This is a genomic window from Telluribacter roseus (genome assembly GCF_017355915.2).
Classification (GTDB): domain Bacteria; phylum Bacteroidota; class Bacteroidia; order Cytophagales; family Spirosomataceae; genus Telluribacter.
Genome location: NZ_JAFEUV020000017.1, coordinates 1 through 111,318 on the forward strand (window position 1 = coordinate 1; position 111,318 = coordinate 111,318).

81 protein-coding genes are annotated in these 111,318 nt (G+C 52.0%); 34 read left to right on the forward strand and 47 right to left on the reverse strand.

All coding sequences use genetic code 11. The annotated features are described in order from the left end of the window. Positions 1 to 189: 189 nt before the first annotated feature. Positions 190 to 738 carry a cob(I)yrinic acid a,c-diamide adenosyltransferase gene (locus JTN23_RS22390; RefSeq protein ID WP_247237304.1) on the reverse strand — a complete coding sequence of 183 codons (549 nt, stop codon included), beginning with the start codon at positions 736 to 738 and terminating at the stop codon, positions 190 to 192. 159 nt (positions 739 to 897) lie between these two features. On the opposite strand from JTN23_RS22390, the gene JTN23_RS22395 reads away from it, so the two are divergent. The 6 genes from JTN23_RS22395 (at position 898) to JTN23_RS22420 (ending at position 9,082) form a co-directional block, all read left to right on the forward strand. Then, entirely contained in the window at positions 898 to 1,419 is a 522-nt protein-coding gene (locus JTN23_RS22395) for a hypothetical protein (RefSeq protein WP_247237305.1), read from the forward strand. Positions 1,420 to 1,424: 5 nt separating this feature from the next. Beyond that, positions 1,425 to 2,660, forward strand: coding sequence for an S-adenosylmethionine:tRNA ribosyltransferase-isomerase (locus tag JTN23_RS22400; RefSeq protein WP_247237306.1), 1,236 nt, complete (start codon positions 1,425 to 1,427; stop codon positions 2,658 to 2,660). A gap of 255 nt (positions 2,661 to 2,915) precedes the next feature. Further along, positions 2,916 to 5,714 carry an outer membrane beta-barrel family protein gene (locus JTN23_RS22405; protein WP_247237307.1) on the forward strand — a complete coding sequence of 933 codons (2,799 nt, stop codon included), beginning with the start codon at positions 2,916 to 2,918 and terminating at the stop codon, positions 5,712 to 5,714. 130 nt (positions 5,715 to 5,844) lie between these two features. Further along, positions 5,845 to 6,570, forward strand: coding sequence for a GLPGLI family protein (locus JTN23_RS22410; RefSeq protein WP_247237308.1), 726 nt, complete (start codon positions 5,845 to 5,847; stop codon positions 6,568 to 6,570). 141 nt (positions 6,571 to 6,711) lie between these two features. After that, entirely contained in the window at positions 6,712 to 8,373 is a 1,662-nt protein-coding gene (locus JTN23_RS22415) for a sensor histidine kinase (RefSeq protein ID WP_247237309.1), read from the forward strand. Then, positions 8,345 to 9,082, forward strand: coding sequence for a response regulator transcription factor (locus JTN23_RS22420; protein ID WP_247237310.1), 738 nt, complete (start codon positions 8,345 to 8,347; stop codon positions 9,080 to 9,082). Before JTN23_RS22415 ends, JTN23_RS22420 begins: the two co-directional genes overlap by 29 nt. A gap of 3 nt (positions 9,083 to 9,085) precedes the next feature. Here the strand turns inward: JTN23_RS22420 and JTN23_RS22425 are convergent, their stop codons facing one another. The 5 genes from JTN23_RS22425 to JTN23_RS22445 all read right to left on the reverse strand — a co-directional run bounded on the left by JTN23_RS22425 (position 9,086) and on the right by JTN23_RS22445 (position 14,181). Continuing rightward, positions 9,086 to 9,826, reverse strand: coding sequence for a metallophosphoesterase family protein (locus JTN23_RS22425; protein WP_247237311.1), 741 nt, complete (start codon positions 9,824 to 9,826; stop codon positions 9,086 to 9,088). Positions 9,827 to 9,828: 2 nt separating this feature from the next. Beyond that, positions 9,829 to 10,572 (reverse strand): nucleotidyltransferase, encoded by a 744-nt coding sequence (locus JTN23_RS22430; protein ID WP_247237312.1) that lies wholly within the window; start codon positions 10,570 to 10,572, stop codon positions 9,829 to 9,831. A 116-nt stretch (positions 10,573 to 10,688) separates the two neighbouring features. After that, positions 10,689 to 12,461 carry a family 43 glycosylhydrolase gene (locus JTN23_RS22435; RefSeq protein ID WP_409049468.1) on the reverse strand — a complete coding sequence of 591 codons (1,773 nt, stop codon included), beginning with the start codon at positions 12,459 to 12,461 and terminating at the stop codon, positions 10,689 to 10,691. Between the two features lie 184 nt (positions 12,462 to 12,645). Beyond that, positions 12,646 to 13,443 (reverse strand): ferritin-like domain-containing protein, encoded by a 798-nt coding sequence (locus JTN23_RS22440; protein WP_247237313.1) that lies wholly within the window; start codon positions 13,441 to 13,443, stop codon positions 12,646 to 12,648. A 30-nt stretch (positions 13,444 to 13,473) separates the two neighbouring features. Beyond that, positions 13,474 to 14,181 carry a ferritin-like domain-containing protein gene (locus JTN23_RS22445; RefSeq protein WP_247237314.1) on the reverse strand — a complete coding sequence of 236 codons (708 nt, stop codon included), beginning with the start codon at positions 14,179 to 14,181 and terminating at the stop codon, positions 13,474 to 13,476. A 335-nt stretch (positions 14,182 to 14,516) separates the two neighbouring features. Between JTN23_RS22445 and tyrS the strand changes: the two genes are divergently transcribed. Then, positions 14,517 to 15,818 (forward strand): tyrosine--tRNA ligase, encoded by a 1,302-nt coding sequence (gene tyrS / locus JTN23_RS22450; RefSeq protein WP_247237315.1) that lies wholly within the window; start codon positions 14,517 to 14,519, stop codon positions 15,816 to 15,818. 201 nt (positions 15,819 to 16,019) lie between these two features. After that, complete coding sequence (locus tag JTN23_RS22455) at positions 16,020 to 16,613, forward strand: hypothetical protein (protein WP_247237316.1); 594 nt, start codon at positions 16,020 to 16,022, stop codon at positions 16,611 to 16,613. On the opposite strand, the gene JTN23_RS22460 is transcribed toward JTN23_RS22455, so the two are convergent. Beyond that, positions 16,582 to 17,394 (reverse strand): metallophosphoesterase family protein, encoded by an 813-nt coding sequence (locus JTN23_RS22460; protein WP_247237317.1) that lies wholly within the window; start codon positions 17,392 to 17,394, stop codon positions 16,582 to 16,584. The two genes, JTN23_RS22455 and JTN23_RS22460, sit on opposite strands and share 32 nt — an antisense overlap. 340 nt (positions 17,395 to 17,734) lie before the next feature. On the opposite strand from JTN23_RS22460, the gene JTN23_RS22465 reads away from it, so the two are divergent. Continuing rightward, on the forward strand, positions 17,735 to 18,346 hold the full coding sequence (locus tag JTN23_RS22465) for an outer membrane beta-barrel protein (protein WP_247237318.1): 612 nt from the start codon (positions 17,735 to 17,737) through the stop codon (positions 18,344 to 18,346). 59 nt (positions 18,347 to 18,405) lie between these two features. Further along, positions 18,406 to 18,867 carry a regulatory protein RecX gene (locus JTN23_RS22470; protein ID WP_247237319.1) on the forward strand — a complete coding sequence of 154 codons (462 nt, stop codon included), beginning with the start codon at positions 18,406 to 18,408 and terminating at the stop codon, positions 18,865 to 18,867. A 58-nt stretch (positions 18,868 to 18,925) separates the two neighbouring features. On the opposite strand, the gene JTN23_RS22475 is transcribed toward JTN23_RS22470, so the two are convergent. Both JTN23_RS22475 and JTN23_RS22480 read right to left on the reverse strand, forming a co-directional pair. Continuing rightward, positions 18,926 to 19,921: a ribonucleoside-diphosphate reductase small subunit gene (locus JTN23_RS22475; protein ID WP_247237320.1), complete on the reverse strand. Its 996-nt coding sequence runs from the start codon at positions 19,919 to 19,921 to the stop codon at positions 18,926 to 18,928. 325 nt (positions 19,922 to 20,246) lie between these two features. Beyond that, the gene (locus tag JTN23_RS22480; RefSeq protein WP_247237321.1) at positions 20,247 to 21,053 is read right to left on the reverse strand and encodes a glycosyltransferase; all 807 of its coding nucleotides are present in this window, start codon (positions 21,051 to 21,053) and stop codon (positions 20,247 to 20,249) included. 127 nt (positions 21,054 to 21,180) lie between these two features. On the opposite strand from JTN23_RS22480, the gene JTN23_RS22485 reads away from it, so the two are divergent. Next, complete coding sequence (locus JTN23_RS22485) at positions 21,181 to 22,059, forward strand: glycosyltransferase family 2 protein (protein ID WP_247237322.1); 879 nt, start codon at positions 21,181 to 21,183, stop codon at positions 22,057 to 22,059. A 7-nt stretch (positions 22,060 to 22,066) separates the two neighbouring features. Here JTN23_RS22485 and JTN23_RS22490 read toward each other — a convergent pair whose 3' ends face one another. The 3 genes from JTN23_RS22490 to JTN23_RS22500 all read right to left on the reverse strand — a co-directional run bounded on the left by JTN23_RS22490 (position 22,067) and on the right by JTN23_RS22500 (position 24,122). Next, positions 22,067 to 22,630 carry a GNAT family N-acetyltransferase gene (locus JTN23_RS22490; RefSeq protein ID WP_247237323.1) on the reverse strand — a complete coding sequence of 188 codons (564 nt, stop codon included), beginning with the start codon at positions 22,628 to 22,630 and terminating at the stop codon, positions 22,067 to 22,069. A gap of 29 nt (positions 22,631 to 22,659) precedes the next feature. Further along, on the reverse strand, positions 22,660 to 23,604 hold the full coding sequence (corA, locus tag JTN23_RS22495) for a magnesium/cobalt transporter CorA (protein WP_247237324.1): 945 nt from the start codon (positions 23,602 to 23,604) through the stop codon (positions 22,660 to 22,662). A gap of 173 nt (positions 23,605 to 23,777) precedes the next feature. Then, positions 23,778 to 24,122: a hypothetical protein gene (locus JTN23_RS22500; RefSeq protein ID WP_247237325.1), complete on the reverse strand. Its 345-nt coding sequence runs from the start codon at positions 24,120 to 24,122 to the stop codon at positions 23,778 to 23,780. A gap of 88 nt (positions 24,123 to 24,210) precedes the next feature. Between JTN23_RS22500 and JTN23_RS22505 the strand changes: the two genes are divergently transcribed. Both JTN23_RS22505 and JTN23_RS22510 read left to right on the forward strand, forming a co-directional pair. Continuing rightward, entirely contained in the window at positions 24,211 to 25,401 is a 1,191-nt protein-coding gene (locus tag JTN23_RS22505) for an MFS transporter (protein WP_247237326.1), read from the forward strand. After that, on the forward strand, positions 25,391 to 26,002 hold the full coding sequence (locus JTN23_RS22510; protein ID WP_247237327.1) for an IMPACT family protein: 612 nt from the start codon (positions 25,391 to 25,393) through the stop codon (positions 26,000 to 26,002). Before JTN23_RS22505 ends, JTN23_RS22510 begins: the two co-directional genes overlap by 11 nt. Before the next feature lie 17 nt (positions 26,003 to 26,019). On the opposite strand, the gene JTN23_RS22515 is transcribed toward JTN23_RS22510, so the two are convergent. From JTN23_RS22515 to JTN23_RS22525, 3 genes are all read right to left on the reverse strand, one after another. After that, positions 26,020 to 26,256, reverse strand: coding sequence for a hypothetical protein (locus tag JTN23_RS22515; protein ID WP_247237328.1), 237 nt, complete (start codon positions 26,254 to 26,256; stop codon positions 26,020 to 26,022). Positions 26,257 to 26,375: 119 nt separating this feature from the next. After that, positions 26,376 to 28,100, reverse strand: a complete 1,725-nt coding sequence (locus JTN23_RS22520; RefSeq protein WP_247237329.1) for a RagB/SusD family nutrient uptake outer membrane protein — start codon at positions 28,098 to 28,100, stop codon at positions 26,376 to 26,378. A 32-nt stretch (positions 28,101 to 28,132) separates the two neighbouring features. Beyond that, the gene (locus JTN23_RS22525; RefSeq protein ID WP_247237330.1) at positions 28,133 to 31,402 is read right to left on the reverse strand and encodes a SusC/RagA family TonB-linked outer membrane protein; all 3,270 of its coding nucleotides are present in this window, start codon (positions 31,400 to 31,402) and stop codon (positions 28,133 to 28,135) included. 590 nt (positions 31,403 to 31,992) lie between these two features. Between JTN23_RS22525 and uvrA the strand changes: the two genes are divergently transcribed. Beyond that, positions 31,993 to 34,830, forward strand: a complete 2,838-nt coding sequence (gene uvrA, locus JTN23_RS22530) for an excinuclease ABC subunit UvrA (protein WP_247237331.1) — start codon at positions 31,993 to 31,995, stop codon at positions 34,828 to 34,830. 159 nt (positions 34,831 to 34,989) lie between these two features. Here uvrA and JTN23_RS22535 read toward each other — a convergent pair whose 3' ends face one another. Both JTN23_RS22535 and JTN23_RS22540 read right to left on the reverse strand, forming a co-directional pair. Then, positions 34,990 to 35,730: a LytR/AlgR family response regulator transcription factor gene (locus JTN23_RS22535; RefSeq protein ID WP_247237332.1), complete on the reverse strand. Its 741-nt coding sequence runs from the start codon at positions 35,728 to 35,730 to the stop codon at positions 34,990 to 34,992. Continuing rightward, positions 35,727 to 36,797: a sensor histidine kinase gene (locus tag JTN23_RS22540; protein WP_247237333.1), complete on the reverse strand. Its 1,071-nt coding sequence runs from the start codon at positions 36,795 to 36,797 to the stop codon at positions 35,727 to 35,729. The genes JTN23_RS22535 and JTN23_RS22540 overlap by 4 nt, the downstream gene beginning before the upstream one ends. 289 nt (positions 36,798 to 37,086) lie before the next feature. Here JTN23_RS22540 and JTN23_RS22545 point away from each other — a divergent pair, with 289 nt between their 5' ends. From JTN23_RS22545 to JTN23_RS22585, 9 genes are all read left to right on the forward strand, one after another. After that, positions 37,087 to 39,675, forward strand: coding sequence for a TonB-dependent receptor (locus JTN23_RS22545; protein ID WP_247237334.1), 2,589 nt, complete (start codon positions 37,087 to 37,089; stop codon positions 39,673 to 39,675). 219 nt (positions 39,676 to 39,894) lie between these two features. After that, the gene (locus JTN23_RS22550) at positions 39,895 to 40,956 is read left to right on the forward strand and encodes a LacI family DNA-binding transcriptional regulator (protein ID WP_247237335.1); all 1,062 of its coding nucleotides are present in this window, start codon (positions 39,895 to 39,897) and stop codon (positions 40,954 to 40,956) included. Positions 40,957 to 41,111: 155 nt separating this feature from the next. Further along, the gene (locus JTN23_RS22555) at positions 41,112 to 42,116 is read left to right on the forward strand and encodes a Gfo/Idh/MocA family protein (protein ID WP_247237336.1); all 1,005 of its coding nucleotides are present in this window, start codon (positions 41,112 to 41,114) and stop codon (positions 42,114 to 42,116) included. A 112-nt stretch (positions 42,117 to 42,228) separates the two neighbouring features. Continuing rightward, complete coding sequence (locus JTN23_RS22560) at positions 42,229 to 43,581, forward strand: Gfo/Idh/MocA family protein (RefSeq protein WP_247237337.1); 1,353 nt, start codon at positions 42,229 to 42,231, stop codon at positions 43,579 to 43,581. 9 nt (positions 43,582 to 43,590) lie between these two features. Beyond that, positions 43,591 to 44,961 (forward strand): sugar MFS transporter, encoded by a 1,371-nt coding sequence (locus JTN23_RS22565; protein ID WP_247237338.1) that lies wholly within the window; start codon positions 43,591 to 43,593, stop codon positions 44,959 to 44,961. A 23-nt stretch (positions 44,962 to 44,984) separates the two neighbouring features. Further along, positions 44,985 to 45,743: a glucosamine-6-phosphate deaminase gene (locus tag JTN23_RS22570; protein WP_247237339.1), complete on the forward strand. Its 759-nt coding sequence runs from the start codon at positions 44,985 to 44,987 to the stop codon at positions 45,741 to 45,743. Between the two features lie 12 nt (positions 45,744 to 45,755). Beyond that, positions 45,756 to 46,958: an N-acetylglucosamine-6-phosphate deacetylase gene (gene nagA, locus JTN23_RS22575; RefSeq protein ID WP_247237340.1), complete on the forward strand. Its 1,203-nt coding sequence runs from the start codon at positions 45,756 to 45,758 to the stop codon at positions 46,956 to 46,958. A gap of 70 nt (positions 46,959 to 47,028) precedes the next feature. Then, on the forward strand, positions 47,029 to 47,826 hold the full coding sequence (locus tag JTN23_RS22580; protein WP_247237341.1) for a glucosamine-6-phosphate deaminase: 798 nt from the start codon (positions 47,029 to 47,031) through the stop codon (positions 47,824 to 47,826). 220 nt (positions 47,827 to 48,046) lie between these two features. Next, the gene (locus JTN23_RS22585) at positions 48,047 to 49,435 is read left to right on the forward strand and encodes a putative oxidoreductase C-terminal domain-containing protein (protein ID WP_247237342.1); all 1,389 of its coding nucleotides are present in this window, start codon (positions 48,047 to 48,049) and stop codon (positions 49,433 to 49,435) included. Positions 49,436 to 49,553: 118 nt separating this feature from the next. Here JTN23_RS22585 and JTN23_RS22590 read toward each other — a convergent pair whose 3' ends face one another. Then, positions 49,554 to 49,823, reverse strand: coding sequence for a hypothetical protein (locus JTN23_RS22590; RefSeq protein WP_247237343.1), 270 nt, complete (start codon positions 49,821 to 49,823; stop codon positions 49,554 to 49,556). 273 nt (positions 49,824 to 50,096) lie between these two features. On the opposite strand from JTN23_RS22590, the gene JTN23_RS22595 reads away from it, so the two are divergent. From JTN23_RS22595 to JTN23_RS22605, 3 genes are all read left to right on the forward strand, one after another. After that, entirely contained in the window at positions 50,097 to 51,290 is a 1,194-nt protein-coding gene (locus tag JTN23_RS22595) for an esterase (protein ID WP_247237344.1), read from the forward strand. Between the two features lie 130 nt (positions 51,291 to 51,420). Then, the gene (locus JTN23_RS22600; RefSeq protein WP_247237345.1) at positions 51,421 to 52,584 is read left to right on the forward strand and encodes an esterase; all 1,164 of its coding nucleotides are present in this window, start codon (positions 51,421 to 51,423) and stop codon (positions 52,582 to 52,584) included. A 40-nt stretch (positions 52,585 to 52,624) separates the two neighbouring features. Further along, entirely contained in the window at positions 52,625 to 53,500 is an 876-nt protein-coding gene (locus tag JTN23_RS22605; protein ID WP_247237347.1) for an alpha/beta hydrolase, read from the forward strand. 555 nt (positions 53,501 to 54,055) lie between these two features. Here JTN23_RS22605 and JTN23_RS22610 read toward each other — a convergent pair. The 3 genes from JTN23_RS22610 to JTN23_RS22620 form a co-directional block, all read right to left on the reverse strand. Beyond that, on the reverse strand, positions 54,056 to 54,835 hold the full coding sequence (locus JTN23_RS22610; protein WP_247237348.1) for an alpha/beta fold hydrolase: 780 nt from the start codon (positions 54,833 to 54,835) through the stop codon (positions 54,056 to 54,058). Between the two features lie 2 nt (positions 54,836 to 54,837). Continuing rightward, positions 54,838 to 57,177, reverse strand: a complete 2,340-nt coding sequence (locus JTN23_RS22615) for a glycoside hydrolase family 3 protein (RefSeq protein ID WP_247237349.1) — start codon at positions 57,175 to 57,177, stop codon at positions 54,838 to 54,840. Positions 57,178 to 57,282: 105 nt separating this feature from the next. Then, positions 57,283 to 58,296 (reverse strand): sugar phosphate isomerase/epimerase family protein, encoded by a 1,014-nt coding sequence (locus JTN23_RS22620; RefSeq protein WP_247237350.1) that lies wholly within the window; start codon positions 58,294 to 58,296, stop codon positions 57,283 to 57,285. 168 nt (positions 58,297 to 58,464) lie between these two features. Between JTN23_RS22620 and JTN23_RS25955 the strand changes: the two genes are divergently transcribed. Beyond that, positions 58,465 to 59,232, forward strand: a complete 768-nt coding sequence (locus tag JTN23_RS25955; RefSeq protein ID WP_247237351.1) for an NUDIX hydrolase — start codon at positions 58,465 to 58,467, stop codon at positions 59,230 to 59,232. Positions 59,233 to 59,252: 20 nt separating this feature from the next. Here the strand turns inward: JTN23_RS25955 and JTN23_RS22630 are convergent, their stop codons facing one another. The 3 genes from JTN23_RS22630 to JTN23_RS22640 form a co-directional block, all read right to left on the reverse strand. After that, on the reverse strand, positions 59,253 to 62,777 hold the full coding sequence (locus JTN23_RS22630; protein WP_247237352.1) for a PAS domain S-box protein: 3,525 nt from the start codon (positions 62,775 to 62,777) through the stop codon (positions 59,253 to 59,255). A 156-nt stretch (positions 62,778 to 62,933) separates the two neighbouring features. Beyond that, a complete protein-coding gene (locus JTN23_RS22635; protein ID WP_247237353.1) occupies positions 62,934 to 65,459 on the reverse strand; it encodes an ABC transporter permease in 2,526 nt (841 codons plus the stop codon). A gap of 15 nt (positions 65,460 to 65,474) precedes the next feature. After that, entirely contained in the window at positions 65,475 to 66,173 is a 699-nt protein-coding gene (locus JTN23_RS22640; RefSeq protein ID WP_247237354.1) for an ABC transporter ATP-binding protein, read from the reverse strand. A gap of 108 nt (positions 66,174 to 66,281) precedes the next feature. Between JTN23_RS22640 and JTN23_RS22645 the strand changes: the two genes are divergently transcribed. Next, the gene (locus JTN23_RS22645) at positions 66,282 to 66,962 is read left to right on the forward strand and encodes an arylesterase (RefSeq protein ID WP_247237355.1); all 681 of its coding nucleotides are present in this window, start codon (positions 66,282 to 66,284) and stop codon (positions 66,960 to 66,962) included. Positions 66,963 to 67,063: 101 nt separating this feature from the next. On the opposite strand, the gene JTN23_RS22650 is transcribed toward JTN23_RS22645, so the two are convergent. The 20 genes from JTN23_RS22650 to JTN23_RS22745 all read right to left on the reverse strand — a co-directional run bounded on the left by JTN23_RS22650 (position 67,064) and on the right by JTN23_RS22745 (position 98,508). Beyond that, a complete protein-coding gene (locus tag JTN23_RS22650; RefSeq protein WP_247237356.1) occupies positions 67,064 to 67,663 on the reverse strand; it encodes a DsbA family oxidoreductase in 600 nt (199 codons plus the stop codon). A 175-nt stretch (positions 67,664 to 67,838) separates the two neighbouring features. Then, positions 67,839 to 70,013 (reverse strand): c-type cytochrome domain-containing protein, encoded by a 2,175-nt coding sequence (locus tag JTN23_RS22655; RefSeq protein ID WP_247237357.1) that lies wholly within the window; start codon positions 70,011 to 70,013, stop codon positions 67,839 to 67,841. A gap of 246 nt (positions 70,014 to 70,259) precedes the next feature. After that, on the reverse strand, positions 70,260 to 71,714 hold the full coding sequence (locus JTN23_RS22660; RefSeq protein ID WP_247237358.1) for a DUF1501 domain-containing protein: 1,455 nt from the start codon (positions 71,712 to 71,714) through the stop codon (positions 70,260 to 70,262). 5 nt (positions 71,715 to 71,719) lie between these two features. Beyond that, positions 71,720 to 74,047 carry a PSD1 and planctomycete cytochrome C domain-containing protein gene (locus tag JTN23_RS22665; RefSeq protein ID WP_247237359.1) on the reverse strand — a complete coding sequence of 776 codons (2,328 nt, stop codon included), beginning with the start codon at positions 74,045 to 74,047 and terminating at the stop codon, positions 71,720 to 71,722. A gap of 77 nt (positions 74,048 to 74,124) precedes the next feature. Continuing rightward, positions 74,125 to 75,555, reverse strand: a complete 1,431-nt coding sequence (locus JTN23_RS22670; protein WP_247237360.1) for a DUF1501 domain-containing protein — start codon at positions 75,553 to 75,555, stop codon at positions 74,125 to 74,127. Between the two features lie 11 nt (positions 75,556 to 75,566). Continuing rightward, positions 75,567 to 77,930, reverse strand: a complete 2,364-nt coding sequence (locus tag JTN23_RS22675) for a DUF1549 domain-containing protein (protein WP_247237361.1) — start codon at positions 77,928 to 77,930, stop codon at positions 75,567 to 75,569. A gap of 358 nt (positions 77,931 to 78,288) precedes the next feature. Further along, positions 78,289 to 79,617, reverse strand: coding sequence for a rhamnogalacturonidase (locus tag JTN23_RS22680; protein ID WP_247237362.1), 1,329 nt, complete (start codon positions 79,615 to 79,617; stop codon positions 78,289 to 78,291). A gap of 140 nt (positions 79,618 to 79,757) precedes the next feature. Next, positions 79,758 to 80,303 carry an REP-associated tyrosine transposase gene (locus tag JTN23_RS22685; protein ID WP_247237363.1) on the reverse strand — a complete coding sequence of 182 codons (546 nt, stop codon included), beginning with the start codon at positions 80,301 to 80,303 and terminating at the stop codon, positions 79,758 to 79,760. A 239-nt stretch (positions 80,304 to 80,542) separates the two neighbouring features. Then, positions 80,543 to 81,490: a sugar ABC transporter substrate-binding protein gene (locus tag JTN23_RS22690; protein ID WP_247237364.1), complete on the reverse strand. Its 948-nt coding sequence runs from the start codon at positions 81,488 to 81,490 to the stop codon at positions 80,543 to 80,545. 38 nt (positions 81,491 to 81,528) lie between these two features. Continuing rightward, a complete protein-coding gene (locus tag JTN23_RS22695) occupies positions 81,529 to 82,512 on the reverse strand; it encodes an ABC transporter permease (RefSeq protein ID WP_247237365.1) in 984 nt (327 codons plus the stop codon). Beyond that, on the reverse strand, positions 82,509 to 84,053 hold the full coding sequence (locus JTN23_RS22700) for a sugar ABC transporter ATP-binding protein (protein WP_247237366.1): 1,545 nt from the start codon (positions 84,051 to 84,053) through the stop codon (positions 82,509 to 82,511). Before JTN23_RS22700 ends, JTN23_RS22695 begins: the two co-directional genes overlap by 4 nt. A 210-nt stretch (positions 84,054 to 84,263) precedes the next feature. Beyond that, positions 84,264 to 85,439 carry a Gfo/Idh/MocA family protein gene (locus JTN23_RS22705; RefSeq protein ID WP_247237367.1) on the reverse strand — a complete coding sequence of 392 codons (1,176 nt, stop codon included), beginning with the start codon at positions 85,437 to 85,439 and terminating at the stop codon, positions 84,264 to 84,266. 72 nt (positions 85,440 to 85,511) lie between these two features. Further along, positions 85,512 to 86,567, reverse strand: a complete 1,056-nt coding sequence (locus JTN23_RS22710) for a sugar phosphate isomerase/epimerase family protein (protein WP_247237368.1) — start codon at positions 86,565 to 86,567, stop codon at positions 85,512 to 85,514. Positions 86,568 to 86,606: 39 nt separating this feature from the next. Further along, positions 86,607 to 87,830, reverse strand: coding sequence for a class I mannose-6-phosphate isomerase (locus JTN23_RS22715; RefSeq protein WP_247237369.1), 1,224 nt, complete (start codon positions 87,828 to 87,830; stop codon positions 86,607 to 86,609). Positions 87,831 to 87,912: 82 nt separating this feature from the next. Next, complete coding sequence (locus JTN23_RS22720) at positions 87,913 to 88,992, reverse strand: aldose 1-epimerase family protein (protein WP_247237370.1); 1,080 nt, start codon at positions 88,990 to 88,992, stop codon at positions 87,913 to 87,915. After that, entirely contained in the window at positions 88,974 to 89,858 is an 885-nt protein-coding gene (locus JTN23_RS22725) for a sugar phosphate isomerase/epimerase family protein (RefSeq protein WP_247237371.1), read from the reverse strand. The genes JTN23_RS22720 and JTN23_RS22725 overlap by 19 nt, the downstream gene beginning before the upstream one ends. Before the next feature lie 101 nt (positions 89,859 to 89,959). After that, the gene (locus JTN23_RS22730; RefSeq protein ID WP_247237372.1) at positions 89,960 to 90,736 is read right to left on the reverse strand and encodes a 3-keto-disaccharide hydrolase; all 777 of its coding nucleotides are present in this window, start codon (positions 90,734 to 90,736) and stop codon (positions 89,960 to 89,962) included. A gap of 101 nt (positions 90,737 to 90,837) precedes the next feature. Continuing rightward, positions 90,838 to 93,555: a c-type cytochrome gene (locus JTN23_RS22735; protein ID WP_247237373.1), complete on the reverse strand. Its 2,718-nt coding sequence runs from the start codon at positions 93,553 to 93,555 to the stop codon at positions 90,838 to 90,840. A gap of 317 nt (positions 93,556 to 93,872) precedes the next feature. After that, the gene (locus JTN23_RS22740) at positions 93,873 to 95,384 is read right to left on the reverse strand and encodes a RagB/SusD family nutrient uptake outer membrane protein (protein WP_247237374.1); all 1,512 of its coding nucleotides are present in this window, start codon (positions 95,382 to 95,384) and stop codon (positions 93,873 to 93,875) included. A 37-nt stretch (positions 95,385 to 95,421) separates the two neighbouring features. Continuing rightward, a complete protein-coding gene (locus JTN23_RS22745) occupies positions 95,422 to 98,508 on the reverse strand; it encodes a SusC/RagA family TonB-linked outer membrane protein (RefSeq protein WP_247237375.1) in 3,087 nt (1,028 codons plus the stop codon). An 808-nt stretch (positions 98,509 to 99,316) separates the two neighbouring features. Between JTN23_RS22745 and JTN23_RS22750 the strand changes: the two genes are divergently transcribed. Both JTN23_RS22750 and JTN23_RS22755 read left to right on the forward strand, forming a co-directional pair. Then, complete coding sequence (locus JTN23_RS22750) at positions 99,317 to 100,561, forward strand: flavin-dependent oxidoreductase (protein ID WP_247237376.1); 1,245 nt, start codon at positions 99,317 to 99,319, stop codon at positions 100,559 to 100,561. Next, positions 100,558 to 101,022 (forward strand): DUF3237 domain-containing protein, encoded by a 465-nt coding sequence (locus tag JTN23_RS22755; RefSeq protein ID WP_247237377.1) that lies wholly within the window; start codon positions 100,558 to 100,560, stop codon positions 101,020 to 101,022. The genes JTN23_RS22750 and JTN23_RS22755 overlap by 4 nt, the downstream gene beginning before the upstream one ends. A 276-nt stretch (positions 101,023 to 101,298) precedes the next feature. On the opposite strand, the gene JTN23_RS22760 is transcribed toward JTN23_RS22755, so the two are convergent. From JTN23_RS22760 to JTN23_RS22770, 3 genes are all read right to left on the reverse strand, one after another. Continuing rightward, entirely contained in the window at positions 101,299 to 102,219 is a 921-nt protein-coding gene (locus tag JTN23_RS22760; RefSeq protein ID WP_247237378.1) for a hypothetical protein, read from the reverse strand. A gap of 166 nt (positions 102,220 to 102,385) precedes the next feature. Further along, on the reverse strand, positions 102,386 to 105,217 hold the full coding sequence (locus JTN23_RS22765) for a 3-keto-alpha-glucoside-1,2-lyase-like domain-containing protein (RefSeq protein WP_247237379.1): 2,832 nt from the start codon (positions 105,215 to 105,217) through the stop codon (positions 102,386 to 102,388). Between the two features lie 59 nt (positions 105,218 to 105,276). Further along, positions 105,277 to 106,203 carry a DUF6807 family protein gene (locus JTN23_RS22770; protein WP_247237380.1) on the reverse strand — a complete coding sequence of 309 codons (927 nt, stop codon included), beginning with the start codon at positions 106,201 to 106,203 and terminating at the stop codon, positions 105,277 to 105,279. 208 nt (positions 106,204 to 106,411) lie between these two features. Between JTN23_RS22770 and JTN23_RS22775 the strand changes: the two genes are divergently transcribed. The 4 genes from JTN23_RS22775 to JTN23_RS22790 form a co-directional block, all read left to right on the forward strand. Continuing rightward, complete coding sequence (locus JTN23_RS22775; RefSeq protein ID WP_247237381.1) at positions 106,412 to 106,672, forward strand: hypothetical protein; 261 nt, start codon at positions 106,412 to 106,414, stop codon at positions 106,670 to 106,672. 18 nt (positions 106,673 to 106,690) lie between these two features. After that, on the forward strand, positions 106,691 to 107,749 hold the full coding sequence (locus tag JTN23_RS22780) for an SDR family oxidoreductase (protein WP_247237382.1): 1,059 nt from the start codon (positions 106,691 to 106,693) through the stop codon (positions 107,747 to 107,749). 45 nt (positions 107,750 to 107,794) lie between these two features. Further along, positions 107,795 to 108,937: an aldo/keto reductase gene (locus JTN23_RS22785; protein WP_247237383.1), complete on the forward strand. Its 1,143-nt coding sequence runs from the start codon at positions 107,795 to 107,797 to the stop codon at positions 108,935 to 108,937. A 1,012-nt stretch (positions 108,938 to 109,949) separates the two neighbouring features. Beyond that, positions 109,950 to 111,318 (forward strand): tetratricopeptide repeat protein (locus JTN23_RS22790; protein ID WP_247237384.1); only part of this gene is annotated, 1,369 nt, incomplete at its 3' end.

Here is a 111,318-nt window from a genome sequence, read left to right on the forward strand (position 1 = left end):
CTATAAAGCTAAAAGCAGTAGAAGCCCTAGGGCTTCTACTGCTGAATTTGTTTAACTCCAATCACCTAAAAATCTGTATCGTTTTTTTAGGTCGGGACAGATTCCTGATTTAACCAGGAACGGAACAATAACTTTCCTTTCATCTAAATATATCCTCTTTCAGTTGCCTTGACAGCTTACCTACGGTCACTACACCCGCGGCTTCCACGTTACTTCTTCGGCTCCTAATTCCTGCGTCATAATGCGGCAGAGCATGAAGAGGTAGTCCGACAGGCGGTTGAGGTACCTGATGATAATGTCTTCCACTGGCTCCTGATCGTGCAGGTTGATGACCATGCGCTCGGCGCGGCGGCATACCGTACGCGCCACGTGCCCGAAAGATACGGAGTGGTGGCCACCGGGCAGCACAAAGGCCCGCAGGGGCGGGAGCTGTGCATCCAACGCATCCATTTCCCGCTCCAGCAGTTGTATATCCTCCTCGTGCAGGTCGGGTAGGCGTTTGCGGGTCTGGTCGGGTTCGGAGGCCAGGTGGGAGCCAATGGTAAAGAGCCGGTCCTGCACTTCCTTCAGCAAGTCACGGCGCCCCTCGTTGACGGGCTGGTCGCGCAGCAAGCCTACATAAGCATTCAGTTCATCCACGGTCCCGTAGGCTTCGATGCGTACATGCGCTTTGCTCAGGCGGGTACCTCCCACAAGAGTAGTCGTGCCCTGGTCGCCGGTTTTGGTATATATTTTCATAGGTAAATCAGAAAAATGGTCGCTGCAAGGTAAGTAATCGGGGGATATCATTCCCTAGCTGACAACTTCTTTCGCAGGATTAGGTTTTGGAAGGTGCTCCACCTAATTTTGCGGCATTAATTTAGTCATAGCATTTTACCCCTTTCTATTTAAGTATACATGAAAGTAACAACATTCGGAATAAAGGTCTGGAGAGCACTCTCGGTACTGTTTGTCGTAGGCTCTCTGATATGGACCTATACCGTATTTCCTGAGTCCGTGGCGGTTGATTTTAACGAAGTAGGAACACCTAAAAACTACCTGAGCAGAGAGGCTGTATTTTATATCGCGATGGGACTTATCCTGTTCAACAACGTGGTGATCATGGCCGTTGCCCGCCAGATTCCAAAGGTACCTTCTCAGCTACTCCCTATCCCCAAGCGGGATGAGTGGCGCCTGCATCGCGACGAGCTGAATGAGCACTTGCTCAACTGGATCTACTGCCTGGTAGCTGCCATCAACACCATTTTGGCGCTGAGCTTTTTCTCTCTGGCGACGGTCAACAGCAGCCAGTTCAAAAACGACGTATTTGATTTTGCCTGGTTGTTCTACCTGGGTGTAGGTATGCTGCTGATCATATTGGTGTCGCTGCCTATACGCCTGATGCGTCCTCCCGTTCCCAAAGAAGAAGAGGAGCTGTGACCCCTATGAATCACGAATGGCTGCAACGGGCCGAAAGGATCCGGCTCGAAGAATATGAGTACGCTCTCCCCGATGACCGCATAGCCCGCTATCCGCTGAGCCCCAGGGATAGCTCAAAGCTACTGGTATACCAGCAGGGCGAAATTGATCATCACCATTTTTACAACCTCCCCGAGCACCTGCCCGCCGAGGCGCTGCTGGTATTTAATGATACCCGTGTGATACCCGCGCGGGCGTATTTTCAGAAGCCGACTGGTGCTACCATAGAGGTGCTACTGCTGCATCCCGAGGAGCCTACCCGCATCATCAACGATGCCATGCTGGTACGTAACGAGTGCGTGTGGGAGTGTATGATCGGAAACAAGAAAAGGTGGAAGCTCGCAGAAACGCTCACCACTACCCTCACCGTATCCGGACAGGAGTTAGAGCTGAAGGCTTCCTACGCCGACTATGAACACAACCGCGTACGGCTGCAGTGGGACGCAGACCTAACGTTCCTGGAAGTAGTGCAGGCGCTGGGTGAGATACCCCTGCCTCCTTACCTCAAGCGCGACACCGAGGAGAGCGACAAGCAAACCTACCAGACGGTATACGCCCGTCAGGAGGGCGCCGTAGCGGCGCCGACGGCCGGTCTGCACTTTACTGACAAGGTATTTGAGCAGTTGGACCACAAGGGCATCCGGCGCAGCTTCCTGACGCTGCACGTAGGCGCAGGTACCTTCCAGCCCATCAAAGCGGGTACTGTGGTAGAGCACCACATGCACGCCGAACAGGTGGTATACACGCGGGAGCTGATCGAGCAACTGCTGCAACGGATAGATACCATCATCGCGGTAGGTACTACTTCGCTGCGCTCGCTGGAAAGCCTGTACTGGTACGGGGTGAAGCTACTGCGGCAGGATACTACGGAGTTCTGGATTGAAAAGCTGTATCCGTATCCCTTTGCCCCCGCCGATCTTCCCTCTGCGCAGGAGGCCCTAACGGCTATACTTATCTATATGGATGAAAAGGGTGTGACGCAACTGGTGGGCGAAACGGAAATATTCATCTTCCCCGGCTACCCCTTCCGGCTGTGCCGCGGCCTCATAACTAACTACCACCAACCCGGCTCTACCCTTATCCTGCTGGTAGCCGCTTTCGTAGGGGAAGACTGGAAGAAGATATACAACGAAGCTTTCGCCAAAGACTACCGCTTCCTGAGCTACGGCGATTCGTCACTGCTGTGGCGGAACAGTCATTGAGTGAATGGTGAATGAGTGATTGAGTGAATTGCTATACGAAAGTTGATTGCGGATTTGCGAGTTATTAGATAATTCGCAAATCCGCAATCAACTTTCGACACTTTCTTCCTTTCCTCCCCTTCTCCCTTCCTGCTTTCCTCCTCCTCCCTTTAACCTTATTTAACATTGTTGCAAGGACTATTAACCTAGTTCTTCAGAGGGCTACGGTACTTTTGGTGCATCGATCATTCGACACAACAAAAGCACCTGTTAGCCATGAAAAAACTTTCCTATCTCCTTCCTCTGCTCCTGTACTGGCTCTGCGCGCCGGCTCTAGCCCAGACGCCCGCCAAGGTAAGCATCAGGGGCGCGGCGGTAGACTCCGCCAGCCACCCACTCGACGGCGCCACCGTCATGCTCCTCAGCGGCCAGGACTCCTCCCTGGTCTCCTTTGCCCGCTCCCAGAGCAACGGCGGCTTTGAGTTTAAAAACGTTGACAACCGGGCCTACCTGCTCCAGATTACCTACGTGGGTCTACAGAAGTACACGCAGCCGCTGGATGTACAGCCTACACCAACGCTCGACTTGGGTACCCTGCACCTGCTTCCGGTTCCGAAAGACCTGAGTGAAGTCCTCATCAAGGGAGAGCGGGCGCCGGTGCAGATTAAGCAGGATACCATTGAGTACAATGCGGGCTCCTTCAAAGTACAGCCCAATGCCGTCGTGGAAGACCTGCTCAAACGCCTGCCGGGCGTGGAGGTAGAGCGCGACGGTACCGTACGGGCGCAGGGCCAGCAGGTACAACGCGTGACGGTGGACGGCAAGGAGTTCTTTGGTCGTGACCCCAAAATAGCTACCCGCAACCTACCCGCCGACGCCATTGAAAAGGTACAGGTACTGGATCGCAAATCGGACCAGGCGCAGTTTACGGGCATTGACGACGGGCAGCGCGAAAAGACCATCAACCTTACGCTAAAAGAGGAGAAGAAAAACCTGACCTTCGGCAACCTCACCGCTGGCGCCGGTCCCGACAACCGCTACTCTCTTCGCGGCAACCTCAACCGCTTCTCCAAAACAAAGCAACTCTCCCTGCTCGGCATGGGCAACAATGTAAATCAGCAGGGCTTTTCGATGGACGACTACATGAACTTCACCGGCGCTGCGCAACGGATGATGTCGGGACAAAGGGTACTTATCCAGATCAATGGCGACGAGGACACCGAAATACCGCTCAACTTTGGCGGACGCACCAACGGCTACCTCACCAACTGGGCCGGGGGTGTCAACTTCAACAACCAGATTACCCCCAAAACCGAGATCAACGGCAGCTACTTCTACAACCAGCTGGGCCAGGATATTGGACAGCTGGTCAATCGCCAGACGTTCCTGCCTAACCGTACCTTCAGCAGTACCCAGAATACCGCCCAGCATACCGGCAACACCACCCACCGCGGCAACCTGGTACTGGACCAGAAGATCGATTCGTCCAACTCCTTCCGCTGGACCAACCGCTTCGACTACCGCCAGAACAACGCTGCCGTGACTGGTGAAAGTCGTGCCTTTGCCGGCAACGGGGAGCTCGAGAATGAGGGGGTTCGGACTACCTTTTCACAGAACGACGGTATCCGGCTGAACTCGGAGTTGCTGCTGCGTCACCAGTTCCGGAAGAAAGGCCGTACTCTGAGCAGTACCCTCACCTTTGGCTTGGATCAGAACGACCGTAATGGTACCCTCAACGCCACCAACCGCTTCTTTGACGGGGATAGCGCAGTACCTACCCGAATAGATACCCTCCGCCAGCAGAACGAGCAGACCAATGACCGGCAAAACTACGGTGTCACCCTCTCCTACACCGAGCCTATAGCCAAACGCAAGTACCTTGAGCTGAATTACGCGTGGCAAAAAGCCCTCAACGACGTGGATCGCCGGGTATATGATTTAGGAGGCGAAGGCCTCAGCCGCCGCCTCAACCAGCAGCTCAGCAACCAGTTCCACAATAGTTTTACCTATCAGCGCGGGGGCTTTAACCTGCGTACCAACCAGAAAAAGTACAACGGCTCCATAGGACTGAGCGTGCAGCAGTCGTCGCTGCGGGGGGAACTCGTAAGGCAGGACGTGGACATTAACCGCAGTTTCCTGAACGCGCTGCCCAACGCCCGCTTCCAGTACAACCTGGGCGACACCCGCAACCTCAACCTGACCTACGATACTGACGTACGCGAGCCGGGTATTCAGCAGCTAGCGCCCGTGGTGGATAATACTGACCCGCTCAACATCTATGAGGGTAATCCCAGCCTGCGGCCCGAGTACAACCACCGGTTTACGCTGCGGTACTTCGACTTCAACGCGCTGCGGTCCAGCAATCTGTTTGGCTTCCTGAACTTTACCTACACCGCCAACCGCATTACCGACAGCCAGCAGATCGACGAGCGGCTGGTACGTACCTTCCGTCCTGTCAACGTGCGCAACGACTACACCTTTAACGGCGACGTGTCGAAGGGCTTCCGCATCCGCCCCATCAACACCCGCGTGAGCGTAAGTACCAACCTGCTGTACAACCGCTCCATCACCCCCGTCAACAACATCGACAACCAGACGCGCCGCCTGGTGAGCCGCAACACGCTACGCCTTGAGTACCGCTACAAGGAGGTATTTGATATCGCAGCCAGCGCCCGCCTCACCTACAACCAGACCGCCTACTCGCTGAATACGTCGCTGAACCAGCGCTTCACCAACCAGAACTACGACATCGAGGCCAACTGGCACATCGGCAAGGTAATTCACCTAAGCTCCACGCTTGACTATGCCATCTATAACTTCCCCGACTCGGATTTCAGTCAGCGGGTACCCATCTGGAACGCATCGGTGGCCCACGCGTTCCTGAAAAACAAGCGGGGAGAGCTGAAGCTATCGGCTGTGGACCTGCTCAACCGCAACGTAGTCATCAACCGCGTAGCCCAGGCCAACTTCGTACAGGACGAGCAGATCCGCTCCCTGCAGCGGTACTTCCTGCTCAGCTTTACCTACTCACTAGGTGCCAAACCAAAACCCCAGATGAGAGGGTTCGGCGGATAACCCGGCAGCTTTGATTTATTGAGTGAATGAATGAGAGAATGAGTGATTATTAGCGTGAGAGCTCTGTGCTAAAACTCTAAATAATTTGTGGTAAAAATTTGAAAGCAAGCATTTTAAACCAAAATAAAGCATGAAAAAGATACTGCTAAGTTTACTGATTGCTGTTTACTCGCTGGGAAGTACCCTGGCTCAGACCAATGAAGGCATTGTCCTCTACGACCAGAAGATCAACATGCACCGCCGCCTGCCTGATGAGTCCATGAAAGCCATGATGCCGGAGTTCCATACTGATAAAATGCAACTGGCACTACGGGGGGCGGAGTCGTTGTACAAGAATGTGGAGGTCAGTGACGTCGATGAGGAAGTAACCGATCAGAACGGCAACGCCATGCGGATGGTGATCCGGGTACCGCAGAACGAAATCTATCGTAACTTTGATCAGAAAAAAGGGGTGGAGCTGCGCGAACTAGCCGGACAGAAGTTCCTGATTCAGGATGAACTAAAACAGACGCCCTGGAAACTGACCGGCGAAACGAAGAAGATCAACGGCTACGACTGCATGAAGGCTACCTATACCCAGCCCGAGCGCAACCAGCCGGTGGTGGCCTGGTTTACGGAGGCTATCCCGGTACCCAGTGGTCCGGCGGGTTATGGTGGTCTGCCGGGGCTGATTCTGGAACTGGATGTAAATGACAGCGAGATAGTCTATACTGCCACAAAGCTGGACTTCAAAAAACTATCCAATACCGACCTGAAGGTACCTGCGGGAGGTAAGAAGGTTACAGAAGCCCAGTTCAATAAAATCCGCGATGATTTTATGAAGGAGAGAGGTGGCATGATACGTATAGGTGGTTAGTAGGAGGAGCTTTAAGCTGTAGGTTATATGCTATATGCTTTTGGTCCTATACACCTACCGGCACTAGTACAACCCAGGCCATAAACGAACCTATCAGATTTTAGAATTAGATATCACAAATAGCCTGATAGCAGCTAGCTCATGCAGCGATCGAACAGAAATATACTACCCGCCACCCTGATGGTCGCCAGCTTACTACTGCTGGCGGCCTTTCAGGCGTTCTGGCTGCGACAGGAGTACGCTGAACAAAGGGACCTGCTGCTGAGAGAAGCAAACCTGCTGTTTGCAAATACTGTACAGGCACTGGAAGACTCCGTAATTCAGCAGAAAGTAGCGGTATCCTTTCAAGGTGAAAAAACTGACAAGGTAGTTTGGAAGAGGTCTACCAAACAGGGCAGCTTACAGGCCGATACTTTGGTATTCTTCCAGAGCCACACTGCGCCGGGTCAGGACGAGGCAGGAAACTCAATACGGGACTCCGAGCAGGTATCCAATATAGAAATCCGGATCATGGGTACATCGGCCGAAGGCGATTCTCTGAAACAGATGATCAGTCGGGTGCTCAGGCCGGTGCAGCGTCGAATTAATCTCCACAAAAAGAGTCCAGATGTTAACGGTGGCGTCCCCGGCCCCCCACCGCTCCAGCATGACCGGTTTCTTGTCCGTCTGGGTAACGATACCTTACCTATCAAAAATCTGGAAGCGGCCTATGCGCAACGTCTTCAGAAGGCAGGCATCAACCTGTCCTTTACCGTCAGACGTACTCCTGAGGCTCGCGGCAACCAGGCTCCCGGGCCTCCACCCGCTTTGCCGGCACCCGGCCTTAGGTCTATTATTTCGAGGTACTCTGCGGTCTTTACTGCGGCCCTGCGTACGTTGCCGGTACCTAGTAGTATGCCTATGGATTCCAGATATTCTGCGATCTTTACCGGGCACCAAGGTTTTCTTTTTCGGAAAATCATTCCGCAGCTCCTGTTCTCGGTGTTCCTGCTAGCTGTGACTAGTCTGGCTTTTGCCGTCATTCACCTGAACTTACAGCGGCAGCGGCGGCTCATCCAGCTCAAAAACGACTTTATCAGCAACGTAACGCACGAGCTCAAAACACCCATTGCCACCGTGGGTGTAGCGCTGGAAGCCCTGCAGAGCTTTGACGTAGATCGTAATCCGGAGCAAACCCGCGAGTATCTCGACATCTCCCGCAAGGAGCTGGACCGCCTCTCGATGCTGGTGGATAAGGTACTTAAGATGGCGCTCTTTGAACAGCAGGACTTGGCGCTCACACCCGAGCGGCTGGATGCAGACCAACTGGTCCGGCAAGTATTAAGTACAATGAAACCCCAGCTGGAAAAGTACGGAGCACTATGTACGTATGAGCCGCACGGAGACAACTTCACCCTGCTTGCCGATCGCGTGCACCTGACCAACGTGCTGTACAACCTGCTCGACAATGCCCTCAAGTACAGCGAAGGTACTCCCACAGTTAGCATTAGGCTAAGTACTACGGATGAACAGCTAAGACTGGAAGTACTGGACAAAGGCATCGGTATACCCGCGGAGTACCGCCACAGAATTTTTGAGAAGTTTTTCCGGGTACCTTCCGGTAATATCCATAATGTAAAAGGCTACGGCCTCGGACTCAGCTACGTCGCCAGCGTAGTGAAGGCCCACCAGGGACGCATTGAGGTGGAGAGTGAGCCCCAGCAGGGCAGCCGCTTTACCCTACTTCTGCCACGTGGCCTCCATCAGCCAATTAATAATAACACCACAAGTACCCATGACACGCATCAAACTACTGTACGTTGAGGACGAGCCCTTTCTGGGCAAAATCGTGAAGGAAAGCCTGGAAAGCCGCGACTTTGAGGTATGTATGGTGGCGGACGGTGGCGAAGTCATGAGCAAGTACCTGACCTTCGGGCCAGACCTGTGCGTGCTGGATGTGATGCTCCCGCACCGCGACGGCTACGAACTGGCGCAGGAGATCAGGAGCATCAACCCACGGATGCCTATCCTGTTCCTGACGGCCAGGACTCAGACGGATGATGTATTAAAGGGATTTCAGTCGGGGGGGAATGATTACATTCGGAAGCCATTCAGTATGGAAGAATTGATCGTACGTATCCGAAACCTGTACCAGTTGGCCGGCACAAGAGGCGATGTGGCACCACAGCATTCAGCTTCAACAGGTACTTCTCCCCTGAGCGAAAGCATTCGGCTGGGACGGTACCAGTTTTACCCACACCTATACGAACTACATCTGGGCGGGCAGGTACGGAAGCTTTCGCACCGGGAAACGGAGTTACTGAATATCCTGATCGAAAACCGCAACTTCAAGGTACAGCGCCGCGACATTCTGATGCGGGTCTGGGGGGATGATTCCTTCTTTAACTCGCGAAATCTGGACGTGTATATTACCCGCCTCCGCGACTACTTCCGCGAAGATCCCACCGTAGAGATTGTGACCTTGAAAGGTGTAGGGTACCTGTTCAAAGGAGCTGAACAGGTACAGGCGTAGCCACTATACTTCGAACAGGTAGAAAGGCGGAGTATATCCGGCCTTATTCAGAATGTGCTTGGCTACATTAAATACCTTGGTACCACCTCCGTTGATCTCTCCTTCGAGGGTACCTACGTGGGCATGACCATGGAAGGCCGCTATTACATTGCGCCGGCGAAGCGGTTCGGCCAGGCGTGAAGAACCCAGAAACGGATAGATTACCTCCGGCTCACCCACGATAGTTTCCTTTATGGGAGAGTAATGGAGTACCGCAATCTTCCTGATATTCTCGTGATCAGCATCGAGGCGGGCCAGCGCACGGTCCAGGTGCAGGGCTTCGTCTACGGCTTCCTGCACAAAGGCTTTCATGGCTCCCTCTCCGAACATGGAGAGCATGTGGTTATCGAATCCGCCGCCAAAACCCTTTACTCCCGCAAATCCTACTCCTTTTATTACCACAGCTTCGCCATCCAGTACATGTACATTTTCACCCTGTACCACCTGGCGGATCAGCTTATGACGGTTTTTTTCATAGTCATGGTTGCCCAGTACGGCTACTACCGGTATTTTGCAGTGCTTCAGTTCTTCGGCCAGTACTTCGGCCTCCATTTCGTCACCGGTATCGGTCAGGTCTCCACAGAGCAGAAGTACATCGGCCTGCTCGGATACTGCTTTGAAACACTCTGCCCACTTGCCTTTGTCCGTCTCCCGAACATGTATATCTCCAACTGCTGCTATTCTTACTTTCGGCGTTTCTTCCATAGTTAGGTAGTTTTGATGGTGGATACTTTATAATCCCACTCTTTGATATCAACCATGTACTGGGTCTGATCAATGACAGGTCCGCGGCATACCTTTTCCAGAGCCGGTGGCAGATCATACTGCTCATGAGCCCGCTCCATCAGCTCGTCAAAAAGCCATTTAGGGATAATATCGTGGTAATCAGATGGGTACACAAACTGGAACAGCAGCAGCTGAGCCAGCAACAGGTGCCAGTGCGGATCCATCCGGAACAGGACGCGTTTCCAGTCCATGTTCTTACCGTAGCGGAGTATGATATGATTGACATCGGCTCCATCGTAGCGTTCGCGATTCTGAACGTACATCTTACACCAGATCAGCTCTTCGGGAGGTAGAAAAAGCACATCCACTCCGGCAAACTGAGCCCTGGAAGCATGTTCATACCAGCTATCATCTACCGTACAGATGTTATTGACGGTATCAAAGATGATGTCAATAAAGTACTCTCCATTAAATACCTTAGCCAGCCACCGTACGTCCGTTAGCTGGGTTTCGAAGCCTTTATCAGCAAAATGCTTCAGTATCTTGGGGTACTCACTTGGCTTACAAAATATATCCAGGTCTTTGGTGTCACGGTAGATGCCCGTGTAGTGAAACATGGCAAAAGCTCCTCCCAGCATATAGCGGGTTCCACACTCGTTCAGCATGGTCAGCGCCTCGCGGTAAAAGGCTTGAGATTGTTCTCTCTGCTCTTCGGTTACAATCATATAGCGGTTGTGTCAACTGTTATTTCATCATTATGTATGGTTTGTCCCATCCCGTAGCCACACTTTTCAGGTGCATGCAACTACTAATAAAATAACGTGCCATATGGTTTTCACCACTACCTCTTCCCCACCACCTCGCTCACCCGGGATACACCATTTTCGTTAAAAGCTTCAATGGCAAAGTAATAAGGTACTCCTACGTTCAGCGCACGCAGCTCCAGTGTATTGGGCTGGTCAGCCCAAATCTGGTACGTCTGGTACAGTTTGTCCGGCCCTATTCCCCACAGGATGTTGTACCCTACCGCACCCGGTACCCGATCCCAACTGATGTCGGCGTTACGTTCGTCCTTCTGACGTACTACTTTGAGCCCGGCCGGGGTAGCCGGTGCCTTGCCGGTGCCCTTGCCAAATACCCTCATGTCGCTGATGGCCAGATTAGGCGCCCCCACGTACACGTGCTCATAGCGGATGTACTGGGCCCGCACCGCCTGTGGCAGCTCCACGTAAGCGCAGGGGCGGTCGCGTCGGGGCTCTCTGGTCAGATCCGAAACCAGATCCCACTTCCTCCCATCTCGTGATGTATAGAGCTTAAACTGCGTGTAGACTTTATCAGGATCATTATCGAAGATATCCGACTTGTAGTCGGTGTAGTTGATCTGGATAGCACGTACCTCATGCTCACTCTGCAGGTCCATCGTCAGCGTTTCGCCGGGTTTGTTTTGCCTGGCTACCCAGAAGGTCCGCGGGTTTTCATCCGTTACCTTATCAGCCCGCATAGTATCCTGCACCGACGAGGCCGTGACCGGCTTGCGGTACGAGAGCAGCATCCAGCCCGTAAACAGCTCGTTGCGGTCCTGCCACTTCCTGGTGGGGAGGTAGTGGGGCAAATCCCCAAATCGGGTATTGGCGTAGAGCTGATCGTCCTTATCAAAACCCGCCGGGAACATGGCAATCCGGCGTTCAAAGTTCCAGTTGACGGCGATCCAGGGCGTGCCGGTATTCCAGTAGTTGCCGTGGTTGTCCTGGAAGGTATTGCCGTGCCCCGCGCCCTGCACAAAACCGCCCGGCTTGTAGGAGAAGGGGTTGTAGGGGGCGTACTCAAAAGGCCCGAGCGGGTCTTTGCTTACGTAGGTACCATTGGCGTAGACGTTGTACTCGGTACCCGGCGCGCCGTACTGCAGGTAGTATTTGCCGTTGTGCTTGTTCATCCAGGCCCCTTCCATGAAAGGCTTGATGGGGTCGGAGTGGTTAGGGCCAAAGCGCTCCCAGCCGTGCTGGTACTGGTCCAGCCAGAACATGGGCTTGTACTCGCCTTTATAGGCGAGGCGCTTGCTGTGGTCGAGCTCAGCTCCGAAGATGGGATACACGTTGGACGAGCCCCAGTACATAAACCAGCGGTCGGTATCGGGGTCATGAAAAATACCCGGGTCCCAGGGACCAATATCCTTGGGCAGGCGCGGCATCCAGCGGTTGTAAAACTCCAGCTTGCCCTCCTTAGGCTCTACGGAGTACAGGATGGGCCGCGACTCAAAGGTAGACTGAAACAGGAACAGCGTATCCCGCACCGACAGGGCCGCCGGCGCGCACATATCTTCAAAAGGCCAGCGGTTGGGTATGATGTACTTCCAGTTAACCATGTCCTTGGAGTGCCAGTAGCCGCCCGAAATGGTAGCGAAGAGGTAGTACTCACCCTTATGGTTCACAATAACCGGATCAGCGGCAGAGCGGTAGGAGATACGCTCATTGAGTTGTTCGAAGTTGTACTTGTAGTCAATGTCCATGGGGTTGCAGTAGGTACGCTGCGTAGCCGACTGGCTATGAGCCACGGTGGCTCCCCCCATACCAATCAGAAAGAGAAGTAAGTACTTTAAGAAGGTAGTACGTAACATAGTAGTAGTCGTAAGCTTATAGGTACACGGGTTGTGTGCTACCTAAAGCAACGTCACGGCTACCGCTACTATTGGGTACTGCTTTACAGACTGCTGTTATCGTATTTATACATAAACATAGGAAAAGAGCGGACCTGCTACTGCAAGTCCGCTCTAAACACTATCTATTCCAAAACCCCACTCTCTACATTACGATGAAAGGCCCGGCAATCGCCAGTACTGCTTCCTTCGTCAATGGCTCATCAAATGCCTCTGTAACGGCTTCCTTGGATTTACCGGCAATACCCATGATGTTAACACCCGCATGGGTAGTATTATCTTCACCCGCATATATCGGAGCAGGTGATCCTTCGGCATTCGTGATCCAGGCTTTTATATTAGGATCATTTCTAAGATCGCTTAATTCACGACGCACTACAGCAGCGTGGCGCGCTTCTACGGAGTGAATGCGAAGCGCCGTTTCCAGAATCGCATCATCGTTGATCAGGTTTCCAGCCTGTCCTTTATAAGCCCGTACTCCCAGATCTTCAAAAGCATGAGCAAGGAAGACAAAGTTTTCATAGCTGGCGAATGGATCTATGCCAGCCGCTGAAAAGTTGAAGTTTGGCTTATTTTGGTTAGCTGTCAGACCCAGAGCACCTTCCAGTAGCTTTACGTGGGCTACCTCATGCTTTCTGATCTGATCAAACATATCCCGGCGATTAGCAGGAATCAACCCTGATCTATTAAGACCCATGGTATAGAATTCTGCCTCCAGGTACTCCAGCGTAAGTGCAAATTTCAGCACTTCCACAGCCATAGCCGACTGAGCTGTTGCTTTATTGAATACAGATGCTACTGCTATGGGGGCAGCTACAGCCGCTGCTTTAGTACCGAGCTTACCCAGGTTGCTAATAAAGCTACGTCGTGAAGCGTGTTCCAGCCGATCAATAGCTTCACCGTCTATTTGCTGGAGATCATCTATAATTTTGAATAAGTTCATAGTCTTTGTAGGATGTTAATGGGTTGATAATTATTTCGGCAGGTTATTAGCAGTAATGCGGGTCTCGATAAATGGCTGAGCATCGGCCAGGATCATGGCTGGCTCCTTGGCCACATCCAACCCATTGGCATCTACTACATCATCTCCAGCAAAATATCGTGATCTTGGCTGAAGGAGGTCACGGATCGCTGCCGCGTGACGAGCTTCTACCGATACAATCTTACCCGCTACTAACAGGAACTGAACATCCTGAAGGTACTTTCCTGCACCATTGTAAGCCGCAACTCCAGTATCCTCAAGTACACGAGCCGTACCCAATACACTAGCCCGGTCATTAAAATTAATAGAAGAGAAATTAACTTCGAGGCCCGGAATGGCTGAGGTTCCAAGAGCAGCCTTTAAAAATTCACGGTGTATAATCTCATGATCCCGTATATCCGTCAGCATACGTCTTTCTTCGGCAGTCATCCCCGAATAAGCCATATCGATCACCTGGGTATAGAAAGCAGCCTCCAGTTGTTCCAGGGCGTAGGCATAGTTAAGGATTCCAATATCTCCTGATCCCAAATCTACTGTGGCATCAGGCTCCATATCGTGATCCTGACAAGCCCCCAGTATAAAAGCTCCGGTTACTGCTGTCAATCCTGCTGATCGTAAGAAAAAGCGCCGGCCCACTCTGGAAATGATCTGATTATCCGGGGAGTCGGGATTGTTGAATGGGTTTTTAATTATGCTCATAGTAGTAAAGGTTTTGTCACTCCCGGACCTCGGGAGGTTTCTTAGCAATACTTACGTACCTGCTCCTGATCCGGATCATTAAAAATAGTATTTGACTATATCACCGTCAGGTACTTACATACCACTTGTTGCACTTTACACATAACCCTCCCCTATACTTTGATAGTATTGTAGCACTATTCTCACATAATTATTTTTAGCTATTTTTTTAGCTTCTTGCCAAAGTCACTGTTTCTCAGTGCTGTCTCCCGTGGAGTCGGCTTCATTCCAGTCAGGTACTTCCAAAAAATCACTGTAACTTTGCGCACCATTTTTTGACACAGAACGATTAACGAATGAAACTTAACTTCATAGAGGAATTGCGCTGGCGGGGCATGCTGCATGATATGATGCCCGGTACCGAAGAACAGCTCAATAAAGAAATGACCGCCGGCTATATCGGCTTTGATCCTACGGCTTCTTCGCTGCACATTGGTAACCTGGCCACAATCATGCTGCTGGTACACTTCCAGCGGGCGGGTCATAAGCCATTCGCTCTGGTTGGTGGCGCTACGGGTATGATTGGTGACCCCTCATTTAAGGCCGCCGAGCGGCAGTTTCTGAACGAAGAGACCCTGCGTATCAATCAGGAAGGAATCAAAGGCCAGCTGGAGAAGTTTCTGGACTTTGACTGCGGCGACAACTCCGCCCAGATCGTCAACAACTACGACTGGTTCAAGGGCATAGGCTTTCTGCAGTTTCTGCGTGAGGCCGGGAAGTTTATCAGTGTCAACTACATGATGTCGAAGGACTCGGTAAAGAAGCGCCTGGATACGGGTATCTCTTTTACTGAGTTTTCGTACCAGCTCCTGCAGGGCTATGACTTCTACCACCTCTACAAGCACCACAACATGCGCCTGCAGATGGGTGGCTCCGACCAGTGGGGTAACATCACAACGGGTACTGAGCTGATCCGCCGGAAAGAGGGCGACGAGGAAGACTTCTACAAAGCCTTTGCCTTGACTACCCCCCTGATCACCAAAGCCGACGGTACCAAGTTTGGTAAGAGTGAAGGCGGCAACATCTGGCTCGATCCTACCCGTACGACTCCTTACCAGTTCTACCAGTTCTGGATCAACCAGTCCGACGAGGATTCTCACCGCCTGCTGCGCGTGTTTACGCTGCTGTCGAAGGAGGAGATTGAAGATCTGGAGCGCCAGCACGCCGACGCGCCGCACCTGCGCATCATGCAGAAGGCCCTGGCTCAGGACGTAACCACCCGCATCCACTCAGCCCGCGACTACGAACTGGCCGTAAAAGCCTCGGAAGTGCTATACGGCAAAGCCACGCTGGACACCCTGCGTAGCATCGCCGCCGACGAGTTCGAGACTATATTTGAAGGGGTACCCCAGACCGAGATCAGCCGCGAAGACTGGAACTCCTGCCCAAACATAACGGAGCTACTGGCAACCGCTACGCGCGGAGAGGTATATGCCTCCAAAGGAGAAACCCGCCGCGCCATCCAGCAGAATGCCGTGAGCATCAATAAGGTAAAGGTGTCGGGCCCCGAGCAGCCCTTGAGCGAGTTCGACCTGCTGCAGGACCGGTTTATTCTGGTATCCAAGGGCAAAAAGAACCATCTGGTGAAGGTTAGCTAAGGCTGCCTGCTCTTATATAATTTCCACGCGTGGCACGGCTCTAAACCGTGCCACGGGTACTTCAGGGCCTTCCAACTTATGAGTAGGTCCCTGCTTGATCAGACCGTATACTAAGATTTCGCTCAGAAAATAGTGTACTAGCAGCCCTTGATTGAGGATACTGTCATAATTTGTCTGCAGTAATACCTCATTCAACGTTCTATGCTCCATACACTATTGCCCGCCATTGTATTACTTCTTTCCATTTTTGCCACTACCGCAGCCATTGCACAGGATCAGCCCAGGAATAACCTCTATCTGGAAGTCGGTGGAAATGGCTTATTCTCCTCTGTTAATTATGAACGACAATTAACTGCCACACCAGGACTGCAGGTGCGGGTAGGGGTTGGTATTTACATTGAAAGGGGGTTTTACCTGACAGTTCCTGTTGGCATTAATTACCTTTTCCCATTGAGGGACAAGCGGTCTTTTATCGATGCCGGATTAGGAGCTACATGGGCATTTGCGGAGGGACGTCTGTTTACGAACAATAAAGCTTTGACGGATGAGCGCATTTTTAACTTTGTCCCAAGCGTAGGTTACCGTCGCCATGCTGCTAAAAACCTTATGTGGAAGATAAGCGTAACCCCAATAATCAACGACAGTGCCTTTACCCCGTGGGCTGGAATATCCCTTGGCAAACGCTTTTTAGCATCCATCGTTCTATATAATTTCCACCCGTGGCACTGCTTTGAGCTGTGCCACGGGTACTTCCATAAGTACTTCAGGGCTTTCCCTTACCTGAGTAGGCATTGATGATAGGAGACGCGGCCGGATTATACTGGTACGACTGCCAGGTACCATCCTCATACACCTCCACGATCCGGTATCCCTTGTAAGTAGTCCCCCAATTTCCACCAAAGTGTCCGTCAAAAAAGTAAGGCTTTCCACCGCTGGTTTTCTGGCCGTCTTCGTCGTGGTCATGGCCGTGGAACATACCCAGTACATTAGGCGTTTTCTCGAGTAGTTCGCGTACCTCCGGACAGTCCACCCCATTGGCCGTCCACTTGGCCGGTGTGATGTGCAGGAACACAAAGATGCCCTTCTTGCCACTGTACTTGGCCAGCTCACCGCGTAGCCAGGCTGCATCAGGGCACAGGTACTCGCCCTTTTCGTTGGAGGTGTCGCCCAGCAGAAAGGCATAATCGCCGCGGGCGAAGCTATGGTTGGTAGGGTACCCCCAGGTATCGCGCCATACGTCGTTGCCTACGCGGTCGTGGTTGCCGCGGGTTACGTAGAAGGGAAACGTCAGGCGCTTCAGCGTGCTCTTCAGGTCGTAGAGGAGCGTAGGTTCATCATGAATAAGATCGCCGTTGAATACCACAAACTCAAGCCCCTTCTGCAGCTTTTCCTGATTTAGCCACCTGATTATGTCATTATGTGTACTTTCAAAATCCGTATCGGGCTGTCCGTAGTGGCCGTCTGAGGCTACGGCAAAGCGTAGTACGGTTCTGGGAGGCTCAGGCTTTCCGAAGGGCGCAGTAAATAGTGAAAGGGCAGGAAAAACTTTCAGGAAGTCACGTCGGGCAAATGGCATAGAGGCTGTTTTAAAGGGTTCGCTGTACTGGTATAACGATGCTCAAAGTTATATCTTACGGCCTTCTCTTCCATCTTCAAAATAAAGATAAGAACTTTTCGACCTCGTCATCCTGCTGCGCCCTGGCAGCGTATATAGGGTAGCTTTGACCCGACCGTAAACTAAACCGACAGAACATCATCCTACAAAACTCGTTTGTATACGTAGCCAGGCAACGCAGGCTCAGGTTCACGGAGATTTCTCCAGGATGCGCCTGTACATGATTATTAGTGGATAGTAGTGAAACAGACCAAACAATTTTGTATTTTAACTATAAAGAAAGCAACGGACTAGTACACGCATGACCAAAACACTTCATACCTTACTCCTGGGATTCCTGGTAGCACTGGCCAGCCAGCTACCGGCTCACGCCCAACTTAGTATTGATGCCACAGCGGGCTACGGACTCCCTACCGAACCGGGGAGCAAAGGCATTTGGGGGGGTGGAATAGGTGTCAAGCATTATTTTTCTTCAAAGCTGGCGGTAGGAGGCCGTATTCGTGCCTACTCCGAAACCATAAGAGAAACAGCCGTCCTGGGTAGTAGTACCCTTAGAGCTGCTACCATTCCTATCATGGCTTCTATCCAGTACTACCCCACCGAGTGGGATCTTCATCCCTATGTAGGTATGGAAGTGGGGCTTATCCAGACAATAGTAAATGCCCGAATTGACTACAATGATCGCAGGATCTATAACGACACGATGGGCGACACTGGCTTTGGGTTTGCGCCTAAGGTAGGGATTGGCTACGATCTATCACAGGGACTGGCTCTAACGGGTGAATTTCTTTATAATATTGGCTTTCCCAAAAATCTGGCCGGTACTACGCAGTTTGATCTGGTCAACTCCAGCAAGTTTCCAACCCTGCATGTGGGCGTCTCCTATACCTTCGGCAACCGCTTTATGAAGTAAAAGGTCTGGCGTATCTTTGTCAATAGCAAGTAACCTACCAGCCATCACCTGACTACTGCATGGACCGTCTGATATTACAGAAAGCAGCCAGCTACTGCGCCTATCAGGAACGCACGCAGGACGAGGTACGGAAACGCCTGCAGAAATGGGGTGTATGGGGAGAAGAGGCTGATGAGATCATTGCGGAGCTTATCTCCATGAACTACCTCAGCGAGGAGCGCTTTGCCAAGACCTACGCGGGTGGTAAGTTCAGGGTCAAGAACTGGGGACGACTGAAGATCAAACAGGAGCTGAGCCGACGCGGCCTCACCGACTACAACATCCGGCAGGGCATGGCTGAGATCAATGATGAGGCTTATGCAACCGCCCTGGACGAGCTGCTCAGCAAAAAGCTTATCGCCCTGCGACGTACCGAAACCGATCCGCTAAAGTTAAAACAGAAGCTGGTCCGGTTTGCCATTGGCAAAGGCTACGAAAGCGACCTGGTATGGCGAACCATAGAGAAGCTACTGGAAAAATAAGAAACCCCGCTTGATGGCGGGGTTTCTTTATTGTATCGGAAGACTGACTGCTACTCGCTCAAAAATCTTCGTCGAAGGCAATCTTGTGTGACGATTCTTTGTCGTTCATACCGGACATAACACCGGCTTTCTGATACTCGCCTACACGCTTTTCGAAGAAGTTGGTCTTGCCGGGCAGCGAGATCAGCTCCATGAAGTCGAATGGGTTGCTGGCACCAAAGTGCTTCGAGCAGCCCAGACGCTCCAGCCAGAAGTCAGCTACGTACTCGATGTACTGCTTCATCAGCTCGGCATTCATACCAATGAGTGATACGGGCAGCGCCTCCGTAATAAACTCTTTCTCAATCTCTACGGCATCCAGAATGATTTCCTTTACGCGAGCTTCGGGGAGCTGGTTCTTGATGTGCTGCGTGTAAAGCAGACAGGCAAATTCACAGTGCAGACCTTCGTCGCGTGAGATCAGCTCATTCGAGAATGACAGACCCGGCATCAGGCCGCGCTTCTTCAGCCAGAATATCGAACAGAATGATCCGGAGAAGAAGATACCTTCCACCGCCGCGAACGCAATGATACGCTCGGTGAAGTTAGGGCTGTTGATCCACTTAAGTGCCCACTCCGCTTTCTTCTGTACACAGGGTACAGTATCAATAGCGCGCAGCAGACGGTCCTTCTCAGTAGGATCCTTGATATAGGTATCAATCAGGAGCGAGTACGTCTCGGAGTGGATGTTCTCCATCGCGATCTGGAAACCGTAGAAGCACTTCGCCTCGGCGTATTGTACTTCGCTCAGGAAGTTGATAGCCAGGTTTTCGTTCACGATACCATCCGAAGCCGCGAAGAAAGCCAGTACGTGCGAAATAAAGTGACGCTCTCCGTCACTAAGGTTCTCCCAATCTTTCTGATCCTGCGACAAATCAATCTCTTCGGCCGTCCAGAATGATGCTTCGTGCCGTTTATACATTTCCCATATATCAGAGTGTTTGATAGGGAACAGAACAAAGCGCAACGGGTCTTCTACCAGCAGGGGCTCTTGTTGGGTATCTACTTGTGACATAAAATATGACTATTTGATTATTAGACTGTAAAAAGTGTTTTGAAGTACTGAGATGGCAAGTCAGAGCTCAATTCAGCATAAGACAAATCTACATCCTTATGTCGGGAAATTCAACTGCGGCGGGACCACCTACTCCTGCTTATTTAGAAAAATTCTATTTCTAAAGAGCTAACTTTGTAGCATTCAACCCCTTCTAAAAATAAAAACTTTTATAAGTGAAAAGCGCCGTATAGCCTCGCCTTCAGAAAGTTAGGTAGCTGTTAATCAAGTCAGAATAACAGGCTCACTACTACATGCAATCTCTCCCGAATGACATCCTATTCCATTACTGCTTCTGCAGGCCGTTCAGGCAGTACAGGTTTCCGGCGCGTTGCTTTTCTTCCATAAGCCGGTAGTTGATGTTCACCTCATCCTGCGAGTAGTTGGGTTTGTGGTACGTATGGTATACAATAGCCTTATGCTTCATTGATTGTACTTTCAGCCCCTTGCTGAGCAGCCTCCACTCTATATCCACGTCTTCACCTACACCGGCACGGATGTAATCTTCATCAAAGCCATTGACCTCTATCAGGTGCTTGCGGAGTATGCCCCAGTTGCACCCCCATATACCCTCCTTCTTCCTGCGGTTGATGAACGGAAGGTAAAGAGCATCCCTGAGACGACCCGTGCCGCTGAAGAGCAGGTTAGATAGTGACAGGAGGCTTAGATCTTTTGTCTGAATGAGCTTTTGGGTCAGGGGCTGGCTCAACATAACCCGACGTCCGAACAGGGCTACTCCCTCAGCGGCATTTTTGAGGTACTCTTTGATAAAGTGCCGGTGGGGTATGCAGTCACCATCCAGAAACACCATCAGATCAGCCTCGGCCACGGAGATAGCCCGGTTGAGCATTTCATTCTTTCTGAACCCGTCATCCTTGGGCTGGTAGATGTGCTTAACCGGAAATGGTAGCTGATTTACTTTGGATTGAATAAACTCACGGGTCGCGGCCGAGCAATCATCCTCCGCAACAATCACTTCAAAGTCACCACAACTCTGCGTTGACAAAGCTTTCAGGATCAAATCCAGAACGGGGATATTCTTATAGTAGGCTACTACGAGTGAAACTTTGCTTCTTCCTGATGTATGCTTCATTATCTAATAAATATCATGAAATTTGTCGGCTATTGTTCCTTATTTAGTAAGCTCATCCACCTAACATAGCCAGATTAGAGGTAAAGAGATCAGACTCCTCTTTGTACTTAGTCGGCACCAATGATACATGATTACGGAGACCAAAAAACAGCGCGAAGTTGCAGAGGCTAAGTTCTCTATCCTAATACCTACCTGGAATAATTTATCCTATCTTCAACTTTGTGTTGAAAGTATCCGCAGAAACTCCACGTTTCCACACCAGATCATCGTCCACATCAATGAAGGTAAAGATGGCACCCGCGAGTGGGTCAGGCAGCAGCCTGACCTGAGCTACACCTACAGTGACGCCAATATAGGAGTCTGTTATGCCCTGAATGGTTGTGCTTCACTAGCTTCGACTGATTATATCCTGTACATCAATGACGATATGTACGTATGTCCGGGCTGGGATGAGGTGTTACTTAATGAAATTCATACCATTGGCCATAAGTACTTTTTCCTCTCCAGTACCGCCATTGAGCGTGAGCCGCAAAGCTCGTGCTCGATCAAAGGCGACTACGGTAGCAGCCCCGCTGATTTTGAGGAGGAGCGCCTGCTGAGGGAATATACTACCCTACCTATGGAAGACTGGCAGGGCGCTACCTGGCCTCCCAACGTAGTACACAAAGACCTGTGGAATCTGGTAGGTGGATACAGTACTGAATTTTCGCCTGGTATGTACTCCGACCCTGACTTTTCGATGAAGCTCTGGCAGGCGGGTGTACGGCTATTCAAGGGACTAGGTAGTAGCCGTGTGTATCACTTTGGCTCGGTATCGGTAAAAAGGGTTAAGAAGAACAAGGGGTACTATACCTTTATCCGCAAGTGGGGAATGACTTCGAGTACCCTTTCCAGATACTACCTGCGCCGGGGCGAACGCTTTGACGGCCCTCTGACCGAGCCATCTGTCCCTACCAAGGTCAAACTGAAGAATCTACTGCGGAGAACAAGTGTAGCCCTAAAATGACCAGCTGTTATCTCAGGTCCCAGGCTACGATATTCCATTCATCCACGTGGTCTATATGAGTATAAATAGTACGGAAGCCTACCCGCTCGTGGGCCCGCTGGGAGCGGTAGTTGGAGGTAGATATCTCTGTGACGAGTAGTTCGTAGTCGGCGCTGTACAGTTCGCGGTGTTTTTTATATAGGGCATCAAAGAGTCCCTGCCCGCGGTACTGCTCGTCCACGCATATCTGCCCCATCACGTAGTAGCGGTAGTCGCGCAGGTACCTTCCCTCCCGCTCTACTTCATCGATGATCTCGAACATAGGTTGCAGGTCCGGAATGAGCGTCCCCATCTGGGGTAGCATCGCCAGGGCATACGCTACTACCTTACCCTCGGCTTTGGCGACCACCTGCGGCGTCAGCGACTGCATCAGCTGCAACTGTTCCCACTCGTGGCTCACCGTCACAAAGCCCTGCTCCCGTTTGGCCTGCTCCGAAATATTGGTCTTCAGATTCTTTCGCTGCAGATCCAGGATCTGATGCAGGTCTTCGTCGGTCTGGGCGTGGGTAAGGAGGATAGTTTGGGTTACCATGTGCTTGATGATAAAGGGGGTTTAAACTACTAAATCCACCGCTTGCGACGGAAGAACCAGAGTACTACCAGTGACGAAATGAGCATCAGAATCAGCGAAAAACTAAATCCCCAGTTGCGATCCAAGGTAGGCATTTCTTCGAAGTTCATACCAAATATACCCGCGATCAGCGTCGGCGGCATGAAGATGATCGTCACCACCGTAAAGATCTTGATCACCTGGCTCTGCTCGAGGTTGATCAAACCCATAAACGTGTTCTGGAGGTACTCGAGGCGCTCAAAGTTGAAGGTAGTATATTCCAGCAGGGAGTTGATGTCTTTCAGAATAATGCGCAGGTGCTCCTTCCGGTTCTCGGGAAATTGCTGGCTCCGCAGAATCCCCGATAGTACCCGCTGCTTGTCTATACTCGTCTCGCGAAGCATCATGGTTACCTCCTGCAGCTCACTGATCCGGATCAGTACTTCCTGCCGGGCCTTCTGCTCGTGGCTCAGGTCCTTACTAATGGCCGAGATATCACGTGAAATATTTTCCAGCGAATCCGCATCGGTTTCGATACGGGTTTCCAGGATGAGCAGCATGATGTCTACCCCCGATTGGAAGGTATCCTGGCTTACCTTCATCTTCTTTACGGTATCGGCAAAGGTCTTGGAGTCGCCCTGGCGGTAGGTAAATAGCACGTCGTTGTGCAGAATGAAAGAGACTGGATAGGTTTCATACCCATCGTTGTGAATCCGCAGGAAGTTGGAGTTGGCGTTAATGGTATTATTCTGCTCAAAAAACCGCGAACTACTCTCAATCTCCACAATTTCCTGCGGCGTCTGAAAGCTTACATCACACTTGGTCTCTACCCACTCTTCCTCTTCCGGCGAGGGCGACTGCAGATCTACCCAAAGTACATTGGATACGTTGCCCAGCTCACGCACGTCGGTTTCACGCTTTAATATGCGGCCTTCCTTATAGAAAATACGTACCATACTTGTTGATGATAATCCTGAAAAATTACAACAGACCAACTGATCTGGTGTATTCCTAGTTATGTGTACTCAACTCGTCGGCAAAGGTATTAACACTTTTCGGGCTACCAAAGGAGAAATAGCAGCACGAAGTAGTACAATAGCAAGATAAAGGTTACCGACCAAACCGCTGCTTATATGACCCTGCTTTGGGTAGTATCAGGTGCGGGCGATAAGGCCATCTTACGGAAAGCCAGGTACACCAGCAGGGCCACTGAGCCGGTGATGATAACTGCCGTCAGGATAGCGGTTCTTTTTGTCAGGGAGAGCCCTCTCCTTTTCATATCTCTGACCAACCAGAAGATGCAGAGCAAACTGAACGTACAGGCATCGATAAAAGTGATAGCCAGCAGCCAGTCCTGCCACAGAGCCTTCCAGGCATCGCCCAGAGTATGCCCCGATTGTAGCCATTGATAGAAACCATAATTAATGAAAATAAACAGGAGAAGGGCAGCGAACAGATAGCTAACTTTTTTCATCACCACAATGTATAAGATGAGAGAGGGTAACCGATAATCTGTCAGCAAAGTACTACTTTTTCTCCTCCGAAACTGCTTACCTTTGCGCATGCAAAACACCGCATCGCCTAGTATCTTTACGCTGCAGTTCTGGTTATTGAGCCTTAGTTCATTCCTCTTCTTTGCCAGCTTTAACATGCTTATTCCCGAGCTGCCCGGCTACCTTACCACCCTCGGTGGAGCCGAGTACAAAGGGTTTATCATTAGTCTGTTTACACTGACGGCAGGGCTTTCACGCCCGTTCAGCGGCCGCCTTACCGACCGCGTCGGACGGGTACCCGTGATGGCCTTCGGCTCCATTGTCTGTTTTATATGCGGTTTTCTGTACCCGATATTCACGTCGGTGATGCCGTTCCTGCTGTTGCGGCTCGTGCACGGCTTCTCCACCGGCTTTAAGCCCACGGGTACGGCCGCCTACATTGCGGATATCGTACCGGCTACGCGCCGGGGCGAGGCGCTGGGTATTCATGGCATGTGTGCCAGCCTGGGGTCGGCACTAGGTCCGGCGCTGGGTAGCTACATCGCTCAGATCTTTTCCATCAATGCCCTGTTCTATACCTCCTCCTTCGTGGCGCTGCTCTCCATAGCTATTCTTTTCAACATGAAAGAGACGCTGGCGGATAAAAAAGAGCTATCAACGGAAGCATTCCGGATTACAAGCCGCGATGTATTTGACCCTACGGTATTTAGTCCGGCCCTGGTTATTTTCCTGACCTACTTCAGCTACGGTGCCGTGCTGACGCTGGTACCGGATTTCAGCGATCACCTGGGCATCAGCAACCATGGTCTTTACTTCCTCGTCTATACCCTCACTTCGCTGCTCATTCGGTTCGTGGCCGGTAAGGTGTCGGACCGGGCGGGGCGGGTACCGGTGGTGATTGTGGGCTGTTGTAACCTCATCGTGGCGCTGGTTCTTACGGCCTACGCTACCACTACCTTTATCTTTCTGGGAGGAGCGGTATTTTTCGGTATCGCTACCGGTATACTTTCGCCCATTCTGTCGGCCTGGACGGCAGACCTGAGTGATGACCAGAACCGCGGACGCGCCTTTGCGACCATGTACATATCTATGGAAGCGGGCATTGGTATAGGGGCTTACCTATCGGCGGAGATCTACGACAACCGCTACGAAAACCTTCCCCTTGCCTTTCTGATCTCGGCGGCGCTGGGATTTGCCGCTCTTATCTATTCGGTGGTAATCTATTACCTAAAAAAACAGTCGAAGACGCGTGTTATTTGATGATTCATACCGTACCATTGAGTCTCCTGTAGAGGGGCTCTTTAAAGACCGGGGCAGTAAGTTTCTGGCCTTTGCTTACCCCATACGCTCTGAGCAGGACGCCCGGGAGTACCTGGCCCAGTTGCGCGAACTGCACCCAAAAGCCAACCACCATTGCTACGCCTACCGACTGGGACTGGACCGCAACCACTACCGCGCCAACGACGACGGCGAACCCGCAGGCTCGGCCGGCCGCCCCATCCTAAACACCTTGTACTCCCAGGACCTCACTAACCTACTGGTGGTAGTAGTCCGGTACTTTGGCGGTACTTTGTTGGGTGTACCTGGCTTAATCAATGCCTACAAAACAGCAACCCTGGCCGCACTGGAGCAGGCCACGGTAGTGACACGGCACCTGTATGACCGGTATGAGCTCACCTTCGGGTATGAAAGTATGAACGGCGTGATGCAGATTGTAAAAGAGATGGACCTGACGGTACTCGAGCAGCAGTTTGAGATAAGTTGCCTACTACGGGTGGAGGTACGCAAAACGCAGGTAGAACGCTTTGTAGAACGCGTAGGGAAAGTAGAAGGGGTAGCTTGTAAATATGTGGCAGACTAGCCAGGTAGTAGCTGGCACTACTCCCGCAACTTATCGGCCCGGATGTCGGCGTCGTCGTAGAAGTACTCATCAAAGGTACGACCTGACGGCTCGCCGTAGCGCAGTACCGAATACACCAGCCACAGTACCAGCATAGGTGAAAGCAGGAACATGAAGGTAACGATACCCGAGGGCATACCAGCCGAGGCTCCTACTGTGTATACCAGCAGAAAGAGACTCACAAACCAAAGCGCGAAGCGGGGACTTTTCAGCATACGTATCCTGTGTTAGGTGTGTCTGTAACAACTCTGATCTACTTCTTTTTGTTGGATAAAAACAAACACGGGCCGCTCCTCAGGAGCGGCCCGTGTAGTTAGCATAAAGATGGACTGTATCAGTAGCCGGGGTTCTGCTTCAGAGTTGCTTTACCCCCCATCTGTGAGTTCACGATTTCCTGCAGGGGTATGGGGTAGTACTCATGCTTACCCTTGGTGAAGGTTACCCCGTTGAAGTAGGTACGCTTGTTCTTCTCAACCGCGTAGTAGGCATTCAGTACCTGATCGGCAATACCCCAACGTACCAGGTCAAAGAAGCGGTGGCCTTCCATAGCCAGCTCCAGACGCGTTTCAAAACGTACCGCGGTACGGGCATTGGCAGCGTTACTAAAAGCAGGATCACCCACGGCGTATTCTTTGATTACATAGTTGGCGGCATTCTTACCGTCGGCCGTCTTGACAAAGCCTTCCGGATTAGCCGCCCGTTTACGTACCATATTGACCAGTTCGCGGGCCCGCTCCAGATTACCCAGTTCCACCTCTGCTTCCGCCAGCATCAGCAGCACGTGCGCATAACGGATCATACGGTAGTTGTTGGCATTGAGACGAGGGTTACCCGAAAACGTATTGGTACCTACATCCGAGCGGTACATCAGGTGCTTGCGGGGAGAGTATGGTCCGCCATACGCCTGATCACGAACATACAGCTTGCCTGGGTGTACTCCCCAATCCAGGAACGGTATACCACGGCGGCCTACGGTATGATCAAGACGCGGATCAAACTCACCCTCATCAGGAGTGAAGGGCTGATTGGACTCAATGCCCTGGTCATTCTTCACGTCCGAATTATTGAAGGTCTCAAACAGAGGCAGACCGTTCTGGGTCTTGAATGAATTGACCAGGTTCTGGGTTGGCTGATAAAATCCGCAACAGGTAGTTACCCCGCCCCCACCGTATGGGTAGTTGAGGGTAGCGCCCGCGTTTCCGTTTTCACCGCCCGGTGCTCCATCATTCACTGAGTGCTGTACCTCAAAGATTGACTCTGCATTGTTGTTGGTAACCGCCCGGAAGTTATCGCTGTAGCGCTCCATGAGCTTGTAACGTCCGCTGTTGACGATAGCATCAAACTGCGCCTTAGCCTCAGCCCACTTACGCTGATACAGATACGCTTTTCCCAGCATGGCAGCAGCGGCCCACTTGGTAGCACGCCCCTTCTGCGTCTGGGTTTCGGGAAGGTTATCCAGAGCATTCTTGAAGTCCGCCTCGATGTTTGGCCAGATGTCCTTGTCATTAGGTACCCGGGTACTGTTCAGATCATCGGGTTTGTAGGCAGCCTCGTCAATGTAAGGGACCATGTTCCACATCTTCTTAGCCTCGAAGTGGAAGTGTCCGCGCAGGAAGCGCGCCTGTGCCTTGATCTGGGTCTTTTCAGCGTCAGTCAGTTCATCGACCTGATCTACCAGCAGCAACACGTCATTGGCCCGCGCCACACCGTCATAGACGGCCTGCCATTTGCCCCGGAAGTGGTTGTTGTCGGGCAGGATCAACTTCTGCTCAATAAGTGAGATCTCGGGCTGGTCACCGGCGATGGTACCCTTATACGCATCGTCGGAAGCTACGCTCCCGTAGATCCAGTTGTCGGCGGAGCCGTGCCATGTGGTAGTACCTGCCCCTACACCATCTACCAGCGAATAGGCTCCGGTCAGGAGATAGTTAACCCCCGCACGGTTTTTCAGGGACTCTATGGAAAGAGCCGCTTTAGGACGGGTTTCCAGAAATTCATCACTACACGAAGTAGCCAATCCTAACATTAGGATACCCGCTATGAATGTTATCTTTTTCATTGTGTATTTCCTTTCAAGATTTTATCCACCAATTAGAAACTTAGATTTAAGCCGACAAGCGTAGCACGATACGCCGGATAAGCTCCTTCATCCACACCTATGTGACGGTCCTGATCGGTACCACCTGAGTTACGCAGGTTGATCTCAGGATCCAGACCGGTGTACTTCGTGAAAGTGAACCAGTTTTGTCCCTGAATGTATACCGAAGCACGGCCGATTCCCCATCTTGACAGTACCTTGGCTGGTATGTCGTAGGTCAGCTGGACGTTTTTCAGACGCAGGTATGAGCCATCTTCGAGGTAGTAGGTAGAAGGCTGGCTGGATATAACGTCGTTCGAGCGCAGGATGGGCAGCTTGGCATCCGTCTTACCCGGCTCCCACGACTCATACATCATGCGCTTGCTGCGGTTACCACCGAAGGTTGGGAAGTCGGTCCAGTAGCGTACGTAGTTAAAGATCTGATTGCCCTGTACACCTTGTCCGAACAGATCCAGACGGAAGTTTTTGTAGCTGGTGCTTATGTTGATACCGTAGGTAAAGTCAGGGTGCGGACTACCGATGATGGTACGGTCAGAGGCATTGATCACGCCGTCGTTGTTTACATCACGGAAGCGGAAGTTACCGGCTTTGTTATTAACACCACCTCCAAACTGCGTGGGCAGCGATTTACCTTCTTCGTCGGTATTGATAAATCCATCAATCGCGTAGCCAAAGAACGAACCGATCGGGTAGCCCGCCTGGGTTACGCTCATAGCCGGCAGACGCGTAGTGAAGCCAAAGTACTGCGTAGCCGGATCGCCGGTCAGGGTAATTACCTTATTACGGTAGGTAGCTATATTACCCCCAATTGAGTACCGGAAATCGCCGTTGCGTGAGCTGCCGTTATAGTTAATGCCCAGTTCTACCCCTTTGTTCTGCATAGAACCGATGTTCTGGAAAGGTACGGTAGCTACCCCCTGCGTACGCTGCACGTCAGGTCGGAACAGCATATCAGTAGTCAGACGGTCGTACCAGTCGAAGTTGACATCCAGCTTACCTTTAAGCAATACCGCATCAAAACCAATGTCCGTAGAGGTAGTGGTTTCCCAACGGGCGTTAGGGTTAGCAAACTGGGTACGGTCGTAACCTTGTATGGCTGATGTACGGGTGCCATTCAGGTCATAGAAGTTTTGAGTAGCGTTGGTTCCGAATATACCGAAGCGGTTGTAGTTACCGATCTCCTGGTTACCAGTCTGTCCCCAGGCAGCACGCAGCTTGAAGTCATCCAGCCAGGTCAGTCCCTTCATGAAAGCTTCGTTGGACAAACGCCAACCTACCGATATCGCCGGGAAGTAAGCTACCCGGTACTTTTCGGCGAAGCGCGAAGAGCGGTCACGGCGAAGGGTTACATCCAGCAGGTACTTGTCATCCAGGGAGAAGTTGGCCTTGGCAAACTCCGAAGCAATACGCCAGTCTGAAGCAAAACCTGCGTTGACCGAAGTACCTGGGTTACCAGCGTCGAGGTAGCGGTTTTCGATATCGTCCGCGGCAAACCGCTGACGGCGGGCAGTAAACTGCTCAAAGAAGTTCTTGATAGATTCGGTACCTGCTACGACGTTAAAGCTTAGGCGATCGTCTATAAAGCTGGTCTTGTAGGTCAGGGTGTTGTACCAGGTCCAGGTCCAGTCATAGTTGTTGGTCTGGTCGAGCTGGTTAGCTCCGGCGTTCTCTGATGACTCAAGATCCACAGCGCGGTATACACGCTGATTGAATAGATTGTAGTCAATACCAAACTGGGTACGGGCGGTCAGATTCTTGAGGATGTCTACCTCAGCGTAGGCATTACCAAACAGGCGCACATTGCGGCCTACGTTGTCCTTATTGCGCCATAGTTCGGCGATAGGGTTACGCGAGTTGTCCAGATCGGGTCCTGAAGTACCGGCAAAATTGCCCATGATATCACGTACCGGAATGATCGGCTGAATACGATAAGCAAATGAGATTGGGTTACCCTCGTTCTGGTTTCCACCGGTCTGGCCTACCCGCTGATCCAGTGCCACCTGGAAGTTCTCCCCTACCCGTAACCGCTTCGTTACGTTAAACTCAGTATTGGCCCGGAGCGAGTAGCGCTTGTAATAGGTATGCTGCATGATACCCTTCTGATCGAAATAGTTGAGCGACATCGCGTAGCGTCCGTTCTCATTACCACCCGATACTCCCAGCTGGTGGTTCTGGATGGGAGCCGGGTTAAACATCTCGCCAAACCAGTCGGTACCCTGCTTGTTAGCCTTGGTGATCAGGTAGCGCGAGCTGGGGTTGAACGGGTCGTATACATAGCGGCTGGGATCCGTACGTGGATCTCCTTCCATGGCTCCGCCAGGTATAACATAATCAGGAATAACCGGAGTAGCTCCTTTACCAAACTGAGCGTTGCTGGGGTACACCAGGCCGGTCTGTCCCGGATTGGGAGTAGCTACCCCGTTAGTAAGGGTATTCAGGGCATTGATACGGGATCTCCACAGCAGGTCGGCATACTCCTGGGTATTCAGCAGGTCCAGACCGCGCCAGGCACTCTGGGTACCATAGTAGGTATCGTACGATAGCATAGGCTTACCGGCTTTTCCCTTCTTGGTAGTAATGATCACTACTCCGTTACCGGCCCGTGATCCGTAGATAGAAGCCGCCGAAGCATCTTTAAGTACCTGCATCGACTCGATGTCGTTCAGGTTGAGCGAGCTGAGGTTACCCTTGGTAGGCGTACCATCGATGATATACAGGGGAGAGTTGTCGTTGATGGTACCGAACCCCCGTATACGTACCATGACATTACCACCGGGTGAGTTGTCGTTGGATACGTTTACACCCGCTACCCGGCCCTGCATAGCCTGCGCCAGGTTAGAAGCAGGTACTGCCAGTGCCTGCTTAACGTCAATAGAGGATACCGCTCCGGTAATGTCCCGCTTAGACTGCGTACCGTAGCCCGTTACCACTACTTCACTCAGGCTCTTGACGTCATCGTCCAGCGTCACATTGATCGTGCTCTGGTTACCTACAGGTACTTCTTTCTTAACGTATCCGATCGACGAAATAACCAGCACGGCATCGCTTCCCCGCACTGCTACTGTAAACTGGCCTTCCGAGTCTGTAACCGTACCTACAGTAGTACCTTTTACCTGTACGTTGGCCCCTGGCAGACCCTGATTGTCGGATGAGGTGGTAATCTTACCACTGACGCGGCGCTCCTGCGCGTGGGCCAGTACAGTGCTCAGCACGAGCATCAGTAGCACAGCCCATCGGACTACTAAACGTAGATTTTCTTTCATAGAAGATGATTGGTGATGAGTAAATGGTTATTAGAGAAAAGTATATTTAACCAAGCTATGAAAGTAGCAGGTCGAGCCAAATCTAACTAGACTTTCAAAATTTTTAATGAAGTTTTAATCTAATTTTTTCTCAGAATCATCATAGTGTAAAAAAGACACTATTAGTACACACAAGGAATCCATCGGTTACTTAATCAATATTTGTTTGTAACTTTAAGTTATTAACTACTAGTACGTTAGCCCCGCCCCTGCCTCGCAACCTTGATATAAACCATAGTTCGTTATAGTAGACACTATATTATCCCGGTCCACTTAGCCAAAAGCCATGGACCCGGGTGATGCCTCTAATGGTACAGGAAGTAAGGAGTTGCTCAGCAGCTCCTCCTGGATACAGGCCAAAGAAGGCTATAAAAAGCCGTGTAGCCTATGTGGAAAAGGCTATGGATATTTGCCGAGGCTTGTCTCCGATGAGGTAGGCAAACAATCTCGATGTGGCAGCCGTAAATACGAACCCATCCGTTATCTTTATCGTTTAACTCTAGATGGAGACGCTGGTCTTCCTCTATTTTTCAACCTACTGATTAGACGCTTTGAAACAGCTGAATGATATTGACCTTACGGGTTACGACCAGATAGAAGTGCAGGGAGCCCGTGAGCATAATCTTAAAAATATTGATGTAAGCTTTCCCCGCAATAAGCTCGTCGTTGTGACAGGTATCAGCGGGAGTGGTAAATCATCACTGGCATTTGATACCATCTACGCCGAAGGGCAGCGCCGCTACATGGAAAGCTTCTCGGCCTACGCCCGGGGCTTTATTGGCGAAATGGAACGCCCTGATGTGGACAAGATCAGCGGCCTGTCGCCGGTAATCAGCATTGAACAGAAGACTACCTCGCGTAACCCCCGCTCTACCGTAGGTACTGTTACCGAAATCTACGACTTTCTGCGTCTGCTGTACGCCCGCGCGGGTGAGGCCTTCTCGTACGTAACGGGGCGCCGTATGGTAAAGCAGTCGCAGGATCAGATTATTGATCAGCTACTGGCGCAGTTTGGCGGACAAAAAACTACCCTGTTGGCCCCGGTAGTAAAAGGCCGGAAAGGTCACTACCGCGAGTTGTTCGTGCAGATCGCCCGTCTGGGTTATACCAAAGTACGGGTGGACGGCGAGGTACAGGATATTGTACCCAAGATGCAGCTGGACCGCTACAAGGTACACGATATAGAAATAGTAGTAGATCGCGTCATTCCCAAAGCCGAAGACCGCTACCGCCTAAGCCAGTCCGTAGCCACGGCCATCAAGCAGGGCAAGGGTGCCATGATGGTACTGGACACTAACGGAGAGGTACACTACTTCTCCCAGAACCTGATGGACCCTGAATCAGGTATCAGCTACGACGACCCGGCCCCCAACAGCTTTTCCTTCAACTCCCCCTACGGCTGGTGCCCTACGTGTCAGGGACTGGGTGTAGTGGAAGAAATCACCGAAGAGTCCATCATGCCGGATCGTTCGCTCAGTATTAGCCGGGGAGGTATAGCGCCCTTGGGCGAGTACCGCGATGCTTGGATATTCAAGCAACTGGAGATCATCCTGAAGAAATATAAGGTGGGGCTGAGTACCCCACTCGAAAAACTTCCGGCGGAGGCAATGGAGGTAATCCTGTACGGTAGTGACGAGCCTATTCCGCTCCCTTCCAAGAAGTACCCCGGTACGGAGTGGGATACCAAGTTTGATGGGATCATCAACTTTCTGAAACGTCAGCAGGAAACCGGTACCGACAAGATTCAGGACTGGCTCAAAGACTTCCTGGTCATCCGCGACTGTCCTGAGTGCCACGGCGCCCGGCTGCGTCAGGAGTCGCTGCACTTCAAGATTGATAATAAGAACGTGGCCGAGCTGGCGCAGGTAGATATCCGCGAACTGGCCGACTGGATGGTAGGCTTGGAAGACCGGCTCAGCGACCGCCAGCGGGTCATTGCCCACGAGGTACTTAAGGAAATACGCAAGCGGATAGGCTTCCTGCTGGACGTAGGCCTGGAGTACCTGACCCTCAACCGCGCCCTGCGTACTCTTTCGGGAGGAGAAGCGCAGCGGATACGACTCGCTACCCAGATCGGTACGCAGCTTACGGGGGTACTATACATCATGGATGAGCCGAGCATCGGGCTACACCAGCGCGACAACGTTCGCCTGATCCAGTCGCTCAAGAACCTGCGTGACCTTGGCAATACCGTACTGGTAGTAGAGCACGATAAAGATATGATGCTGGCCTCTGACTACATCGTGGATGTGGGCCCGGGTGCCGGACGCCACGGCGGACAGATTGTCGGCAGGGGCGCCCCGGAGGAGTTCCTGAAGAATGGCTCCGTCACGGCAGAGTACCTGAGCGGACGCCGTGGCATAGAGATACCGGCCGAGCGCCGCAAAGGCAATGGCAATACGCTAATCCTCAAAGGCTGTACCGGCCACAACCTCAAGAACGTGACGCTCAGGCTGCCGCTGGGTACCATGATGTGCGTGACGGGGGTAAGTGGTAGCGGTAAGTCATCGCTGATCCACGAGACACTGTTCCCAATCCTGAACCGGCACTTCTACCGGTCGCGCCGCGAGCCACTGCCTTACAAGAGCATCGAAGGACTGGAACATATCGATAAAGTCATCGAGGTAGATCAGTCGCCCATTGGCCGTACGCCACGTTCCAACCCGGCTACCTATACCAATCTGTTTACAGATATCCGTTCTCTTTTTGCCGAGCTGCCTGAGGCCAAGATTCGGGGCTACAAGCCGGGCCGTTTTTCTTTTAACGTAAAAGGGGGGCGCTGCGAGGATTGCGAAGGAGCCGGTATGAAAAAGATCGAAATGGACTTCCTGCCCGACGTGCACATTGCCTGCGAAACCTGCAAAGGCAAGCGCTTCAACCGCGAAACGCTGGAAGTACGCTTCAAGGGCAAGTCTATCGCAGATGTACTGGATATGACCGTAGAGCAGTCGCTGGAGTTCTTTGAAAACCAGCCGCGCATCCTGCGCAAGGTACAGACCCTGAACGACGTGGGCCTGGGCTACATTACCCTCGGCCAGCACGCCACTACCCTTTCGGGGGGAGAAGCCCAGCGGGTAAAGCTGGCCGAAGAGCTTTCCAAGCGCGATACCGGTAAGACGCTCTATATCCTGGATGAGCCTACTACAGGACTCCACTTCCAGGATATCTGCCACCTGCTCGATGTACTTAACAAGCTCGTCGAAAAAGGAAACACGGTACTGATCATCGAGCACAACCTGGACATCATTAAGGTTGCCGACTATATCGTAGACATTGGCCCGGAAGGGGGCGCCCAGGGCGGCCGCGTAGTCGCCGAAGGCACTCCCGAAAAGGTAGCCAAAGCCAAGGAAAGTTTTACGGGTAAGTTCCTGCTAGAAGAGTTGAAGTAAAAGCAGGCCGGGGGTAAATCCTCGGCCTCCTTATTTTTAGTAGATAAAGGTACCTACCCTCCCCCAGTGCCAGAGGCACGAACGATATTGTAGGCCCGGACGATATTGTAGCGCCAGCGGCGCGGCTAATCCTGTTGCCCCGGACGCCAGTCCGGGGAGTCAGATCCACCGGCTCAAAAACTGATTAAAGCCTTCCTTGTACTGGTCACTGACGGGAATGGTAGAGTCGCCGATCTGGATGGTATTGCGGGTCACGGCCCCGATCTGGTCGAGGCTTACGATGAAGGAGCGATGTACCCGCATAAACCGGCTGGGAGGTAGTTTTTCTTCCAGCGCCTTGAGGCTGGTCAGCGACAGCAAGGGCTTAGTGTCGCTCTTGAGGTGTACTTTTACGTAGTCTTTGAGCCCTTCGATGTACAGGATATCATCAAAGGCTACCCGCACCAGTTGGTACTCTACTTTCAGGAACAGGTACTCATCCCGTAGGTCGGGTAGCGGTGGCGTCGCTACCGGCTGGGCGCGATGTACCAGCTCGAAGTAGGCCTTGCCCTTGGTAGCCGCTCTCAGAAACTCCTCGTAGTTGAACGGCTTGAGCAGGTAGTCCAGCGCATCGACCCGGAAGCCTTCCAGCGCAAAATGATTGTAAGCCGTTGTAAACACGATACGCGGTCCCCGCTCCCCCGACTTATCCAGTACGCGAGCCAGCTCAATACCCGTCAGATCGGGCATCTGGATATCCAGAAAGATCAGGTCGACCTCGTGCTGATGCAGCCCCTGCAGAGCCTCTACCGCGCTGGAGTACCGCCCCACCAGATTGAGAAAGGGCGTTTTCTCAATAAAGGCGCACACCAGCCCCAGGGCCAGTGGTTCGTCATCAACGGCTATGCAACGTAGGGTCATGCTACTTCCAGTTTCAGGTCAACCTGGTATTTGTTGTCAGAGGTATTTTCGTTCACGGTCAGGTTGTACCGGTCCGAGTAGAGCAGGTCCAGCCGGCGGCGGGTATTGGCCAGCCCTATGCCGTTACTGTCGTCTAAGGTAACCTTTTTATCGGTGAAAAGCGAGTTTTGCACTTCCAGGTGCAACTGCCTCCCCTGCTGCTTTATACTGATAGTAATACAGCTGGGCTCTACCGCGCTCACCCCATGCTTGAAAGCATTCTCGATAAAGGGCAGCAGCAGCATAGGCGCGATGGGTACATCATGGAGCGGCGACGGCTGCTCAAACTTTACCGATACCTTATCCGTAAGCCGCAGCTTCATCAGCTGAATGTAATCCTGTACAAAGGCTATCTCATGGCTCAGCATAACGGTAGTCTGCTGGGTCTCGTACAGCACGTACCGCATCATACGCGATAGCTTATGGATCGACTCCCGGGCCGCTTCGCCATCAATTACTGTAAGCGCATAAATATTATTAAGGGTATTGAAGAAAAAGTGTGGGTTGATCTGAGCCTTCAGAAACGACAGCTCTGACTTGACCTTCTCCCGTTCCAGGCTCTGGCGGAGCTGCTTATCCCGGTGCCAGTTCTGCACGGCCGTAACACTGGTGCTGATACCCAGTACCATCAGGGTCAGGATCAGCGAAAAGAAATCGATCCACTTCTCACTTCTGACTACGCCGCTGGCCTTCCGGGCCTGGTAAGCCTTCTCCATCAGCTCACGCAGGTTGATCCATACCTCAAACCGCTGTATCACGTAGGCTACGATAAACACCGTCGCTACATTGAGGGCTATAAATAAGGTGTACTTATTCCGGAACAGCAGCCTGGGCACCCACAGGAGGGCATTGAGATAGAAGGCAGAAACCAGTAAAAGAAAGAGAACGCCCTGCTTGATCCAGAACTGATCCGGCAGCTCCACCCGCCAGGTAAGCGGCTGAAACAGAAGCAGCGAAAGCCCCAGCACACCCCATACCAGGATATGGATCAGTACGGAGAAGTTACGAAAAAGCGAGAAGGACGCCATGTATAAAGGTGTTGGTTATTATCTGATTAACATAAATATGTATACAATCATACATAGGACTTTTCACAGCAACTACTTCAATCGACCAGTCCATCAAGAATATCGATCAATAGAGTGTATAGGTCTACCAACCGGGGATTTTTCACGATTTAGGTACCTATTTCAAATCCATCGGTCAAAAGAGGCCATTGGTCGTTTTGTTTTTGCCGCTTATCTATTGTATTTTTTTTATAAGTTATCCGGTTGTTGTTTTGATTAACCAATTCTCACAAATCACACTGTACAAGCCATGAATAAGCTTTGCTTTTCTTTGATGCTCTCTACCGGTCTGGCCTTCTCTGCCTATGCGCAGGAAGCCCCTTCTTTTCCCGGGAACCGGCCTCAGCAACAACCCACTGCGATTCCCGGAACAGCCGACGATAACTCCCCACGCGGCAACGGCAGAATCAGCGGTACTCTGGTAGACTCCGTTTCGAACCAGCCCGTTGAGTTTGCAGCTATATCACTCATTGACACCAAAAGCAATAAGCCTATAGACGGTACTACTACGGATGACAAAGGTAAATTCACACTGAACAGAATAGCCCCCGGCTCCTATAAGCTCTTGATCTCTTTTATTGGCTATAAAGGAAAAGAGGTCAAAAATATATCCATTGACCGTCGTACCGAAGTAGAATTAGGCAATGTAGTACTGACACCCGATATCGTTCAGCTGAAAGAGGTAGAGGTAGTAGGTCAGGCGGCTATGATTGAGGAGAAGGTAGACCGTCTGGTATACAACGCCGAAAAGGACGTAACCAGCAAGGGTGGTGATGCTGCCGACGTAATGCGCAAGGTACCTATGCTATCGGTGGACCTGGATGGAAACGTATCGCTCCGTGGTAGCTCCAACGTACGGGTACTGATCAACAACAAGCCTTCTACCATCATAGCCAGCAGCGTAGGCGATGCTCTTAAGCAGATCCCGGCCGATATGATCAAGTCGGTGGAAGTAATCACCTCTCCCTCGGCCCGCTACGATGCCGAAGGTACTGCCGGTATTATCAATATTATTACCAAGAAAAACACGCTGCAGGGCGCTACGCTGGACCTTAATACCGGAGCTGGAAACCGCGGTGCCATGCTGGGTATGCGCGGCAGCTACCGTGCCGGCAAAATGGGTTTCAACCTGAGTGGCTTCGGACGCGCCAACTACAATATGAAAGGCTATTCCGATAACCTTCAGGTAGGTCTTAGCCCTCTGAACCCTTTCACCATCCGTCAGGCTACCGACTCCCGCAACGCCGGTATGTTCGGATCGTATCAGCTGGGCTGGGACTACGATATCAGCAAGACCTCCTTCCTGACCGCCAGTATCCGCTACGGTACCCGTAACCAGCTTTCGAGCCAGGATATTTCTACGTTCAGATCTTTGGGAGTAATTCCTACTACGACCAGTTCATACCGTGAGGTAGATGTGAAAGACCTGTCGGGTACTGTAGACGTAAATGTTGACTATACTAAAACCCTTAGAAAACCACAGCAGGAAGTAAGCGTCCTGACGCAGTTCAGCCGGAACAACCGTACCAACAACTTTGACGCTGATCTTTTCTCAGACAATAATACCCTGAAAGAGCTTATCGGTCAGGAAGGTAACCGCAACAACAGCTACAACCAGGAAAGTACTGTACAGGTAGACTACCAGACCCCCATCAAGAATAACCAAATGTTTGAAATAGGTGGAAAAGCGATCATGCGCCAGGTGCTGAGCAATTTCTCCTACTACAGCTCTTTGAACGTACCCCGGCCAGCCAACGAACTGAACTATGACCAGAATGTAGCCGCTTCTTACTTCTCGTACACCTATACTACCAAGAACAAGTACTCTATCAAGATTGGTAGCCGCTACGAGTACACCGTAATCAACGCCAACCAGGGCGAAGGCGACCTGAACATTCCGAACTACGGCAACCTGGTACCTAGTGTTAACTTATCCAAAACGCTCAAAGGGGGCCGTACCATTAAGCTAGGCTACAACCGTCGCCTCCAGCGCCCCGGTATACAATTCCTAAACCCTAACATAAATGCAGCCAACCCACAAAATATCACAGTGGGTAACCCCAACCTTGCGCCCGAGCTGACAGACCAACTGGAAGCTGGTACCAGCTGGTTCAAAAAGTCGGTTTTCATCAACATGTCAGTCTACGCCCGTACTACCAACAACTCCATCGAAAGCATCCGTACCACCGATGAGCGGGGGGTGATTACGACCACCTACGGTAATATTGGCCAGAAACAAACCTATGGTACCAACATCTTCGGTAACATGACGCTGCTCTCCAAGTGGCAGATCGGCGGTGGCATTGATGGATATTATGTATTCCTGACCAACAACAGCCCCGACCCGGCACTGTTTGCCAGCAACGAAGGATTAGTCCTGAGTGGACGGTTTTTCAGCAACTTAACCCTGCCTAAGGGATGGGGACTGCAGGGTATGGCCTTTATCCGGGGCCGCGATGTACAGCTGCAGGGATATCAGACAGGCTTTGCTTTCTATAGCATGGGCTTCAAGAAGGACTTTACGAATAAGAAGGGTAGCATAGGTCTGGCCACCGAAAACTTCCTGTTCGATGCTTTCAAGACCAGAACCGAACTGGCTACTCCTGCCTTTACCCAGTCTAATACCAACCTGTTGTACAATCGGGGAGTACGGGTAACCTTCCAGTACAAGTTTGGTAAAATGAGCTTTGACGCCCCGAGCCGTCGTAACCGCAAATCCGTAAATAACGATGATGTGAAGAGCGGCGGTGACGGTGATGGTGGAGGTCAGCCACAGCAGGCTAGCCCTGCGCCTGCCGCTGCACCCGGTGGTGGTGGTGGCGGACGTCCGCGCCAGTAGCATAACAGGTAATATTATGTGAGAAAAGTATATAAAAAGACTCTCGACGCTGTCGGGAGTCTTTTTTGTTTTGTTTTGGGTAGCCAATCGGGGGCTCCAGAAGTAAACGGCAATTAGAGCGATATATCCAGGCGAAAAGAGTGAGTATAAAATTTTAATCGAAAGTTTATACCTTTAACCTATTCAGCCCTCAGCCAGTACTGCTCTAACCTTCTATTTATGAAACACGACAAAGAGAATATCGGCGTCAAAGAAATTGCTCGCAGAGCCAACGTATCCATTGCTACTGTAGATAGAGTCATTCATAACCGGACCGGCGTATCGGACAAGACCCGGAACAAGATCAACGCCATCATCCAGGAGCTGGACTATCAGCCCAACATACTCGCCAGCCGTCTGGCTTCAAAGAAGACCATCCACCTGGCCATGCTGATCCCCAGTGCTTCGGACGAGACGCAGTTCTGGGAGGCTCCGTTACGGGGCATCCGCCGGGCCGAAAGCGAGATCAGGCAGTATGGCATCCACATCGATATGTATTTCTTTGATCTGAATGATAAGGAGTCGTTCAGGAAGCAGGCCCGTGCTATACTGGACCAGAAAGTTAATGGAGTGCTTCTTTCTCCCACTTTTGTCGAGGAAACCGTCGAGTTTATCAAGTCCTGTAACCAGCAGTCGATCCCTTACGTATTTATTGACTCCACCATTCCCCAACAAAACAACCTGTCGTACATAGGCCCCCACCTGTTTCAGAGCGGGTACCTGAGCGCTCAGCTACTGACCTACGGACTCAAAGGCCCCAGTCATAAGCTCCTGATCGTAAATATTTCGAAAGAGGTGGATAACTTCAACTACCCCCAGATCGAAGCAGGCTTCCGAAGCTTCTTTCAGGATCAAGGCGATTCCAAGGCCATTATCCGGATAGATATCAGGCAGACGGGATACGCGTCGGTAAGGGAGGAACTATCCAAAGCGCTGCAACAGCACCCCGACGTGGATGCGCTGTTTGTGACCAACTCCCGCGTTTCGTCCGTAGCCCGTTTCCTGGCGAGCCAGAGCCTGCATGATAAACTACTGATTGGCTACGACTACCTTCCCGACAACATCGAGTACCTTAAGAGTGGTACCATTGACTTTCTGATCTGTCACAAGCCCGAGGAGCAGGGGTACCGGGGGGTAATGGCGCTCTACCAGACGCTGGTGTTTTCGTCGTCCGTAGAGAAGGAGTACTTCATGCCCATTGACATCGTGACCCGGGGCAATTACGAATTCTACAGAAACTAGCTTTCACCTTACTTTAAGGATACTTTAAAGTAGATTATAAATAAAAATCAGATCCGGATTAGGGATATTCAAAAATTTTACCGAATTTACGGGTACGTACCCGAAACCCTTAACATAATTAAGAAACAGCTATTCCTAAACCCGCTTTTTAACCTATGTCAACCTCTCTTAACCGCAGGAAATTTTTACAGGCTACCGCCCTCACCGGCCTTAGCCTGGGTCTTTCCGGACGCCTTTCGGCCTCCGGCGTGGCTCAGGGCAAAAGAGTGGGGATCATAGGCCTGGATACCTCCCACAGCATGGCCTTCACCAAGCTGCTCAATGCTCCCGAGGCCGGACCGGAGCTGGCAGGCTACAAGGTAGTAGCGGCCTACCCGCAGGGAAGCAGGGATATTGAGTCCAGCGTAAAGCGCATACCTGGCTATACCGAAGACATCAAGAAGCTCGGCGTGGAGATAGTGGGCTCTATTAAAGAGCTGCTGGATAAGGTAGATGTAGTGCTGCTGGAAACCAACGACGGTCGTCTGCACCTGGAGCAGGCTCTGCCCGTACTGAAAGCAGGCAAGCGCATGTTCATCGACAAGCCCGTAGCTGCTTCGCTATCCGACGCAGTAGCGATTTATGAAGCTTCTAAGAAACATAAGGTACCTGTGTTCTCGGCTTCGTCGCTCCGGTACATCAAAGGCCTGGAGAATGTAAACAAGGGCGAGGTAGTAGGCGCCGATACATTCAGTCCGGCCGTGCTGGAGAAGACCCACCCGGACCTGTTCTGGTACGGTATACACGGGGTAGAGACGCTCTATACTGTGATGGGTACCGGCTGTAAGGAGGTAAAGCGCATCCATACGCCCGACACCGACATCGTAGTAGGTATCTGGAAGGATGGTCGCGTAGGTACTTTCCGGGGCACCCGCACCGGCAAGCACGACTACGGCGGGACCGTCTATACCACCAAAGGCAACGTAACCCTGGGGCCTTACAATGGCTACCAGCCCCTGCTGCTGGACATCGTGAAGTACTTTGAAACGGGCGCGGTACCCGTCACTCCCGAGGAGACCATTGAAATATTTGCGTTCATGGAAGCGGCCGACGAGAGCAAGCGCCAGAATGGTGCTACCGTAAGCCTGGAAAGCGTCATGGCCAAAGCGCGCAAATCGTAAGTAGATCAGCCTAACCCGATTATACTATTTAGAGTAAATTAATCTTGCAAAAGACTTATTCCTAACCCTTACATAATATACCTATTCCTAACCCTTTCCTTTTTACCCTTTTATGAAAAAAGCTAATGAATCGCGCCGGGAGTTTATCAAGAAAACGGTAACCGGAGCCGCCGCCTTATCAGTAGGTGGTGCTCTGCCCGGCTTTAGCGCCAAGAGCTACGCCAGCATACTTGGCGCCAACGATCGGATTAAAGTAACGGTGATGGGCGTCAACAGCCGTGGACTGGCCCTGGCTAATAACTTTGCCTTACAGCCCAACTGCGAAGTACTATACATCTCAGATGTCGACTCGCGGGCAGCCGATAAGTGTATCGCCAGCGTAGAAAAACAGCAGAACTCCAAACCTAAGGCGCAGACGGATTTCCGGAGGACACTGGAAGATAAAAACCTGGATGCCCTGGTAGTAGCAGCACCTGATCACTGGCACGCTCCGGCGGCTATCCTAGCTTCTAAAGCCGGCAAGCACGTGTACCTCGAAAAGCCCGCCAGCCATAACCCCAATGAGGGGGAGCTACTGGTGGCGGCCGCCAGGAAGTACAAGAATGTAATCCAGATGGGTAACCAGCGCCGCTCGTGGCCTAAGGTAGCCGAAGCCATCGCCGAAGTGAAGAACGGCATCATCGGCCGACCGTACTTTGCCAAGGGCTGGTACACCAACAACCGTCCTTCCATCGGGGTGGGTAAGCAGGTAGCCGTACCTTCCTGGCTGGACTACGAACTATGGCAGGGCCCGGCTCCGCGTCAGGCTTTCAAAGACAATATCCTCCACTACAACTGGCACTGGTTCTGGCACTGGGGAACGGGCGAAGCCCTCAACAACGGTACCCACATGGTAGACCTCATGCGCTGGGGACTGGGCGTGGACTACCCTACCCGCGTGACCTCCGCCGGAGGCCGCTACCGCTACCAGGACGACTGGGAAACCCCCGATACACAAGTAATCACGATGGAGTTTGCCAATAACACCAGCATGACCTGGGAAGGCCGCAGCTGTAACGGCAAGCACATTGAGGACAGTAGCGTAGGCGTGGTTTTCTACGGCGAAAATGGCTCCCTATACCTGGATGGCGGCAACTCGTACAAGGTCTACGACCTGAACAATAAGCTGATCCGGGACGTGAAGAATGATATAGAAATAGACCCCCGTGACCGCATGAACCCTTCGCAGAAGCTGGATGCTATTCATATCCAGAACTTCTTTGACGGTATCCGTAAAGGTACTCCGCAGGCTGCCGAGATCGTAGGAGGGCACCAGAGCACGCTGCTATGCCAGCTGGGTAACATAGCCCTACGCTCGGGTAGTACCCTCTATACTGATCCTACCAACGGACACATCAAGAACAATCCGGCAGCTATGAAGCTCTGGAAAAGAGAGTACCAGCGTGGATGGGAACCTACTGTATAAGCTGTACCTATGATAAGCACTAAAACGGCCTCCGTAAAGCAGCCGCCCGTAGCTGTGGACGTAAGCTCGCTAAGTAAGCGGGATACTATGATCTCTATCTTTATCATAGGGTTGATGTTCTTTATCTTCGGCTTTGTGTCCTGGGTCAACGCCATTCTGATCCCGTACTTCAAGATAGCCTGCGAGCTCACCAGCTTTCAGTCGTACCTGGTGGCGTTTGCATTCTACATCTCGTACTTTGTGATGTCGGTACCGGCCTCCTACCTGCTGAAGGCCGTAGGCTTTAAGAAGGGCATGATGGTAGGCTTCTGGACGATGGCCGTAGGAGCGTTCATATTCGTTCCCGCAGCCATGACGCGTACCTACGAAGTCTTCCTGCTGGGCCTGTTTACCATTGGCGCGGGGCTGGCTATCCTGCAGACGGCGTCCAATCCCTACATCACCATTCTGGGCCCCAAGGAGCGGGCGGCGCAGCGAATCAGTATCATGGGTATCTGCAACAAAGGCGCGGGTATTCTGGCACCTATTCTGTTTGCGGCCGTCATCCTGCGTCCAACCGACAGCGCCCTGTTTGAGCAGTTGTCTCAGATGAGCGATGCCGAGCGTAGCGCGGCTCTGGATGAGCTCATCCGACGGGTGATCGTGCCCTACGCTACGGTGGGTACGGTACTGGTAGGACTGGGTTTGTTTATACGGTACTCTCCCCTGCCGGAGATCAACACGGAACAGGAAAGTCCGGAACTGGCCACCGCCAACGCTACCAAAACCAGCATCTTCCAGTTTCCCCACCTGATTCTGGGGGCAGTAGCCATCTTCCTGCACGTAGGTACCCAGGTCATTGCCATAGACACCATCATTCCCTACGCCAACTCCATGGGTATAACTCTGCTGGAGGCGAAGGTATTTCCATCCTATACCCTGGCTATGACCATCTGTGGATATCTGCTGGGTATATCAGCCATTCCCCGGTTTATCAGTCAGGTTACGGCGCTGCGCCTATGTACTCTACTGGGGGCTGTTTTCACGCTGCTGATCATATTTGCTCGGGGTACTGTTGGCTTTTTGGGCCACGAGGCAGACCTTTCCATCTGGTTTGTGGTCCTGCTGGGACTGGCCAATTCGCTGGTATGGGCGGGCATATGGCCACTGGCGCTGGACGGACTGGGTCGGTTCACCAAACTGGGTGCTTCTATCCTGATCATGGGCTTGTGCGGTAATGCCATCATGCCCCTTTTCTACGGCTACTTCGCCGATCTCTTTGATGTACGCACAGCCTACTGGGTACTATTCCCCTGCTACCTCTACCTGGTATTCTACGCCTTTGTAGGACATCAGCTCAGGCAGTGGTCGCCGGCAGGCGTTAGTGTAAGTACCAAGTAGCACCCGAACCCGCGTTTCTAACCATGAAGATCCATATATCCGACACCCCACAAGGGTTAGGTGAAGCAGCCGGCACGCTGGCTGCCGACCTGATCCGGAGTACCATTGCCCAAAAAGGCGGAGCCAACATTATTCTTGCAACGGGTACCAGCCAGTTTGAAACTCTGAAACAGCTCATAGCTGCCAGTGATATTGACTGGAGTAAGGTAGTCATGTTTCATCTGGATGAGTACCTGGAGCTCTCCGTTACCCATCCGGCCAGTTTTCGCAAGTACCTCAAGGAGCGTTTCCTGGAGCAGGTACCTCCGCTGCAGGAGGTGCATCTAATAAATGGTGAAGCCGATGCTGAAGCCGAATGTGCCCGTTTAGGAGAGTTGATCAAACAACACCCCATTGATGTAGCGCTGGTAGGTATTGGTGAGAATGGTCACCTGGCCTTCAACGATCCTCCGGCCGACTTTGATACCGAGCAGCCGTATATCGTAGTGGATCTGGATGAGCCCTGCCGTCGGCAGCAGTTGGGCGAAGGCTGGTTTGCTTCGCTGAATGAAGTACCTACCCAGGCCATCAGTATGTCCATAAAGCAGATCATGAAGTCGCAGCACATCATTTGCTCGGTACCCGATGCCCGTAAGGCCGTAGCGGTACAAAACTGCCTCGAACAGCCGGTGAGTCAGCTGCATCCGGCCAGCATCCTGCGTACCCATCCCCATTGCTCGCTCTTTTTGGATCAGGCCTCAGCCAGCCTGCTATCCCAGCAGGTAGCAGCGCAGGCGGAGTAAAATATAATTGGAATGAAGCCGATAAAAATCACGAATGGTACCCTACTCACTCCCTACCGCACCATACGCGGAGGTACCGTAGTGGTTACCGATGGTACCATCACCGATATAAGCGACCGGGATATAGACATACCGGAGGCTATTGAGATTGACGCGGCAGGTAAGTACGTAGCACCAGGCTTCATAGATATCCATATCCACGGCGGTGGCGGGTATGACTTCATGGATGGCAGCGAAGAGGCATTCCTGAAGATAGCTGAGCTGCACGCTCAGTACGGCACTACCGCCATGGTACCTACCACCCTTACCAGCGAAAAAGAAGACCTGCTACGAACGCTCGATATTTTTGAACAGGCGAAGAAGGCAAATACAGCCGGAGCCCAGCTACTGGGGATGCACCTGGAAGGCCCTTACTTCGCCCTGAACCAGCGAGGCGCGCAGGACCCGCGCTACATCCGCGACCCGGACCCCGCCGAGTACCGCGAAGTACTCAGCCACTCCTCGTCCATCCTGCGCTGGAGCGCCGCGCCTGAGCGACCGGGTGCCATTGAGTTCGGCAGGTACCTTCGTTCACGGGGTGTACTCGCCGCTCTGGCCCATACCGATGCAGTGTACGACGAGGTACTGGAAGCCTTTGAGCACGGCTATAATCTGGCTACGCACCTGTATTCGGCTATGCTGGGCGTCACGCGACGCAACGCTTTCCGCTACGCGGGCGCGGTAGAGGCGGCCTTTCTGATTGAGGAAATGGATGTAGAGATCATAGCCGATGGCGTACACCTGCCCCCGCCTCTGCTGAAGCTCGTCTACAAGATCAAAGGGCCTGATCGTACGGTCCTAATTACCGATGCCATGCGCGCGGCCGGTATGCCGCCCGGCGAAAGTACCCTGGGCTCCCTGCAGAATGGCCTCAAAGTCATCGTGGAAGATGGCGTTGCCAAACTCCCCGACCGTACCGCCTTTGCCGGTAGCGTAGCCACCGCCGACCGCCTGGTACGTACTATGGTGCAGCAGGCCGATATACCGCTGCTGGATGCCGTACGGATGATCACAGCTACTCCCGCCCGTATCATGGGAGTTGATAGTCGCAAAGGCTCTTTGCTGGCGGGCAAGGATGCGGATCTGGTCATTTTTGATGAGAATATAACCATAGATACTACCATGGTCATGGGTAAGGTCGTATACCAGAGAAATGCTGTCGAGCTAATAAGTTAGCACAGCATAGAAACTTCTACCCGACCCCACCACACCCTATACTTCCACCCTTTAACTGACAACTACATTGATGATGGAAACAGCAAAAGCAGATACTCTGAACATTAAGAAATTTGATAACCGGATGCTGATGGGTCAGGATGCGGCCCGCATGGTAGGAAACAAGCTAAGAGAACTGCTGCAGACACGGAGCTATGTAAATATGATATTTGCCGCCGCTCCTTCTCAGAACGAGTTTCTGGCCGCCCTTACTGAGGAAGAAGGCATCGACTGGGGTAGAGTCACCGCCTTTCATATGGATGAGTACATCGGGTTACCGTCCGATGCCCCTCAGGGTTTTGGGCAGTTCCTGCGGACCCGGCTGTTTGACAGGGTCCCTTTCCGGGCGGTACATTACCTCAACGGCAACGCCGAAGATCCCGAGACCGAGTGCTACCGCTATACCAAGCTGCTGCACCAGCACCCGGTCGACATTGTGTGCATGGGAATCGGTGAAAACTGCCACATTGCCTTCAACGATCCGCACGTAGCTGATTTCGAGGATCCGCACTGGGTAAAGGTGGTAGATCTGGACCTGGCCTGCCGCCAGCAACAGGTGAATGACGGCTGTTTTGAAGGGTTGGACGAGGTACCCAACTACGCCCTGACGCTCACAGTACCCGCCCTGATGTCGGGCAGCCACGTGTACTGCATGGTGCCCGGTCCCAGCAAGGCCGATGCTATTTTCAATACACTTTGTGGGGGAATCAGTGCCGAGTTTCCGTCTACTATTCTGAGGATGCACCCGGACGCCACGCTATTCATTGACGCTGACAGCGCCAAGCTTTTGACTAAGGGGGCCGCCTTCTCGTTAGAATCAGAGAGTTAAATTTAAAATAAACTTAATTCCCTTTTCAAAATTATCAGCCTTCCCATAAACCACCTATATAAATGGCCAGTGTGCGGCTGGTATGAGCAGGGCTATTTATATCAAGTGGTGTTGGGAAGGCGGGGCCAGCCCGGCCGTGAGGGCGAAAGTAAGCAGAGCCTAAGCGGAAATATAATGCTATAAGCTTTCAATAGTTATCTGAATACCATGATATTATAATATGAAAATTAAATCCCTACTCCCCTCCCTCCTCGCTACGGCTCTTATAGCAGGACAGGGATGCCAGACCATGAAATCAACCGAAAGTTCCAATCAGCAGCTTGGGCTCATGGTGGTAGATCCCGGCCATTTCCACGCGGCCCTGGTGCAGAAGTACATGTACGAAGGGATGAGTCCGGTGGTACATGTGTATGCCCCCGAAGGTCCCGATGTAAAATCATATCTGGACAAGATCGATAAGTACAATGCCCGGCCCGAAGATCCGACCAAGTGGGAGGAGAAAACCTATACCGGCTCCGACTACGTGGAAAAAATGCTGGAACAAAAGCCGGGCAACATCGTAGTACTGGCCGGAAACAACCAGAAGAAGACCAGCTACATCAAGCGGGCGGTAGATGCCAAACTGAACGTTCTGGCGGATAAACCTATGGCCATTAATGCCGAAGGCTTCGAGCTACTGAAAGAGGCTTTCGCCAGCGCTGAAAAGAATAACGTGCTGCTCTACGATATCATGACGGAGCGGTACGAAATCACCAATGCCCTGCAAAGAGATCTGGCCAATATGCCGGAGATATTCGGACAGCTGCAGAAGGGTACCCCTCAGGAGCCGGCCGTGGTGAAGGAAAGTGTACACCATATTTTCAAGTATATTTCAGGCGATCCCATTGTACGTCCGGCCTGGTTCTTCGACGTAACCCAGCAGGGCGAAGGTATCGTTGACGTAACCACCCACTTGGTAGACCTGGTGCAGTGGGCCAGTTTCCCCGAAACGCCGCTTGACTACCAGAAGGACATCCAAATCCTTTCGTCCCGCCGCTGGCCTACTGCCATGACGCCAAGCCAGTTCAGGAAGGTCACCAAGCTCAATGAATATCCAGCTTATCTAAATAAAGATGTGAAGGACAGCACCCTGCAGGTATACTCCAACGGGGAGATGAACTACACACTTAAAGGAGTACACGCCAAAGTACTGGTAAAGTGGGACTTTGAAGCTCCCGAAGGTACCGGCGACACCCACTACTCCATCATGCGTGGTTCCAAAGCCAACCTCATCATCCGCCAGGGCAAGGAGCAGAACTACAAGCCTGTCTTATACATCGAGCCTATTGGTTCTGACGCCAACTTCGAGCAGACGCTGAAGACTAACTTTGCCAAAGCACAGGATAAATATCCAGGTATAGAGCTGAAGAAAACCCAGCAGGGCTGGGAAGTAACCATTCCCCAAAAGTACGATGTAGGTCACGAAGCGCACTTCTCACAGGTAGCTCAGAAGTACATGGAGTACCTTAAGGAAGGCAAACTGCCCGAGTGGGAAGTACCTAACATGCTCTCCAAGTACTACACGACTACTCAGGCGCTGAAAAAAGCCACCAACGGTCAGCAACAGTAGTCACAAATAGCTTATTTAAAACAACAAGCCCGTTCAGATGTCTCTGAGCGGGCTTGTTGTTTTAAACTGGAATAGCAGGAATCCTAACCTATCAGCTGGGTCCTCCTTGGGTACCTTTTTATTTAGTTTCCGTCTTTTTGTCATAGAAAAGCTTTTTGCTACGATATTTTATTCCATGGAATGGAATAAAAGAAAGCACTATCTCTTTCCAGGACATTCCTATATAACGCATTCGCAGGAAAGCCAGTAATGGAATGAAGACTAAGATACCTAACCTCCCGCCTGTCTTCATCACCTCTTCTGAATACTCTTCCGGTACCATAAGAGAGGCTAAGCCCAAAGCAACAGCGCCTCCAATGAGTAGACCAAAATACCATCCTCGCGTCATAGTAGTACCATTTATCAATTAAGTAGTAGAAAGAATAGTTTGTTGATAACAATATCTGCAAAAGCTTTGCCGTGATCAATAGCAGATATACAGTATTTTACTAAATGATGCTCTTAAATGTTGTGAGATTACTACCTTCTCCTGCAATAGCCAAGTCTACTGGCCTTCAATCATTATACTTTATCAAAATATTTTTATAAAATAACGCGGGTAGCTATTGCAGCTCAAATCTTTTTGTAAATTTGACACAAAGCTAAGTTCCTGCCCATTCCTATGAAAAAATCTATCCGCAAAGTACTTCCCGCTCTATTGGTACTGGCTGGCGCTCATCTGGTACAGGCGCAGCAGGCCCACGTCAACCTGGACTGGAATCCGCAGAAGAACGACCGGAACCTGCTTCCCTTCGGAGCCAGTGTCATTTCGCCCGAAGTACACGATGACCAGACCGTAACCTTCCGGCTCAAAGCACCAGACGCTAACTCGGTAGCCCTGACAGGCGGTCCCATGCTGCTGGCACTCAAAGCCAATGCGCCGGTCCCTTTTAAGAGAGGCAACGATGGTATCTGGACGCTGAAGGTGGGGCCGGTTAAACCGGACATCTACGTATATAAATTTATCATTGACGGTGTCACGGTACCCGACCCTAATAATACCCTCACCGGTTTCGCCGATCAGCCCGGCTGGAGTAATCTGGTGGTACACGGTAGTGGCCCGGCTTACTACGATGCCAAACCGGTACCCCATGGCTCCGTTACCCGCCACATCTACCACTCCGATGTACTGGGTGGCGAGCGGGAGATGTATGTGTATACCCCTCCCGGCTACGATCCCAAAAAGAGGTACCCGGTGTTGTACCTGCTGGGTGGCAGCGGCGAGCTGGCCTCTGGCTGGAGCCTCGACGGACGCGCTAATTTTATAATGGACAACCTCCTGGCCGAAGGCAAAGCGGTACCCATGATCATAGCGATGCCCAACAACCAGGTCATCCACCGCAACGACCCGAAGCATACCGAGCTTACGTTTGATCTGTTCGAGGAAGAGCTCAAAAAGCACATCGTACCATTCGTGGACAAAACGTACAGTACCCGCACCGACCGTAAGGGACGTGCCCTAGCCGGACTCTCCATGGGTGGTCGACATACCCAATTCGTAGGCTTTAAGAACCTGGACCTGTTCAGCTCATTTGGTGTGCTGAGTGCGGGCGATGTGGATACCGAGAAAACCAGCGCTGCTTTCCTGAATGATCCAGATGTGAATAAAAAAGTAGATTACCTGTTCGTAGGCCAGGGTACCGGTGAAGTAGAGACCATCGGCAAGCGCACTGTAGCCCTGAACGAGGCACTGGAAAAGCATAAGGTAAAACACCAGTACTACGTTGGTGGCGACGGCTCGCACGACTGGGGTACCTGGCGGCACCTGCTCTACTACCAGTTCCTGCCCAATCTGTGGCGGAGCGGTATGAAGTAGTATATGAGTCTATGAGTTTAAAGTGTATGAGTATTTGTAGCTAGCTAAGTTAGTCCATTGAACATAGCCCCAGCGGCGGTCGGCCGCTGCCGGGCGGTACCAAAAAATTACCTTTCAATCCTATTCCAACATGAAACTGAAAAGTACACTAACCTTAGCCCTCGGACTTTCCGCAGTGGCTCTTGTAACGGCCCCGCAGGCTATGGCCCAGGGCCAGCAGCGGCAGCCTACGCCCAACGATACGCTGCAGTCGCCCCGGATATCGGCTGACAAAAAAGCGACCATCAGTATCTACGCGCCCAAAGCGAGTGAGGTAACTGTTTTCGGTGATTTTAACCCCGGCAAGCCCCTCTCCCTTACCAAAGGCGAAAGTGGCGTATGGTCGGTCACTACCGGGCCGCTTCGCCCCGACTACTATACCTATACCCTGATGGTAGATGGGGTACGTACCGTAGACCCTAAGAATGCCGTCATCAAGCAGGGTATTAGCAGCCTCGAGAATGTGATGATAGTACCGGGTGCCGAAAATGCCTTTCAGGAAAATGCAGCTGTACCGCACGGCGAAGTACGGCAGGTATGGTACAAGTCAGGGAACCTGGATATGATGCGGCGCATGCACGTGTACACACCACCGGGTTACGAGAAAGGCACTACGAAGTACCCCGTGTTCTACCTCCTGCACGGTGGTGGTGACGACGACTCGGGCTGGAACTCCATTGGCCGCGCCAGCTTTATTCTGGACAACCTGATTGCTTCCGGAAAGGCGAAGCCCATGATCGTGGTGATGCCCAACGGTAGCATGCCTCCTTCGGCCTTCCCCGCTGGCACCGCCCAGAACGAACGGATGAACAAGATGACAGACCTCTACTCGGCCGAACTACTCAAAGAGGTAATGCCTTACGTAGAAAAGACCTACCGTGTCCTGCCCGGCCGCGAGAACCGCGCCATTGCTGGTCTGTCCATGGGCGGTCTGCAGACACTGGATGTGGCCCTTTCCAATCCTGACCTATTCAACTACGTAGGCGTGTGGAGCTCCGGCTTCTTTGGTCCTACCATTGATGTGGCCGAAAACAAGTACGCCAAGGCACTGAAAGATCCAAACTTCAATAAAAACAAGAAGCTGTTTCTGCTACAGATCGGTAAGGACGACTTCCTGATGGATGCCAGCAACAAGACCAAAGCCCTGCTGGACAAGAACCAGATCAAGTACCAGTACAAAGAAACCGAAGGCGGCCACACCTGGATCAACTGGCGGCAGTACCTCAACGAGTACGCTCAGGTACTCTTCAAGTAGGATTTCTTACCCAATCATACTGTTCAATAATTAATCAAAAATGAAACTAGTACAGATTATTTTCGTCGCGTGCTTGCTGGGCTTGTCTAACCTTTCCTTCGGAGCCAAGGTAGACTCCCTGGATATACCCAGTGCCGCCATGGGCAAGACCTACAAGGCCGCGGTGGTACTGCCTGCCTCCTACGCTAACAGCAGCAAACCTTACCCGGTGCTGTATCTGCTGCACGGAGGCGGTGGCCGCTTCAGCGACTGGCTGTCCAATACGCCCGATAAAATGCTGCTTCATAAGCTGGCCGATCAGTATAACCTCATTATTGTAACACCCGAAGGCGAACGACTCGGCGGTTACCTGGACAGCCCGTTTCAGAAGGACAACAAATTTGAAACGTACATCACCAAGGAGGTGGTAGAGAAGATTGATGGCACCTACCGCACTATCCGTGACCGCAAGGGGCGCGTCATTACGGGCCTCAGCATGGGGGGCCACGGGGCCTTGTTCCTGTCGGGGCGGCACCCGGAGCTGTACTGTGCGGCGGGTAGTATGAGTGGTGCCCTTGACCTGAATGCGGATACCTGGAAGATCACCCCTGAGTTTGCCAAGCAAATAGCACCGGGCTTTGAGCGTATCCTGGGTCCCAAGGGGGCTACGCCCGATCAGTATGCCGCTCATTCAGTAGTGTACATGGCGGAGAAGATGAAGACCAACGATGTAAGGATTATTATTGACTGCGGCGTAGATGACTTTCTGATCGAGCCCAACCGTGAGCTGCACCGCAGACTGGTGTACAACAAGACGCCTCACGACTACATCGAGCGCCCCGGCGGCCATACCTGGGACTACTGGGAAAACTCTCTCCCCTACCACGTCCTGTTCTTCCACAAGATCCTCAAGGCGAATGGTAGTGTGATTCCTTGATGAAATGTTATTGAATTTAGGCAGCTTGTAAAACTTTTGCTCGCAATCTGAATTCGAAGGCAGGGCCAGCTATGGCCCTCCTCCGCCGGGCGGGCGGCGCTCTCCCCACACCTCTGTAATCTTTTGGCCTGCGCAAGCCCTACGCACAAATGCCAAAAGATTAAGGTCGGTTTAGGGGAGAGCTGGTAAACTTGGTTGAATAACCCTGTTAGTAATAGAGATGTTAATTTTAAACTTGGACTATTATTGCTACCAAACATTAACAATGTGTTCTCTATCAGCCCTCTCATAAGCCGACCTTATTTTACAGCTATATGTGCGGCTGGTTTGCGCAGAGCTGTAAAATACAGAGGCGTTGAGAGGGCGAGGCCCGCTCGGCCGTGAGGGCGAAAGCTAGCATTACACAGCTAAATTGGAATTAGGTCAATAGAAATCTGGGACAAATGTAAACAACTAAATTACCCAATAAAGACAAGACAAAGATTATAAGAGGGTATAAAGCAAATAGCCCCGAACGTACTGATGCGTTCGGGGCTTTATTATTACTGAAATACCTTACTTCGCTTTATCCAGCAACTCTACCAGCTCCTGGGGCTTCGACCACTGGGGGTTGTGGTCGGCGCTCATCTCGATGTAGTTCCAGCCGCGCTCCTTAGCGCGCTGGGCAAACCGGAAAAACCCATCCTCCTCTGGCTTCTTACCCGGATCTACGGTCAGGATGTAGGTAACGGGTAGCTGACGCGCGGCCGCATTTTTCAGCGAGATGGGTTCGGTCAGCGTTTTCACCGGATGCGGTACATCCTTGGGTGGCTTCTGATCAGCCTTCACCCAGGCCGGTACCAGAAAGCCGTCCTTCTCCATACGCCGTATCCCCTCGCTCTGAGCAGGGCTACCCTGCGCACTGAACGCGCTCTCTCCGTCGTTGGGTACGAACGCATCCAGGTATACCAGCCGCTTGATCCGATCGGGTATGCGGTCGGCTGCGCCGGTCACTACCATGCCACCGTAGCTGTGGCCCATCAGGATTACGTCGTGCAAGTCTTCGAACAAGATGGCATTTACCACGTCGTTGATGTGCGTAGTGAGGTTGATATCCTGTGAAGCCAGGTGTACCCGCTCGCCCTGGCCCGTGAGCGAGGGACGGTACACGTTGTAGCCGCGCGCTGTGAGCATAGAGTCCACTTTCTTGAAGGACCAGCTTCCGCCCCAGGCGCCGTGTACCAGTACGTAGGTAGGTTGCTTGCCTTTAGCTGCCTGCGCGGTAACTTTGGTAAAAGGGGTCGCTAAAAGGCAGAGCAGCAGGGCCGCAGCAGTCAGAATGCGATGTGTAGTCATGTTTATTTTAAGGTTAAAGCCGCTTTTTTGTACTTAGAAGTACGGGTATCTTTAATAATACCCTTCCAGTTGAGCCCAAATCCAAAGTCGTAGGCATTTCCTTCTGAGTCTACGTACAGTTTCATATCCCGCGGTACATCTTCAAACTGCTCTTCCACGGTCTTCATGTCTGCCGGCATCTGCATGGGCAGCAGCGCCGAGGGCTCGCTGGCTCCGGTAAGGATATCCATCAGGGCCTGATCCTGCACACCAAAGTTGACCATCAGAGCATTGGTCTGTTTTTCAAATTCACCCACTACCGCCGGGTTGGACATATTCATAGATACGATAACGGGCTTGCCTTTCATCTTAGCGGCTGTCTCCGTGACCATAGTCAGATCACTGCTGTTGATGGTCTTCGTAGATTTACCCCTATAGGTACGGTTGGTGAAGGTTTCCAGCGGATCGCCACCACCTATACTTGGGTCACGGGTTCCCTCAGCGGTATAGTCGCCGTACTGGAGGCTGATGGGCACGTAGCCGGTACCACCCGCTTTGGCTTCTTCGCTGTTGTAGCCACCACCGGAGTTAGGGCTTTCAATGAATACCAGCGCATAGTCGGCCTCGTCGGGATTGTCTGTTACCTTGAAGTACTTCTTTACGATCTCCATGTTCACGGGGTAGTCCAGCTTTTCGGGCGTAGCCATGCCCAGGAAGTTACGACCAGCCGGAGTGAAGCGCTTAGGTACATACACCGTCTTGTTCTTTGCCAGCGGCAGTACATTCGCCTTGTTTTTCAGCATCACCACCGACTTCAGCTGCGCCTGATAGCCCGCCTGCATGTACTCGGCCTTACCTACGGTGGCTTTGGTCTCTTCGGGATTGAGGTACGGATTTTCAAACAGGCCTACGCGGAAGATATTTTTCAGCAACCGCACCGCCGATTGCTCAAAACGTGCGCGCATTTTAGCCTCTCCATGCTCCTTCACCCCCATCTGGTAGGCCTCTATGACTGGTCCCATTTCGTTGTTTCCGCCGTACTGGTCTACACCGGCCATCAGCGCTTTATAGTGCCGCTCACCTACGGATAGCTTCTCTACCCCCCACGACTTACCAGTCAGGAATACGTCTACGGCCGTTTCGTCGCCCGTTACGAGCCAGTCGGTACATACTACGCCATCATAGCCGTACTTGCCACGCAACAGATCGCCAATGATGTACTTGTTGTAGCTGTTGCCCACATTCTCGCCGTACTTTTCGTCCTGGCCGTGGGAGATGGTATAGTAAGGCATCACGGCCGACGCCATGCTCGTTTTTCCATTCAGTTTAAAAGCACCATTGATAAACGGCAGGAAGTGTGACTTGAAGTTTTTGCCGGGGTACACCGCGTACTTGCCGTAACCGTAGTGCGCATCGCGTCCGCCCTCGCCGGAGCCACCACCGGGCCAGTGCTTCACCATGGCATTGACACTGTTGAAGCCCCAGCCGCTACGGATTTCCTTCGCTCCCGTGGAGGTCTGGAAACCGTCGATGTAGGCGCGGGCCATGTCGGTAGCCAGCAGCGGATCTTCACCAAAGGTACCACTCGCGCGGTTCCAGCGGGGATCCGTAGCTAGGTCTACCTGGGGAGAGAGAGCCGTAGCAATTCCCAGCGCCCGGTACTCGGTAGCGGCAATCTGCCCAAACTGACGCACCAGCTCCGGATTAAACGTAGCCGTCAGCCCCAGCGAGCCCGGCCACATGGAGATAGTACCACCGGCTCCCGCGTTGTACTCAGCATCGGCGCGGGTACCGTGGCGGGGGTCTGAGCTGGTATTGGCCGGAATACCCAGTCCGGTACCTTCCACCAGGGCCTGTACGTTGTTATTCCACTGCGCGGCTATCTCAGGGCTCTGTACAGAGGTGACCAGGATGTGCCGCAGATTATCTTTGGTTAGAAACTCCTTCTGCTGGTCCGACAGGTCAAACGGCTGAGCGCCACTCTGAGCGAATACTTTTCCTCCGTAGGTACCCGCAAAGGGTCCACCGGCGGCGGCCGGGATGGGCTGGTGGCGGCTGTACAGCATCAAACCGGCTATCTGCTCTACAGACATTCGCGAAGCCAGGTCTTTGGCCCGTACGTCCGCGGATAGGCGCCAGTCCTCGTATTTGTCGAGCTTGCCGTTCTTGTTCAGGTCTTTGAAGGCAAAGCCATCTACAGTCAGCAGTTTCACACCGGAGGTGGTAGAGTAGCCAAGGGTCTGACCTCCCTTGTTGGTGACGGTTGCAATGGTGCCCGTTTTGGTTTCGGACCACTTCTGGGCGTGTACCTGCGTGGTCGTCAGCAGGCCACTTAGCGCCAGGAGAATTAGTGTTTTTTTCATATATATCACAAATAGTACGTACTGCTGGCAAGGACCGTGGAGACACGGTCCAGGGTGATTTAAAAGCTTATGACCTATAGCTTACAGCCTACAGCGCAAAGCCCCCTACACTACTACTTTTCTCAGGTTTTGGTAGCTGGTAGTAATGTTCTCGATAGGCTGGGGGGCCATATCCTGCTCCACGAAGAAGTACTTCATACCGGCTATATCAGCAGCGGCGAATATGCGTTTAAAGTCTACTACTCCCGTACCTACTTCCGTGATTGTTTTGAGGTCCTGCCTGATGTCCTTGACGTGCCAGAGCGGGAAGCGTCCCTGCTGCTGCTTAAACAGCTCCACCGGGTCCTTGCCTGCCTTGGTAGCCCAGGCCAAGTCCAGCTCCATCTTTACCAGATCCTTATCCGTCTGTGACAGGATCAGCTCGTAGGGCGTTTTACCACCGGCGCTTTCGACCGGATCAAACTCCGTCGCGTGGTTGTGGTAGGCAAAGCCAATACCCGCTTTCTTCGCCGCTTCTCCTGTCTTCTGAAATACTTCAATAGAATTATTAATCTCATCCAGCGTAGCTACCGGCGTACTCGCACATACCAGGTACGATAGCCCGGCTTCGGCCGCCTCATCCACCAGTTGCTGGTAGTTGTCACGCAGGTTGAGCATGGGAGGCATGTTCATAGGGCGCTGCTGATTAGTACCTGCTGGCGCATTTGCTCCTGCCGCAGGGGCTCCCGCAGGAGCAGCGGGTCCCGGAGTGGATGCTCCCGCAGGGGCGGCTCCCGGAGGAGGTGAAGGCCGACGGAAGGGCGCCCCTCCGGCGTGGTGGGCTCTCCAGGTCATGCCCAGATCCTCTACGAGTGCTTTGAACTCCTTTGGTTTGTACCCATAATACCCTCCGCGCGTACTGAAGGCCGACTCAATTTCCTTGTAGCCTACCGCTGCTACCTTCTCCAGGGTACCCTTTGGATCTTCGTTCATAGGGCGGAACAGTGTGAACAACTGAATACCAATAGGTTTGGGTGCACTAAGCCCAACTAATTCGGCCGCCTGGGACAAGTGAGGCAGAGCTAAGCCACCCAGAGCCAGAGCTCCCGCATTTTTGAGAAAATCTCTTCTATTCTGCATGATCTTTGAAAGGTAAAGTAAAGACTGAATCTGAACAGGTTATTATAGTAAATTAGCAAATGACACAGCACCAGCAACCATTGCGTAACTTGGACACAAAGTACGCATTTTAATTATAATTAGTTAAAATTGGATAAGTATTATTTTTTAGATTAAAAAATTAGACCCGTGGATCAAGAACAAGAAGACATACTTAAGTACGATCAGGGCACATTTCACCCTGGATTCTCGGTAGACTGCGTCATATTCGGCTTTCATGCTAATCAGCTACGCGTACTCCTGCTCAAGATGAAAGGTGCCGATGTGTGGGCCTTGCCAGGAGGATTTGTATTCAAAGATGAAGATGTAGAAGAAGCCGCTAACCGGGTGCTGCAATTACGAACGGGACTGGACAATATATTCCTGCGCCAGTTTCACTTGTTTGGCAAGCCTGATCGCTCCCAGCCGGATTTCAACGCCAAGCTACTTCGCCAGCGACAGATTCCATTCGCCCCTAATCACTGGTTTCTGCAGCGGTTCATTACGCTTGGCTTTTATGCCCTGGTCGAGTATTCACGGGTTACCCCCCGCCCGGACACCAACTCCGAAGCCTGTGAATGGTGGGACTTACAGCAGGTACCTGCCCTGATGCAGGATCATAGACAAATTCTGGACAAGGCGCTGGAAGCCCTGCGTCTGCAACTGGCATATCAGCCTATTGGGTACAACCTGCTGGCGGAGAAGTTTACGATGCCTGAGCTGCAGCGCCTCTACGAAACCATCCTGGGCAAGCAGCTGGACCGGCGTAATTTTCAGCGGAAGATACTGGCCTATGACATACTGGAGCGGCTGGATGAACGCCGTAGCGGCGTAGCGCACAAAGCGCCTTATCTGTATCGGTTTAATCTGGAAAAGTACCAGCAGGCGCTGGAACAGGGACTGGAAGGCGGATGGTAGGCGGGGCTACCATCCGTGCTTTATGCGGGCGACTCCTGCACCTGTCTGACGGGCAGGATGATGTGAAATACAGATCCTTCGTTTTCCTGTGATTCGGCGAACAGGTGTCCCTGGTGGTTCTGAACGATGCGGCGGCACAGGGCCAGCCCAATGCCCGAGCCGGGATAGATCGTACGGGTATGTAGGCGCTTGAATACTTCAAAGATGCGGTCGGCGTACTCGGTGTTGAAGCCGATACCGTTATCCGCGACAGTAATATCGTAGTAGCCTACCTGCTTATAAGGTAACTGATATTGCTGTACCTCCTGGGCGGTAAGCCTTCTGCTGCTGATAGTGATCACCGGTGGTACATCCTCTTTGGAAAACTTGAGGGCATTATTAAGCAGGTTGTAAAACAATTGATTGATCTGCAGCGGCACGGCCTCTATGGTAGGAAGCTCTCCAATAATAAACCGGGCCTTTTTTTCTTCAATGGTCAGCTCGAAGTCCACGATTACTTTATCCAGTACATCTCTTAGCTGCGTAGGCAGTACTTTTATCTCTGACTTGAGTAGTCTTGAATACTCGAGCAGGTCTTTGATCAGCAACGACATCCGCTCCGACGAGCTGATTACCTTCGTCAGAATCTGCTTTGCTTCATCCGGCAGGCCCTGCATATTGCTGAGCATATCGGAGAAGATACGGATCTTGCGAAGAGGCTCCTGCAGGTCATGCGAAGCTACGTAAGCATACTGCTCGAGCTCCTGATTGGACTGCAGCAGGTACGCGTTGGACTTCTGAAGCTGCTCAGTACGCTGTTGCACCTGTCGTTCCAGCTCCTGCTGGATAGACCGCTGCACCGTAATATCCTGCGATGTACCCCGTATCAGGTACATGTCGCCCTGCTGGTTGAAGTAAGCCCGGGCCTGCGTATGGACTACTCGCTCCTGCCCGGTCAGCCGGTTTACAATGGCATACTCAATGTCCAACTTACCACTTCCGGTAGGGCTCAGTTCCCGCTGGGTAGCTTCGCTGGTACGCTGCCGGTCGCGCTCGTGGGTACTGAGGGAGATGTCATCCATCGTCACCTGCTCTCCGGTTATACCTATCCATTCCTTCACCCGTTCTGAGCACTCTACTTTACCCGTAAGCGGATAGATACTCCAGGTACCCAGCTCGGCGAGCTCTATAGCTTCACGCAGGCTTTCCTCCACATCCATCAACTGCTGCTTGGCCACTACCTGGTACGTAATGTCCAGCGCCATGTTCAGGATGGCGTATACCTTACCGTCGGCATCATGCAGAGGCTTATAGGTATAGTTGAAGTAAAAGGTCTGCAGCTTTCCATCTATGATCAGGTCGGCACGGTCTTCGGTACCATGGTAGGGTATACCGGTCGTATATACCTGATGCAGTAGCTTCATGAAGGGCTGCCCTTCCAGCTCCGGCAGGGCCTCTTCCAGCTTTTTGCCTATGGCCGACTCATCCTTACCCCATAAATGTAGCATGGCCTCATTAGCCAGCTGAATAGTCATATCAGGCCCTGCATAAATGGCGGTGGCTACGGGGGCGTTCAGGATCAGGTTGCGGAATCGCTTTTCGCTTTCTTCCAGCTCCCGCTTGGCCTTTACCTGCTGCGTTACATCAGTACCTATACTAATTACCCCGGTTATTTTATCTTCGGCCTCCCGCAGGGGTGCATATACAAAGTTGAAATAACAGTCTTCCAGCTGGCCATTGCGGTGTAGCTGAGCAAGCATCTCATAGCCATAGAAAGGCCTTCCGGTGGTAGAGACCTCTTCAAGTAGCTCCACAAATCCCTGCCCTTCCAATTCGGGTAAAGCCTGCAGCAGAGGTTTTCCCAGGATTTCGGGCCCTTTGCCCCACAGCGATAGAGCAGGTTCATTGGCCGATTCAATCGTCATCTCCTTCCCCCTGAATACCCCGATGGATACGGGGGCCTGCGCCACAATGTTACGGAACCGCTCCTCACTTTTGATCAGCGCCTCCTGCGTAGCCAGTTCGGTCCGGATATCACGCATAACGGCTCCTATGGCCAGTGGCTGGCCAGTCAGAGGATCGTCGATACGGACGGTATTGTTATAGACGGGAAATATCTCACCTGATTTGATATTGCGGACCAGCATCCGTCCTGACCAGCGCCCTTTATTCATCAGAGATGGCAGTACCTCATTTTCCACCAAATCAAAATGCTCCGGTGCGTGTAGCTCTGAGATAGGGGTCTGCAGTACCTGCTCTTCCGTTTCAAATCCCAGCATATCCATGCCGGCCTTATTGATGTAGGAGTTGCGGCCGTCCAGCTCCAGAATAGACATCAGTTCTACGCTGTTCTCGACCAGAGCCAGTAGCTTACGCTGCTCCTCGCGCAGAGCTACTTCCGCCGTAATATCCTGTACAATGGCAAAGAAACTATCCCGGTTACCACCCTCATCGTAGACAAGTGTATTATGAATAGAAGCCCAGATCACCCGCCCATCCTTATGAATGTAGCGTTTTTCCATAGAGAAGGAATCGGTCTGTCCCGTCATCAGCCGCTGGACCTGCGCCTGGCTGGCCGCCAGATCGTCCGGATGCGTTATTTCCGCAAACCAGCCTTTATAGAGTTCCTCCTGAGTATAGCCTACCATTTCACAGAAGGCCTTATTAATCATGATAAACTTTCCTCCTATATCTGATATGGCAATACCCAGTGAGGCATTATCAAAACCAGCATGAAACCTCTTCTCGACATTGGCCAGAGCCGCCTCCTTGCGTTTCTCCTCGGTAATGTCCATGATGGTACCCGCAAAACGGTAGGGGGATCCATCGCTTGTAAAGAAGGCCTTGCCCCGGCTGCGCACCCATTTGACGCTACCCGTAGTAGCATCGATAATCCGATGATCGGAGTGGTAGCTACCGCCAGTCAGGGGATCCAGAGCGGCCTGTACGGTTTCCCATAAGCGCTCGACGTCGTCCGGATGTACCTGCTTCATGGTTTCCCCGTACTGGATATTGCCGCTACTCCGGGGTATTCCGAATATCTCCCGGCAACGATCATCCCATACTTCCACTCCTGTGCGCGGATCGTACGTCCAGGTACCCATTTCGGCCGCATCCAGTGCAATGCGCATCCAGTCTTCGCTTTCCTGCTGTGCTTTCCACAACTGTACCCGCCCGGAGATATCTGAAATAGAACCTACCATCCTGACCGGCTTTTCATCCACACAAACAGTAAAGCCACGATCAAAAACGTAGGCATAGGAGCCATCGGCCCGACGGAAGCGGTACTCTTCGGACCACTCGGCTCCGCCCTGCTCTACAGCCCCTGTAATACTCTTCCGCACCCGCTCCTTATCCTCCGGGTGAATATGGCTATACCACGACTCTGAACTCGGTTTCAGATCGTCAGCCCGGTACCCAAACAGGTTGTTGAATCCCTCATTCCACCAGATCCGTCCTGACACAATGTCCCAATCCCAGATAGCATCCTGAGGTACCTGGGCAATAATATTAACTATCTCTTTAGCAGAGGCCTGATATTCCAGTGGCGTTTCGTCGCTGATCATCTATATAACATGTAGAAGACTTATAGATTCGGAGTATGCTTATAACTACCAGCTTTTAAAAAGTTCTAAGCCAGCGTGCACTTTGACCTTAATTTATCCAGTAGATGCAAGATACGCATTTGCACTCATATACTATAAAGGCCTAAAGGGGTCCTATTATACATCCTGCCGCAATACTTCCAGCGGAGGCCGCGACAGGATACCCCGGCTGTTGACTAGGCCAATGATAACAGTGATCAATGACACCAGGACAAAGATGACCAGCACCGGCAGCAATTGAGGCCTGAACTCCGTTTCGAAGTTATACCGGGCCAGAGCCCAGCTACCGGCCAGCGCCAGCAGGATACCCGTAGCCGCCGCCAGAGCTCCCAGAAAGAAGTACTCCAGGGACGTAATGACAAAGATCTGCCGGCGGCTGGCGCCCAGGGTACGCAGTAGTACACTCTCCTGTATACGTTGGTACTTACTGATCAGGACCGAAGCCACCAGCACCACCAGCCCCGTCAGGATACTGAAGCCTGCCATGAAGCGGATCACAAAGCCAATCTTTTCGAACAGCTCGTCGAGTACTTTGAGTACCAGCCCCAGGTCAATAATAGAGACGTTGGGAAACTGCCGTACTACTGCCTGCTGAAAACGGGCCGATACCTCCTGCGAAGGCACGTGGGTCAGCAGTACATGAAACTGCGGAGCCTGCTCAAGTACTCCGGTCGGAAATACCACCACGAAGTTGGTCTGGAGGCGGTTCCAGTCTACCTCGCGAAAACTACTTACGACGGTAGGAATGAGGGTACCCTGTACATTGAATGATAACGTGTCGCCAATGTCAATATTGCTGCGTCGGGCAAAGCCCTGCTCCAGCGAAACAGGGGCCGGACCCGTAGCCGGAGCCACGCCCTGCCATGCTCCTTCGGTGACTTTTTCGGATGAGGTAAGGGAGTCGCGGAAGGTAACGCGGTACTCCCGGCCAAACAGCCAGCGGGGTACCTGGATGGTAGTATCCTTCTGGGCTTCCAGAGCTGTATTTCCGTTTACTTCTTCCAGGCGCATGTTTACGATAGGTACCGTTTGATTGACGGGTAGTCCCTGCTGTCGAGCCAGCGCCAGCACCTCATCGCGCTGCGTCGCCTGAATGTCAAACAGCACAATATTGGGCTGATTGCCACTGCTCGACAGCGTCACCCGGCTGAGCAGAATGCCCTGTACGAAGTAGAGGGTACAGATAAATGCGGTGCCCAAGCCAATCGCTACCATTAGTATGGCCGTCTGGTTGTTGGGACGGTACAGGTTGGCGAGTCCCTGCCGCCACAGGTAGCTCCACGAAGCTGGGAAGAATCGGCGCACCAGCCACATCAGCAGCATAGCCATCCCGATCAGCACAAAGAAAGCCCCCAGTACACTGGCGGTAAATATTGCGGCTTCCTGCCAGTCCTTCATTTGCAGCAGCGTAAAGCCAAAGATGAACAGCAGGATCAGCGCGTACACTACCCACGCCAGCGGATCGCGGCTTTGCCGGGTAGGCTCATTGGAAGCCCGCAGTACCGTAAGCGGTGAAATATTACGGATGGACAACAGCGGCAATAGCGCAAACAAGATGGAAATCAATACCCCCAGGGCCAGCCCCTGCCCAATGGCCGACCACGAAATATTCGTAGTAACTTCAATGGGGAGAAAATCCTCTATGATCAGCGGCAGGAACTGCTGAATTACGGTACCAAGTACCGCCCCGATCAGTGACCCGATGATGCCAATGCCCGTAATCTGAATCAGGTAGATCAGGAAGGCCTGCGACGCCTTAACGCCCAGACAACGCAACACCGCGATGGAGTTGAGCTTTTCGCGCACGTAGATATGGATAGCACTGGCCACGCCTATACAGCCCAGCAGCAGCGCGATGAAGCCTACCAGCGCCAGGAAGCGCGTGAGGTCACGGAAGGAGCGGCCGGTATCTTCTTTCTGGCTTTCGATGGTTTCGTAGCGCAGGCCTTCTACGTCAAGGCGGGGCTTGATCCGCTTGATCAGCTGGGCTACGTCTGTCGCAGGGGCCAGCTCAAAGTAGTAGCGGTAGTTGATCCGGCTTCCCTTTTGGGCCAGGCCGGTCTGTTCGAGGTAGCGGAGCGGAATGTATACCGATGGAGCCACGGAAGTGGAGATGCCCGTCTGACCGGGCGCTTTGAGCAGTACCCCCGCAATGGCGAAGGTTACTTCCCCCAGCTTAATAGAGTCACCTACCTGCGCTCCGTACTGCAGCATTAGGGTCTGGTCGACCAGAGCCTGTCGCTGGTTACGGAATGCCTGGGCAGCCGTGGCAGGCTGGGTTTCCAGCTCACCGTAGTAGGGAAAGCCCCCTCTAAGCGCCCGGACCTGCGCCAGACGCGAGCCGCCATTCTTCGGGAAGTAGATCATGGAGGCAAAGCTCCGCTCCTCTGACCGCTGCGTACCCAGTGAGTCGATCAGCTTTTGCATACGGGTACCGGCGGGACGGCTGCCGGATATCTCCAGGTCCGCACCCAATAGTTCAGCGGCCTGGTTGTCGATGTTCTGCCGGAGGTTGTCGCCGAGGGAGTAGATCGCCACCAGTGCTGCAATGCCCAGCACCACCGACGAGATAAAGAGCAGCAGGCGGGCCCGGTTGCGGCGGCTGTCGCGCCAGGCCATTTGTAAGAGCCAGGGAAAGTTCATACTTCTGTCATAGATTTAATTCGAGCCTTGCATCCCGACTCTTTCATCCGAACTGATCCTGCCTCCTTTTATTCTGATGATACGCTGTGTCTTAGCGGCCAGGTCCAGGTCGTGCGTGACCAGTACCAGGGTAGTACCGGCATCCCGGTTCAGGTCAAAAAGCAGATGTACTACCTTCTCACTGGTCTCGGCATCGAGGTTCCCGGTTGGTTCGTCGGCAAACAGGATCTGGGGCCGGTTGGAGAAGGCCCTCGCCAGCGACACCCGCTGCTGCTCTCCCCCACTGAGCTGCGTAGGGTAATGATGACCGCGATCGGCGAGCCCTACTTTATCCAGTAGGTCCAGGGCCCGGGGCTTTATATTCTTTTCACCCCGCAGCTCCAGGGGTACCATTACGTTTTCGAGGGCGGTAAGGGTAGGAAGTAGCTGGAAGTTCTGGAATATGAAGCCCACGTACTGGTTGCGCACTGCTGCCAGCCGGTCTTCGCTCAGCCCGTCCAGCCGCGTATCGTGCAGGTGCACACTACCTGAGGTAGCCCGGTCCAGGCCGGCACATAGGCCCAGCAGGGTGGTTTTGCCGCTGCCCGACGGCCCCACAATGGCCATGGTTGAGCCAGCCGGTACTTCAAAACTTACCTGATCCAGCACCGTCAGGTCCCGGTTGCCGCTCCGGTAGGTTTTGCTGACCTGCTGTAGACTTAGTATTGTATTCATCAAGGGTTTGGGATTAACTTACAGCCGGACTTTTTCCGGTTTTTATTAGCATCTTGAGTCTCAAATTTGTTTAGAAGATAGTTAGTCAGATTTTCATTAATATCTCCTATGTATAAACTAATCTATTATAGCCTGTTTTGTTGGATCTTCCTACTAGTTTCCTGTAATAATAGCAAACAAGAGTCGGCAGAACAACCACCGGCTACTGCTCAGTCGGATACCACCGCCACTACCCGGCAAGTAAAGACCATACTCTTCTTTGGAAATAGCCTCACCGCCGGCTACGGACTGGATCCCTCCGAATCATTCCCGGCCTTGATCCAGGAGAAACTCGACTCGCTAAAACTGCCCTACAAAGTCATCAACGCGGGCAACAGCGGCGAGACTACGGCGGGCGGCAACGGCCGCGTTGACTGGGTACTGCGCCAGCCGGTAGACATCTTTGTGCTGGAATTGGGCGGCAACGATGGCCTGCGGGGTATTCCGGTAACGGAAACCCGCAAGAACCTGCAGGCTATCATTGATAAGGTAAGAGCCAAATACCCGGAAGCGAAGATTGTACTGGCCGGTATGCAGATCCCCCCCAATATGGGAGCCCGGTACGCCAATGACTTCAGGAATATTTATCCTGAACTGGCCCGGAAGAATGATATTACACTGATCCCCTTCCTGCTGGAAGGAGTAGGTGGTGAAGTCAAACTCAACCAGCGGGATGGCATTCACCCTACTGCCGAAGGGCACCGCATCCTGGCCGAAAACGTGTGGGAGGTACTGAAAGATGTCGTGTAGTAATATGTAGGTACCAGTGGCACTGCTTTAAGCAGTGCCACTGGTATTTATAGTCAGCAGTGGCTCAGGCAATACCTAAATTTAGTATTTCGAAAGCTTCCCTAAGCAGCTCCTGACTCTTTCTTTATCACCCTTTCAATGGTCTCCCGCGCGTGCAACCCCCGCAGTACGGTACTGCCAATGATCAGGGTAGGTACCGCCGTAATATTGGCTTCTTCGTACGCATGCCGTAGCGCCTTCTGATGCGCTTCCTTGTACTTACGGGAGGTTAGTGCCTCCCGGTACTCCTCCGCGTCCAGCCCTACCTCCATGGCCAACCGGGTTAGTACCTCTATATCGCCTATATCCAGCTCTTCCTGAAAGAAAGCTTTCAGCATCCGTTCATTGTACTCCTGCCCTTTGCCTTTTTCGCGGGCGTATTGGTATCCTTCAAAAGCCAGGTGCGTGTGGGGCTGGGGTGACACCCTCGGTAGCCTGATCGGCACGTCCAACTGCTCAGCCAGCGGGTAGACAGAGCTCCTCCATGTATTCTGCAGGTAGTCGCCTTCGGGCCTCAGGGTCTCCGCCGGATAGGGTCGTAGCTCATAAGGCATCCATTCCACCTCTACATCCTTGCCCTGGATTGCTTCATCCAGCGGCTTCTTCGCCAGCAGGCAGTACGGACACACATAGTCGGAGTATACTTTTATCTTGACAGCCATAGGTAGTACTGCTTTTGGTTTCAGCCATTGGCATGACTAAAACTGTTCCAGGCAGTCCATACATAAAGTAAATCAGGGCTCCTGTCTATAACGGGGATAGTGGTAAAAGCGACTGCATGATTGGGGTGTGCCCCTGGCACCGCTTTGAGCAGTGCCACCGGTAACAGGTACGCTCCTAATTCACAAACACCTCATCCACCAGCAGCAGCGCTTTGCGCCCCTTGTTGTTATGCCAGGCTGGCATCTCATTGAGTGGCCTAGCTACGATCCTGATGAAGGTGACAGCCTGGGGTTTGAAGGTTGGTCCATAGGCGCTGAGGGAGGGTTTGGTTTCTTTGGTAGGTACAGCGGGTCGGTAAGTACCTAACAGCTTCATCTGCGACTCCGAAGTACCTCCCCATACCTCTACCGTAGCGGGCGGAAATATGCCATTCTCCGGCTCCACCATCGTGCGCAGCGCTACGGAGCTAATGGTCACGGGTTGCTTGAATTCAGCAACGAAGACCATGTCATTATCCCGGACACCAGCCCAGTTGTTGGCCCAGGCAGGACTATTGGCATTAAACGTCCCCAGTTTTTCGTTGAAAAAGGTACGATTGCCCTCGGCCTGGTGTACCCGGTTGAGCGGAAGCAGCAGACGAACACTATCGGGCTTGTGGGTACTCCTGTAGAAGTGGAACTGCGCCACCTCACTCCCCAGCCACCCCTCCTTATAAGCCCGGGCTTTGACGGAGGTACTTGTACGCAATTGAGTACCTTCCCTGAATACGGGCGAATGGACACTGTCGGGCTGCGTACCGTCGGTGGTATACCGGATCTGGACGCCCCGGATGGGATGCTTCAGTTGCATAGGCAGCGACTCGGTAAATACGGTAGTACGGTTGCCTACCTGGGGCGGATTTAGCCGGAGTGGGTTCTCGCCATCGTCCCGGAAGCCCACGATAAAGTGGATGTTCGGAAACTCTTTCTGCAGCCGCTGCACGTCCGAATCTGCCAGCCCAGTATTCCAGACCGATACGGTCTGCAGACTTTTGATGGCTCCCAAAGGCTTTCGCAAGTCTGAGTACGTCACTTGGGTACCAGCCAACGAAAGACTTTTCAGCTTCGTCAAAGTAGACAGGTCGCCGAGCCTTTTGCCCGTAATATCCGTGAAGTTCAGATTCAGCTTCTGCAGATTCTCAAACTGGCTGATCTTTTTGAGGTCCGCATCTTTGACGGGCATCTTCGACAGGTTCAGGAACACGATCTGCTTCTTCAACTCGCTCAGCTCTTCTATCTGCTCCGGAGCATATTCATTCTTATTGTAGATGTTAACCGATAAGGCAGGCGACTCCCGGGCGAGGGGAGCAATAGAACGGTAGTTGGTAGTAAGCTTCTGAATAATGGCCTCATCCGCCGCCGCGAAGGTGTAGAACTCCGTAGTACCTCCCGGGTTAAACAAGCCTGCGGCTAAGATCCTCAACGAATCCGTTGGAGGCAAATCAACTACTTTCTTTCTGAAATCGGCCCGGCCTTTTATCCACCAAGATAGAAGTGCCATCTCTTCCGTCGTTAGCTGTACTTTGCCTTTGGGCGGCATGTGTTTTTTCTCCTCCTCAGGTAGGTGGATGCGCTGTAACAGCAAGCTCTGTTCAGGATTACCGGACACAAATAGCTTACCCGTTTTACCTCCTTTGCGGATAGATGCTTCGTCGGTGAGTAGTAATCCGCCTTTAATTTTCTCAGGATTATGACAGCTCACACACTTTTGCTGAAAGATAGGCTGAATCACATGGTCAAATACCAGAGCCTCTTCAAGCGGCACGGGGTCTTCCTGCTTTTGCCCCATCAGAGGCTCCACCAGGAACCCGTCGCCGTGGGTGAGGGTAGCTCCGTAGTGGCCCGCCAGCAGCAGAACCAGCACCGTCAGAGCGGCACCCGTGCGGGCCGCCCCCACTTTGTACCAGGAGGCATACCGGCAGAAGTACAGCCCCGCAGCCAGTGCGAATACACCCACACCGGTCCATTTGTGCCACGTGAGTACCTGCCCCGTATAGCCCTCTTCCTGCGCCAGCAGCAAACCCATAATAACGGTCAGGGCTGACAGTAACGCCCCCGATAGTAGCAATCCATCCAGAAAGGTACGGTAGAAAGGGTTGGTGGCGTAGGTACTCCGGAAGCGGAAAAACTCCATGCCCATGGCCAGCAGCAACAGCGTGATGGGGAAGTGCAGAAGCAAAGGGTGCATGCGGCCTACAGCCTGTAGCCATACCGGTACCACCAGCCTGTCTTCCACCAGGAGTAGAAACAGGATGAAAATTCCGGCTGCCATAAGTACCTGCTCAGCACCTCCTTTGACTTTGCTATTCATGGAGAACTCTTTTGCTTAATTCAAACTTTAAGACGATGCAATCTTCGCCCTCATGGCCGGGCAGGCCCCGCCCTCTCAACGCCTCTGTGCTCTGTGGGCCTGCGCAGGGCTTACGCACAAATGCCCACAGCGCAAGGTCGGCTTATGAGAGAGCTGATTTAGTTTCGGGTATCTTAGATATAAGCATTTTCTCTTGTGATTGCTTTTTCAACTCCTAACTACCTAACAGCTAAAACCTAATACCTATTAGCTAATAATATCCCTCACTACCTTCCCCGAAATATCGGTAAGCCGGTAGCGGCGGCCCTGGTGCTTAAAAATCAGCTTCTCATGGTCCAGTCCCAACTGATGCAGCACCGTGGCCTGAAAATCGTGTACATGTACCGGATTCCGGCTGATATTATAGCCCAGTTCGTCGGTTTCGCCGTAGACGATACCGGGTTTAATACCGCCTCCGGCCATCCAGATCGTAAAGCACCGCGGGTGGTGATCGCGCCCGTAGTTGTCTTTGGTGAGCTTGCCCTGGGTATAGCTGGTACGGCCAAACTCCCCACCCCAGATCACGAGTGTTTCGTCCAGGAGTCCGCGTTGCTTAAGATCAGTCACCAGAGCGGCCGAAGCCTGATCTACATCTTTGGCTTGACTGGTTATCTCGAAGGGCAGATTGCCGTGCTGGTCCCAGCCCTGGTGGTACAACTGCACAAAGCGCACACCACTCTCAGACAGCTTACGCGCCAGCAAACAATTGGCCGCATAGGTACCCGGTACGAGGCAGTCGGGTCCGTAGAGCTTAATGATATCATCCGACTCCCGCGAGAGATCCATCACCTCAGGTATGGCCGTCTGCATGCGGTAGGCCATCTCGTACTGCTTTACCTTCGCCATGATCTCCGGATCGCCAAACTCATCGTAGGCTAGCTGATTCAGTTCGGACAGCTGGTCCAGCATCTGCCGCCTATCGTGCCGGTTCATCCCCTCCGGGTCGCGCAGGTACAGGACCGGGTCCTCCCCCTTACTAAACTGCACCCCCTGGTGAATTGAGTCCAGGAAGCCATTGGACCATAGTTTGGAATACACGCCCTGCCCATTACCGACTCCCCGCGAAAGCAATACCGTAAAGTCAGGCAGATTTTTATTTTCATTACCTAATCCGTAGCTCAGCCAGGCCCCCATACTCGGGCGGTTGCCCTGCTGTGAGCCGGTTTGTAAAAAGGTAAGCGCCGGATCGTGGTTAATGGCTTCGGTGTACATGGACCGGATGATGCACAGATCATCTACGATTTTGGCCGTGTAAGGCATCAGGTCACTCACCCAGGCGCGGGACTGGCCATACTGTTTGAAGTCAACGAATGAACCTACCAACGGGAATGAACTTTGATTGGCCGTCATCCCCGTTAGGCGCTGATTACCCCGTACCGAAGGCGGTATCTCCTGCCCCATCATCTCACGGAGTTTAGGCTTATAGTCAAACAGCTCCTGCTGTGAGGGCGCTCCGTTCTGAAACAGGTAGATCACCCGCTTGGCCTTGGGAGCAAAATGGGGAATACCGGGTGCCAACCCATCCTCTCCCCTTCCTCCTCCTTTGAAAAGATCCGGTATCATGAGGGAGCCCAGGGCGGCGCTGCCCAGCCCCATACTCAGGCTGGACAGGAAGCGGCGGCGGTTGAAGATCATACCGTATTCTAACATCTCCTTTTCCATACCCGCTAGGTTTTTGTAATGGTTTCTTCCAGGTTATACAGCGTATTCACTACCCGCATCAGGGCCGCAACTTTCCTCCTATCTACCCCCGGAGCCAGGGGGTATTCTCCTACGGCCACTACTTTCGCGGCGGTAGCAGGAGTCATCTTTTTTAGTTCCTTGTCATAGTAGGCCGTCAGTACCGAAAGCTCCTTTTCGCTTGGCTTCCGGCAGACGATCAGCCGGAAGGCTTTGGTTATCTGGTCCTGAGTAGAGCCCTTCTGCTGCAACAGGCGGGTAGCCAGTACCCGGGATGCTTCCAGTACGGCCGGGTCGTTCATCATAACCAGCGCCTGCAGGGGCGTATTCGTCTTGAGTCGCCTTACTTCGCACTGGTCACGGTTGCTGGCGTCGAAGATACTCATGGCGGGTGGCGGTACCGTACGCTTGATCAGCGTGTACATACCCCGGCGGTACAGCGCCGAGCCGTGGTCCTGGTTGTAGGCAGAAAGTAACCCACGACCTGACGTAGCTCCCTCCCACAGCCCCGCCGGCTGGTAGGGCTTCACAGAAGGACCACCAATAGCCGGATGGAGCAGGCCACTGCTGGATAGTACCAGGTCCCGTACGAACTCCGCATGGATACGGTAGCGGGGGCCCCGGGCCAGCAAGATATTGTCCGGGTCGGCCTGGAGCTTGTCTTTGGTAATCACCGCCGACTGCCGGTAGGTAGCCGACATAACTATCTGCCTGACCAGCCGCTTGATATCCCAGCCGTGCTCCCGGAAATCAACCGCCAGCCAGTCCAGCAGCTCGGGGTGCGACGGGAGTTCGCCCTGCATACCAAAATCGCCGGAGGATTTGACCAGCCCCATCCCAAAGAACTCCTGCCATACCTGGTTGACAAACACCCGGGCCGTGAGAGGATTCTGTTTGTCAAACATCCATTGGGCCAGTCCCAGCCGGTTTTTAGGGTACTTGGGGTTGAAGGGTAAAATAGCCTTGGGAGTACCTGCCTGTACCTCCTCGCCAACGTTATCATACTCACCCCGGTTAAGAATATACGTTTTGCGTAGCGTATCCAGGTCCCCCATCACTGATACGATCAGGCGGTTGGTGTCGGGTTTATTGATAAACGTCAGAATGTTTTTGACCTCCTCGTTACTGATCTCCATCAGGGGCTTCTTGGCGTAGGTTTCGGGACCACCGATCACTGATTCTATACCTTTTTCGTCTACATTATTGAAGAAGGCGTAGAGCTGGTAGTACTCTTTTTGAGAGAACGGGTCGTACTTATGGTCGTGGCAGCGGGCGCATTCTACTGTTACACCCAGCAGACCTTTCCCCACCAGATCCGTACGGTCAGTAACGTAGGATACCCGGTACTCTTCGGGAATGACACCTCCCTCCTCCGTAATTTTATGATTGCGGTTAAAGCCCGTAGCCAGTAGCTGTTCCTTAGCTCTCTTCTCGTCCTGCTTTGGCAGTAAGTCTCCCGCCAGTTGCCAAGTCACAAATTGGTCGTAGGGCATGTTCTGGTTGAGTGCGTGAATGACCCAGTCGCGCCAGGGCCACTGCGTACGGTACCCATCATCCTGGTACCCGTGCGAGTCGGCGTAGCGAGCCAGGTCCAGCCAGTGCAGGGCTATCCGCTCTCCGTAGGCCGGGCTTTTCAGGAGCTGATCTACTACCTTTTCGTAGGCCTTGGGACTATTATCCGCCATAAACTGCTCCATCAGCTCAAAACTGGGCGGCAACCCCGTAATATCCAGGCTGAGTCGCTTCAGCAGCCGCTCTTTATCGGCTTCCTCGTTGGGTTCCAGGCCTCTTTGCTCCTGCTTGTGCAGTATGAAGTAGTCGATCTCGTTCCGGGACCAATCTTCATTTTTCACCTTGGGCAAAGCGGATTTCTTAGGTACTACAAAGGCCCAATGCTTTTCGTACTTAGCCCCCTGTTTAATCCACTTTTCGATCAAATCAATTTCGCGGCTCGTCAGTTTGAGATTAGACTCCTTCGGAGGCATGAGGACGCTGGTATCCTGGGACGACACTCTCCGGAATACCTCTGACAGCTCGGGCTTACCGGGAACAATGGCGTGTGCCCCTGGATTATCAGCCAGGGCTTTGTAGGCACTTTCGGCTATGTCCAGTCGTAAGCCTGCCTCCCGCTTGTTGGCATCGGGTCCGTGACAGGCAAAGCACTTGTCGGAGAGGATAGGCCGGATGTCAAAGTTGTAGCTGACTACCTCGGGTAACTTCTCATCACTGGAGGTAGCGGAGCCGGTAGTACATGACTGTATAGCCCAGGTAATACCTGCTGCTATATATACCAGACTGTATAGTTTCCTGCGCATACTGGATATGTTTTTAGGAAGAGGGGTACCAGCTACTTCTTCCGCTTGCGGCCTGTTTCAACGCTTTACGGTCCTACTCAGGATAACAAATCCATCACAGCTTTTCCTTTACCGTCGGGAGTAGTATAGAAGGGGCGTTTTTCTATTTCATAGTTGGTATCCGGCGGAATACCCAGCGCATGGTAGATGGTCTGGTGAATGCCGTCTATGCGAACCGGGTTCTCAATGGTTTTGCAGGGGCGCTCGTCCGCCGTTTTTCCGTACACAAATCCCTTCTTTATTCCTCCGCCAAACATCAGTACCGAACATCCGTCCGTGAAATGTCTGTGCATGCCGTAGAATTTGATATCCGATAGTATATCCGGCTGATTGACCTGTTCCAGTACTTTGGCATCGGGCCGACCTTCCACCATCATGTCACGACTAAACTCACTGGCCAGGATTACCAGCGTCCGGTCCAGATGCCCCGTTTTATCCAGGTCTTTGATCAGCTGTGCCACAGGGCCATCAATCATCTTTTTCATCTCCTGCAGGCGTGTGTGACCGTTTTCATGCGTATCCCAGCCCATGAAAGGCTCGTACTCCGTGGTCACGCTGATAAATCGGGCGCCCTGCTCCGTAAGCCGCCGCGCCAGCAGACAGCCCAGCCCAAACCGACCGGTATTGTAAATATCATAGCTCTCCCTGGGTTCATTGCTCAGGTCAAAGGCCTTCGCCTCCGGCGAATTGAGCAGCATATAGGCCTGCTCCATTGATCTCCGCAGTGACTCTTTTTGATAATCACTCCCAAACTCCCCGTGAGGACTGTTACTGATGAGCTCATTGTACAACTGATTGCGCCGCTCGAACCGCTTCGCATCCATCCCCACCGGAGGCCGCACACTCTCAAGTCCCTTGCTGGGGTCGGGAATAAAGAAAGGTCCAAACTCATTACCCAGAAATCCGGCCGTATGAAAGGCTTTTAGTTCTTCGCCCTCGCCTACAGTGAAGCGTTGTCCTATATCAATAAAGGCAGGTATGACCGGGTTCTTAGGCCCCAGCTCCTTCGCTATCCAGGCTCCTATGTGAGGCGCGGCCACGGTCTGGGGCGGTTCATAGCAGGTATGCCAATTGTACTGATGCCGCGAGTGCAGAATATGCCCCAGGTCGGCCGCCACGTACGACCGGATGAGGGTACCTTTGTCCATCACCTTCCCGATTGATTCCAGCCCTTCAGAAAAGTGGATTCCATCCAAAACAGTAGGTACCGACCTGAAGGTACTTAGCACCCGATTGCCCTCCATGTCCTTTTCGAAGGGCGTGTAGCGCTTGGGATCGAAGGTTTCGGTATGGGCCATTCCCCCGGCCATCCAGAGCAGGATCACGGTATCGGCGGTGCCGTTGGTACTACCCGCCTTGCCTGTACATCCTGAAAGAAGACTACTTACGGGAGCCCCTGCAGCCAGGGCGGCCAACGTAGCGGCACTGGTACGTTGTAGAAACTCCCGCCGGTTCCAGGTATTTTTCATTCTACTCATAGCTAGAAGATCAACTGAAATTCAGGATGTAGTACTATCGCCCAGGCCAGGTCCTGTACCCCGGTCACACTAGGGCTCTTGCCCAGCATTTTCTCGGCTACGGCTAGTTCTTTGGCTGAGGGTTCACGTCCCAGCGCCTTCCGGTATAGCTCCCTTACCAGCGCATCGGTAGCTGGGTACTGAGTCCGCCAGCGCTCGGCACCAGCTTTCAGGGTCTGGTTCAACTTGTCGCCGTTGGTCAGCTCCAAAGCCTGCAAAAGATTGGCCTGCGAGGTTCGGGCAGTGCTAACGGTTTCCCGATTAGGCCGTCCTAGAGCCGTCAGGAAAGGATCGTTCTTCACCAAAGCTGCTCGCACAAAAGGGATCTCCTGCTGAATAGTCTCCGGTAGTCGCTTGTATACAATGGCCGAATCGGCATAGAGAGGATTAAAGGCCACACTGACCGCATCAGCAAACTGCTCAGCCGTAAGCCGACGACGCACCATGCCTTTAAATACGTAATCGGGAGCCATAAGTAGCTCGGCCTCCTGTACTCCAACGGAAGGTAGCTGGTAGGTCCGGGAGGTCAGTATGGTGTACAGCAGTTTCCTGATGTCGTAGCCCTGCTGCACAAAATCGTACGCCAGGTAGTCCAGCAGGTCCTGGCTCCAAGGAGCATTGTCCATCATATCCACGGGCTCTACGATACCACGCCCCATTAGCTGAGCCCAGATCCGATTCACCAGCGTACGGTACAGTCGGCCATCTTTAGGCTGCACCAGGAAGTCCGCCAGTTCGCGTAGCCGTTGTTCGGTAGGAGCATCTACGCTGATCTCGCCCAGCTCTTTGAAGAGTATGCGACGTCCGGCCACTTTTCCAGTAGGTTTGTCGCAGTGATTAATTTCCAGGGTACTATCGGCAAATACGTTGGCAAAGGCGTAGGCGTCTTCCAGCTTCCAGTCGCTGATAAAACTGTCGTGGCAGGAGGCACACTTGAGGTTCAATCCCAGCAGTACCTGCGAGACGTTCTGAGCGGCCTGCATCTCGGTACGCTGGCTGGAATTGATCGTGCCCCGCCATTTAATCCCTTTTATGAAGCCTTCCGATTCTTTGGTCGGACTGATGAGTTCTCTCACAAACCAGTTGTAGGGTTTGTTTGTCTTCAGGGAACTGTATAGCCACCTGGTGATGTCAAACCGCCCGCCGGTGATATAGCCCGTGCCGGTGTAGTCGTTGCGGAGGGCATCGTTCCAGAAAGTCAGCCAGTGCTGGGCGTAGTCTTCATTACGATTAAGCATCTCCTTCACCAGTACCTCCCGCTTATCCGGGCGGGTATCGGCTACAAAAGCCTGCACCTTCTCGGGGGGAGGCAGCAGGCCCACCACATCCAGAAAAACGCGCCGGATGTAGGTACGATCATCAACGACCTGTTGCCAGCTTACGTTATTCTTCTGAAAATAGGAGTTCACAAACCGGTCAACGGGATTGGTAAGCCCATTCGTAGCCGGTGGAAGCGTCGGCAGGCGCGGCTCCAAAGCCGCTACTTTATAGATACTCTTCTCGGCTCCACTTGGCCAGGGCGCTCCCTGTTTGATCCAGAATTCGAGGATAGCTACCTCTTTCTCCGTAAGCCGCTTTCCCTTGGTAGGCATAGCCTCCTTATGACCGGCCGGGAGTGTAATCCTCCGGATCAGCTCGCTGTCCTCCGGGTGGTTCGCTACGATAACGGGACCACTTTCTCCCCCCTTCATGACCAGCTCCTTTTTATCCAGGCGTAGCTCCCCCTTCGTTTTGGTGGCACTATGACAACTGTAGCAGTTATGAGCCAGGATGGAGCGTACCTCCAGATTCAGGTCTTCCACCTGTTGGACGGTCAGAGGTCCGTTGGTGCTGTTACTGGCGAAGGTAAAAACAGTGGCGGTGTTGCGGGGGGATTCCTGCTCATCATCCAGGGGTAGTACGCTGGTAATGTAATCTTCGCCGTGGGTAAGCAAAGCTCCATAATGTCCCGCTACGGTTACGCCCACTACAGTAAGTGCCAGCATAGACCTGTATAAGGCCATACGTCCTGTCCGGAGCGCCAGCAGGGTTACGAAGGACAGAGCCATGGTGGCCAGCCCGGACCACTGGTGGATGGTTACGATATCCCCGCTGTACTCTTCCTGATTGGCCAGTAATAAACCAAAAACAACGGCTACTACCGAGCTTATGGCACCGATCCTGACCATCAGGGTGATACCGGCCCGGTACTCATTGTTGGGTCGTCGCCACGAGATCACCTCTACCAGCAGCGCCACGCATAGCAAACTGAGCGGGAAGTGCACAATCAGGGGGTGGAGTCGGCCCAGGAGCTGCCATAACCAAAATGTTTCTGATATTTCTTGCACTAGGTAACAGGGTATTAGTTGACAAGAATACGTTCGGTAGCACTCAGCGTGGAAGTAGAGTAAGCTCTGGCCAACCTATTGATTGACTCAGGAGTAAAGTCCACTTCCAATTTGATAACTACTGGTAAAACAGGAAAGCAAGGCTCTCAGAACCTACTCCATTACAGCAGCCAGCGATTACTAGTACAAAGCCAGCTACCTACCATTTATAATGACTCAAACCCAACGTTTTGGACTACTCTGCGATTAATTATAATTCTAGGTAGTCAAAAAAGAAAAAGGTGAATAGCTGCCTGAGCTCAGGCAGCTATTCACCTATCTATACTAGTAGCAGAAGTACTAAGCTCGTAGCCCGGGATCAGAGGATTTGCTTTCCGTTCACCACTACGTTTTTGAAAGTAATGCCGTTGATGATGCTTTTGTTATAGGCATCGTTCTTGGCTTCTATTTTCAGGTTTTCGAAGTTGAACTGAGCGAGCTTGTCGTATTCTGTGATGGCGATATCAAAGAATACAGCGCACTTCATGTCGATATTCTTCAAAGTAATGTACTGCGAGTACGACAAGGGTACCTCCTTACGGCCTTTCAGGTCAAAAAACTGTGTCCAGGGCTTGACATAGATCAGGCTGTGGGCCTGCCCCGTAATGCCTTCTACCCGTATGTGCTCGTACTTCTGAGGAGTATCGGGGCGCATTTTCAGCCATAGTACCCGCATGGCTTCATCCACGTGACAGTTCCGCATAACTACGTTCTTGTTATGAATGGCTTCGCTTCCACAGGTAAGGGCCGCGTGACAGAAGCCGAATTTGCAGTCTTCAATCAGGATATTGGTATTGGCTCCGTTGGTCGAGTCGGTATCCGCCCAGGGGCCTTTACCGCCTTTCAGTGCGATGGCGTCGTCATTTACGGACATATAGCAGCCCTTCACCAGTACATTGTTACAAGCATCAATATCAATGGCGTCGGTGCTGGGAGCTTTGACAGGACTATGGGGCGAAGAGATGTGCAGATCAAGGATCTTTACGTTGTTGCACTTGTAGTAGTGGCTGGTCCAGAAGCCGGCATTGTGCAGATTTACGTCCTGTACCTGTACATTGTTACTGTTCCAGATAAAGACCAGCCGCGGACGGCTCACTTCCAGATTGGTGCACTGCGGATTCTCCTTACGGCGCTGCCAGAAAGCCTCCCAGTATTTGAGTCCGTTGCCATCGATAGTACCTTTGCCCGAAATCGTAAATCCATTTACTCCGTAGGCGTTGACCAAGGCCGGGAAGTACTCAAGGCTCTGCCCTTCCATGCGCGAGGGCCTACTGGGATAATCCGCAATGTTATCCGAGCCTTTCAATTTAGCACCCTCCGAAATGTACAGGTGGGTCTTGGGCTTAAAGAACAGGGCTCCACTCATAAAAGTACCCTTCGGAATCACCACTACGCCTCCTCCCTTTCGGGCTGCCTCGTCAATGGCTTTCTGAATGGCTTTGGTCTGGACAAGGGTACTATCCCGCTTGGCCCCGAAGCTGGTGATGACATACTGCTTCCCCAAGTTACTCAGCTTTACTTTGGTGTAATCCAGAAACCAGGGAGACATGGGGGTACCGTCGGGGAACACATTCTTTTGATCCTCCTGTGCATAGGTAATTGAGGCAAGGCAAAAAACTGCAAGTATTAAAATACAGATATCTCTCATTGTGAAGAATCATAAAGTTTTAAATGCATATATGGGTGTTGATCGAGATACTTCTTGCGCTGCCGGTGGGTTAAGCTGCCGCCGGTTTGCAACCGGTGGCTACACATAATCACAGTCTATGACTGTAGTAGCAACCAAAATCAAATGAATTCAATCCCCAGTAATCCTTTTTGATCTGCATAATCACGGGCGCTACTATATAAGAATTCCCATGGATTTTCTACCCAACCAGCCTTGACGGGGTTTTCATGAATATAAATGAGCTTTTGTTCGAGTACAGTAGGTGAAAACAATTCAATAGGCTGATTGTGCTGCTGCCAAACCTGAAAGTTAACGTTATTGGTGTTGAACTCACCGCTTTTGCGAAAGATCGCCAGTATCCAATTGCGTCGACTCTCTTCTGGATTCGCCTCAATAGCGGCAAATAACTTTTTGCTAGTGAATTTTTTAAGATCACGAATTACATCCGAAAGATTCTCCTCTTCAGCTCTTAGGATCAGGTGGATATGGTTAGACATGATACACCAGGCATATACAACCAACCCTTTTTCTTTCTGGCAATAGCGTACGCTATCCAGGAAAATATCCCGATACTCCCTGCGAGTAAACAGATCAATCCAGCCGACAACGGTCATGGTGACAAAATATACCCCGCCTTGGTCAAGTATCTTGTAGTTGCGGCTCATGGGTTTATTCAAGTTGAAAACTTGTAGTTATTTTTTTCCACCAGTCACAGACTGGCGGTAGCTGGGAAGGCTATGATTCCAGCTGCTGCCGGTTTGCAACCGGTAGCTAAACATAATTACAGTCTATGACTGTAGTAGCTACTAAAGTCAATTCCATAGTCAATAATGCTTTCCTTACTGCCGCCGGTTTGCAACCGGTGGCGTCCGCCGGTGGCAAACCAGTATCAGCCTCCAACCGGCTACTTCATGTACTGCGCGACATTTTCCTTTGTGACGAGCTGAAAGGGCACGAGCGTTTGGGCATCGTAGGGCTGGCCTTTGACGATCTTTATGGCCGTTTCGATGGCTTTGGAGCCTTGCTGCTCGGCGTTCTGGAACACGGTAGCATCCAGGGTACCTTTCTGAACGGCCTGCAGCGCATCAGGTATAGCGTCTACGCTTACTACCACTACCTTGTCTTTCATACCGGCGTCAGAGAGGGCTTTTACAGCTCCCATGCCCATTTCGTCGTTGTGGGCAAATACGGCCTGTATGTTCGATCCGTACGACTGAATCCAGTTTTCGGTGAGCGACATGGCCTTGGCCCGATCCCACTCGCCGCTCTGGTGCGCGATCAGCTTCAGGCCCGGGTACTTCTTGAGTACCTCACGTGCGCCCTGCTCCCGCTGGAGCTGCGCCGCCTGACCCATGTAGCCGTGAATCATGATGACGTTGCCTTTGCCTCCCAATCGCTTGGCAATGTACTCCATGGCAATGCGTCCTGACTCTACGTCATCCGATCCTACAAAAGCCGTGGGACTGGAGCTGGTGGCTGAGTTGACATTGATGATAGGTACCTTGGCGGCCAGCGCCTTGGTGACAGCCGGCGAGCTGGCCTCTACCTCGCAGGGATTCATGATAATGACATCCACATCCTGAGCTATGAAACTCTCCACCTGCTCGATCTGCTTCAAGGGAGACCGCTCGGCATCCACCGTGATCAGCTCCACGCCCATTTCATCCGCTTTCTTTTCTATTTCATCGGCGACATTTACGATGAATTCGTTCTGCATACTCAGCATGGATACGCCTACTACGATTTTGTCCTGACCGTCGGCACCGTCACCGCCGGACTGATTACAACCGGCCAGGTGCAGCCCCAGCAATAGAATACTAGCTTGTATAAGGGAGAAAGAGGTACGCTTCATAATTGATTATGGATTCTTGTATAGGATTCTGATTAAGTCTATCTGGATTTGCGGTTTAGTCCGTCCAGTACTACGGCTCCGATAATGATAGCGCCCATCACCACCTGCTGATAGTACGAGGTGACGTTGAGCAGGTCGAGGCCGTTGCTGATCACTCCGATGAGTAAAGCGCCAATAAGGGTACCGGCCATGGTACCGCTTCCACCCGAGGTACTGGTGCCTCCGATAATAGCCGCGGCAATGGCACTCAGCTCGAAACCGACACCCGCGTTGGGCTGTCCGGTAGTGATGCGGGACGTAAGGACAATACCGGCTACGGCGGCCAGTAGCCCGCTGATGGTATATACCCACATCTTGACGCGGCTTACCTGGATACCCGACGCACGCGCCGCCTGCTCGTTGCCTCCGATGGCGTAGATGTAGCGGCCCAGTACTGTTTTTTTCAGGATCAATGAACATACCGCAAAGGCGACCAGGAGGATAATGATCGGGAACGGAATGCCGAATAGGTGCCCACCACCGATGAAGTTAAAGGAGTCTGAGAGATTGGAAACAGGCCTCCCCTTGCTGATGATCAGGGCGAGCCCGCGGCCGATGGTCATGGTACCCAGCGTCACGATGAAGGGAGCTACCTTGCTGCGGGTAATGACGAAGCCATTGAGCGCGCCAAAGAGTACTCCGGCCAGTAGTCCTACCCCAATAGGTACTACGAGCGGGTAGTCGTCAGGGTGAGCGAAGGTAGCGGCTACTACGCCCGTTACGGCCACCATGGAACCCAGCGACAGGTCAATGCCGCCCGTTAGAATTACAAACGTAACGCCAAAGGCCAGCAGGGCATTGATGGATACCTGCGTGACGATGATGGTCAGGTTGGCTACCGTCAGGAAGCGAGGCGTCATCAGCGACAGCAGGACGCAGAGCAGGATAAAAGCCAGAAATATACCGTACTTTCCAATACGTCTGGTCGGGAGGGCAGGGCTCTCGGCGGAGCGATTAAAATAGGCGATTAATGTCTCTTTCATTCCTCATTGAGTAGTAGATCGACGGGTTTAGAAAACTCCATCGCGTGTTTCATGATCGTTTCCTGCGTGCTCTCTTCTTTGGAGAGCAGGGCCGTCTGTCGTCCTTTGGACAGCACCACTACTCTGTCGCACAGGCCCAGGATCTCGGGCAGCTCTGATGAAATAAGGATTACGGCCATACCCGCTTCGGTCAGCCGGGTAATGAGTTTGTAAATTTCGTGCTTGGCCCCGATGTCGATACCACGGGTAGGCTCATCCAGAATAATCAGCTCCGGATCGGTCAGGAGTACCTTCCCGATCACTACCTTTTGCTGGTTACCACCGCTGAGTACCCCCACCTTCTGGTCCGGTCCTGATACTTTGATCCTAAGGTCACGGATCATAGCTTCCGCCGCGCTCTGCTCACTCTGTTCACTGATGAAAGCGCCTTTGCGGTGGCGCGGCAGGCTCGACAGCGTGAGGTTATGTACCACGGATAGCTCGGGTATAAAGCCAAAGCCCTTGCGGTCTTCGCTGACGTACCCGATCCCCTGCCGGATGGCATCGCGGGGTGATTGTATGGTCGTGAGCTTTCCTCTGAAATAAATCTCTCCGGAAGTAGGCTTGTCCAGCCCCACCAGAGCACGGGCTACCTCGGTACGGCCCGCTCCCATCAGTCCAGCTATACCCAGTACTTCTCCTTTATGTACGTCAAAATGAATATTGGCAAACTTACCGACCTGGCTCAGACCCCGCACCGACAGCAGTACATCACCCTTGCCGGCCATAGACTCCGGAAACAGGTCACTGATCTCGCGCCCAACCATCATGGTGATCAGCCCGTTTTTGTCGAGTTCAGAGACAGGGCGGGTACCTATGTACTTCCCATCCCGCAATACCGTGATGGTGTCACAGATCTTATATACCTCCTCCATCTTATGGGAAATATAGATGATCGCTACGCCCTTCTGCTTCAGGTCTTCTATGACCTCAAACAGCGCCGCTACCTCCCGGTCCGAGAGGGCAGAGGTAGGCTCATCCATGATAATGACTTTGGCGTCGTTGGAGATGGCTTTAGCAATCTCCACCATCTGCATCTCAGCTACGCTGAGGTACTTCATGGGTAGGTCCGGGTTGAGGTGTAGTCCCAGCTTTTGCAACAGTACCCCGGCCTCGGCGGACATGGCCGGGTCGTTGGTGAATCCCCGCAGAAAACCTAAAAAGGACTGCTTCTTCTCCCGGCCCAGAAAGATATTCTGCGCTACTGTCAGCTCAGGTACCACCAGCATTTCCTGGTGGATCATAGATATGCCAAAGCGCCGGGACTGTCGGACGTTGCTACTCTTCAGCTCATTTCCTTCAAAAAGGATAGTACCCGCATCGGCGGTCTCCATGCCGACAAGTATCCGCATAAAGGTAGACTTGCCCGCACCATTTTCACCCATGAGCGCGTGTACCTCCCCCCTCCGTAGCTGGAAGCTCATATCCTGTAGCGCCCGTACCCCCGCAAATGACTTGGAGAGGCCGTGTACGCTGAGTATGTAATCCTGAGTCAGGCTCATCGTGTAGAGTAGTAACAGAGAAAAATTCAGGTAGCTTCTCGTACTATCGTAAAGCTACCGGCGCCCCTCTAATGAGGACGCTACCTTAGTAAAAGTACCCTTACCTGCCATTTTACTACCGGATACAGCCCAGACAAGGCTACAATAAAAAGTGCGGTGATAGCCCGAGCTCTAAACTCCGGCCACCACCGCACGCTTATCTGCTTATTCTTACAGTGCAGGCATCAGCTCTCTCCACTCTACTTCGGTATCTTTCCAGCTCCGGGATGAAGCCGACTCGAGTACCGCCTCACACACCTTCTGGGTCTGTAGGGCATCGTAGAAGGTAGGTGAGCAGGGCTCGCCGGTTTCGAGGCTCCTGAGGAAGTCAGCTACCTGGTGGATGAACGAGTGCTCGTAACCAATACCCAAGCCCGGTACCCACCACTTATCCATATAAGGCTGATCGCCGTCAGTAACGTGGATAGAGCGCCAGCCCCGTACGATAGACTCATCGCGGTGGTCGAAGTACTCAAGGCGGTTGAGGTCGTGCAGATCCCAGCGGATAGAGGCATGCTCACCGTTGATCTCGAAAGTATAAAGCGCTTTGTGGCCACGGGCGTAGCGGGTCGACTCGAACAAACCAAGCGAACCGTTTTGGAAATGGCAGTGGAAGATACAGGCATCATCAATACCTACTTTCTCTACCTTTCCGGTCAGCTGGTGCATACGCTCCTTCACAAAGGTTTCGGTCATGGCCGATACATCCGTAATGGCGCCATTCAGCCACATAGCTGTATCGATGCAGTGCGCCAGCAGGTCACCGGTCACACCCGAGCCGGCCGCTGCCGAATCCATCCGCCAGGTACCGGTTCCGCCCTGAGGCACATCGGCGCTGATGGTCCAGTCCTGCAGGAAGTTGGCGCGGTAGTGGAAGATTTTGCCAAGCTTGCCGGAAGCGATGATCTGCTTGGCTAGCGTTACGGCCGGTAGGCGACGGTAGTTGTACCATACGGTGTTGGCCACACCCGCCTTCTCAACGGCGTCCAGCATCTGCTGCGACTCCTCCATGTTACGGGCCAGCGGCTTTTCGCACAGGATCATTTTTCCGGCGGCCGCAGCAGCGATCGCGATTTCGGCGTGGCTGTCGTTGGGGGTACAGATATCCACGGCATCAATATCATCCCGGGCGATCAGGGCTTTCCAGTCGGTCTCGTACGACTCGTAGCCCCACTGCTCAGCAAAGGCCTTTACCTTTTCTTCGCTGCGGGCACAGGCCGCTTTCAGGATAGGGCGGTAACCCAATTGCGGAAAGAAATCGTTGACACGCTTATAGCCATTGGAGTGGGTACGGCCCATGAAGCCACAGCCGATCAAGCCTATTCTTAGCTCTTTTTTATTGCTCATTGTCTGGTAAGTTTTACGGTAGAAGAATGCTAAACTGATACGAATTACTGGTACCTGGATACGGTGCCACTGTTACAGGGCTACCTTCTCCCGCTCAGGCTCGTACCAGCCGTGGGCCTGACGTACCTTGATAAGGGTAGCCAGGATGTCATTCCAGGTCTGCTGCTTAAGCATTACATCATTGGAGAACATACAGCCGTCCCAGCAGATGTGCTTGAAGCGCTTGGTCAGTTCGCCGTTTTCATCCCGCAGCCAGAGGCCCGCGTGCTTTACTACATCCAGCTTACCGTTGGGATCCGTAGCGAGGCAGTGGCGTCCGGTCTTGTCGTGTGAGCCGGTACCGTGTACCGTACCGTCGTTCTGAGCCACGTGGAAATCGATGGTCCAGGGGCGCAGCGCAGCGGTCAGCTTCTTGAGCGCTTCAGTCAGCGTCTCGCGATCGTTCCAGTCGAAGTTTTCGGGCAGGAGACGGTCTTCGGGACGGTTGTAGCCCATCGTGTACAGCAGCGTGTGCGACATATCCGCCTGGAAACCCATATTCGGACGATCTACCGCCTCCAGCGTTTCGAGCATAACCTTCCAGCTATGCATACCACCCCAGCAGATCTCTCCTTCAGCAGCGAGCTGCTCACCAAAATCAGCCGCTACGTCGCAGGCTTCACGGAACGTCTTGGCAATGAGTTTGGTATTATTTACCGGATCTTTAGCCCACTGCTCGGGATTGCTGGCGGAGTCGATCCGAATTACACCGTAGGAACGGATGCCCGCCTCCCGGAATATCTTTCCAAAATTGCAGGACTTGCGTACCATTTCCACAAACGTCCGGCGGTCATCGTCGGTACCCAGCGTAGGGCCACCCCAGATGGGCGCCACCAGGCTACCTACGTTAAGTCCATAACCGGCTATTTTGTCGGCCAGACGCTTTATGTCATCATCCGAGCTGTCGATATCAACATGAGGACCCAGCAAACCAAGGTCCACTCCATCAAACTTGACACCATCTACTTCAGCCTTAGCGGTCATTTCCAGCATGGTATCAAACGGTATGACGGGCTCTGAATCATGACCTTTGCCCACGATACCGGGCCAGGTAGCATTGTGCAGCTTAGGGAAGTTGTTCTCTTGCATGGTATTGGATGTTAAGGATTAATGAATAGTCAGGATTGATTAAAGTACCAGATCAGGGTTGGCAGGACCGAAGTGCTTCAGCATCACGATGGGATCCGTGCTGGACTTGTTGACGATGGTGACGCCTTCGCGAGCCGCTTTTTCAGTCACGAAGAACTCGTCGTTGGTAAGCTGGCCGTAGCGGATTAATGCAGGCGTTTCGATATCCCACACACCCATGGTACCGTGGCCCTGCATCATGATCAGTCCGTAGGCGGCGCTGTCTTTAATGGTCACGGTAGCACCGGGCATTACGGTCAGCTCCTTGGCGCTGAACGCGTCGGAGCGGTAGCACACCCACTTTTCTTCGTAGCCTTCGGCCTGCATTTCCGCCAGGTCACGCACTGGAATCGGGCGCATAAAGCGAGTCTCGAGCAGGTTCGGGTTGGTATTCAGCTCCCAGTCGATCACTTCCATCAGTTGGTCGTAGTCGCCTTTGCGGTCTTCGGGAGTACCGTTCCAAAGCAGTTCTTCCGGTATTACTGCCTCATTTACCAGCGACTGGTACATCGCGAATACATCAGATGCCTTCTGAGGCTCATAGGTACACAGGCTACCTGGTGCGTGGAGCATGCCCGGAGGTACATCCCAGCCCGTACCCGGAATAAGCGGGAAAGCCTGCGAGTACATGGTGATCTTGTTATCGCCTTTGGTGAAGTTCATGAGGCACTCTTTGATCTGCTCTTTGGTAGTACCCGGAGCAATACCGAAAAAGGTATACGGGAAGTCACCGCCGTGGTTATTGAGCTGCGGGGGGAAGTAGTAGGCCTCCGGCTTACCCAGCTGACCGATCTTGGCCGCGTGCTCGTCGTTGTGGTGGATGTGGTGCGGCAGGGGCCCCATGTTATCAAAAAACTTGGAGTACATAGGCCAGCTCTGGTACTCATTCCAGAGGCGATCACCGATAATCTCCCCTTTCAGCTCGTCGATTACATCTTTGAGCAGGATTTTTACTTCTTCACCACCGTCGTTGAACACCACCATACTTAACCCTTCGTTTTCGCCGGTGAGAGGGCCATTTTTGGCAGGAGTGGTAGAAGAGAGCCAGCGCTCATCAATACCGCCGCGTTGTCCTCCCAGTACGTAGTAGTCGTCGGGGTGTAGCTTGATACGGCGTCCCGGTACACAGAACGACCGTGGTACCCAAGTTGGAGCCAGGCGCAGGATACCTTTGCCCTGTTCTAATGCTTTTTCGGCTACACTCACGTTACTCAATGTTTCCATAAGGTTATTAGGTGATTAGGTATTAGTAGTTAGCTTTTCTTACTCTTAAATCTTTCGGACAGTTGGTAGGGCTTCCGTCTGCCTATTCCGGAAAGAGACTCCTGAACTTCTGCACGGGTACCTCTCCACTGTGTACTTCCAGTACCAGATCGTAGGTGCGGCTTTCGCCGGGTGCCAGCTGGATCAGTGTTCCCTCCTCCCGGGCCTGAGCCTGCCCGATGGGCGGATGGGTACCGGGTTCGAGGCCAGTTACGTACTCACCCCTTCCCCAGTGCTGCCAGTTGGTCAGCCAGGGAAGCTGCTCTTTTCGGAACCGGATCGCCAGCGCGAGGCCGATCCTGCTGTTGTGCAGACCGCACATACACTCGCCGGAAGCATCGGTGGTGGGGTCAATAAAGGCTACTTCCTCGCCCGCTCCGGAATGATCATCTAAAGGAGCCGGACACTTTCTGAAGTTACCCCCTTCCCTGAATATTTTGTGCTTGCTCGGATCAAATCTTGGTTGCCAGTCGCCCTGCCATAAGATATCAGCACCCTCGTCAGCCAGGGGCCAGCCCAGGTTGAAGTGGTACAACAGCATGTGCGGTGCCGCGGTATTGCCGCGGTTGATAACCTCATCGTGAATTCGGATGAAGGGCTGCCCCAGGGTACCTGAGATAGTCCTCCGCAGCTCCAGACTAGGCCCGAACACCTTGGTTTCCCGGATGCGGCCCGTAATGCTCATCTCCATCCGTCCCGCGGCAGGGTCAGGCTGAATGATGGATTCAATCTCGGCCGGCAAGTTACTGATCAGTCCGTGCAGGCCTCTTTCACCGTGCTCGTCCGACTCGGGACCTCCCACGTGCGACAAGCCGCAGGTTACCAGCAGTCCTCCGCCAAAGGTGCGCAGCCAGTCAATGCCCTTGTTCGAGAAAGGCTGGGGAGCCGTAATACCTACGTGGCTCTGCCAAGCCAGACTGTACTGGTTGTAAAAGGCATCGTAGATATCCATGCCCCGGTCTATTACTACTTTGTAGCGCAGGCCGGTGCCGGTGTTGATCCAGGCGATGCGGGTACCCCGTCCGGCTCCATTGTCCAGTACGGAGGTCTCAATCCCACCCATCTGGGCCGGATTGGCAATCATGGTACTTATGTCTTGTGCTGTCAGCTCGGTACGTTCCATGTAGCGTTTTCTTTGAGACCGTGCTTCGTAGCCATTTCTTTAATAAAACTCAAACCATTTTCGGCAATATGCCAGGGATCATTGTACTCCCGCCACACCCCAATGGAGTTGGCAAAGTCGGGGTCATTGCGCGAGAATGCCTCAATCGTGAGCCAGCCTCCGTAGTTGATATCCGCCAGACCACCGAAGGCATCGTCCCAGGGGATATGGCCATCGCCGGGGGTACCCCGGTCATTCTCGCTGATGTGTACGTGCGCCAGTACGGGAGCTATGGTAGCGAGTGCTGTCTGGTAGCGTTTCTCCTCGATGTTGGCGTGGTGCGTATCAAACATGGCCCGTACGTTAGGATGATCGGCCTTCTGCACCAGGTAGAGCAGCTGGTCCATCGTATTGCAGAGGTAGCATTCGAAGCGGTTGAGTGCCTCCGGAGCCAGTATGATATTGGCCTGCGCGGCGTGCTCACCGGCCGCATGCAGTACTTCGGCGGCCCAGTTATACTCATCTTCGAGCGCCGGATGCTGAGCAAATACGGTATGAGCCGAATGAAACGGACCGCACAAAGTAGTACCCTGCAGATCATGCGTACGATCAATACTCCACTTAATACGATCCAGCGCTTTGGCCCGTACAGAGGCTGATTCGCTGATGGGATTGGTATCGGCTCCTACTACCGTAACGGCCGTCATGCCCAGTCCCAAGTCGCTGGCGTGGCGGCCAAAGCGCTTATACGCGGCAGGATCATCAGCAGCTCCCACAAAGCATTCTACACCATCGTATCCTATTTCTTTGAGTCGGTCAACGACGGGGAAGAGATCATCCGACACGACCGCCGACCAGGCAAGCACATTAAAACCTATTTTATTCATGAGTTCAGGAAAATTAAGTACTACTCTATAAAGTCAGAGAGGCGGTAGTACCTATTCTATACATGCAGGATTTTTATGACCGGGAATAGCTACATAAACGCTTACTGCTTGATGCGCAGATTGCGGTACTCAACCTTCATAGGTGGGCCCACGTGCACCTGCACGCCCAGGAATCCTTTTTTCATTCCGTTGATGGTATCTTCATCAATCACGTCACTCATGAGTACGCCATTGACATAGTGCTGCAGGCGATTTCCTTTTGCGACTAAGTGTATTTCATTCCACTCGCCGGGCTTTATCTTGGTCTGCAACTCTTCATTAGCTCCCAGTGAGCCCGTTACGGACCGATTTGTCCAGGCATTTCTGGCAGTTTTGGCCCGTACAGCTTCGGGGGTAGCTTCCCCCTCATACGGATTGATACGAGCTACTTCGCCCCGGTAGGCCAGGGTAGTGCGCTTGCGCTCTTCGTAGTTCTGGCCGGTATAGCGGTTTTTACCGTCGATGTCCGCCTGATAGCCGCGTAGTGCGTAGGGAACATCAGTGAGGCGTTCGCTGCGGTAGTTGATACCGGAGTTGCCGTTTTCGGTAATTTTAAATTCGCCCTTCAGTTCAAAATCTGCGGGCTCTCCTCCCTGCCAGATAATGAAAGAGTTGGTCTTGAGGGGTTTGTCAGGAGTGATTTCTCCTACCAGGCTACCGTTTTCGACCCGCCAGTAGTTAGGATCTCCCTCCCACCCTTTTAGCGATTTGCCATCAAAGATGGACTTAAAACCTTTTTCAGTTTTCTGACTCATAGCCGGAGTCAGGCTGCCGCCGGTAAGGATGGCTGCCAGCGCAATACTTCCTATTACAAACCGGATGTTGTTTCTTTTCAGCATTATAGTAGCAGTAGTTAACAGGTGAACTAATGTGCAGCAGAGCTATCGTAATGTAAAAAGACAGAGCTGTATTAGTCAGCTCTGTCCCTGGTAAGCTTTTGTTATCTTCCTCCGGTGCTCTTGGCAGCCGAAGCCGAGAACGAAGGATGCTTTTCGTTTCCTCCGGCCATCAGGTAGGCCATCAGGTCTTTCAGCTCTTCTTCGTTCAGACTGTTGATCAGTCCGGGAAGCATGATCGAAACGGCCGAGTACTTGCTCGACACTACGTCTTTCTTAGGTACCTTCATCAGCATATCGGGCGCGAATGGATTCTGCGACACGTAGTAGTTTACTTTATCCTCGTTGGTGACGCGTCCTACTATGGACTCTCCATTTTTGAGTACCAGCTGGGTAGCTGCGTACTGATCCGAAACAGCTTTGTGCGGGTCAATGATGGCCTCCAGTACATCCTTGGTGGAGAATCGGGTAGCCAGCTGAGACAGCTCCGGTCCGATGTTACCACCTTCGCCTCCAATCGCATGGCAGCGGCTACAGGTAATGGCGTTGTACATGGCCTTGCCCTGGGCAAAGTTCCGCCCTGTCAGTTTACCATCTACCGCAGTAACGGCCTCATCCAGTGCCCATCTACGGCCGGGACCTTTGGGATATACTGCCTTAGCCAGATCATTTCCGTTTTGGGTTAACAGATCACCACCCGATAGCTTATCGTAATGAGCCAGTCTGGATTCAGATACGTTCTGAAGGGCCATCTTACGGGCTTTATCAATAAATCCGATATAGCTGCGTCCTCCCTGGTAGCTGAATGCCTTACGGAACCACTTAAAGTAGCGGTCGTGCAGCTCGGGAGTCCAGCCGGTTTTGGCCTTGCTGAGCGCGGTAGCCAGGTAGGTCTGCTGAGCCGGTGGCATCTTCTCGAGCATACCGGCGATATCCAGTCCGTACTGCGGGTTGCGCATGATCAGCTCAGCGGATGAAGTAGCGGTTTCGCCTCCGGCTGTAGCAGCGCCAGGCTGCTCCTTCGCTTCCAGCAACGCCAGTGTCTTGGGTATCACACCGGGAGCCTCTACAAATACCAGTACCTTGGCGAACAGGCGGTTCAGCTCATTCGATTTGGTCGGGTACTTAGGGTTCAGGTAAGCAATTACCTGCGACTTGGTAGCGGCATCAGGCTGTCCCATACGGGCAAATACCAGCTCAACGGCCCGAAGCAGATCTATCTGTTGCGACTCATTCAGTGCAGCATAGTTAATGCCAGTCACTGCCTTCAGTATAGCGTTCTTCTGATCAGCTCCACCTTGGCGGGCCAGGGCGATCATCGCGTTAGTCAGGCGAATGGGGTCTTTCTCGGCCAGAGCTTTTGCCTGCCATTCAGCTACCGGCTGGTGCTCTACGGCCAGACGGGCCGCATAGCGGATAAAGCGGTCGGGGTTGTTGAGGTGAGGCCAGGCAGTCGTTATAGCGTCCTTGTTGGGTCCGCCGGTATGGAACTTCTCCAGACTTCTCCGTAGTTGGTTTGCCTGATTGATGGTTGGCGCGGCTACTGTACTGTTCAGAGGCTCCTTGCCATCGTAGTAAACCCGGTACAGATCCGACTCCAGGCGGCGGCCACCGGTCAGGAAGTACAGCGCACCATCCGGCCCGATTACACCATCCGTCAGCGGTAGTGGTATACCCGACAGGAACTCTTCGTGGTCGGCAGTATAGGTAGAGCCTGAAGGCTTCAGGTGAAGAGCATGCACGATACCAAAGCTCCAGTCAAAGGCCAGCAGGGTATTCTTGTACTTAGCCGGAAACTTAGCGTCACGGGTATGCAGCAGGTTGGTAGGTGAGCCTTGTCCGATGTTGATAACCGGAGGCAGGTTGTCAGGATACGTAGCCGACCACTTGCTGTTACCGGTCCGCCAGCCAAACTCACTGGCACTGGTAGCGTGTACGATACGGGTCGGGCGGTACCAGGGCATACCAAAGTCCCACTCCATGTCAGCGTCGTATACAAACAGGTCACCGTTTTCGTCGAAAGTCATATCGTAGGCGTTGCGGTAGCCGGCGCTGATCAGCTCCCACTTCTTCCCATCCGGATCCAGGTTAGCAATCCAGCCTCCTGGTGCCATGCGATCATTGGCGTGGCCGCGGGGGTCTTTGATCAGCGGGAAGATGTTATCCTCCTGCCAGTTCTTGGGCAGACGGTACGCATCCATCGGAGGTACATCCGTATGGTTACCGGCTATTACGAACAGCGACTTCTTGTCGGGCGACAGGATAATGCTGTGCGGTCCGTGCTCACCATGCCCCACAAACTCTTTCATCATCGTTACCTTGTCAAACTGATCGTCGCCATCGGTATCCTGAAGGCGGTACAGTCCACTGGTGCGGGGCAGCGTTTCGGTAACGCGGTTATTTACTACTACGTACAAGCTGTTGAAGGCGTACAGGAGCCCCTGCGCCGTACCCATACCCAGCGTATCGGTAGCATTGCCGATCTTTAGCTTCTCTACCTCAGGCTTGGTCGAGCCCGAGCCCAGGGCGGGTATCTTGATACGGTACAACGCGCCGTACTGGTCGGAGGCAATCATGCGTCCTTTATCATCAAAAGCCATGGAAACCCATGACCCCTGACCATTCTCGGACGGGCTATACAGGTGATCGGCCTTGAAACCGGGCTGGAGCTTAAGCTTCTCCACCTTCGGATTATCGATGCCCGTGTGGGCAGGCTCCGTTTTGTTGATCTGGGTATACGAAGCGCCCAGTATCAAAACCACTCCCAGGCCCAGCATGGACTTAATGGCGGTGGTACTGGCGGATGAATTCTTGTTGAACATAAGATGGGATGTTAGGAAATTCCGGATGATTCTTCCAATGCCTTACTGACAGCTTCTTGCTACATTTACCCTTAACCGGTCAGTAAGTTACTTTGAGGTACTTTCCACAAATGCGGCACTGGTAAAAGGTGCCCCACATACAGAAATACTTATAAAATTCCTGTTAATACTCAAATTCAGGCTTTACGTAAAAATTACATCTCCCGGAGGAGGTACAGTGCTGGCCTTATCAAAATCTACTGCATCGCATGTGATAAGGTGATTAAATCAATGACAAGCTGGCTCGCCAGGGCATACCAGCTTGTCATTCGATAGTCTTAGAAGTGCGGGGTCAGAGCTGCCTCAACGGCCGGCAGCGGATAGTATACCTCCAGATTGGTAAAGGCATTGGGTGGGGGCACAGCACCAGCAGGGAAGTAGTACGCCTGTGGGTTGGCCTTGAGACGGGCTCCGTAAGCGGTAATTACTTCATTGACCATACCGGTACGCACCAGGTCAAACCAGCGCTTGTTTTCAAAGGCCAGCTCCACACGACGCTCCTGCATAATAGCTTTACGCATATCAGCCTGCGAAGAGGCTACCGTAGCTGCCAGTCCGGCCCGGGCCCGTACCTGATTCAGGTAAGTAGCTGCCTCGCTGGCTTTGCCCTGCTCATTCAGCGCTTCGGCCAGAAACAGTAGTACTTCGGAATAGCGGTATACGGGCCAGTTCTGGCCTGTGTTGTTGTGTTGCGAGTGTGTCCGGGCATACTTCTTAATGTATGGATACACCTTGTCCTGCCGCAAGCTTTGGCTTAGTGTAACATACCCGATTGAGATATCCTTACGCTTGTCACCCGGTTCGTAGGCAGCAATCAGGTCCGGCGTCGGAACGTTATTATTTTCACCCGAGATAGCTTGCGGATTTGAGGTGCCCGTAATAGGCTTTAATTCGTCAGCGGTGATGGGCGCGGGTATAAATCTGTAGATCTGGTTTCCGTTGAATCCGGCCGCTCCTTCCATGTACTGTACCTCAAAGACAGACTCCCGGTTGTTCTTGTTACCTGCTGTAGTTGAGAAGGCATCGTTGTAATCCGGCATCAGGGCGTACTCGCCGCTGTTGACGATTTCCATCAGGACCTTTTCAGCTTCCGCCCATTTCTTCTGGATCATGTACAGGTTAGCCAGTACTGTTTTGGCAGCTCCCGATGTAGCCCGGCCTGCTTCCTGCTTCGACTTGGGAGGCAGTAGCTTAGCCGCTTCGGCAATGTCCTTTTCAATCTGAGTATAGAGCTCGTCCGTGGTAGCCAGGGGCGCAGCCGCCTCTTCCCGGTTGGGTACGGGCTTCAGGTGCATGGGTACTTTACCAAACAACCGGACTAATTCGAAGTAAGCAAATCCCCGCAGGAACAGGGCCTGGCCCTTCAGGTTATTCTTCGACTCGGCCGCAAACTCTACATTATCAATAACCGACAGGATTTGGTTGGCCCGGGCAATGATCTGGTAGTTCAGGCGGAAGGCAGCCAGTACAATGGTATTAGCTGTCATACCACCTGCCGAAGGAACCGCAAAGTCGGCTATGTTTTCGGTATTCTCAACGGCCCCGAAGAGTATGTTGCGCGCATAGTAGGTATTGTCGGAGTGCATCTCCCCCAGAGCCCAGGCTGTCTCATTGTATATAGCTCGTAATGGTACATAGGTGGCATTGACAGCTTGTTGGAAGTCGGCCTCTTTGGTGAAGAAGGTAGCCGAGCTAAGCGCGGTTTCGGGTACTACAGTCAAAAATTTATCAGTATTGCAACTCGTCACGGAAAAACCGATCAGACCCGCTAGTATGATGATCTTTTTCATTCTGTATTCGTATAAGGATGAAAAATGGATTAGCTAATTAAAAATTCAGGTTAACCCCAACCGTATAGGTACGTGGAACCGGATAGTTAGAGAAGTCAACGCCCTGGCTCAGGTTACCGCCATCGCCGTTACCATCGCCCTGAGCACTGGTTTCAGGGTTAGGACCACCCCAGTACTTGGTGAATACGTATACCTGCTGGGCCGATGCGTACACGCGGGCTGACTTGAAGAATTTGTTGAGAGCACCGAAAGTGTAGCCCAGCGTGATGTTCCGGATGGTGAAGAATGAGGCGTCAGCCAGGAACTGAGTACTGTTCCAGTCGCGCTCGATACCGGTGAAGTTACCTCCTCCGTTAGTAGCACCAAACATACCTGCACCAGGCGTTATTACATTCCCGTTCTTGTCAACCCGGAAGCGATCCTTTACACCAGCCACCATGTTGAACACACCATCCAGGTTAGCCGTACTGTACAGGTGGCGCACCCACAACTGATTGCCGTGTGAACCGGAGCCCGTAATGGACATATCCCAGTTGCCGTACTTCATATCGTTGGTGATACCATAGGTAAATTTCGGAAACGGATTACCGATAATGGTCCGGTCGTCGGCATCACCCCCGTAGGTAATCACGCCATCGCCATTCACGTCACGCATCTTAATAGTACCGACCGCTGAGCGACCCGGAATGATAGGCGACGTTTTGAGTTCTTCCTGGCTCATGTAGTAGCCTTCCTTCACCAGACCGTAGAACTGGCCAAAAGGCTTACCTACCTGTGTAATGTGGAAAGTACCATATACCCGGTCGATGCCCGGTGCCAGTGCTACTACCAGGTTGCGGTTGAACGAAATGTTGGCGTTGGTGGTCCACTTCAGTTTACCCACGGTGTTGCGGGTAGTTAGCGAGAACTCATGTCCCCAGAACTTAATCTCACCAATGTTGTCGTTGAAGTTGGTAAAACCAGACTCCTGCGGCAGCTGTACTGCATATAGCAGGTTGGTAGTACGCTTGGTATAGAAGTCGTAGATAAACTGGATGCGGTCGTTCAGCAAGCCCAGATCCAAACCTAAGTCAAACTGCCGGGTAGTCTCCCAGCCTAGATTAGGGTTGGCAATGGAGGTTACAACCGCTCCTGTACCTACTGTATTTCCGAATACAGCGTTGACGGTATTGTTTACCAGGGCGTACTGCGTGTAGTTACCGATGTTGTTGTTACCGATCACACCGTAGCTGGCGCGTACTTTGGCAAACGAAACCTGCTGAACAGGCTTGAGGAATTCTTCATCTGACATAACCCAACCCACCGATGCCGACGGAAAGGTACCCCAGCGGTTGTTGGCACCAAAGCGCGACGATCCATCCGAACGAATAGCCGCCGTAAAGAGATACTTGCCTTTGTAGTTATAGGTCAACCGTGACAGGTACGATAACAGTCCCCACTCATTGACCCCGTTGATGGTACCACCCCGGTTGATGTTGAGCGCCCCCTGGATAGTTGGAAGACGGTCATCCGCGTAGGTATCAGCCTGTACACGCGTCACTTCCTGGCTAAAACGCTGCTGCGTAAAACCTGCCAGCAATTCGAAGTTATGGTCATTGTTAAAACTCCGCGTATACGTTGCCAGGTTTTCATTCAGCCAGGATATGTTCTCCATTCCCTGCCGGATAGACACGGCCAGTGTCGGAATGGGTACGTTGATCTGGCTGGTAGCCGTAGATGGGTTGAAGAAGAAGAACTTGGAGTTCAGGTATTCAACGTTGAAAGTTGATCTAAGCGACAGCCCCGGAATTGGTGAGTACTGTATGTACGCGTTACCCAGCAGGTTGGTGTTCTTTGTTTCGTTGGTCAACTCATTCGCTGCCCGTACCCAGTTTGGATAGGCAAAGATGTTTCCGGTACTTCCGGGGAAGCGATTCACCAGGGTCAGCTCACCGTTATTATCGCGGATAGGCATAACCGGCCAGGTATGCAGGGCATTGAAGAGAATACCCGTACCCCGGTCACCATCTGTACGTGGAGTGTTGTCATATACGTACGAAGGCGCTATGTTGAAGCCTACTTTTACCGTATTGGACAGGTTATAGTTGGAGTTCATCCGCAGCGAATAACGCTTGTAGGTGTTGTTCAGCACGACCCCTTCCTGGTTAAAGACGCCCGCCACCAATGAGGTACTTGATCGCTCCGTGTTATTAGAGATACTCAGGTTGTAGCTCTGAACGGGTGCTTTGCGAAGTACGGCATTGTACCAGTCGTTGTCTTTGTTGGCCCAATCCGACGGATTCTGAAACTCCTGTGGTACTGCCTGGCCCTGATCTTCGTAGTACTCTTTCTTGAACTGAGCAAACTCCTGGGCGTTCAACATTTTGACACGACCGCGCTCAGGCACGCTCTGAATACCTCCGAAGGCATTAAAGCTGATGTTGGTTTTGCCGGGGGCCCCTTTTTTAGTGGTAATGAGCACTACCCCGTTAGCCGCCCGCGAACCATAGAGTGAGGTCGAAGCCGCATCTTTCAGAATGGAGATATCCTCGATCTCATCCGGGTTCAACTGAGCAATATTTCCGGTAATAGGGAAACCATCAATTACATACAGCGGATCGCTACCTGCCGATACGGACACCTGGCCGCGGATACGGATGTTGATACCCTGGCCCGGTTTACCGGTAGTCTGGTTGATCTGCACCCCCGCCAGACGTCCCTGAAGCTTCTGGCCGATTTGCGAAACCGGCAGGTCCTTGATCTCTGCCGCCCCTACGGTCTGTACCGATCCGGTAATTTCCTTCTTCAATTGACTACCGTATCCCACTACCACCACCTCAGAGAGCGACTTGGTATCAGCCCCCATCTTTACGTTAATGGAGGTCTGGTTATTTATACTCACCTCCTGCGATGCAAAACCTACGTAAGAGAATACGAGCGTTCCTGTTGCATTAGGTACCGTCAGGGTATATTCACCCCCAGGTCCCGTAGTGGTACCGGTAGTGGTACCTTTTAGTACTACACTTACTCCCGGCAGTCCCTCGCCGGCCTCATCCGTAACAGTTCCTCTTATAGTAACAGCTACCGCAACGGCCGAGGTACCCACGGGCAACGCCGCAGCAGCCAGCGTGCCTGTATGAACCATACATGCAGCCAAAGCAGGATATAGTATTAGCTTGCGAAGTTGACTCCTGGTACCATACAATTGTAATTGTCGCAATTCGTTCATAATTTTGACAGGTTTTATTTTGTGAGAAATAAGACAATAAGGCCCTGCTTCATCTTTTGGATGAATCTCTTGAGACGGGATACGGGCGGGGAATATCAACCGACAGTGGTGGCACACTGTCGGTTGTTCTTTTTATAAGGGAGACCTTATACTATTATCATAGGCAATTATTTTTTCGTGCATTAAGCGATTTGAATCGAATTTCTATCAGAAGTTAAACGACTATCCAGTTTTACTTATCAAACACCGGCCGATTGTGTGAACGCTACGAAAGATTTGGCACTTTACCGGCTCTACTGCTTCTATTACGCTTTTTTATACTATCCGAAACTCCTTTATTATTTTTCAAAGCAGCAGTTTATTCGCCTATTTATATAATCCCATTTAAGCATTATTAAGTGCTATTTACACCCGATACTTGCTTTTACTATCCTGTAGTGTCAGGTGGATTAAAATTATTTCTTACACATCGGCTTCCCGACCTCTTCTACTTCTTCTTTCAACCTGATACTAAGCGGGCTACTACAATATCTTTTTGTAAGGCCGCCTGAATTATGGCGAAGCAGGAGTCGGTAAGTGGTTTTGAGGGTGGTACAGTTCACTAACGGGTAGGCACATATTTAATAAGCTCACCTTATCAGCAAAGAAGAAAATATTATTAGATTTTCTAAATTATTTATTGCCTTTTTGCAAGTATGACTCTATAAATAATGGAACAACTACTGTGAAAGCGATCATCATTGGTGGAGGTATTGGAGGCCTTACCACGGCCCTCTGCCTGTACGAGGCGGGTATCGAAGTACAGGTGTACGAATCGGTCCGGGAGCTTCGACCGTTGGGTGTGGGCATCAACCTCCTGCCCCATAGCGTACGGGTACTTACCAACCTCCAGCTGGAAGAAAAGATTGCTCAGATGGCCGTCGAAACCTCTGACCTGGTATACTTTAATAGATTCGGGCAGAAGTTCTGGCAGGAGCCCCGCGGCAGGCATGCCGGCTACCACTGGCCCCAGTTCTCTATCCATCGGGGCGCGTTTCAGATGCTGCTGCTGCAAACCGTACGGGAACGCATAGGCGAAGACGCTGTACGTACCAATCATCATCTGGAGTCATTTGAAGAGACGGCAGAAGGCATCCGGGCTACCTTTGTAGACCGCGAGACCGGTCAGGTACTAGGTACCGATCGGGGCGACCTGCTGATCGGCTGCGACGGCATTCACTCCGTAGTACGCAAGCAGCTGTATCCGCAGGAAGGCGGCCCCTGCTTCTCGGGCAATGTGCTGTATCGGGGCACTACCCGAATGCAGCCGTTCCTGAATGGTACCTCCATGGTTATGATCGGCTCCATGATGCAGAAGATGGTGGCCTACCCTATCAGCCCTGACCTCGACGCGAATGGCCACCAGCTGATCAACTGGGTAGCTAACCTGAAAGAGTCTGACACCCAGCTCATGACCATCCGCGACTGGAACCGCCCTGCCGATCAGGACTGGCTGGTGCGGAAGTACCAGCACTGGACCTTTGACTGGCTGGATGTACCTGCCATGATTGCCGGAGCCGAGGCCGTGTATGAGTTTCCCATGTCAGACCGCGATCCGCTCGATCGCTGGACCTTCGGCCGGATTACTTTACTAGGTGATGCTGCTCACCCGATGTACCCCATTGGCTCCAACGGTGCCTCCCAGGCCATACTGGACGCGGAGGTACTTGCTGATTGTCTCCAAAGTACCAGCGACATACCCACTGCCCTGCGGGAGTACGAGCAGAAGCGCCTGCCGGCAACTTCACAGGTGGTACAGGGCAACCGGCAGAAAGGGCCCGACCAGATCCTGGACATCATGGAAGAGCGGGCTCCCAACGGCTTCACTGATCCGTACGAGGTATTCCCCTACGCCGAGATGGATGCCATCATGAGCCGCTATAAGGTTATAGCCGGATTTGATAAGGAAAGCCTCAACCAGAAATCATGACCGTGGACAACATACAACTTGAATTTGCCCTGGAACTACGCGTGACCGTAGCCGCTATTGAAGAACTGGGCCCCACTCCCAAAGGACTACGCCGCGTGATCCCCATTACAGGGGGTACCTTCGAAGGACCGGCCATTCGGGGCGAGGTAGTTCCCGGTGGCTTCGACTGGCAGATCGGCCGCGCCGATGGGGTTACCGACCTAGAAGCCCGCTACCTGCTCCGCACCGACGACGGCGTTACCATCACCATCGTCAACCAGGGCCTCAGGCACGGCCCCAGGGAGGTGATGCAGCGCCTTGCTCAGGGCATGAATGTAGACCCATCGGAATACTACTTTCGCTCCATACCGGTATTCGAAACCGCCGATGAGCGCTACGCCTGGCTCAACAAACACATCTTCGTAGCCACGGGCAGCCGCCAGCCCGACCACGTGCTCATACAGGTCTATAAAGTGTTGTAACCATGGAGTAGATGTAGCTCAGTAACAGATTTGTACCATATCTAATCAGAGTACTTCTGTCTTCTCTGGAGTACGATGCTACTGATCAAGAGTCTGTTCTTAAGCTGGAAAGGTACTATATATTTCTATCCTGTATATCTCTATACTGTTTCTCTTATTCTCTTAGCACAAGCTATACTTAGTACTTGTTAAATAATCGCTCCTCTTACCTGCTACGTTATTTAAACTTTGCTGCTTTCAATGTATTGATATAAGCGCTAATTAATATATCAGTCACTATTTTTGAACAATGAGACGATGTAGTTTGAATTGCTCCTCAATGGCAGGAAATAAAAGATCGGCAATCATTTTTTGCCCCTGAGAGTTCAGATGAATTATATCCAGTAGGTATTCATCTTTTTGAATATGGATATCCTTCACTAATGGCAGATTATTTTCGTTGCAGAACTTAATAATTTTTTGTCCCTGAGTATCATACGCTTTCTTTTCCATCTCTTCCTTCGACGCATGCAGATATACAATGAGGGGTATATCCAACTTTCTGGAAAGAGCCAGGAAATAACTCCATCCGGGGTTAAACTCTGCTGTTACTTTCTGGCTAAACTCCGGCAGGTCGTTGTCCGGCGAACTGTATACTCTGGGCAGGATTACCCTCTTATAAAACTCAATGATAGCCAGGGGCTGATTATGAACAGGCCTTGATGGATGGATTCCAATGTGCTTCATGAAATCCATAATATCACCCGCATCATGACTATTAAATACCAGACAGATCATCCTGGGGTTAAAATGGCCGTGCTTTTTTATGAAAGCCATACCGTTATCCGGTCCCCAACTACCTGCCGATATATTTAAAGTTTGAAAAGAATCGGGAGCATACAGCTTATTAAGGCGGGCCTCTATCAAGGTGGAGGCTAAGTTGTCATGAGAAACCTGATTTCCTCCATTAAGAATGCTATCACCTATCAAAAGTATCTTTTTCTTTGCCGAATCTATCGGCATACTCCTCATGCCTAAGCTATTCGTAAAGTAACGGTTCCGATATATAAGTACATCCTGATTAGACTTCTGGATATATTCGTAATTAAGGTCTTCTCTAAATAAGGGTACATTATGTAATCCTTGCCATCTTAATATAAGCTCTACAACTACGAGCCCTATCAATGTAGCAGTTATTAAAACCTTAGCAACCTTCATATATCTGCTTGCAGGGGAGTTATGGTAAACACAAATGTTCTAAAAAATCGCCTCTATATAGTGTATATGTGATAAAATGTTATCAAATGGTTGTATTCTAAGCTTCTCCCAGCTGGCTAAGTTTGATCTCGTGATCTGAGGCTTTTGCTTTGCAGTAAGACCACTACTACAACTCCCGGATCCTGATATTCTTCCACTTCATCAGGTAGGGACCTTTGCCGTCTATACCATGCATCTGCAGGCCAATAAAGCCTTCGGGATTGGTCTTATAAACGGCCTCATTGGTGAGGTCTTCTATGGGCTGGCCATTGAGCCACGTCTGTATGCGGGGGCCTTTAGCAACGATGCGTAACCTGTTCCACCCCTCGTTATTCAGGTAGTGGTGGCCGTTCTGTATCTTTTCCGGCGAGGAGAGCCAGCCCGTTCCCAGCGCCTCTCCATAAATAAGTCCCGTAGTGGGGGTACCCGGCCGGTGGTTCCGCTGCATTTCTACCTGCGGACCGTATACTCGTCCGGCCCGCTGGTCATGCCCTTTTCCGGTCGTTACCTGCTTGACTCTGGTCCTGATCTGGATACCTGAGTTGGTCACGCTATCCACCATGACGTCCAGCTCGAGCTCAAAGTCACTGAACTTTTGCCGGGTACTCAGAAAGGAATTGGGGCTGCCTTCCTTTGTTCGCCCTACGATGGCTCCGTCTTCCACGGCAAAGGTGTGGGTACCGTTGAGCTGGACCCAGCCGTTCAGGGTAGAGCCGTCGAAGAGATCAATCCAGCCCGTTTCTGCCCTTTTGGGTTCCGGCTGTTGCTTGCCTTCCGGCTCCGGCAGGGCGAAGGCAATAATGGAGTCACCGTATTTAGTACCGTTTTTGCCTCCGCCACCGGCGGCTATTACTACATACTGCTTGCCGTCGATCATGTACACGCTCGGGGTAGCATAGCCCCCTGCGGGCAACTGGTACTCCCACAGTACTTCACCCGTATGCGAGCTGAAGGCGCGGATTTTTTCATCAGGCGTACCGGCTATGAATACCACATCTCCGGCCGTAGCCACGGGTCCGCCAAAGTTTTTGGAACCGGTATTGCGAATGCCTTTGGCTACCAGCTCGGGATATTCGCCCAAGGGTACCTTCCACAGGATATCACCCGTAGCCAGGTCAATGGCATTGAGCGTACCCCAGGGTGGCGCAATAGCCGGAACTCCGTAAGGGTCCACAAAGAAGGGTGCCTCATTGGCATAGCGCGTTCGCCCGCCGGCCATTTCTTTCAGCTTTATTTCGCCGGGTCGGCTCTTCAGGAAAGCGACCAGATCATTTACCTGCGCATCATTGAACTGAGGGAATGCCGGCATCATACCACGGCCTGCGTGCAGCACAGTACGAATCTGTTCGTTGTTGAGCTTAAGGTGGGTAAGCGGAGGAAAAGCCGGCAAATTTCCCTGACGATTCGCTCCGTGGCAGGACGTGCAGTTTTTGTTATAGATCACAGCGCCACGCTCACCCGGCGTAGCCTTAGCCGCATTTTCATTTTCCTGATAAGGTACCAGTTGGTTAATAGTAGGTGCTTCATTGACATTGATGTACAACCGGTTGGTATACGGATCATACGAGCCTCCCCCCCACTCCATGCCCCCCTGGTGGCCCGGCAGGGTAATAGTACCCTGCTGGGAAGCAGGCGTATATAAAAATCCAGTTTTGTACTTCCTGAATTGCTTCAGGGCCGAAGCGCGGGACTCGGGAGTGATATTAGTCAGGTCGGCCTCAGTGACTATCAACCGGTTGAGCGGTGCCGGCTTCAGGGGGAATGGCTGGGTAGGCCAGGCTTCCTCGCCCGGTATATCTGAGGGCGGTACGGGCATTTCCACCACCGGAAACAAGGGTTCGCCCGTATCCCGATCCAGTACAAAAGTCAGTCCCATCTTCGTAAACTGTACTACCGCATCCCGGCTCTTCCCTTTGGAGCTGATGGTGGTCAGCATGGGAGCCGGAGGATTATCGTAGTCAAAAATATCGTGGTGGATGGTCTGGTAGTGCCACTTGCGCTCACCGGTAGTCGCATCCAAGGCCAGTACGCAGTTACTAAACAGGTTGGCTCCTTTGCGGTCTCCTCCGTAGATAAAATCAGCGGCGGCTGATCCGGTGGCACAAAAGACCCATCCCCGTTCTTCGTCCAGCGAAAAGCCCCCCCAGGGGTTGGCCCCGCCATAAGTCACTCCGTCTACACGCTTCCAGGTGTCATAGCCAAACTCGCCCTTCTGTGGTATCGTATGGAAGATCCATTTAAACTCTCCAGTTTCGGTGTCATAGGCACGGATGTCTCCCGGCGTTGAATCTTCTCCTTCGGGTACCCTCGAGCCCACGATCAGGAAGTTCTTGTACACGATGCCCGGCGTAGTGACCTCGATAGCCGCCGTGGCCGGATCGACGGGCAGATTCTTACGCAGATCAATAAATCCTTTCTCCCCAAACGACTCGATCAGAGCTCCCGTCTTGGCGTCCAGCGCATATACCCGGTCCTTCACAAAGTTAAATATCCGCTGCTTTCCACCCGTAGCATCCTCCCAGTAGGTAACACCACGGCTGCGCCCACGGAAGTCCTTTTTGTCCTCACTGTACTTGGCCGGATCAAATACCCACACCTGCTTCCCCGTGACCGCGTTCAGCGCCACGGCATGCAGCTTAGGAGTAGTGAAGTACATCAGACCATTGACGATGATGGGGTTGCTGTACATAGAGGGCCCCTTCGGGTCGCCGGTATGGTACTCCCAGGCCTTCTCCAGCTGGTGCACATTGGTAGCGTTGATCTGCGCCAGCTCGGCGTACTGATTGGCTTTTTTGTCCCCGCGGTAGATGGCCCAGTCGGTAAAGTTGTCATACTTATCCTTTTGGCCGCTCTTAGGAATGCTATCTAACCGGATTGTAACGGATGTACCTTCAGGAGCCTTAGGAGTATATAGGTACAGAAAAGGAAGGAGCAGGAAGAGGTACGTAACTGGTTTCATGTACTTTGATGTCAGTAATCAGTCAGAGAAAAATTAAACTACACGGAAAGGCGCCTGCCTTAGTAAGCCCGGACAAACTCCTTCCATTGTTGGGTCAATCCGGCATCTTTGAGGTCTCCGGTGTAGGCAATCAGCCGGTAGCGGATGGTCTCAGTTTGTCCTTTCTGGATCTTCCAGTCGCCCAGGATCTGTACAGAAGGTCCCACGCCCAGTTCATTATCTACCCGCCAGGGAGTAGGGAAAGCACGATTATCGGGGTGATCAAACATGGCGATGTGGGCCAGATCATCACGTCCCTCTACCTGAATGCCTACATCCGCCCAGATGGCGCGTTGGCCCTCCGCTTCCTTGTCTTTCTGCCCCACCGCATTGACTACCTCGCCCTTGTTTCCCGGTTTCCAGGGCATCCTTATAAACAGGCCACCGACGTAGAACTTACCCAGGTTAATATCTATGTGGGCTTTCCCCTTCCATTCCAGGTCCAGCAGGTACTTCCCGTCATGCTCCTGCATGGACCAGTTCTGGGTTTCGGTCAGGATCGTAGTACCTTTTTCATCGATCAGGTCATAGACGGTTTGCCACCTCACCTCCTCACCCTTTTTTCGGAGTACCGTAGCCGACACGCGGCGCCAGTAGTCGCCCTGCCAGTTCATAAAATAGTCGCGCCCATTGACAAGTTTCAGGCCCCAGTAGAGTCCGGTCTGGTGCAGGTGGTGCTTGGGCCGGTATTCGGTCAGCACGCCTTTTCCATCAGGCGCCACAATAGGGTGAATGTAGGGGCGGGTATCCTCTCTAGCATTCTGGGTCAGGATAGGTACCTTCTCCCCGGCCCGAAAAACCGATATAGTACCCGCCTGCTCATCGTGCTCTATCCGTAGGGTCTTATTATTGATAGTAGGTCCTTCTGCCGCATAGGCCGTTACAGGTACTATACCGTCTCCCAGGTAAGTAGCAATGGCAACGAATAGGATTATCTTCTTTATCATAGATTATAGGTACAGGCAAAACTCAATGCCTCTCAGGAACAGGTAGTGATCAGGTACTACTTTGGGGTACATGGGTACTTACTCCAGGTCAAGGTGCTTACCGGGAAAAGTAAAAGTCTTGAAAAACAAAAATTTTAAGGGAGGATGTCTTAAAATCTACTTGCGGAGAGTGGATGTTAGTAAGGGAGATAATAGTAGGTAATTACTATTGGCGCTGATATGGGGCAAGCTGTTCTCCATGGTGCCTTTGGTGCTGCAGAACCGCTTACAAAAGGTGGATGATTCCAAACAACTTATTCACCAACACAACCCAACCGATAAATTCCGCAACAGCTTTCTGAGGAGAAGCTTTTTAACAGCTACAAGCTCCTTTTCTAAAAACTACTTTACCTACTACCAGTTACAAAAGAAAGGTTTAGCCAAACGAGTGGCTATGGTCGGAGAAGCAGAACCTATTTCAGGATTGTAAACTACAACAGACAGCCGCATGAGCAGCAAAAAAACAGCATTAGTTACCGGAGGCAACGGTATTATTGGCAGTAACCTGGCCCAGTACCTTACACAGACTGACAACTGGGATGTCATTATTACCTCCCGTTCAAACCTGCATTATGAAAGTTCTGCAAAGTTTGTGGCACTGGACCTGACTGATCCCGTTGCGGTAGAAGCCAAAGCTGAAGAGCTGAAGTCGGTAACGCACGTGTTCTTTGGCTCGTATGTAGAGAAGCATAACCTGGCAGAACAAACCAGCACCAACCTTGCCCTAATAGAAAACCTCGTAAACGGTATCGAAAAGTTAGCCCCGGGCTTTGAACATATTACTTTCATCCAGGGCGGAAAAGCATACGGTGCACGCCTGGGCATTTACAAAACGCCGGCTAAGGAAACCGCCCTGCGCAGCTTTCCTCCTAACTTTTACTACAGTCAGGAAGACTTCCTTCGCCAGGCCTCACAGGGCAAAAAGTGGAACTGGACTGCCTTGCGCCCCGACATTGTGATCGGGTTTACCATCGGGAACCCCATGAACCTTTCTAATCTGATTGCCGCCTATGCCAGCATGTGTAAAGAGTTGGGCGTAGCCATGCGTTTTCCAGGAACTCCAAAAGCATACAAGGTGGTGGTGAATGTAACCGGCGTGGACGTACTATCCAGAAGCATGGAGTGGGCGGCCATCAGTGAAAACACCCGAAACGAAATATTCAATATCACCAACGGTGATGTATTCCGCTGGGAGCAGGCCTGGAAAAAGTTTGGTGACTTTTTCGGGGTGGAGATTGACGAGCCACAAACGTTTTCGATGCAGGAGTACATGGCTGACAAAGAACCGCTGTGGAACGAGATGGTGAAGAAATATAATCTGGCGCCTTACTCCCTCAACCAGCTGGTGCAATGGGGCTTTGGCGACTTTATCTTCAACACCGAGTACGATGCCTTTTTTGATGTGAACAAAGCCCGGCGCTTTGGTTTCCACGAAATGCATACCGACAGCATTGACTATATGCTGAGCGCGTTTCAGACGCTAAAAGATAAAAAGATCAATCCCTGATCATCTGTTCATCATCTGTACACCCACCATCACAACATGACAACCATGCTATCACGACGAAATTTTATGTCTAAGGCTGCCATCACAACCGCCGCCGCCACCTTCGCCCCTAACCTGGCCTCGGCCATTGGCACTGAGCAGGGGAGCAGTAGTACCCCTTCAGAATACAATCCCGGATATGAAAAAGCCCTGGCAGGCTATAGACTTCCTGCCAATTTCGGTCTTGGCGGCGTAGCAGCAGGCAATGCGTTTCATATTAACAGCAACGAGGAGATCGAAAATGCGATGGAAGCTACCTGGAACGGCGGCGTGCGCTATTTCGATACTTCTCCTTTCTACGGCTACGGGCTGAGCGAACGCAGGATGGGGCTTTTCCTTTATGGCAAAAACAGGGAAGACTATATTCTTTCCACCAAAATAGGCCGTGTGTTTGAGCCAGACCCCAACTTCAAGAGTAACCCAAACGACATCTGGAAAGGAAAACTCAACTTTAAGTTCAAGTACGATTATTCAGCCGATGGCGTGCGCAAATCAGTAGAAGACAGCTTACAGCGCCTGGGCCTCTCCAGCATCGATATCGTGTTCATTCACGACCTGTCGCCCGATAATGGCGATATGGGAGACAAGTGGACGAAGTACTTTGAGCAGGCCCGGAAAGGTGCCATGCCCGAACTGACGCGCATGCGGGAGGAAGGCATCATTAAAGCCTGGGGAATGGGTGTGAACCGAATAGATCCAATCTTAAAAGCGATGGAAGTGGCCGACCCGAACATTATGCTTTCTGCCACCCAGTACTCCCTGATAGAGCACGAAGACGCCCTGAACCGGCTGTTCCCGGCCTGCGAGAAAAAGAATGTGACAATTATATCAGGTGCTCCACTCAACTCAGGCTTTCTGGCAGGGAAAGACCGTTACAACTACAGCAACAACATTCCGGAGAAGCACCTGGCCAAACGCAAAAAGCTTACTGAAATCGCCAAAAATCATAATGTAGATTTGCGCACCGCTGCTCTGCAGTTTTGTGCAGCTCCCTCCATCGTCACAGCTGTTATTCCGGGAGCCAGCAGCGGGCAACAGGCAGCGGCCAACGTAGCGTCTATGAAAACCGTTATTCCGAAGGCATTCTGGGCAGAGCTGAAAAAGGAGAAACTGATAGCAGCCAATGCGCCTGAACCGAAGGTGGGTTGATGGTATATTCTGGGTTTAGGAGGTGCGTTTTACCTGGTAAGGTGAAGGCACCTCCTGAATCCAATTTTTATAAATGTCTGCTTATTCCTCTGGTACTTATGATATCACCTACAGCGGAGAGGCTATGGTTTGATAAGACTCTTGTCATGCAGTCAATAGTGATTCATCGCAAAACAACTACTTTTTTCCCACCCCCAACTTTTCGGACTAATCCTGCAAACCTTATTGAGCTGTTGGATAAGTAGAGATGAGGAGCACGTGCAAACCTGCGTGTAAATAAAAAAGCACTTACACCGCTATCGGATGTAAGTGCTTAATACTAAGGGCTCCCGAAGCTGAGGCCACAAAATTGATACAATATATTGATTATCAAATGCATAGTGCAACTATTTGTTTTAAAAGAAGAAATTGAATAACCGTTAGATAAAAAATAGCTACAACAGCATCACGTAACTATCTCTTCTTCATACATTTATACTGTAGCAGAAAGAAGCATACAGTATACAGCTTTGTAACATTAGGATCTTGGTGGAGTAGATAAAACTGCATTCGCTAACCTTTCTTTATTAGAATCCATTCTTTCATCTCTTGCACTCCCTGACGATGACAAAGCACTTATTTATCTAATACCTGCATTTCTAACATTCTCATGCTCCGATAATCCGCTGAATGAGATTGATCTAACAGTAGAAGGAAGCAAATATGATGTTTCTATAACCCAAGAAGGCACCAATGGATCTAATAAGGGAGTAGTAGATGTCAAAGAACAAAAAGTCAAAGCAGATTAAAAGCATTAGCCTCTTACTAATAAGGCTAATGCACCCGATGCAGAAGAAAGAGGCTCTTTTATAGAATGTTTTAAGGTTGATGACATAGTATTGAGTGTACTAATATCGCAATTAAATATTGGAACGGTGGAATTTTAACTGAGGGAAAAGCTCAAACCTAAAAAAGAAGGGGCATGAGAACGTTCATAATAATACTACTTGGCTTGTTAAGCTTTGCTAGTGCTATGGCACAAGACGAGAAGGATAGGAAGCCTTCTGGTAACCAAGCTAAGGTAAACTTTAAGGATAGCAATAATAACATAGTAAAGATCATCCAGGCAGGAAAGGTAGTGACTTATGATCTGACAAAAGATCAAGAAGCTCATAAGCTGTTGAGTTACCTCCGGAATATGCCTTCTATAACTAAGCAACTTGATCAACTAGAACAAGGGTTAAACCAGCAAGGAAGAACAACAAAGCAAATAGAGCATATTGTAAAAAGTCAGAACAAGCTACTTATAGAGATAGCTCGTCATATCTCCCAAGATGGGTTCATTAGCATTGAAACTTACAACCAAGGCTTAGAAAAATATGTGCTTGAGAATAATCAGCTTAAAGTAGAGCTTTCTCGGATCCAGGCTCAATATCAAAATACTGAATATGCAACTGTACTGAATAAAGCAGAAGAAATGTTAAAACAGCTAGACAATGAGGGATATCAACAGCTATTGGAAGAGTTTAAGCAGAAACGTAAAGCAAAAATACAGCAGGAAAAAAGGGAGATAGCTCAGGCTGCTTACCTGCAAGCTCAGAATAGTAATAACCATTTCCAGTACAACAAAGCCCTCAAACAAATTGAAGAAGCTATTGAACATGATATTAATAGCCCAAATTATGTTATTCTAAAAGGATACATTTTGGAAAACTTATACCAAATAGAAGAGGCTCTTAAAATATTTCTTACAATTAAAGAGAATTTATTGCAAGATACATTGAGAAGTGAGTTGTATAGTAATATAGGTCGTGTTTACTATATGAAAAACGAGCCAGACAAGGCCCTTGAATATCATAAAGAAGCATTAGAACTCAAAATTAAAATATTTGGCTCTGAGCATACAGAGGTAGCTTCATCTTATAATGACTTCGGTCTAGTTTATGATCTTAAGAAAGAGTATGATAAGGCTCTGGATTATTATAACAAAGATCTAAGTATCTCATTGAAAGTCCATGGCGCTGAGCATCCAAGAATTGCAGTCACTTACGTTAATATAGGTTGTTTATATAACTCTAAGCAAGAGTATGACAAGGCTATCGAATATCATAATAAAGCCCTGGCTATTGAGCTAAAAGCCTTAGGTGCGGAGCATCCGGCTGTAGGTTGGACCTACAGCCATATCGGCAGCACCCATAGCTCTAAGCAAGAGTATGACAAGGCTATGGAATATCACAATAAAGCCCTGGCTATCCGACTTAAAGCCTTAGGTACGGAGCATCCGGATGTAGGTTGGACCTACAGCCATATCGGCAGCATCTATAGCTCTAAGCAAGAGTATGACAAGGCTATCGAATATCACAATAAAGCCCTGGCTATTGAGCTAAAAGCCTTAGGTGCGG

What these genes read in the sequence shown, in the direction of transcription:
- JTN23_RS22415 (WP_247237309.1), top strand. Translation starts at nt 6,712, where the DNA reads ATGCAGCGATCGAACAGAAATATACTACCCGCCACCCTGATGGTCGCC.
- JTN23_RS22720 (WP_247237370.1), bottom strand. Translation starts at nt 88,992, where the DNA reads ATGGAACGTACCGAGCTGACAGCACAAGACATAAGTACCATGATTGCC.
- JTN23_RS22390 (WP_247237304.1), bottom strand. Translation starts at nt 738, where the DNA reads ATGAAAATATATACCAAAACCGGCGACCAGGGCACGACTACTCTTGTG.
- JTN23_RS22555 (WP_247237336.1), top strand. Translation starts at nt 41,112, where the DNA reads ATGTCAACCTCTCTTAACCGCAGGAAATTTTTACAGGCTACCGCCCTC.
- JTN23_RS22740 (WP_247237374.1), bottom strand. Translation starts at nt 95,384, where the DNA reads ATGAAAAAGATCATCATACTAGCGGGTCTGATCGGTTTTTCCGTGACG.
- JTN23_RS22430 (WP_247237312.1), bottom strand. Translation starts at nt 10,572, where the DNA reads ATGATTGTAACCGAAGAGCAGAGAGAACAATCTCAAGCCTTTTACCGC.
- JTN23_RS22645 (WP_247237355.1), top strand. Translation starts at nt 66,282, where the DNA reads ATGTATAAACTAATCTATTATAGCCTGTTTTGTTGGATCTTCCTACTA.
- JTN23_RS22590 (WP_247237343.1), bottom strand. Translation starts at nt 49,823, where the DNA reads ATGACGCGAGGATGGTATTTTGGTCTACTCATTGGAGGCGCTGTTGCT.
- JTN23_RS22630 (WP_247237352.1), bottom strand. Translation starts at nt 62,777, where the DNA reads ATGATCAGCGACGAAACGCCACTGGAATATCAGGCCTCTGCTAAAGAG.
- JTN23_RS22525 (WP_247237330.1), bottom strand. Translation starts at nt 31,402, where the DNA reads ATGAAAGAAAATCTACGTTTAGTAGTCCGATGGGCTGTGCTACTGATG.
- JTN23_RS22755 (WP_247237377.1), top strand. Translation starts at nt 100,558, where the DNA reads ATGACCGTGGACAACATACAACTTGAATTTGCCCTGGAACTACGCGTG.
- JTN23_RS22685 (WP_247237363.1), bottom strand. Translation starts at nt 80,303, where the DNA reads ATGAGCCGCAACTACAAGATACTTGACCAAGGCGGGGTATATTTTGTC.
- corA (WP_247237324.1), bottom strand. Translation starts at nt 23,604, where the DNA reads ATGGTACGTATTTTCTATAAGGAAGGCCGCATATTAAAGCGTGAAACC.
- JTN23_RS22460 (WP_247237317.1), bottom strand. Translation starts at nt 17,394, where the DNA reads ATGCCATTTGCCCGACGTGACTTCCTGAAAGTTTTTCCTGCCCTTTCA.
- JTN23_RS22540 (WP_247237333.1), bottom strand. Translation starts at nt 36,797, where the DNA reads ATGGCGTCCTTCTCGCTTTTTCGTAACTTCTCCGTACTGATCCATATC.
- JTN23_RS22705 (WP_247237367.1), bottom strand. Translation starts at nt 85,439, where the DNA reads ATGAGCAATAAAAAAGAGCTAAGAATAGGCTTGATCGGCTGTGGCTTC.
- JTN23_RS22550 (WP_247237335.1), top strand. Translation starts at nt 39,895, where the DNA reads ATGAAACACGACAAAGAGAATATCGGCGTCAAAGAAATTGCTCGCAGA.
- JTN23_RS22695 (WP_247237365.1), bottom strand. Translation starts at nt 82,512, where the DNA reads ATGAAAGAGACATTAATCGCCTATTTTAATCGCTCCGCCGAGAGCCCT.
- JTN23_RS22400 (WP_247237306.1), top strand. Translation starts at nt 1,425, where the DNA reads ATGAATCACGAATGGCTGCAACGGGCCGAAAGGATCCGGCTCGAAGAA.
- JTN23_RS22465 (WP_247237318.1), top strand. Translation starts at nt 17,735, where the DNA reads ATGACCAAAACACTTCATACCTTACTCCTGGGATTCCTGGTAGCACTG.
- JTN23_RS22425 (WP_247237311.1), bottom strand. Translation starts at nt 9,826, where the DNA reads ATGGAAGAAACGCCGAAAGTAAGAATAGCAGCAGTTGGAGATATACAT.
- JTN23_RS22500 (WP_247237325.1), bottom strand. Translation starts at nt 24,122, where the DNA reads ATGAAAAAAGTTAGCTATCTGTTCGCTGCCCTTCTCCTGTTTATTTTC.
- JTN23_RS22725 (WP_247237371.1), bottom strand. Translation starts at nt 89,858, where the DNA reads ATGAATAAAATAGGTTTTAATGTGCTTGCCTGGTCGGCGGTCGTGTCG.
- JTN23_RS22560 (WP_247237337.1), top strand. Translation starts at nt 42,229, where the DNA reads ATGAAAAAAGCTAATGAATCGCGCCGGGAGTTTATCAAGAAAACGGTA.
- JTN23_RS22565 (WP_247237338.1), top strand. Translation starts at nt 43,591, where the DNA reads ATGATAAGCACTAAAACGGCCTCCGTAAAGCAGCCGCCCGTAGCTGTG.
- tyrS (WP_247237315.1), top strand. Translation starts at nt 14,517, where the DNA reads ATGAAACTTAACTTCATAGAGGAATTGCGCTGGCGGGGCATGCTGCAT.
- JTN23_RS22660 (WP_247237358.1), bottom strand. Translation starts at nt 71,714, where the DNA reads ATGGAAAAGGAGATGTTAGAATACGGTATGATCTTCAACCGCCGCCGC.
- JTN23_RS22605 (WP_247237347.1), top strand. Translation starts at nt 52,625, where the DNA reads ATGAAACTAGTACAGATTATTTTCGTCGCGTGCTTGCTGGGCTTGTCT.
- JTN23_RS22490 (WP_247237323.1), bottom strand. Translation starts at nt 22,630, where the DNA reads ATGGTAACCCAAACTATCCTCCTTACCCACGCCCAGACCGACGAAGAC.
- JTN23_RS22445 (WP_247237314.1), bottom strand. Translation starts at nt 14,181, where the DNA reads ATGAGCATAATTAAAAACCCATTCAACAATCCCGACTCCCCGGATAAT.
- JTN23_RS22760 (WP_247237378.1), bottom strand. Translation starts at nt 102,219, where the DNA reads ATGAAGGTTGCTAAGGTTTTAATAACTGCTACATTGATAGGGCTCGTA.
- JTN23_RS22670 (WP_247237360.1), bottom strand. Translation starts at nt 75,555, where the DNA reads ATGAAAAATACCTGGAACCGGCGGGAGTTTCTACAACGTACCAGTGCC.
- JTN23_RS22640 (WP_247237354.1), bottom strand. Translation starts at nt 66,173, where the DNA reads ATGAATACAATACTAAGTCTACAGCAGGTCAGCAAAACCTACCGGAGC.
- JTN23_RS22515 (WP_247237328.1), bottom strand. Translation starts at nt 26,256, where the DNA reads ATGCTGAAAAGTCCCCGCTTCGCGCTTTGGTTTGTGAGTCTCTTTCTG.
- JTN23_RS22690 (WP_247237364.1), bottom strand. Translation starts at nt 81,490, where the DNA reads ATGAAGCGTACCTCTTTCTCCCTTATACAAGCTAGTATTCTATTGCTG.
- JTN23_RS22395 (WP_247237305.1), top strand. Translation starts at nt 898, where the DNA reads ATGAAAGTAACAACATTCGGAATAAAGGTCTGGAGAGCACTCTCGGTA.
- JTN23_RS22785 (WP_247237383.1), top strand. Translation starts at nt 107,795, where the DNA reads ATGCTATCACGACGAAATTTTATGTCTAAGGCTGCCATCACAACCGCC.
- JTN23_RS22410 (WP_247237308.1), top strand. Translation starts at nt 5,845, where the DNA reads ATGAAAAAGATACTGCTAAGTTTACTGATTGCTGTTTACTCGCTGGGA.
- JTN23_RS22505 (WP_247237326.1), top strand. Translation starts at nt 24,211, where the DNA reads ATGCAAAACACCGCATCGCCTAGTATCTTTACGCTGCAGTTCTGGTTA.
- JTN23_RS22710 (WP_247237368.1), bottom strand. Translation starts at nt 86,567, where the DNA reads ATGCAAGAGAACAACTTCCCTAAGCTGCACAATGCTACCTGGCCCGGT.
- JTN23_RS22635 (WP_247237353.1), bottom strand. Translation starts at nt 65,459, where the DNA reads ATGAACTTTCCCTGGCTCTTACAAATGGCCTGGCGCGACAGCCGCCGC.
- JTN23_RS22665 (WP_247237359.1), bottom strand. Translation starts at nt 74,047, where the DNA reads ATGCGCAGGAAACTATACAGTCTGGTATATATAGCAGCAGGTATTACC.
- JTN23_RS22535 (WP_247237332.1), bottom strand. Translation starts at nt 35,730, where the DNA reads ATGACCCTACGTTGCATAGCCGTTGATGACGAACCACTGGCCCTGGGG.
- JTN23_RS22475 (WP_247237320.1), bottom strand. Translation starts at nt 19,921, where the DNA reads ATGTCACAAGTAGATACCCAACAAGAGCCCCTGCTGGTAGAAGACCCG.
- JTN23_RS22745 (WP_247237375.1), bottom strand. Translation starts at nt 98,508, where the DNA reads ATGGTTCATACAGGCACGCTGGCTGCTGCGGCGTTGCCCGTGGGTACC.
- JTN23_RS22470 (WP_247237319.1), top strand. Translation starts at nt 18,406, where the DNA reads ATGGACCGTCTGATATTACAGAAAGCAGCCAGCTACTGCGCCTATCAG.
- JTN23_RS22735 (WP_247237373.1), bottom strand. Translation starts at nt 93,555, where the DNA reads ATGTTCAACAAGAATTCATCCGCCAGTACCACCGCCATTAAGTCCATG.
- JTN23_RS22570 (WP_247237339.1), top strand. Translation starts at nt 44,985, where the DNA reads ATGAAGATCCATATATCCGACACCCCACAAGGGTTAGGTGAAGCAGCC.
- JTN23_RS22680 (WP_247237362.1), bottom strand. Translation starts at nt 79,617, where the DNA reads ATGAGAGATATCTGTATTTTAATACTTGCAGTTTTTTGCCTTGCCTCA.
- JTN23_RS22730 (WP_247237372.1), bottom strand. Translation starts at nt 90,736, where the DNA reads ATGCTGAAAAGAAACAACATCCGGTTTGTAATAGGAAGTATTGCGCTG.
- JTN23_RS22580 (WP_247237341.1), top strand. Translation starts at nt 47,029, where the DNA reads ATGATGGAAACAGCAAAAGCAGATACTCTGAACATTAAGAAATTTGAT.
- JTN23_RS22520 (WP_247237329.1), bottom strand. Translation starts at nt 28,100, where the DNA reads ATGAAAAAGATAACATTCATAGCGGGTATCCTAATGTTAGGATTGGCT.
- JTN23_RS22480 (WP_247237321.1), bottom strand. Translation starts at nt 21,053, where the DNA reads ATGAAGCATACATCAGGAAGAAGCAAAGTTTCACTCGTAGTAGCCTAC.
- JTN23_RS22420 (WP_247237310.1), top strand. Translation starts at nt 8,345, where the DNA reads ATGACACGCATCAAACTACTGTACGTTGAGGACGAGCCCTTTCTGGGC.
- JTN23_RS22765 (WP_247237379.1), bottom strand. Translation starts at nt 105,217, where the DNA reads ATGAAACCAGTTACGTACCTCTTCCTGCTCCTTCCTTTTCTGTACCTA.
- JTN23_RS22455 (WP_247237316.1), top strand. Translation starts at nt 16,020, where the DNA reads ATGCTCCATACACTATTGCCCGCCATTGTATTACTTCTTTCCATTTTT.
- JTN23_RS22435 (WP_409049468.1), bottom strand. Translation starts at nt 12,461, where the DNA reads ATGTTACGTACTACCTTCTTAAAGTACTTACTTCTCTTTCTGATTGGT.
- JTN23_RS22780 (WP_247237382.1), top strand. Translation starts at nt 106,691, where the DNA reads ATGAGCAGCAAAAAAACAGCATTAGTTACCGGAGGCAACGGTATTATT.
- nagA (WP_247237340.1), top strand. Translation starts at nt 45,756, where the DNA reads ATGAAGCCGATAAAAATCACGAATGGTACCCTACTCACTCCCTACCGC.
- JTN23_RS22610 (WP_247237348.1), bottom strand. Translation starts at nt 54,835, where the DNA reads ATGACTACACATCGCATTCTGACTGCTGCGGCCCTGCTGCTCTGCCTT.
- JTN23_RS22600 (WP_247237345.1), top strand. Translation starts at nt 51,421, where the DNA reads ATGAAACTGAAAAGTACACTAACCTTAGCCCTCGGACTTTCCGCAGTG.
- JTN23_RS22585 (WP_247237342.1), top strand. Translation starts at nt 48,047, where the DNA reads ATGAAAATTAAATCCCTACTCCCCTCCCTCCTCGCTACGGCTCTTATA.
- JTN23_RS22440 (WP_247237313.1), bottom strand. Translation starts at nt 13,443, where the DNA reads ATGAACTTATTCAAAATTATAGATGATCTCCAGCAAATAGACGGTGAA.
- JTN23_RS22715 (WP_247237369.1), bottom strand. Translation starts at nt 87,830, where the DNA reads ATGGAAACATTGAGTAACGTGAGTGTAGCCGAAAAAGCATTAGAACAG.
- JTN23_RS22595 (WP_247237344.1), top strand. Translation starts at nt 50,097, where the DNA reads ATGAAAAAATCTATCCGCAAAGTACTTCCCGCTCTATTGGTACTGGCT.
- JTN23_RS22650 (WP_247237356.1), bottom strand. Translation starts at nt 67,663, where the DNA reads ATGGCTGTCAAGATAAAAGTATACTCCGACTATGTGTGTCCGTACTGC.
- JTN23_RS22655 (WP_247237357.1), bottom strand. Translation starts at nt 70,013, where the DNA reads ATGAATAGCAAAGTCAAAGGAGGTGCTGAGCAGGTACTTATGGCAGCC.
- JTN23_RS22405 (WP_247237307.1), top strand. Translation starts at nt 2,916, where the DNA reads ATGAAAAAACTTTCCTATCTCCTTCCTCTGCTCCTGTACTGGCTCTGC.
- JTN23_RS22620 (WP_247237350.1), bottom strand. Translation starts at nt 58,296, where the DNA reads ATGCAGAATAGAAGAGATTTTCTCAAAAATGCGGGAGCTCTGGCTCTG.
- JTN23_RS22485 (WP_247237322.1), top strand. Translation starts at nt 21,181, where the DNA reads ATGATTACGGAGACCAAAAAACAGCGCGAAGTTGCAGAGGCTAAGTTC.
- JTN23_RS22700 (WP_247237366.1), bottom strand. Translation starts at nt 84,053, where the DNA reads ATGAGCCTGACTCAGGATTACATACTCAGCGTACACGGCCTCTCCAAG.
- JTN23_RS22615 (WP_247237349.1), bottom strand. Translation starts at nt 57,177, where the DNA reads ATGAAAAAAACACTAATTCTCCTGGCGCTAAGTGGCCTGCTGACGACC.
- JTN23_RS22545 (WP_247237334.1), top strand. Translation starts at nt 37,087, where the DNA reads ATGAATAAGCTTTGCTTTTCTTTGATGCTCTCTACCGGTCTGGCCTTC.
- JTN23_RS22770 (WP_247237380.1), bottom strand. Translation starts at nt 106,203, where the DNA reads ATGATAAAGAAGATAATCCTATTCGTTGCCATTGCTACTTACCTGGGA.